Genomic DNA, 114,209 nt, shown 5'->3' on the forward strand with positions numbered 1-114,209 from the left:
CTCCCAGCCGAGCACCGGCTACGACTACGACACCTTCGCCGACGACCTGCACACCGTGCTCGAGACGCTCGACCTCCGCGACGTCATCCTCGTCGGCTTCTCGATGGGCACCGGCGAGATCGCCCGCTACATCGGCCGCCACGGGGAGGACCGGATCGCCAAGGTCGCGTTCCTGGCCTCGCTCGAGCCGTTCCTCGCCATCACCGACGACAACCCCGACGGCGCCGGCCCGATGTCGTTCTTCGAGGGCATCGCCGCCGACGTGAAGAAGGACCGGTACGCGTACTTCACGAACTTCTACCAGGACTTCTTCAACCTGTCGGAGAACCTCGGCTCGCGCATCTCCGAAGAAGCCGTCCGCAATGCCTGGAACGTCGCCGCCGGATCCGGTTCGATCGCCAGCGCCGCTGCTCCGCTGACCTGGCCGACCGACTTCCGTCAGGACATCCCGAAGGTCACCGTCCCGGCACTCATCGTGCACGGCACGGCGGACAACATCCTGCCGATCGACGCGACGGGCCGTCGCTTCACCAAGGCGCTCCCGCACGCGGAGTACGTCGAGATCGAGGGCGCCCCTCACGGCCTGCTCACCACGCACACCGCCGAGGTGAACGAGGTCCTGCTCGGCTGGCTCGCCAAGGCCTGACCCGACCCCCGCACAACCGAAAGCACCCCGAACCGCGGAAGGCCGTGGTGCGGGGTGCTTTCGGTTGTGCGAACGCGGGCGGGCGCGGGCGAACGCGGGCGAACACCGGCGCGCGGGGCGGGCGCTCAGTCCTCTTCGGGAGCGTCGTCGGGGTTCGTGACCAGGGCGTGCCCGGCGTCGTCGAGGTGGATCGACGTGCCGTCGTCGAGCTCGACGCGCGGCTTGCCCTCCAGGAAGGTCAGCGTCCACCCCCAGCCCGTGGTGTCGACCGCCTCCGCGGCCAGCTCGTCCTCGACGGTCCGGACCGCCACGACCAGCGCTTCCACGAGCCGCGCAGGTGGCTCCCCACCCACGTTCCATCGCGTACCCAACTGCATCAGGGCCTCCTGTCCGTGTGCTGCGTGAACGACTGCCGGACGCGACCCTACGCGGGCTGCTCGGCCAGCTCGATCTCGGTGACCGCGAGTTCCGGACCGTCGACGAACGACAGGTCCTGGATGCGGCCGACGGCCGCCAGGTCGACCGCTGCGCGCTCGACGAGCTCCCGCGTCTCGGCCGGGGCCGCGACCACCGCGCGCGTCACCGGCGTCTTCTGGGACGCCTTGGCAGCCGTCTTCGCACCGCGGATCCCGATGAGCGCCTGCCCGACGGCGGCGAGGAGACCGGTCTCGGCCGCGTCGACCGGCAGGTCGGCGGCGGTCGGCCAGGAGGCTCGGTGCACGCTGGTGTCGTGGGTCCAGGCCCACACTTCCTCCGTCGCGAACGGCAGGAACGGTGCGAGCAGTCGGAGCTGCACGTCGATGGCGGCGCGGAGCGCCAGGACGGCGCTCGCCTGGGTTTCGTGCGTCGCGTCCGGCGCGGTGCCGTACGCGCGCTCCTTGACGAGCTCGAGGTAGTCGTCGCAGAACGTCCAGAAGAAGCGCTCGGTGACCTCGAGGGCGCGGGCGTGGTCGAAGCCGTCGAACGCCGTGGTCGCCTGCTCGAGCGTGGTGCGCAGGGCGGCGAGCATGTCGATGTCGAGCGCCTCGGTCACCTGGTGCGCGCCGGTCGGCAGCTCGAAGCCGTAGACGAACTTCGCCGCGTTGAGCACCTTGATCGCCAGACGCCGGCCGACCTTGATCTGCTTCGGGTTCTGCGCGTCGAACGCCGCGTCCGTGCCGAGCTTCGACGAGGCCGCCCAGTAGCGGACCGCGTCGGCGCCGTGCTGCTCGAGGATCGAGAGCGGGGTGACCACGTTGCCCTTGGACTTCGACATCTTCTTGCGGTCGGGGTCGACGATGAAGCCGGAGATCGACGCGTTCTTCCACGGCACGACATCGGCTTCGAGCTGGCTGCGGAGCACCGTCGTGAACAGCCACGTCCGGATGATGTCCTGCGCCTGCGGGCGGACGTCGTACGGGTAGACGAGGTCGTAGAGCGCCGGGTCGGTCTCCCACTTGCCCGCGAGCTGCGGGGTCAGCGACGAGGTCGCCCAGGTGTCCATGACGTCGAGCTCACCCTGGAACCCGCCGGCGACGCCGCGCTGGTCCTCGGTGTAGCCGGGAGCCGGTTCGGACGCCGGGTCGACGGGCAGCTGCGCCTCGGTCGGGACGATCGGCTGGTCGAACACCGGGTTGCCGTCCGCGTCGAGCGGGTACCAGACGGGCAGCGGCACGCCGAAGAAGCGCTGGCGCGAGATGAGCCAGTCACCGGAGAGGCCGCCGACCCAGTTGTCGTAGCGGACGCGCATGAAGTCCGGGTGGAAGGCGATCTCCTCGCCGCGCTTCCGGAGCGTGGCCTTGAGGTCCTCGTCGCGAGCGCCGTTGACGATGTACCACTGGCGCGTGGAGACGATCTCGAGGGGCTTGTCGCCCTTCTCGAAGAACTTCACCGGGTGCTGGATGGTCTTGATGTCCCCGACCAGGTCGCCGGACTCGGTCAGGGCGTCCACGACGACCTTCTTCGCCGAGAACACGGTCTTGCCGGCCATCTCGGCGTAGAGCGCCTTACCGCCCTCCGACTCGATCCAGGCCGGCTCGTCGGAACGCACGCGGCCGTCGAAGCCGATGATCGCGCGGTTCGGCAGCTGCAGCTCGCGCCACCACACGACGTCCGTGGTGTCACCGAAGGTGCAGACCATGGCGATGCCGGCGCCCTTGTCCTTCTGCGCGAGGTGGTGTGCGAGCACCGGGACCTCGACGTCGAACAGGGGGGAGCGGACCGTCGTGCCGAAGAGGTCCTGGAACCGCTCGTCGTCCGGGTGCGCGACGAGGGCGACGCACGCCGGCAGGAGCTCCGGGCGGGTGGTCTGGATGACGATGTCGCCCTGACCGTCCGTGCGGTGGAAGGCAATGCCGTGGTACGCGCCTGGCATCTCCTTGTCCTCGAGTTCGGCCTGTGCGACCGCGGTGCGGAAGGTGACGTCCCAGAGCGTCGGGGCGTCGGCCTGGTAGGCCTCGCCGCGCTCGAGGTTCCTGAGGAACGCACGCTGCGCGCTCGCGCGTGAGGTGTCGTCGATGGTGCGGTACGACTGCGTCCAGTCCACGGACAGGCCGAGCGTGCGGAAGAGGTGCTCGAACTGCTGCTCGTCCTGCACGGTCAGGCGTTCGCACAGCTCGATGAAGTTGCGGCGCGACACCGGGATCTGGTCGGCGGCCTTCGACGACTTGTTGTCGCCGCCCTCGAACGGCGGGACGAACATCGGGTCGTAGGGGAGCTGCGGGTCGCAGCGGACGCCGTAGTAGTTCTGCACGCGACGCTCGGTGGGGAGACCGTTGTCGTCCCAGCCCATCGGGTAGAAGACGTGCTTGCCGCGCATGCGCTCGAACCGGGCCTTGAGGTCGGTGTGCGTGTACGAGAACACGTGGCCGATGTGCAGCGAGCCGGAGGCGGTCGGCGGCGGGGTGTCGATCGAGTAGACGTTGCTGCGGTCTCCGGCGGCGTCGCGGTCGAACCGGTAGGTGCCCTGGTCGTCCCAGACCGGTCCCCAGACCTGCTCGAGTCCGTCCACCGTGGGCTTGTCGGGCATGGGCTTGGTCATGGCTGCGCCTTTCGATCGGTATGTGCGGCACCGAGTCCGTGATGAGGTGCCTGAGTGTCCACGCGTGACACGTGGTTCCCTCGATCGTACCGGGAGCGGCGGGCGGGCAGCACGCTTACCACGCGGCCCCCTCGCGGACAAGTCCCGAAGCTGTTAGTCTGTCGGGGTTTGTCCGGCGAGCGCGAGCTCGTAGGAGCTGCAACGTCGCCGTCCCGTCGGACCCCCGAAGGACGCTCAGCACACCGGAGGAACACACTTGACACCGAACAACGCACCCCAGTCGCACGGCGATCGGCCGCTGCGGACGAAGGGCGCTGCGAAGCGCGCTCGCCGGAAGCTGACCACGGACGACGTCACCGTCGTCGAGGAGTCGCTCCTCAAGCGCGCCGTCGCCGCAGCCGCACTCGGCAACGCGATGGAGTGGTTCGACTTCGGCATCTTCGCCTACCTCACCGTCACCATCTCGAAGGTCTTCCTGCCGCAGGGTGACCCCGCCGCGAACATCGTCGCCACCTTCGGCTTCTTCGCCGCCGCGTTCATCGTCCGCCCGATCGGTGGGGCCGTCTTCGGCCCGATCGGTGACAAGATCGGCCGCCAGAAGGTCCTCGCCCTGACGATGATCCTGATGGCCGCCGGCACGCTCATGATCGGCCTGATCCCGTCGTACGACACGATCGGCTTCTGGGCGCCCGTGCTGCTGCTCGTCGCGCGCTTCGTGCAGGGCTTCTCGACCGGTGGCGAGTACGGCGGCGCCGCGACGTTCATCGCCGAGTACTCCCCGGACAAGCGCCGAGGGTTCATGGGTTCGTGGCTCGAGTTCGGCACCCTGGCCGGGTACGTGCTCGGCGCTTCGATCGTCACCGGCCTGCAGTTCGGGCTGTCCGAGGACGCCCTGCTCAGCTGGGGCTGGCGCATCCCGTTCATCGTCGCCGGCCCGCTCGGCCTGATCGGGCTGTACCTGCGCCTGAAGCTCGAGGAGACGCCGGCCTTCCAGAAGCAGCAGGAGCAGGCCGCCGAGCGCGAGTCGCAGAAGACGCCGTTCCTCAAGCTCTTCGCCACCAACTGGCGCGCGCTCATCGTCTGCATCGGCCTGGTGCTGGTCTTCAACGTGTCCGACTACATGCTCCTGTCGTACATGCCGACCTACCTCGAGCAGAACCTCGGCCAGAACGCCACCTTCGGTCTGATCCTCATCGTCATCGTGATGATCCTGATGATGGTCGTCATCACGTTCGGTGGTCGCCTGTCCGACCGGTTCGGCCGTCGTCCCGTGCTCGCCGCGGGCTGCATCGGGTTCTTCCTGTTCTCGTGGCCGGCGCTGCAGCTCGTGCAGTCCGGTACCGGCGTCGGCGTCTTCTTCGGGCTGCTCATCCTCGGTGTGGTGCTCGTGACGTTCACCTCGACGATGCCCTCGACGCTCCCCGCGCTCTTCCCGACGATCATCCGCTACGGCGCGCTGGCGATCGCGTTCAACGTGTCCGTCTCGCTCTTCGGTGGCACCACCCCGCTCGCGACCGCCGCGCTCATCAACAGCGCGAAGGACGCCGGCCTCGGCTGGGCCGAGGACATCCCGGCGTTCTACCTGATGGCGGCCGCCGTCATCGGGCTCGTGGCGGTGTACTTCACGAAGGAGACCGCGTCGACGCCGCTCATGGGCTCCGGCCCCACGGTGGCCTCGGAGGAAGAGGTCGCGCAGGTCATCGACGAGTACAACGACCCGTCGTCCGACTTCGCGCAGTCCGACTGGGCGAAGGAGTTCTCGACCAGCGAGATCCCGATCATCTCGGCCGACTCGGACAAGGCGCCGTCCGGCTCCTGACCGGCAGGGGCGGCTCTCCGCCCCTGCGCCAAAGCGACAGTGTCCCGGCGGTTTTCGCCGGGACACTGTCGCTTTCGCGGTAGTGGCTGTGGCGCGGGGACAGACTGGCCGGGCTACGCGGCGGCGGACCTCGGGCCGGCCGACAGCCGCTCGGCGGCGCGGACGAGCCCCGCGGTCACGGCGTGTGTCGGGCGTGCGAACACCTCGGCGGCCGGGCCGTGTTCCACCGCGGCACCGTCGTGCATCACCAGGACGTCGTCCGCGATGCGCCGGACCGCACGGAGGTCGTGCGACACGAACACCATCGCGACACCGGTCTCGTCGCGGAGCCGTTCCAGCAGGCCCATCACCGCGTCCTGTACCGTGACGTCGAGCGCCGTGACGGGTTCGTCGAGCACGAGCACATCCGGCCCCGTCGCCAGCGCACGGGCGATGGCCAGCCGCTGCCGTTGCCCGCCGGACAGCGTCAGCGGTGAGCGGCCGCGGATAGCGGGGTCGAGGTCGACCCGCCCCAGGGCCTCGTCGACGCGGGCGTCGAGCGACCCGGTCGCCCGTCGTGCATCGCCGCCGGACATCGCGTCCGCCAGCACCCGCTCGACGTTCCACCGCTCGTCGAAGGTCGCGCCGGGGTCCTGCACGACGGCGGACACCCGGCGGCGGCGTGCCCGTCGGTCCCGCTCGGGGAGCGGTGCCCAGGGAGCGCCGTCGAGCGTGACCGTGCCGGTGTCCGGCGCCTCGAGGCCGAGCAGCATGCGCACGAGCGTCGTCTTGCCGGACCCGGACGCCCCGACGACACCGAGTGTCCGCCCACGCCGGAGTCCGAACGACACCCCCGTGACGGCGTCCACCCGGTCGTACGACTTCCGGAGGTCCGTCGTCTCGAGCACGGCGGCAGCAGCGCCGACGACCGGCCGCGGCGCCGCGGTCCGCCCGGCGGCCGAAGCGGCGACGAGTGCCCGGGTGACCGGGTGGGTGGGGGATCGGAGGACCTGCGTCACCGGCCCCTGCTCGACGATCCGCCCGCCGTCCATCACCACGACACGGTCGGCCCACCCGGCGACGAGCCCCAGGTCGTGCGTCACGACGAGCAGCCCCGCGCCCTGCTGTTGCGCTGTCCGGAGCTGCTCCATCACGCGGACGGCCACACCCGCGTCGAGCGCCGTGGTCGGCTCGTCCGCCACGACGAGCACCGGCGAGCCGATGGTCGCGGCGGCGATGAGCGCGCGCTGCCGCATCCCGCCGGAGAGGGTCCCCGCGAGCCGGCCGTCCGCCGCGATCGCCGGGTCGAGCCCGACCGCGTCGAGCGCGGAGCGCACGGCGTCCACCCGCTCGCGAGCGCTCATCTCCGTGTGCAGCCGCAGGGTGTCGCCGACCTCGCGCCCGACGGGACGCAGCGGGTCCAACGCACCCAGTGCCTCCTGACCGACGTAGCCGACCCGTGACCCTCGGACCGCTCGCCACCGTCGTTCCGAGAACGCGCGGGTGTCGAACCCGGCGACCTCGAGTCGGTCCGCGCGGACGGCGGAGCCTGGCGCGGACAGGCCGAGCAGGGCCCGGACGGTGACGGTCTTGCCGGAGCCGGACGCGCCGACCAGCGCGACGCACTCGCCGGGATCCACGTGCAGCGCGACGTCGCGGACGACCGGTGCGCCGCCGATCGAGACGGACAGCCCCTCGACACCCAACACGCTCATCGCACCACTCCCGTTCGTCGGATGGCCCGGCCGAGCACCGTCACCGCGGTCGCGAGCACGACGATCGCGAGGCCGGGGAAGGTGCTCATCCATGGCGCTGTCTGCAGGTAGGTCCGGCCGTCGGCGAGCATCGCGCCCCACTCCGGAGCGGGCGGTGGCGTGCCGACGCCGAGGTAGCTGAGTGCCGAAGCCCACACGATGGCCTGCCCGATGCCGAGCGTCCCGACCGCGACGACCGGCCAGAGTGCCGCCGGCAGCACGTGCCGCACGACGATGCGTGCGGGGGAGCGCCCGAGCAGCACGGCGGTCTCGACGACCTGGGAGGACCGAGCCGATCGGACCAGGCCACGGACGATGCGCGCGTACCCGGGTGCCGTGGCGAACCCGACGGCGAGCATCGCGGGCACCGGGCCGGGGCCGGTCACGGCGATGACGACCAGTGCGACGAGGAGCAGCGGGAGCGCGAACGCGACCTCGGTGATCCGCCCGATGACGGCGTCGACGACCCGGCCGCCGAGGCCGGCCGCGACCCCGAGCACCACCCCGAGGCCACCGCCGACGAGCGTGGCGACGACCCCGACCACGAGGCTCGCCCTCGTGCCGGCGACGACCCGCGCCAGGACGTCCCGCCCGGACTCGTCGGTGCCGAAGGGACTCGACCAACTCGGGGCCTGCAGCGCCTGCGCGGGGTGCACGGCGAGCGGGTCGCCGCCGCCGAGCAGCGCCGGCCACACCGCAGCGACGACGGCGAGCGCCACCACGGCCGCCGCCAGGATCCCTGCCGGCCCGAGCGTCCCCCCACGGACTCGCTCGGACCGTCGGATCCCGTCTCCCGGTTGCGCGCCGGCCTGGAGGGTCGGTTCGGCGATCCCGCTCATCGTGCCCCCGCCTCGTGGCGCGTCCGCACGCGTGGCGGCCCCGACTGTCGGCCGCGGGGATCGACGATGCGCTCGAGGACGTCGGCGACGGCGAGCACGACGACGTACGCGAGCGCTGACACCATCGCGATGCCCACGACGAGGGGCATGTCGCGCTGCGTGACCGCGGTGACCAGGGCCCGCCCGATGCCGGGCAGCGCGAACACCGACTCGACGACGACGGCCCCGGAGACGAGCGACCCGAACGCCCAGGCGGACAGGGCGATCCCAGGGAGTGCGGCGTGGCGGAGCAGGTGCCGACCGAACACCCCCGCGCGGGTCTCGCCGCGCCCGCGTGCGGCGAGCGCGAAGGCCGACCGCTGGGCGTCGACGACCCCGTCGCGGATGGTCTCGGCGAGGTACCCGGCGACGGGGACGGCCACCGTGACGACGGGCAGGACCCACCCGCGCGCGGTGCCGTCGCTCACCGCCGGGAACCACCCGAGGCTGCTCGCGAAGACGACGATGAGCACGCTGCCGAGCCAGAAGTGCGGGGTCACGCTGGCGGTGACGCTCAGCGCCGAGGTCAGCCCCGCCGCGAACCGGCCGCGCTGGGTCGACCACCACGCGGCGACGATCGCGAGGGCCCAGGCGACGACGAGCCCGGCGACCGCCAGGGTGAGCGTCACGGGGAGCTGCTGTCCGAGCAGCGTGGCCACCGGCGTGCGGAACGCGTACGAGTCGCCGAGCTGCCCGGTCGCCAGGCGTCCGAGGAACACCGCGTACTGGACGACGACGGGTCGGTCGAAGCCGTAGTCGTGGCGGACCTGGTCGACCGCGGCGGCCGATGCCTGCGACCCGGGGCCACCGAGGATCGCGAGTGCGGGGTCGCCCGGGATGAGCCGGATCGCGACGAAGACGATCGTCGCGACCGCCCAGAGCACGCCGATGCCGCCCAGCGCACGGCGGAGCACCCAGCGCGACCACTGCGCCGGAGCCGAGCCGCCGCCGGGCCGGGTCAGGCCTGCGCGACGCATGCCGTGCCTCCTGTCCGGATCAGTCCGCGATCCAGGCCGAGCCGAACCACGGGGTCGACACCGGGGTGGTGCGGATGCCGTGGACGCTCGAGCGGTACAGGAAGTGGTTCTGCTGGTCGTAGAGGGGCAGCACCGTCCGGCTCTCGAGGATGCGCTTCTGGGCCTGTTCGTACAGGTCCGCGCGGGTGCTCTGGTCCGAGGTCTCGGCGGCCCGCTGGAGCAGCGAGTCGAGCTCCGGCTCGTCGAGCTGCGCGAGGTTCGCGAAGTACCCCGACGGCGCGGGCGTGATGCTCGCGGAGTCGTAGAGGATCCGCAGGACGTCCGGCCCGACCTTCGTGTACGGGGCGCTGACCACGTCGTACTGGTTCTTCGCGAGCGCCGCGTACCAGCTCGACAGGTCGAGTTCCTGCAGCTGGACCTTGATGCCGACCTTCGCTTCGGATGCCTGGATCTGCTGGAACAGGCTGCGCTCGGCCGGGACCGACTGGTTCGTCGACACCGGGAACGTCACGGTCAGCTGCTTGCCGTCCTTCTCGCGGATGCCGTCCGAGCCGACCTTCCAGCCGGCGTCGTCGAGGAGCCGCTTCGCCGTCGCCGGCTGGTACCGGAACAGGCTCTTGTCGGAGTACGCGAACGGTTCGACGCTCGACAGCACCGAGTACGAGCGCTTCGCGGTGCCGAGGAACAGGCTCTGGATCCCCGGGTCGATCTCGGCACCGGCGATGAACGCCTTGCGCACGGCTTCGTCCTGGAAGACGCCGTGGCCGGAGTTCAGCTCGAGTCGGTTCGATGCGCCGGGTCGGGGCGCGTCGAGGTCGCGGATGGCGCCCTTCGAGGACGCGGCCTTGAGCTGGTCGGGCTGCGCGTTGTCGATGACGTCGACCTGGCCGGACTGCAGCGCCGCGTAGCGCGAGGTGGAGTCCGGGATGAAGCGCCAGGAGACGCCGTCGAGGCGCGGCTTCGTCTTCCCCCAGTAGTCCTTGTTCTGGACCAGCGTCACGCGGTCGCCGTGCTTCCAGTCCGTGATCTCGAACGGGCCGGTGCCGACGGGGGACTCGCAGTTCTCCTTCTGGGAGCGGTCGAGTGCCTTCGGGGACTCCATCCCGACCCACGCCTGCGAGAACGACTCGAGCAGTGCGCTGTCCGGACGGCTGAGCGACAGCGTCACGGTGTGGTCGTCGGTGGCCGTTGCCTTCTGGATGGACTGCAGGGCGAGGTAGCCCGTGCTCGACGCCGTCGTCGGGTCCTGCACGTGCTCGATGTTCCGCACCACGGCGGCCGCGTCGAACGGGGTGCCGTCGGTGAACGACACGCCCTGACGCAGCGTGAAGGTCAGGGTCTCGCCGTCGTCGCTCGTGGTCCACTTCGTCGCGAGGGCCGGCGTGGGCTTGCCGTCGTCGAGCCCGACGAGCTCCTCGATGTACTGGCTCGCCAGCAGCGCCTGCGGGTAGTTGCCGCCGACGTGCGGGTCGAGGCAGGTGGGCTCCGCGTCGCCGGAGGCGTAGGTCAGCGTGCCGCCGTTCTTCGGCGTGGCGTCGGCGGAGCTCGTGCCGGACCCCGTGCAGGCGGTCAGCGCGAGGAGGACGGCGACGGCACCGGCGAGGGCACCGATCCTTCGGGTTTTCTGTACTGGGTCCAAGATCATGGCTCGACGAGTCTAGTTGTTTACTGGACCCCATGGACGAACCGATCCGCCGTGGGGGACGGCCGCGACGCTCGAGTGCCGAGGTGCTCGCGGACGCCGCCGCCGAACTGTTCCTGGAGCAGGGCTACGGCCGGACCACGGTCGACCAGATCGCCGCACGCGCCGGGGTGAGCCGCGCGACGTTCTTCAACTACTTCCCGGCGAAGTCCGACGTGATGTGGCTCGAGCTCGACGCCGCGGTCGGAGCGCTGCCCGCGTTGCTGGCGGCGTCGGACGACCCGTCCGCGGTGCGAGCGGTGGAGAGCGCGTTGCTCGCCGCTGCCCGCGCGCACGACCCCGAGCGGGTCCCGTGGGCGATCGCGCAGGCCGAGGTGATGGGGATCGGGCCGGAGCTCGTGGGCAGCGTCGCGGCCCGGGTGATGGCGCAGCACGGGGCCGTCGCCGCGTTCGTCGCCCGGCGGACGGGGGAGTACGCGGGGTCGCTCTGGCCGCAGACCGTCGCCGGCGCGATGCTCGGCGCCGCTGCCGCTGCCTTCGGGGTGTGGGTCGCGGACGGGGTGGCTCGGCGCCCGCTCGTGGAGTACGTCGGCGCGGCGCTGACGCCGGTCGCCGCCGGCCTCGACGCGCGCTGACGCCGCCGTGCCGTCCGTCGGTGCGGCGCCGTCAGTCGGTGCGGAGCGTGCCGGCGCCGCCCGACGCGACGTCCTCCGCGGTGCCGTCGCGCACGACGTCGGGGACCTCGGCGTCGGTCGGCACCAGGGACTCGTCGCCTGGCAGGCTCAGGGTGAGGACCGCTTCCTCGATGTACTGGCTGTCCTCGAGTGACTTCTCGACGTCGCGCAGCCGGACGGCCACGTGGGACTCGTCCTCGTTGCCGGTCAGGTCGATCGCGGCGACGAGGTAGACCCGCGACGGCCCGACGAACTCCAGGTGCAGGTACGTCACGCGTTCGATCTGCTCGCGGGAGAGCAGCTCGACCAGCACCGCGTTCTCCAGCTCCGGCGAGGTGCTCTCCCCGAGCAGGAACCGGCGGTTGCGGTCGATGAGGACGATCGCGACGACGCCGAGCAGGATGCCGACCGCGATCGAGCCGATCGCGTCGAAGACCGCCAACCCGGTGACCTGGTGCAGGAACACCCCGAGGAAGGCGATGACGAGGCCGACGAGCGCGGCCGCGTCCTCGGCGAACACCGCGCGGAGCGTCGGGTTCGAGGACTGCAGCACGTGCCGCAGTACCGGCACCCGACGCTTCGTCGCGGCACCGTGCGCCTGCCGGTACGCCTGCAGGAAGCTCGTGCCCTCGAGGCAGAACGACAGCGCGAGCACGATGTAGTTCAGGGTGACGTCCTCGGCCGGCCCGGTCTCGCCCAGCTCGGAGATGCCGTGGTAGATCGACACGATCGCGCCCGCGGTGAACAGCCCGAACGCGGCGAACATCGACCAGATGTAGGTCTCGCGGCCGTAGCCGAGCGGGTGCGCCACGTCACGCTGCTTCGCGCCCCGCCGCTCGGCGATGAGCAGGAAGATCTCGTTCCCGGTGTCGGCCCACGAGTGCGCCGCCTCGGCCACCATCGACGCGGACCCGGACAGGAGTGCGGCGATCGACTTGGCGAGGGCGACGAGCAGGTTCGCGCCGAACGCGATGACGACGGTGAGCAGGGATTCGGGACGATCCTGCTGCTGATCAGACGAGGGCATCCCTCAAGCATGCTCCCGTCCGGTAAACTCTCGTACCAAGAGCACTGATCCGGCCATCACCGGGGAGCTCCCGGAAGAACGCGGGACGCACACGAAGCGGTCCGTCAGTAGAGCCGGGCGGGTTCGGGACCGTCACCATCCCCGACGACGAGCGGCCGTTCCGGTGTCCCGGACGGCAAGCGAGGTGGTACCGCGGAGCGTGCTCCGTCCTCGTGGAGAGCAACCGAACCCACAGGAGCAACCGGTGCGATACCCACTGAACCGCGATGCGGACGCCGCTGCCGGCGTCACCCCGTCCCCGAGCTTCCCCGCCGTCGAGCAGGGCATCCTCGCCTTCTGGAAGGGCGACGACACCTTCCAGGCCTCGATCGACCAGCGCGACGGCTGCGACGAGTGGGTCTTCTACGACGGCCCGCCGTTCGCCAACGGCCTGCCGCACTACGGCCACCTGCTGACCGGCTACGCCAAGGACGTCTTCCCGCGCTACCAGACGATGCGCGGCAAGCAGGTGCACCGCCGCTTCGGCTGGGACACCCACGGGCTCCCCGCCGAGCTTGAGGCGATGCGCCAGCTCGGCATCACCGAGAAGCACGAGATCGACGAGATGGGCGTCGACGTCTTCAACGCCGCCGCGAAGCAGTCCGTGCTGCAGTACACCGACGAGTGGCAGGAGTACGTCACCCGTCAGGCGCGCTGGGTCGACTTCGAGAACGACTACAAGACGCTCGACGTCACGTACATGGAGAGCGTCCTCTGGGCGTGGAAGCAGCTCTGGGACAAGGGGCTGGCGTACGAGGGCTTCCGGGTCCTGCCGTACTGCTGGAACGACCAGACGCCGCTGTCGAACCACGAGCTGCGCATGGACGACGACGTCTACCAGATGCGCCAGGACCAGTCGGTCACGGTGTCGTTCCCGTTGCAGGGCGCCCGCGCCTCGGAACTGGGACTCGACGGCGTCCGTGCCCTCGCCTGGACGACGACCCCGTGGACGCTGCCGACGAACGCCGCGCTGGCAGTCGGGCCGGCGGTCACGTACGTGGTGCTGCCGGCAGGGCCGGGAGGCTCGGCTGACGGCAGCGACGCCGGTTCCGTCCGGTACATGCTGGCGTCGGACACCGTGGCCGCCTACGCGAAGGACCTCGGGTACGAGTCGCCGGACGCCGCTGTCGCGGCCGTCACGCGCGAGCTGCAGGGCGCCGAGCTCGACGGCGTCCGGTACGAGCGCCTCTTCGACGACCTCGCCGACACCGAGGGCATGGAGCACGCCTGGCAGGTCCTCGTCGCCGACTACGTCGAGACCGGCGAGGGCACCGGCATCGTGCACCAGGCTCCGGCGTACGGCGCCGACGACCAGGTGGTCTGTGCCGCCGCGGGCATCCCCGTCGTGCTGTCCCTCGACGAGGGCGGCGTCTTCACGTCGCAGTTCCCGCTCGTCGCCGGCCAGCTCTGGTCGGACGCGAACAAGCCGCTGACGAAGGCCGTGCGCGATGCCGGACGGCTGCTGCGCCAGGCGTCGTACGAGCACAGCTACCCGCACTGCTGGCGCTGCCGCAAGCCCCTCATCTACAAGGCCGTCTCGTCGTGGTTCGTCCGCGTCACCGAGTTCCGCGACCGGATGGGCGAGCTCAACCAGGACATCACCTGGGTCCCGGAGAACATCAAGGACGGCCAGTTCGGCAAGTGGGTCGGCAACGCCATCGACTGGTCGGTGTCCCGCAACCGCTACTTCGGCACGCCGATCCCGGTGTGGGTCTCCGACGACCCGGCGTACCCGCGGCAGGACGTCTACGGCTCGCTCGAGGAGATCGAGCGCGACTTCGGCCGGCTGCCGGTGAACGGCGACGGCGAGGTCGACCTGCACCGCCCGTTCATCGACGACCTCACCCGGCCGAACCCGGACGACCCCACGGGTGCGTCCACGATGCGCCGCATCACCGACGTGTTCGACGTGTGGTTCGACTCCGGGTCGATGCCGTACGCCCAGGTGCACTACCCGTTCGAGAACCGCGAGTGGTTCGACACCCACAACCCGGCGGACTTCATCGTCGAGTACATCGGGCAGACCCGCGGCTGGTTCTACGTCATGCACGCGCTGTCGACGGCACTGTTCGACCGTCCGGCGTTCCGCAACGTGGTCAGCCACGGCATCGTGCTCGGCTCAGACGGGCAGAAGATGTCGAAGTCGCTCCGGAACTACCCGGACGTCTCCGAGGTGTTCGACCGCGACGGCGCCGACGCGATGCGCTGGTTCCTGATGTCGTCGTCGGTGATCCGTGGTGGCAACCTCGTCGTCACCGAGGAGGGCATCCGCCAGGGCGTCCGCGAGTTCCTGCTGCCGTTCTGGTCGACGTACTACTTCTTCACGCTGTACGCGAACGCGTCGGGCGACGACGGCGCAGCGACATCCGAGGGGTACGGGGCCTCGCGCAGCACCACGAGCACCGACGTGCTCGACCGGTACCTCCTCGCGAAGACCCGCGTGCTCGTCGAGGACGTCACGAAGCACCTCGACGCGCTCGACACCCCGCTCGCCGCGCAGGCCATCCGCGACTTCGCCGACGTGCTGACGAACTGGTACGTCCGCCGCTCGCGGGACAAGTTCTGGCTCGGCGCCGGATCGTCGGCGTCCGCGAAGGCTGCGTTCGACACGCTGTACACCGTGCTCGAGACGCTCGCCCGGGTCGCCGCCCCGCTCGCACCCCTCGTCACCGAGGAGGTCTGGAAGGGCCTCACCGGTGGTCGCAGCGTGCACCTGGAGGACTTCCCGGACGCGTCCGAGTTCCCCGCGGACGACGCCCTCGTGGCCGCGATGGACCGCGTCCGCGACGTCGCCTCGAAGGGGCTCGCGCTCCGCAAGGCCACCGGCAAGCGCGTCCGGTTGCCGCTCGCGACGCTGACGCTCGTAGTGCCGGACACCGCCGCCGTCGAGCCGTTCGTGGACATCCTCCGCGACGAGCTCAACGTCAAGCGGGTCGTCCTCGAGCCCCAGGCGGAGGAGTCCCTCGCGCAGTACGGCATCGAGCGGAAGCTCACCGTCAACGCCCGCGCCGCCGGTCCCCGCATCGGCAAGCAGGTGCAGCAGGTCATCCCGGCCGCCAAGAAGGGCGACTGGGTCGCGACCGAGTCCGGCGTCACCGTCGGCGGGATCGACCTGGTCGAGGGCGAGTACACGCTCGACCTCACCGTGGCCGACGAGGCGACCGTGGTGGCGTTCCTCGACGAGGGCGGCTTCGTGGTGCTCGACACCGTGACCACCCCGGAGCTCGAGGCCGAGGGCCTGGCCCGCGACGTCGTCCGTGCCGTGCAGCAGGCCCGGCGCGAGGCCGACCTCGACGTCAGCGACCGCATCGCCCTGACGCTCCGTGCGGACGAGACGGCCGAGGCAGCGGTGCAGGCGCACCAGGAGCTGATCGCGAACGAGACCCTGACGACGACGCTGCAGCTGGTGGCCGCCGTGTTCGCGGAGGACGACCCGGCCACCGAGGTCGGTGACGGTGCGAAGGTGACCGTGGAGGTGGAGCGCGCATGAGCGACGACGACGAGAACGGCTTCGAGGACCAGACACCGGACGGCATCGAGATCCCGGTGGGTCCGGCCGGCGACGCCGACCCCACCGAGGTGGTCCCGTACGGGGGTGACGACGATGAGGTCAAGCGCGTCGAGGCCGCCCTGTACGCCCGGATCGGCGAGCAGTCGCCCGAGCACCGCCTCACCGCGACCCGTCGTGCCGTCGAGCTCCTCGGCGACCCGCACCTCGCGTACCCGGTCATCCACATCACGGGCACGAACGGCAAGACGTCGACCGCTCGGATGACGGAGAGCATCGTCCGCGCGCACGGGCTCCGCACCGGACTCATGACGAGCCCGCACCTGGTGTCGATCCGCGAGCGCATCGTCATCGACGGCGCCCCCATCGCCGCCGACCGGTTCGTGGAGAACTGGGACGACATCGTGCCGATCCTCGAGATGACCGACAAGGAGCTCACCGACAAGGGCGAGCTCCCGCTGACGTTCTTCGAGGCGCTGACCGTGCTCGCGCTGGCGTGCTTCGCCGAGGCGCCGGTCGACGTCGCCGTGATCGAGGTCGGCATGGGCGGCGAGTGGGACTCCACGAACGTCGTGCAGAGCCAGGTCGCGGTGTTCACGCCGATCGCGATCGACCACGCGAAGCAGCTCGGCAACACCGTCGCCGAGATCGCCCGCACGAAGTCGGGGATCGTCAAGCCGTCCTCCGCCGTCGTGTCGAGCGCGCAGGTGCCGGAGGCGCTCGCCGAACTCGAGCGCGCAGCCGAGCTCACCGAGTCCACGCTCGCCGTCGAGGGTGCAGGGTTCAGTGTCGTCGACGTGACCCCGGCGGTCGGCGGCCAGCTCATCACGGTGCAGGGCATCGCCGGGCGCTACGACGACCTGTTCGTGCCGCTCTTCGGCGGGTACCAGGCGCACAACGCCGCCGTGGCGATCGCCGCGGTCGAGTCGTTCATCGGCCGCGGTTCGCAGCCGCTCGACGAGGACGTCCTCAGCGAGGGGCTCGCCGACGCCACGAGCCCGGGCCGGCTGCAGCCGATCGCCCAGGACCCGACCGTGGTCGTCGACGCAGCGCACAACCCCCACGGCGCCAAGGCCCTGGCCGATGCGCTGCCCGTCGCGTTCCCGTCCGGCCACGTCGTCGGCGTCGTCGGCATCCTCGCCGACAAGGACGCCCGCGGCTTCGTCCGGGCGCTCAAGGACACGATCCAGACCTTCGTCGTCACGCAGCCGCCGGGGGAGCGGGCGCTCGACGCCGACGAGTTCGCCCGGGTCGTCGTGGACGAGGTCGGGGGTGACCGGGTGGTCGTCGAGCCCACCCTCGTCCAGGCCCTGCAGGAAGCGCGCGACCTGGCGGACGAGGCGGAGGCCGAGGACGCCATGGTGCTCGTCGCCGGCTCCATCGTGATGGTGGGCGCGGTCATGGACCTGGTGCACCAGGAAAGCGAGGCGAAGTGACGGACGCACCCCGAGCCTCCCGGCCGGCCAGGCGACCGCGTCGCGAACGCGGCGCGCAGGAGAGCCTCACCTCGATCGCGCTGGTCCTCGAGGCGATCATGTTCTTCTTCCCGATGCTCGTCGTCTTCGGCAAGCACACCCTGCCCGCCGGATGGGCCTTCGGCGGCGGCATCGGCGCGATGATCGTCCTGGCGCTCGCGTCGCGGATGACGGGCACCCGTGCCGGTGTATGGTTCGGGTGGCTGCTCCAGGCGGCCATCCTCGCCACCGGCTTCATCGAACCGTTCATGTTCGTCGTGGGCCTGGTGTTCCTGGTCCTGTGGGTGTTCTGCTTCGTCAAGGGCGGACAGCTCGACCGGATGAACGCCGCCCGGCGCGCCGCTGCCGAGGACTGACCACATCCACCCCCGAACCCCAGGGAGTACTGCGTGTCCGACTTCGAAGAGACCCTCGTCCTCGTCAAGCCCGACGGCGTCGCCCGCCAGCTCACCGGTGAGATCCTCCGCCGGATCGAGGCCAAGGGCTACGAGATCGTCGACCTGAAGATGCTGACGGCGCCGCGTGACCTGCTCGACGCGCACTACGAGGAGCACCAGGGCAAGCCGTTCTTCGAGCCGCTCGTCGAGTTCATGCAGTCCGGACCCGTCGTCGCCGTGCGCGTCGCCGGCAACGGTGCGATCGCGGGCTTCCGCTCGCTCGCCGGCACCACCGACCCGACGAGTGCCGCACCCGGGACGATCCGTGGTGACCTCGGTCGTGACTGGGGCCTCAAGGTGCAGCAGAACCTGGTGCACGGCTCGGACAGCACCGAGTCCGCCGCGCGCGAGCTCGGCCTCTGGTTCGCCTGACGCCGGCGCAGTTCGCACAACGAAAAGCACACCGCACCACGGAGACCCGTGGTGCGGTGTGCTTTTGGTTGTGCGGGGGAGCGGAGCGCATCCGCGCCGAGCCGCAGACCGTCTAGTTCTTGACGGCGCCGCCGTTCTGCTCGACGAACGCGGCGAACGCGTCGGCGTCGGTCCAGGCGTTCGTACCGGTCGCGTTGTACTGCTTGCCGTTGACGATCACCGTCGGGGTGCCGGTGAGCTTGTCGAGGCTCGAGTTGGCGAGCGGCTCGGTCAGGACGCGGTTCGTGGCGTCGGCGACCCACCCGGCGAACTTCTGGTCGGTGATGCACGAGGCGACGTTCTTGTTCGTGGCCCCGGCGTCCTTGGCGATCGAAGCCAGCTTGGCGTTCGTCAGGCCGCGGGTGCCCTCTGACGGCTGGTTCTCGTAGAACGCGGTGTTCACGTCGAGGAAGGCGTCGGGGTCGTAGTTCGCGACGCAGGCGGCCGCTGCTGCCGAGCGCGTGGAGTACTTGGAGCCGAGCGAGGACCGGTCGAGCAGGTTGAACGGGTGCACCTCGAGCGTGGCAGAACCGCTCTTCACCCACTGCTTGATCTGGCTCATGTTGCCGGTCTCGAACTGGTTGCAGATCGGGCACATGTAGTCCTCGTACACGGTGATGTTCGCGACCGAGTCGTCCTGCTTGGTGGCCGTCGGCTTGCCGCCCTCGGGGATGCCCTTGGTCTCCACCGGCACGATCTTGCCGTTCTGCCCCTGCAGCACGATGCCGTCGCTCGCCATGTTCTTCGGCCCGGGGCCCGCCGGCTGGATCGAGTTCGCGATGACCAGCACGACGACGGCGACGACGGCGAGGGAGACGACGATGATGCCGCTGATCGTCAGCGTCTTGTTGCGGCGCTTGCGGGCCTTCTCCTTCGCGCGCTGGGCGGCGGCGCGCTCCCGGGCCGCGTTCCTGCGTGCCTTCTTGCTCTCGTTGTCGCTCATCGAGAACGAGCGTAACGGGTGGCGACGCGCCCGAGGGCCGCCCTGGCTGAGAAGAGTCCAGGAATCAGGTGACGTGTCACCGAGTGCGATGGGATCAGAGGGTCGACAGCACCGTCGGGAAGACGATGAGGATCGACACGGCGATCACCAGGTAGTTCGCCAGCGGGAACGCCCAGCAGAACGGCAGCAGCGTCTTCCCGATGCGCTGTGCTCCGGGGCCGAAGGTTCCGCGCGCCATGTTCCAGATCGTGAAGACCCAGAACAGCGGGATCGTCATCGACCACACGAGCATGCACCACGGGCACAGGTACCCGATGAACCAGACGGTCTGCGAGAACAGCCACGTCACGAACACCCACGCCAGGAAGAGACCGGCGTTGAACGCGATCCAGAACCACTTGGCCCCGCGGATGCCGGCGAGCAGCGCAACGCCGACCGCGATCGGAGCGACGAAGCCCATCAGGCCGAGCAGGGGGTTCGGGAACCCGAAGAGGTGACCCTGCGCGCTCGCCATCACGTTCGAGCAGTTGACGAACGGGCTGACGTCGCAGGACAGCACCGCCTGCGGGTTCTCGTACTTCTGGAACTCGTCGAGCACGAGCCGGAACGAGGCGTACAGACCCACCGCCCCCGTGACGAGCAGCAGGATCGCGATCGCGACCGGACGACGGGTGGTGGGTGCAGTCGTACTCACGCCGACATCATGACATGGCGGTCTGCGCCTTCCCGGGCCTCGCGTGCGATGATGGGGAGGTCACGCGGCCGATCCGTGTGACGACGAGAGCTTTCCGGGCGCATGCCCGGACGATCAGGCGCGGTGAGAGCGTGCCGTGACCGGACGACGCGTCACTCCGACGCCGAGCCGAGCGGAGCCGGGTGCTCCGCACGGATCGTGCGCGGACCGCATGAAGATGTCGACGCCGGACGGTCACGAACCCAGCGAGTGCGGGCGGCGGGGTCGCCGCCCGCCACAACAACAGAGTTCCCGCCGCCCCTCGGGGTGAGGGCGGGGTCGAGGAGTGCACCAGCACATGGTGGAGCAGAACGAGAACAACACGAACAACGACGAGAGCGCACCGAAGCGACGGGGCCGCCTGTTCGGCGGCCGCCGCGCACGGTCGGCCGGCAGCCTGGAGGCCCGTGGTGGCGCCCAGCCGTCGACCGACGCGGTCGAGACGGTCGCCGTCTCGGGCACCGAACCGGTCGCGCAGACCGGCACCGGTTCCGGGACAGACGCCGCGGCGGACGCGACGCCCGTGACGGACGCGAGCACCGCCTCCCGTCCGGAGACGACCGACGCTGCGACGGACACGACCAGTGAGGTCTCGGTCGAGGTCTCGGTCGCCACCGGCACGACGGACGCGCACGACGTCAGCACGCTCACCGGCGACCTGCCGGTGGTCGCGGCGGAGGCCGAGGCGACCGCGGTCGCGGAGTCCGGCGCCGACGACACGGACGCGTCCGCGGTCGTCGCCGAGCAGCCGGAAGAACCGGTGGCCGAGCCGGCCGCTGAGCCCGTCGTGCCGAAGGCGACGTCGACGCTCAGCCTGATCTTCCACGCCCCGGTCCTGCCGGAACTCCCGCAGCGTGCGGCGCGCCCCGAGCGGGACGACCGCTGGGACGACGAGGACGACCGCGACGAGCAGGGCGGTGGCAGCCGCCGCCGCACCCGTCGTCGTGGCTCGAGTGCCGACCGCGAGCCGCGTGAGCCGCGCGACCAGCAGGAGCCCCGCCGCCGCGAGGTCGAGTACATCACCGAACCGCAGAAGGTGAAGGGCTCCACCCGTCTCGAGGCGAAGAAGCAGCGCCGCCGCGACGGCCGTGACGCCGGGCGTCGTCGTCAGGTCGTGACCGAGGACGAGTTCCTCGCCCGTCGCGAGAGCGTCGACCGCCAGATGATCGTGCGCTCCTCCGCGCAGAAGATCGAGATCGGCGTCATCGAGGACAACGTCCTCGCCGAGCACTACGTCACCAAGTCACACAACGTGTCGCTCATCGGCAACGTGTACCTCGGCAAGGTCCAGAACGTGCTGCCCTCGATGGAGGCCGCGTTCGTCGACATCGGCCGCGGGCGCAACGCCGTGCTCTACGCCGGCGAGGTCGACTGGAACTCCGTCGAGACCGGCAACCACGGCCGACGCATCGAAGCCGCCCTGAAACCGGGCGACAAGGTCCTCGTGCAGGTCACGAAGGACCCCGTCGGCCACAAGGGCGCCCGTCTGACGAGCCAGGTCTCGCTGCCCGGCCGCTACCTCGTGTACGTGCCGAACGGCTCGATGAACGGCATCTCGCGGAAGCTCCCGGACACCGAGCGTGCGCGTCTGAAGAAGATCCTCAAGGAGGTGCTGCCGGAGCACGCGGGCGTCATCGTCCGCACCGCTGCCGAGGGCGCCACCGAGGAGCAGCTCACCCGCGACGTGCAGCGCCTCACCGCGCAGTGGGAGGCCATCCAGAAGAAGGTGGCGAACGGGCACGCCCCGGTCATGCTGCACTCGGAGCCGGACCTGCTCGTCAAGATCGTGCGTGACGTCTTCAACGAGGACTTCACGAAGCTGATCATCGACGGCGACGCCGCCCGCGGCACGATCGAGGAGTACCTCGACGCGGTCGCGCCGGACCTCAAGGACCGCGTCGAGATCTACGACGGCCCGGACTCCTTCGAGGAGTACCGCCTCAACGAGCAGATCGAGAAGGCGCTCGACCGCAAGGTCTGGCTGCCCTCGGGTGGTTCGCTCGTCATCGACCGTACCGAGGCCATGACGGTCGTCGACGTCAACACGGGCAAGTTCGTCGGCTCGGGTGGCAACCTCGAGGAGACCGTCACGAAGAACAACCTCGAGGCAGCCGAGGAGATCGTCCGCCAGCTCCGCCTGCGCGACATCGGCGGCATCATCGTCGTCGACTTCATCGACATGGTGCTCGAGTCGAACCGCGACCTCGTGCTGCGCCGACTCATCGAGTGCCTCAGCCGCGACCGCACGAAGCACCAGGTCGCGGAGGTCACCTCGCTCGGCCTCGTGCAGATGACCCGCAAGAAGATCGGCGTCGGGCTCCGCGAGTCCCTCGCCGAGGTCAACGCGCAGGTGAACGACAACAACGCGGACCCCGGTCCCTCCAAGGGCCGTCGCAAGGGTCGTGGCGGTTCGGGTGGCACGTCGGGCAACGGCGGGTCGAACGGCAGCAACGGCGGGTCGGGCAACGGGTCGAACGGCAACGGGTCGCACGACCAGAAGTCGTCGCAGGCGCACCAGATCACCGACGACGTCAAGAACGCGCTGTCACGGATCGCCGCGTCGACCATCCCGCACGACGAGCCCGCCGTCACCGGCGTGGCCTCGCCCGCGTCGTCGGCCTCGGCTCCTTCCGAGTCACCGGTGTCGCCCGTCGTCGCTCCGGCGGCCGAGTCGACCGAGGGCGAGTCCTCGGGTGGCGCGAAGCGTCGTCGCCGTCGTGGTGGTCGCGCGAGCTCCGAGCAGACCGCCCCGGCGTCCACCGACGGCGTGCTGACGATCCCGGCCGCCGCCTCGGCTGGTTCGACTGATTCGTCCGCTTCGGCCGATTCGTCCGCTTCGGCGGATTCGTCCGCTTCCGTCGCCGATGCGCCGGTCGCTCCCGCGGCGCCCGTCGTCGAGGCCCCGAAGGAGAGCGCGCCGACCCGTCGACGGGTGTCGTCCTCGACGCCCGTGACGCCAACGGACACCACCGTCGCGATCCTCGACATCCCCGTCGCGGTCACCAAGCGCGAGCCGCGCAAGGCCCCAGACGCCGACTCCCTGCTCGACTCGGTGCTGCAGGCGCTGCCCGAGCCGAAGCAGCCGGGTCAGGGACGCGCTCGCTCTCGTCGGGTGTCGTCGGGCAGCATCAGCGCGCCGGCCACCGCCGACGAGGGCACGACCGACGACGGCACCGTGATCCTGGGGAACTGACGGTGACGAACCCCGAGCAGCGTCCGCAGAACGACCGCGGGTACTACGGCGCCGGGTGGCAGCAGCACCAGCCGCCGCTGCCACCTCAGCAGCCCGCTGGTGCCCAGGCGCTCGGTACCGGGCCCTCCGCACCGCCGCGTCCGCCGCGGCGTGCGGGGGACCCGACCAGGGCCTTCGCGCCCGGTGCATCGGCGGCCACCGTCGCCGGTGCGGCCATCGCGGTGGTCGGACTCATCGCGATCCAGGCGGTCTCGGGGCTCGTCGGCCTGCTCGGTACGAGCATCACCGTGAGCCCGTTCCAGTCGTACGGCGGGCAGAGCGTCATCCTGAGCTTCGCGACGGGGGTGTTCCTCAGTCCGTTCCCGTTCTACGCGGGGGCGTTCCTCGGGCTCGCGTTCCTCACGCCGATCACCCGCCGGAGTCCGTTGCCGGTGGTGCTCCTCCGTGCCGTGCTCGGCGGGGCAGCCGGCACGGTGGCGCTCGCGCTCGTCGGCGTCTTCACGGGCGCGTACGGGACGATCGCCGCCGGTCCCGGACGTCTGGTCATCGACGTCGTCACGGCGCCGTTGCAGCGTGGTGTGCCCCTCACGGCGATGCTCCTCGCGACGGCGACCGTGGCATGGCTCTGGCTCGGGCGTCCACGCGGCGCGCGGCCTGGGCCGCACGCGGGCATGCCCGGCACGGTGCGCCCTGCCGACGCGGTGCCGCCCGCGACGGTGCAGCCCCCGCAGCCGTCGTCGTTCGCCCCGCAGCCCCCGCAGCAGGCGGCCCCGCAGCAGGGCCAGCAGCAGGGCCAGCCGTACCCGCAGCAGCAGCCGTACGGGCAGCAGCCGTACGGGCAGCAGCCCCCGGCGAACCCGTGGGGCCCACCGCCCGCACGCTGACGGGCTGCCGGCGCGACCACGGAACGACGCGACCGACCCGGCGGACGCGCACCGAGCCTCCAGGCCGGCGCGCCGGCGCGGTCTAGAAGACGCGCTTGTCCCGCTGCGCGACCCGCAGCCCGCTCGCGATCAGCCGCAGCACCAGCTCGCGGCCGGTGACCGGCGTCGCACCGAGTGCCACGAGCTCGTCGTACCGCGCGAGCGGCACGTCGTAGTGGTCGTGGTCGAACGCACGCCGGGGAACACCGGCCCGTGCAGCGAACTCGTGGAGTTCCGCGTACGATAGGTCACTGACGAGGTGCGACCACACGGTTTCGTGTGCGGGCCACGTCGGTGGGTCGATCAACACGGTCACTCCGACAGACTACGTGTGTCGCCGTTTGACCGGACCCATGGGCATCGAGTATTCTCGATCCCTGGTGTCAACGGGCGGTTCTGCCTGTGTCGTCGATCCCCAGTCCGACTGGGCAGATCGCGCCTGGGCACCCGAGACTTCCCTCAAGCAGAGTTACGTAAGGATTTCCACGTGGTTTACGCAGTAGTGCGCGCCGGCGGCCGTCAGGAGAAGGTCGAGGTCGGCACGATCCTCACCATCGATCGCGCCAAGGCCGATGACAAGGGCAACATCGAGCTCGCGCCCGTGCTCCTCGTGGACGGTGACAACATCACCTCCGCCGCGACCGACCTGGCCAAGGTGACCGTGACCGCCGAGGTGCTCGAGGACCTCCGCGGCAAGAAGGTCGTCATCCAGAAGTTCAAGAACAAGACCGGGTACAAGAAGCGCCAGGGTTTCCGCGCTGAGCTGACCCGCGTCAAGATCACCAAGATCGCGTAAGGGAGTCTCCTCATGGCACACAAGAAGGGTGCGAGTTCCACTCGCAACGGTCGCGACTCGAACGCACAGCGCCTCGGCGTGAAGCGCTTCGGTGGCGAGGTCGTCAACGCCGGTGAGATCATCGTCCGCCAGCGTGGCACGCACTTCCACCCGGGCGCCAACGTCGGCCGCGGTGGCGACGACACGCTGTTCGCCCTGGCTGCCGGCTCGGTCGAGTTCGGCACCAAGGGTGGCCGCAAGGTCATCAACATCGTCAACGCGTAGTACCCACCACAAGCGCTGCTGACGACATCGCCCCCGCGTGAGCGGACGGCGACGCAAGTCTCAGGAGGAGGGGCAGGCCGAGTGCCTGCCCCTCCTTCCCATTTCTACGAAAGTGTGAACAACCGATGGCGACGTTCGTCGACGACGTGATCCTGCACCTCAGCGCGGGGAACGGCGGCAACGGCTGCGTGTCCGTTCGTCGCGAGAAGTTCAAGCCACTGGCCGGCCCGGACGGCGGGAACGGTGGCGACGGTGGCGACATCGTCCTCGTGGCCGACCCGCAGGTGACGACGCTGCTCGGGTACCACCGCTCACCGCACCGCTCCAGCCGCAACGGCCAGCCGGGCATGGGCGACATGCGCAGCGGCATCTCCGGGGAGGTCCTCGAGCTGCCCGTGCCCGTCGGCACCGTGGTCTTCGAGGAGAACGGCGACCTGCTCGCCGACATGACCGAGCCCGGGATGCGCGTCGTCGTGGCCCAGGGCGGTCAGGGCGGCCTCGGCAACGCCGCACTCGCGACGACGAAGCGCAAGGCGCCGGGGTTCGCACTCCTCGGGACCGAGGGGGAGTCCGGCGACGTCCGGCTCGAGCTCAAGACCATCGCCGACGTCGCACTCGTCGGGTACCCGAGCGCCGGCAAGTCCTCGCTCATCGCCGCGGTGTCCGCCGCGAAGCCGAAGATCGCGGACTATCCGTTCACGACCCTGACCCCGAACCTCGGTGTCGTCGAGTCCGGTGAGGTCCGCTTCACCGTCGCCGACGTCCCCGGCCTGATCGAGGGTGCATCGGAGGGCAAGGGCCTCGGCCTGGAGTTCCTCCGCCACGTGGAGCGCTGCGAGGTGCTCCTGCACGTCATCGACTGCGCCACGCTCGACCCCGGTCGCGACCCGATCAGCGACCTCGACGTGCTCCTCGGTGAGCTCGAGCGCTACCCGGTGCCCGAGGGACAGGTCCCGCTCGCCGAGCGCCCCCAGCTCATCGCGCTCAACAAGGTCGACGTGCCCGACGCCGCGGAGCTCGCTGCCTTCGTCACGCCCGAACTCGAAGCGCGCGGCTACCGCGTCTTCTCGATCTCGACCGCCTCGCACCAGGGCCTCCGCGAGCTGACCTTCGCCCTCGCCGACATCGTCGAGCAGGCCAGGGCCACCGCCTCGGCCGAGCCGGTCCAGGAGCGCATCGTCATCCGCCCGAAGGCCGTCGACGCCAAGGGCGGGTTCACCGTCCGTGCCGAGGGCGGCGAGGAGCACCGCTTCTACCGCGTGCGCGGCACGAAGCCGGAGCGCTGGATCCAGCAGACCGACTTCACCAACGAGGAGGCGATCGGCTACCTGGCCGACCGGCTCGCGAAGCTCGGTGTCGAGGACGGGCTCTTCAAGGCCGGGGCCGTCGCCGGGTCGACCGTCGTGATCGGCGGCGAGGGCGGCATGGTCTTCGACTGGGAGCCGACGCTCACGTCGACCGCCGAACTCATCACGAGCGCCCGCGGGACGGATGCCCGCGTCGACATGAACATGCGTCCGACCCGCAACCAGCGGCGCGAGGAGTACTTCGAGCGCATGGACGCCAAGGCCGCCGCGCGCGCCGAACTCGAGTCGGAACGCAAGTCCGGGCTGTGGGCGGACGAGGACCCCGCGGAAGAGGACTGACCAGCACATGACCGACACGACCGACCAGACCACCCTCGGCCCCGTCACGACGCGCGAGGACATCCCGCGCGCTCGACGGATCGTGGTCAAGGTCGGGTCGTCGTCGGTCAGCGGTCCGAACACCGGGCAGATCGGTGCGCTCGTCGACGCCCTCGCCGCCGCGTACGGACGGGGCACCGAAGTCGTCCTGGTGTCGTCGGGTGCGATCGCGACGGGGTTCCCGTTCCTCGGGCTCGAGGGGCGTCCCGACGACCTCGCCACCCAGCAGGCGGCAGCGGCGACCGGGCAGAACGTGCTCATGTTCCGGTACCAGCAGCAGCTCGACCGGCACGGTGTCGTCGCGGCGCAGATCCTCCTCACCGCAGGTGACCTGCAGAACCCGACCCACCGTGTGAACGCGCAGCGGGCCATCGACCGGTTGCTGGCGCTCCGGGTGCTGCCCATCGTCAACGAGAACGACACCGTGGCCACCCACGAGATCCGCTTCGGCGACAACGACCGGCTAGCGGCCCTCGTCGCACGACTGCTCGGCGCAGACGCCCTCGTGCTGCTCTCCGACATCGAGGCGCTCTACACGCGGCCCCCTGAGCAGCCCGGTGCCGAGCGGATCGACGAGGTCCCGTTCGGCGACGAGCTCGCCGGGGTCACGTTCGGGTCCGTCGGCGCAGCGGGCGTCGGCACCGGGGGAGCGGGGACGAAGGTCGCTGCCGCCCGGCTCGCAGCGGAGGCCGGGACGTCCGTCCTGGTCACCGACACCGCGCTGGTCGCGCAGGCCCTGGCCGGCGAGCACGTGGGCACCTGGTTCCACGCGGCGCCGCGTTCCTGAGCCGGTCCGGACACCCGGACTGGAGGCTCTGGTCGACCGGTCCCGTCGGCTCGCGTCCGCCGTCATCCGGACCCGGGCAGACCTACAATCGAGCCATGTCGCTGACCGCTCCCGCACCGACCCTCTCGGACAAGCTCGTCGCGTCCCGCGCGGCGGCGGCGTCGCTGGCGACCGCCACCACTGCGGTGAAGGACGCTGCGCTCCGCGCGATCGCCGTGGCGGTCCGTGCCGCGACCGACGAGATCGTCGCGGCGAACCACGGCGACCTGGTCGCCGGTGAGGAATCCGGCCTGACCGGCGGGCTGCTCGACCGGCTGCGACTCGACCCGGCCCGCATCGAGGCCCTCGCGGCGGCGGTCGAACACGTCGTCGGACTCACCGACCCGGTCGGGCAGACGGTCCGCGGCTCGGTCCTGCCGAACGGACTGCAGCTGTCCCAGGTCCGCGTGCCGTTCGGCGTCGTCGGCGCGATCTACGAAGCACGTCCCAACGTCACCGTGGACATCGCGAGCCTGGCGCTGAAGAGCGGCAACGCCGTCGTCCTGCGGGGTGGATCAGCGGCGCAGCGCACCAACGCCGTGCTCGTCGCGCGCATCCAGGACGCCGTGGAGTCGGTCGGGTTGCCACGCGACCTCGTGCAGACCATCGACGAGTTCGGACGGCAGGGCGCCACGGAGCTGATGCGCGCCCGTGGGCTCGTCGACGTCCTCATCCCGCGGGGGAGCGCCTCGCTCATCCAGACGGTCGTGACCGAGTCCCAGGTGCCGGTGATCGAGACCGGTGCCGGCGTCGTGCACGTGTACCTGGACGAGTCAGCGCCGCTCGAACGGTCGGTGGACATCGTCCTCAACAGCAAGGTGCAGCGCCCGAGCGTGTGCAACGCGCTCGAGACCCTGCTCGTGCACCGCGGTGCGGCGGAACGCCTCCTGCCGACCCTCGCGGGACGGCTGCGCGCGGCGGGGGTCACCCTGCGCGGCGACGAGGAGACCCGTGCGATCGTGCCGGGTGTGCTCCGTGCGACGGACGTCGACTGGGCGACCGAGTCGATGGACCTCGACCTCTCGATCCGGGTCGTGCCCGACGTCGACGGTGCGATGGCGCACATCGCGAAGTGGTCGACGCACCACACCGAGTCGATCGTGACGAACGACGTCGACACCGCCGAGCGGTTCATCGCGGCCGTCGACTCCGCCGTTGTGATGGTGAACGCGTCGACGCGGTTCACCGACGGCGGGGAGTTCGGCTTCGGCGCCGAGGTGGGCATCTCGACGCAGAAGCTGCACGCACGCGGGCCGATGGGGCTGCCGGAACTGACCAGCACGAAGTGGGTCGTGCGCGGACAGGGTCAGATCCGCGGCTAGACTGGTCCGCAGTCTTCCTCGACCGATCGGAGCACCGCAGCATGACCCTCCTCGCAGAAGCCGCCGAGCACGCCTCGGGGGTCCCCGCGTTCATCTTCCCGGTCGTGGCCGCAGCGTTCTTCACGCTCCTCGGGTTCGTCACGTGGTCCTTCCGTGACGTCGCGTACCGTCACTCGAACAAGTTCGAGGCCACCCGCACGCACGAGACCGGTGTGGACGAGTTCGGCCACACGAAGATCTGACGCGCTGCTCGATGCTCGAGAGCTCGGGGCGGCCCCGCATCGGTGTGATGGGTGGCACGTTCGACCCCATCCACCACGGCCACCTCGTGGCCGCGTCCGAGGTCGCCAAGTCGTTCGACCTCGACGAGGTCGTCTTCGTCCCCACCGGACAGCCCTACATGAAGTCGGGCGTCACCGACGCGGAACACCGGTACCTGATGACGGTCATCGCGACCGCGTCCAACCCGATGTTCACGGTGAGCCGCGTGGACATCGACCGGCCGGGCCCGACCTACACGGTCGACACGCTCCGCGACCTGCACGACCAGCGGCCCGATGCGCAGCTCGTCTTCATCTCCGGCGCAGACGCCGTCCAGCAGATTGTCGACTGGAAAGACCATGATGGTCTCTGGGACCTCGCGCACTTCGTCGCCGTGACCCGCCCGGGGCACAACCTGAGCATCACCGGTCTGCCCGAACGCGACGTAAGCTTGCTCGAAGTCCCCGCGCTGGCCATATCGTCGACCGACTGCCGCGACCGGGTGAGACGCGGAAACCCCGTGTGGTACTTGGTCCCCGACGGTGTCGTCCAGTACATCACCAAGCACCACCTGTATCGGAGCGTTGCATGAGTCCGTCCGACGCGCAGCCGCCACTGTCGCGGCGCCAGGCGCGCGAGCGTGAGCGCGCGGCGAACGCCGGCGCGCAGCCCGTGACCCCGCCGCCGACCGTGGCTTCGGAGCCCGTCTCCTCGGGGACCACTTCCTCGGACACGCCGACGTCGGCCGACGCCGGGCGTCGTCGCCCGGGGTCGCACGTCGCACCCGCGGCCGCCGCACCCGTCCAGGCGCCCTCCTCTTCCGCGGTCCCGCCGCAGGCGTCGGCCGGGGTCCCGTCGCCGCCACCGGCGTCCGCGACCGAGATCGTGCCGGGTACCGGCGGACTGACCCGTCGGCAGATCCGCCAGATGCGTGCGGCCGAGGGGCAGGGCGTCCGTCCCGTCCCGCTGCAGAACCCCACGCCACAGTCCTCCGACCGCACCGTGCAGGACGTCATCGGGACCGTCGGTTCCCTGTCGCCCGACGAGCGTGCGGCAGCGCCGACCGCTCCGTCCGGGTTCGCCGGGTCGAACGCGCCGGTCACATCCGCCACGGACGACGAGCCCGGAGCCGTTCCGGAGTCGTCCGGTCCGACCCAGCTCGACCCGGCCGCCGTCGAGCAGGCCACCTCCGCCGACGGCTCGCCCGACGACCTCGAACCCCTGGACGAAGCCGCCGCGCACGCCGAGGAGCCGCGCCGCCACCGCTCGACGTGGGCACCGCAGGCGGACGCCGACGACACCCCCGAGGCGCAGCCGGTCGATGACATCGTCGCTCCGGCGGACGAGCAGCCAGCTGCCTCGGCCCCCGGCGTCTTCCCGCTCTCGCTCGACGCAGACGACGACGACACGAACGAGGTCCCGATCCAGTCGCCCGAGGCGCAGGACGGATCGACCTCGCAGGACGAGCCCACGCCGGCGCCCGCCGGCTCCGCCTTCCGTCGCCCGGTCGAGCCGAAGCCCGTCACCACCGCGTTCGAGGCGCCGACGGGGCACTGGTCCACCCAGGCACACGACTCGCACGACGCCGAGGTGCACGACGAGGAGACCGGCACCCGCCGTGTCGCCGAGACGCGCACCAACGCGCTGATCCTGCCGAACTCCGCCCTCGCGGACCCGACCGGTGCGCTGAACGCCACAGGCGAGGTCATCCTCACCGGCTCGATCGACCTGCCGGCATCGCTGTCCTCGACCGGGTCGCACCGGCCGATCGACGGCGCCGAGGTCGACCGCCTGCTCGACCAGCACGACGAGCAGCCCGAGACCGATGCCAGCCCCGTCCGGGCGAGCCGTGCGGTGTCGAGCCACACCTCGACCCGCCAGGTGGTGCTCGCCGCCGCGAAGCCCAAGGAGTCGCGCACGCCGCTCATCCTCGGCATCACCGTGACCGCTGTCGGCGTGGCTGCGGCGACCGTGATCGTCGTCGCCCTCGTGACGACGAACTTCTTCGGGTCCTGACGTCCACCGTCGGGTACCCACCCCTCGCCGCCGTCGGTGGTGTGACCTATGATCGTGTCCCATCCGGCGGAAGTGTCGGATGACAACCGGAAGGACTCCGTGACCGCCTCTCCTCGCGCACTGGAACTCGTACAGATCGCCGCCGGCGCCGCTGACGCCAAGCAGGCAGACGACCTCGTCGCGCTCGACGTGACCGGGCCCCTGCAGCTCACCGACGTGTTCCTCCTGGCCACCGGGCGCAACGAGCGCAACGTGATGGCCATCGCGGACGAGGTCGAGGACCGGATGCTCCAGGCCGGCGCGAAGACCCTGCGTCGGGAAGGCCGGAGCGAGGGCCGCTGGGTCCTCATCGACTTCGGCGACGTCGTCGTGCACGTCTTCCACGAAGAAGACCGTCAGTACTACTCGCTCGAGCGCCTCTGGTCGGACTGCCCGACCATCCCGCTCGAGATCCCGGCAGAGCACACCGCGTAGTCCCGTCTCCGACGCGCCCGGGGTCCCGCCTCGATTTCGCTCCCCGGGTCGCGCATGGTGTACGCTGCACTGGTGCCTCCGGGAAGTCGGAGAAACGAAATGGGTCTGTGGCGCAGCTGGTAGCGCACCTGCATGGCATGCAGGGGGTCAGGGGTTCGAGTCCCCTCAGATCCACCACCGAAGCCCCGCTCTCCACAGGAGAGCGGGGCTTCTTCGTTGTGTTCTGCGCGCCCACTACGCTGATCGCATGAGCAACGACGCCCCGCTGTCCGGTTCGCAGCTGACCATCTCGGCCGCCGGCTACACCGCCGAGATCGCGACGGTGGGAGCGACCCTCCGCTCGCTCCAGCACCGCGGCCGCGACCTGGTCGTGCCGTTCGCCGCCGACGAGGTCCGTCCGGTGTTCCGTGGCGCCGTCCTCGCGCCGTGGCCGAACCGGGTCGTCGACGGCCGCTACACCTTCGACGGACAGGAGCACGAGCTGGCCCTGTCCGAACCCGCACGCGGGCACGCGCTGCACGGCCTCGTCGGGTGGACCGACTTCGCCGTCGCGCTCCACGAGCCGGACCGCGTCGTCCTGATGACGACGATCGCGCCGCAGGCCGGGTACCCGTTCCGCGTCGTGGTCCACGTCGAGTACCGGCTCGACGCCGGGGGACTGCGCACGACGATCACGGGGAAGAACACCGGGGACGATCGTGCGCCGTGGGGGACCGGTCCGCACCCGTACCTGAGCGCGGGCGAGGGGACCGTGGACGACTGGACGCTGGCGCTGCCGGCGGCCGAGGTCCTCGAGGTCACCGCGGACCGGCTGATCCCGACGGCGCTCGTCCCCGTGCACGACGAGTTCGACCTCAGGACCCCGACCGCGATCGGCCCGCGGTTCGTCGACCACGCCTTCACCGGCTTCGACCGCGACGCCGATGGCACCGCGACGATCGCGCTGACCGCCGCGGACGGACACGGCGTCCGGGTGACGTTCGGGCCGGAGTGCCCGTGGGTCCAGGTGCACACCGCCGACCACGTCGTCCCCGAGTACCACCGCGCCGGTCTCGCCGTCGAGCCGATGACCGGTGCGCCCGACGCCTTCAACGCGGGCACCGAGCGCGGGCTCGTCGTGCTCGACCCCGGTGCCGCACACTCCGCCGCATGGACGATCGCCGCGATCTGACCTCGGGAGCCGGTTCCCCGCGCATCGAGATCCGGCAGCTCGACGGCGTCGACCCGGTGTCGTTCGCCGGCACGCTCCGGGGCGACGTCGTCTGGCTGGACTCCTCGGTGCCCGCCGGGGCGCCGGACAGCGCGCGGGACCGGGCACGCTGGTCGGTCCTCGCGCCGTGTGATGGCGCGTTCACCGCCCGGTTCCGGCACCAGGACCGGCGTGCGCACCTCGACGTGTCCATGCCGCTCCTGGCATGGTTCGGCGCGTCCCGCTCCGAGGACCGTCCGGCCTTCGACGTCCTCGCGGACCTGCTCGCGCTGACGCCCCGACTCGCCGAGCCGTTCCCGGGGCTGGGGTTCGCGCTCGGGTGGGTCGGGTTCCTCGGCTACGAGCTCGGTCGTGAGTCCGGCGGTCCCGACCGCACCGCGGACGGACACGCGGACGCGGACCTGCGGTTCGTCGACCGCGCCGTCGTCGTCCGCGACGACGGTGCGGCATGGGCGCTCGCGCTCGTCGACGACGCGGAACCGGACGCGTCGGCGGCGAACCGGGCATGGCTCGAGACGGTGGCGGACGGCGGACCGGCGGCCGACGTTCGGGACGTGCCCCCGAGCCTCCCGTCCGGTCCGGCGAGCGGCCGCGTGTCGCGCGCCGCCTACGAGACCGCGGTCGAGGCGTGCCGCGCCGAGATCCGCGACGGCAACGCGTTCCAGGTCTGCCTCACCACCGCCTTCTCGGTGCCTGGCACCGGACGGGAGGCCCTGGCTGGTCCCGGTACGGACCCGCACCTGGTCGAGTACCTGCGGATGCGCGCGGCGGACCCCGTCCCGTTCGGTGCGTACCTGCGGCTCGGCCCGCTGCGCGTGGCCAGCAGGTCGCCGGAGCGGTTCCTGCGGATCGGCGCGGACGGCAGGGTGCTCGCCGAGCCGATCAAGGGGACCAGGCGGCGGCTCACGGACCCCGAGGCGGACCCCGCGGCAGATCTCGCGATGCGGGACGAGCTCGCGGCGAGCGTCAAGGACCGCGCGGAGAACGTGATGATCGTCGACCTGCTGCGGAACGACCTGCTCCGCACGGCGGTGCCGGGTTCGGTGCACGTCGACCGGCTGTGCGCGGTCGAGACGTACGCGAGCGTCCACCAGATGGTCTCGACGATCGGTGCCGTGTTGCCGGAGGGCGTGTCGCGGGCGGACGTGGTCCGTGCGGCCTTCCCGCCGGGTTCGATGACCGGTGCGCCGAAGACCAGCGCGATGGCGATCGCATCGCGGCTCGAAGGCGGGCCGCGCGGGGTGTACTCCGGGGCGATCGGGTACTTCTCGGCGAGCGGGGCGGTGGATCTGTCGGTGGTGATCCGCACACTGGTGACGGTGCTCGACGACTGTGGTGCTGCCGGGTCGCGGACTGCGGTCCGGTCGCGGACGCTCGGCGCCGGGGGAGCGGTGACGTGGTCCTCGGTCGCCGGTGACGAGGCGGACGAGGCCCTGACGAAGACCCGGTCGGTGCTCGGCAGCATGGGGGTCGTCGCCGACTGGTAGCCGCCCGAGTCATGTTCGAAGACGTGTTCGAATCATTGTCCACAGAATGTCGGTCCCGATTGACATCATCGAACACGTGTTCGAACATGATGTGATGCAGACGGCGGCGGCACTCCGGTCGCCCGGGGCTCGCGCACCGCGCCCCGGGCGGGACGGTGCTGCGCGTGGGGCTGACCACATCGCTGATGCGCGGGCGGCGCTCGACCGGATCACGTCCCTGCGGTCGCGGGTCGCCGACATGGAAGCCACGCGTGTCGACACCGCGGGGCTCCCCACCGCCCCGGCGCTCGAGCCGCTGCTGCCCGGCGGGGCGATCCGTGTGGGCGGGACCTACGCCGTGCCGGAGTCCGTCCTGCTCGCGATGACCATGCTGCAGGCGGCCTCGGCGGCGGGGGCGTGGTGCGCCGTCGTGGGCGTGCCGTCCTTCGGCGTCGAGGCAGCAGCTGCCGCCGGCATCGACCTCGAACGACTCGTGCTCGTGCCGGACCCCGGCGACCAGTGGCTCGCGGTGACCTCCGCGATGGCCGACGTCGCGCAGATCGTGCTCACCCGCCCACTCGGGCGGGTGGTGCCAGGTGACGTCGCACGGCTCTCCGCGCGGCTGCGGCAGCGCGGTGCGGCACTGGTCGCGCTCGGTTCCTGGCCGGGTGCCGACGTCACGCTGCGGGTGACGTCGTCGTCGTGGAGCGGTATCGGGCAGGGACACGGGCACCTGACGGAGCGACGTGCCACCGTGACCGCGACCGGTCGAGCCGGTGCAGTGCGTCCGGTCAGCGCCGAGCTGCTGCTCCCGGCGGCGGACGGCGTCGTGCGGGCAGCGGTCCAGGCGCCGGTGGCGCTCCCCGGCGACACGCGTGGCTTCCGCCCCGTGGCGGTGGCGTCGTGATCGGGCGCGGGCGGGTCCGTGCCGACGCACTCGTCCGGGGCGCCGCGATGCCGGAGCCCCCACCCACCAGGACGATCGTGCTCTGGTGCCCCGACTGGCCGGTCATCGCCGCGGCCCGTGCAGCAGGGGTGCCGCCGGAACAGCCCTTCGCCGTGGTGTCGAAGGGGCAGGTCTTCGCGAGTTCGGCCTCGGCCAGGCAGTCAGGCGTCGTGCGCGGACTCCGCGTGCGCGAAGCTCAGGCGCGCTGCCCGGAGCTCGTCGTGCAGCCGTACGACGACGGCCTCGACCACCGCGCGTTCGAGCCGGTCATTCGCGCGGTCGAAGCGGCGGTCCCCGGGGTCGAGGTCCTGCGACCGGGCACCGTCGCGCTGCGCTCCCGTGGCCCGGCGCGCTACTACGGCGGCGAGCGGGCAGCGGCGGCGACCCTCGCGGGCATCGCGGCGGACCACGGTGCCCCCGCGGTGCGTGCCGGGGTGGCGGACACACCGTTCGCGGCGGACCAGGCGGCACGTGCCCGGCCGGTCCGCCCGGGGGAGCGCGTCCGGATCGTGCCCGTCGACGGCTCGGCGGAGTTCCTCGCCGACCTGCCGCTCGGTGTCCTCGGCGACGCCGACCTCGCGATGGTGCTCGGGCGGCTCGGCATCGCCACCCTCGGGGAGTTCGCCGCGTTCACCGATGAGCAGGTCCGCGACCGGTTCGGGGTCGCCGGCGCGTTCCTGCACCGGCTCGCGGGCGGACGCGACCCGCGGGAGATCTCGTCGCGGCCGGTCCCGCCCGAACTCCGGGTGGAAGCCGCGTTCGAGCCGCCGCTCGACCGTGCCGACCAGATCGCGTTCGCGTTCCGGCGGACGGCAGACGACTTCGCCGCCCGGCTCCGTGCCGCGGGGCTCGTCGCGACGACCATCCGCGTCGGCATCGTCGACGAGCGGGACATCCTGCTCGAACGCACGTGGGCGCACCCGCGCTGGTTCGACGCCGCCGACGTGGTCGACCGGGTGCGCTGGCAGCTCGCCGGCGGTGTCGACCCGACCGGGCTCGAAGCCCCCGTGACCTCGGTCGTGCTCGAACCGGTCGCGGTCGACGACATGGCGAACCACGAGCGCGGGCTGTGGGGGTCCGGGCCGGACGAACGCGTGCACCACGGCCTCGCCCGCGTGCAGGGCATGGTCGGTCACGACGGGGTGGTGACGCCGCGCGTCGGTGGTGGCCGCACCCTGTCCGAGCGGGTCGTGCTCGTGCCGTGGGGCGATGCTCCCGCCGCCGACCTCGCGTCCGTCGCCGACCGTCCCTGGCCGGGCAAGCTGCCGGGGCCACCGCCGGCGACGGTGCTCGAACGACCGCGTCCGGTGGACGTGGTGGCGTCGGACGGCGGCAGCGTCGACGTCGACGACCGCGGGGTGCTCTCCGGAGCGCCGGAGCGGTTCCGCGCCGAGGCGGACCGCGGTGGCCGGTTCGCCCCGGTCACGGCGTGGGCGGGGCCGTGGCCGCTCGTCGTGCGCTGGTGGGACGCCGGCGGACGACGACTGCACCGGCTGCAGCTCGTCGACGCGGAGGGACGCGCCTGGTACCTCGTGCTGGCGGACCACCGGTGGTGGGCGGAAGCGGTGGCGACGTGAGCGGGGGTGCCTGATGGGCTACAGCAACCCACCGATCCCGTGGTCGGAGTTCGAGCGCGCCCTGTCCGACAAGCGGAGCCCCGGTTCCACGAACGCCGGCGACGGCGGGGACAGCCCGGCGTGGTCCAGGAAGCGTGCGCCGTACGTCCCCGCGGAGCCGACGCAGTCCGACGGACCGCCCGCCGTTCCGTACGCCGAACTGCACGCGCACTCGACCTTCAGCTTCCTCGACGGCGCGAGCCAGCCGGAGCACCTCTTCGAGGAGGCCGCCCGGCTGCGCCTGCACGCCCTCGCGCTCACCGACCACGACGGCTTCTACGGCGCCGCCCGGATGGCAGAGGTGGCAGAGGCGTACCCGGCCGTCGGCACCGTGTACGGCACCGAGCTGTCCCTCGGGCTCACCGAACCGCAGAACGGCGTCCCCGACCCCGAGGGCTCGCACCTGCTGCTGCTCGCCGACGGCCAGGACGGCTACCACCGGCTCGCCGGCGCCGTGACGAGCGCGCACCTCGCGGCCGGCTCCGAGAAGGGGCGCCCGCGGTACGACCTCGACGACCTCGCGTCCCGCGCGGACGGACACTGGCGGGTGCTCACCGGCTGCCGGAAGGGCACCGTGCGCCAGGCACTCGAGCAGGGCGGGGAGTCGTCGGCGGAGACGGCGCTCCGCGTGCTCCTCGACCGCTTCGGGACCGGCAACGTCGTGGTGGAGCTGCTCGACCACGGCGACCCGCTCGACAGCGCCCGCAACGACGTCCTCGCCGCCCTCGCCGCCCGGCACGCGCTGCCGGTCGTGGCCACCGGCAACGTGCACTACGCCACCCCCGACCGCTTCCCGGTGGCCACCGCCCTCGCCGCGGTCCGGGCCCGGCGCAGTCTCGACGAGATCGACGGCTGGCTGCCGGCAGCCGACTCGGCACACCTGCGATCCGGCGCCGAGATGGCCAGGCGGTTCGCCCGCTACCCCGGCGCCGTCGAGTACAGCGTGACGCTCGCCGACGAGCTCGGCTTCCGGCTGAAGACCGTCAAACCGGGGCTGCCCGACCTCGACGTGCCGGACGGCCACACGGCGATGTCGTGGCTTCGGGAACTCACCTGGGCCGGGGCACGACGGCTGTACCCGGGCAGTGCGGACGGGGTCGACCCGCACAAGCGGCAGCGCATCGAACGCGAGCTGTCCGTGATCGAGGACAAGAACTTCCCCGGGTACTTCCTCATCGTCCGCGACATGGTGCAGTACGCCCGCGGACGGGGGATCCTCTGCCAGGGACGCGGGTCGGCGGCGAACTCGGCGGTCTGCTACCTGCTCGAGATCACCGCGGTCGACTCCATCCGGTACGGGCTGCCGTTCGAGCGGTTCCTGTCGGCGATGCGCGACGAGGAACCCGACATCGACGTCGACTTCGACTCGGACCGCCGCGAAGAGGTGATCCAGTACGTCTACGAGAAGTACGGCAGGTACAACGCCGCACAGGTGGCGAACGTGATCACCTACCGGCCGAAGGGCGCCGTGCGGGACATGGCGAAGGCGCTCGGGCACAGCCCCGGCCAGCAGGACGCCTGGTCGAAGCAGGTCGAGCGGTGGGGCTCGGTCACCGAGAGCGAGGACCACGACATCCCCCAGGCGGTCGTCGGGCTGGCGAGCGAGGTCCTGGGGTTCCCGCGGCACCTCGGCATCCACTCGGGCGGGATGGTGCTCACCGACCGTCCCGTGGGCGAGGTGGTACCGATCGAGCACGCCAGGATGGACGGCCGCACGGTCCTGCAGTGGGACAAGGACGACTGCGCGTACATGGGCCTCGTGAAGTTCGACATGCTCGGGCTCGGCATGCTCGCGGCGCTGCAGTACTCGTTCGACCTGGCTGCCGAGCACTGCGGGGAACGCTGGGAGATGCACTCCATCCCGAAAGAGGAGCAGGGCGTCTACGACCAGCTCTGCCGTGCGGACACGATCGGGGTGTTCCAGGTGGAGTCACGTGCGCAGATGGGCACGCTGCCCCGGCTGCTCCCGAGACGCTTCTACGACCTCGTGATCGAGGTCGCGCTGGTCCGCCCCGGGCCGATCCAGGGCGGTGCGGTGCACCCCTACATCCGTCGGCGCACCGGTGAGGAACCCATCACCTACCTGCATCCGGCACTCGAACCCGTGCTCGAACGCACCCTTGGCGTACCGCTGTTCCAGGAGCAGCTCATGCAGATGGCGATCGCGGTCGGCAACTGCTCCGGGGACGACGCCGACCTGCTGCGCCGGGCGATGGGGTCCAAGCGCGGGCACGAGAAGATCGACCGGCTCCGCGACAAGCTCTACGCAGGGATGGCCGACAACGGCATCCACGGCGCCGACGCCGATGCGATCTACGCGAAGATCCAGGCGTTCGCGAACTTCGGGTTCGCGGAGAGCCACTCGATCAGCTTCGCGCTCATCGTCTACGCCAGCGCGTGGATGCGGCTGCACTACCCCGGGGCGTTCCTGGCGGCACTCCTCCGGGCGCAGCCGATGGGGTTCTACTCGCCGCAGACCCTCGTCGCGGACGCCAGGCGGCACGGGGTGACGGTGCTCCGGCCGGACATCCTGCGCTCGGGCGTCGACGCGACGCTCGAGCCGACGGGGGAGCCGGCGCCGGAGACCGACGACGCGTGCCTCGATCCGGAACAGGCACCCGTGCTGCCGTTCGACAAGGCGCTTCCCGACGACACGGCGAGACACCGCCGTGACGGTGCGTTCGCCGTGCGCCTCGGACTCGCCGAGGTCGCGTCGCTCGGACGGAAGAGCGCCGAGCGGATCGTCGCCGAGCGCGATGCACACGGACCGTTCGCCGACATGTCCGACCTCGCCCGCCGGGTCGGGCTGACCACCGCACAGCTCGAGGCGCTCGCCGCCGCCGACGCGTTCGCACCGTTCGGGGTCGACCGCCGGGGTGGGATGTGGTCGGCGGCGCAGGCCGCTGCCGAGCGTGCCGACCAGCTGCCGGACACGCAGGTCGTCGTGCAGCCGCCGCTGTTCGGGCAGATGACCAGCGGGGACGTCCTCATCGCGGACATGTGGTCCACGGGCATGACGACGGACGACCACCCGGTCCGGCACGTCCGCGACCGGCTGCGGGCGAAACGGGTGCTCAGCGTCGGGGACCTCGCCGCTGCGGAGACAGGGCGGCGGATCGAGGTGGGCGGGATCGTCACGCACCGGCAGCGACCGGCGACCGCATCCGGCATCACGTTCATGAACGTCGAGGACGAGACCGGGCTGGTGAACGTGATCTGCAGCGTCGGGGTGTGGGGACGCTACCGACGAGTCGCCCGTGAGTCGCCGGCGGTGATCGTGCGGGGCATCCTCGAGCGGTCCCAGGACGGCGTGGTCAACGTGGTCGCGGACCGCATCGAGCACCTGCCGCTCGCGGTGCGCACCCGCTCGCGGGACTTCCAGTGAGCGCAGCGCTGCCGCGGGCGCGCCCGACTGGTCAGCGCACCTCGGGGACGCGGATGGTGACCTCGAGACCACCGGAACGGACGTTGCGGAGGGATGCCGTGCCTCCCGCCTGTTCCGCGATCGCGCGCACGATCGCGAGCCCGAGACCGGAGCCGCCGGGCAGCGGGATGCCGCCGGTCGCCGGGTCCGGGTTCGGGCGGGACTTCCTGGCCTCGTCCGGTCGGGTGAAGCGGTCGAAGGCGACGGCGACGAACGACTCGGGGACCCCAGGCCCGTCGTCGGTGACCTGGAGCTCGCCGAAGCCGGGCGTACTCCGCCACGTCACCAGGATGCCGCCGCCGCGGGGCAGCGCCGCGACCGCGTTGCCGGCGATGTTCGTCACGAGCTGCGCCATCGCGCCGGTGTCGAGCCGGTACCGGGGCTCCACCGTGCCGCCGCCGATACCGGGGCCGGAGCCGCCGACGGAGACCGGGGCCTCGAGGTCGAAGTCGACGGTGATGTCCTTCGTGCCCGCGATCAGTCGGACGCGGTCCACGGCGGCCATCACCTCGTCGCCGAGGTCCGACCACGCGGTCAGCGTCTGGCGGTCCCCGTCCTCGGAACGACGCTCGGACTCCTCGATGCGCGACAGCGTCAAGAGGTCGTTCGCCAGTCGGGACAGCCGTGCGACGTTGTTCTTCGCCCGCTCGATGTGCTCGGCGAGCGCCCGGGCGTCGTCGGCGTCGAGCGAGGCGAGGTCGAGCTGGGTGGTGAGGATCGCGAGGGGTGTCCGGAGTTCGTGGCTGGCATCGGAGACCATCTGGCGCTCGCGCTCGGTCGCCTGCCTGGTCCGCGCGAGGAACGCGTTCAGGGTCGTCGCGAGCGACGCCAGTTCGTCCTGCGCCGGGCCGACCGGCAGCTCGGCACGCTCGGGGGCGACGGAGAGGCGCTCGGCCTCGCGGCGCATCCGGTTCACCGGGCGGAGAGCCGCCGTGGCGAGCGCCCATGACGCGACACCGAACGCGACGAGGATCGCCAGGCCGGTGATCGACAGGGTGGTGGTGAGGTCGTCGACGACGATCGCCTCGGCCTGCGAGTTCCGCGCTGCGACGACGGTCCAGCGTCCGGCCTGGTTCACCGGGTGCTCGACGACGACACGGTACTGGGACCCCGAGACGTCGATGACGCTCGTGCCCGCCTCGGTCGACGTCAGGCTGCCGAGGGCGCGCTCGACCCGCGTCGGCATCGTGGAGAGCACGATGTCGCCGGAGGGGGAGACGACGGCGACCAGCTGGGCGTTCCCTGGCGGGGAGAGATCAGGGTCGCTGTCGACCTCGAGCGTCGCCACGTACGGGTCGGCGTCGGCGTCGAGCAGCGTCCTGGTCGCGGAGGCGACCACGCTGACGACCTGGAAGCGCATGACCAGGACGAGCAACACGATGACGACCGCGGCGATCGCCGTCGAGCCGATCGTGATCCGCGACCGGAGCGAGAGCAGCCGGAGCGGCCTGACGAAGCGCATCGGTGCGACGGGCCTGCCCGTCAGGAACCGAGCAGGTCGAGCCGGTAGCCGCGGCCACGCACGGTGGAGATCGCGACCGTCGCCTCGTGCGACGTGAGCTTCTTCCTGAGGTACGAGATGTACTGTTCGACGACGTTCGGGTCGACGTGCTGCGAGCCGTCCCAGACCTCTTCGAGGATCTTCGGACGGTCGACCACGGTGCCGACGGAACGGGCGAGCAGACGCAGGAGCGCGAACTCGGTCGGGCTGACGGCGACGCGCTGGCCCTGGATGGAGACGCGACGGGCCTCGGAGTCGATCGAGACGTCGCCGACCTCGATCGTCCGCGGTGCTCCGGTGGCCTCGCGCCGGCCGAGTGCTCGCAGTCGGGCGGTGAGCTCGGCGAAGGCGAACGGCTTCGTGAGGTAGTCGTCGGCTCCGGCGTCGAGACCGAACACCCGGTCGTCGACGGCGTCGCGGGCGGTGACGAGCAGGATGCGGACGGGGTCCTCGCGTTCCCGGATCCGTCGAGCGAGCTCGAACCCGGACATGCCTGGCATCATCACGTCGACGACCGCGAGCTCGAATGCCTGCTCACCGAGCGCGATGAGCGCCTCGACACCGTTCTCGACCGCGGTGACGCGGTACCCCTCGGCAGCGAGACCGCGTTCCATGAGGGCGCGCATCTCGTCGTCGTCCTCGACCACCAACAACCGCATAGTGGACCTCCTGGGACCCATCGTGGCATCGAACCGGCGTTCACGGGCGGACCGACGTGCATCCCGACTGAATCTCGTCACAGTGAACACGGGGCGTGGCCCACGATCGAGGGACGTGAGGACTGCTTGCGTCCTTGCTAGGCTCCCCGACCGGACGCCTGTACCCGACAGACCGTCCTGTCTCTGGGGGAGCCATGAACGACGAGCCGGACCACCCGGCCATCATCCGCCTGCGCACCGAGCTCGATGCCGCGTGGAAGGGGGTCGGGGCGCTGGGGCAGATGGACGACGGTCGTCGTGAGCGCATCGTCGCCGAGCTGCGCGCCTCCGTGCCCGACGTCGCCAGTCGCGCGGCGCGCGAGGCCGGTCAGGAGGCGGTGTTCGCCGAGATCCGTCGGTTCGCGGACGCCGAGGTGGTGGTGTCCGATCCCTCGGTCCCGACGCGGACGATCTGGGGACAGATCGTCCACACCGCGGCAGAGGCGGCGATCGCGGCTCGCTGACGCGCGGGCGTTCCGCGCGTAGGAAGCCGAATCGCGCGTAGGAGGCCCGAATTTCCGACCTCCTACGCGCGAAACGACCTCCGACGCGCGAAGACGCCCACCCCCGAAACGCCCCCGCGCCGCCCCCGCGCCCCCGACCGGTCAGTCGTCCTCGCCGAGGAGCTCCTCGCGGACGCGGCGGATGTCCTCGAGCAACGCCCCGATGAGGATCCAGTGCCGCGAGTTCGGGCGCACGACCTCGAGCGGCGCCGTCAGCGCGGGCTCCGCAGGGTCGTCGAACCCGTCAGCGGCGGAGGCGGAGGCAGAGACCGACGACGAGGTCCCCGACGCCACGACGGCCGACTCGACCTGGGCCCCGAGCGCCCGGACGTCGGCACCGATCCTGGCGACCTCGGTGGCGATCCGCCCCACCATCGGGTCCGCACGGAGATCCGGCGCGGTGTTGTCCTGGATCGCGCGGGTCATCCCGGTCACGCGGGTGACGAGCACGCGCAGGTGCTCGGTGACGACGACGTCGCGCTCGAGGATGGTGCGGTGCCGCCCACCGCGCGGGTTCATCGTGAGGGACTCCTGCGCGGAGGTCAGGGCGGCCTCGGCCTTGGCGTGCTGCTGTCGCAGGGAACGGGCACGGAGGAGCGCGTCGTGCCAGCGGTCGCGGTCCCAGCCCTCGGTGAGTCCGATCGCCACCCGCTCGAACGCCACCGCGGTGTCGCGGGCGAGCCGGGCGACGGCCAGGTGCGCGGGGCCGAGCAGGACCGGCGGCACGATGACGGCGTTCACGACGAGCGCGACGGCGGCGCCGAGCACGGTCTCGAGGATCCGGTCGGCGGAGTAGTTCGGCGTGACGATCCCGGCGGTGAGCACGAGCATGCCGCTGATCGCGACCTGCGTCGCCGACGTCGGGGTCAGTCGCAGGGCCCACGCGATGAGGATCGCGACCACGATGACGAGCAGCACGACCCACACGGAGTCACCGAGCGCGAAGTGCAGCCCGGTGGCGAGCAGCACCCCGAGCACGACACCGGCGCTCCGCTCGAGGCCCTTCACGAAGGACTGGTTGATGCTCGGCTGCACGACGAGGAGCGCCGCGATCGCCGCGAAGGTCGGGAACGGGCCGTTGATGACGACCTGGCACAGCAACACCGCCGCGACGACCGCGACCGCCGTCTTGACGACCTGCAGGAACGGCGTGCGACTCGAGCTGCGGAGGCGCGCGACGGGGTTCACGACGACCACGGTAGCCACGCGCACGACGCCGAGCCGTGCACGAACGCGACGAATCCGCGTCGACCCTGTTGACTGATGTCGTGTGGCCCAATCACGAGCGAGTCATCCCGGAGGCATTCGTCGGCTCCGGGACCACCGTCGTCGCCGCACGCGCCCACTCGGTGGAGCCATCCGGGAACGGGTACCTGTACGGCTACGAGGTCGACACGGTCGACCGGAACGGCCAGCGCGGGACCGTCCTGACGTACGTGGACACCGGTGGGACGCACGACCAGAACAGCGCGCTCGTCACGGATCCGTCGACGGGTGAACCGGTCTCGGTGTGGGCGTACCCGAACGACCCTGGTCTCCCCGTCCTGCCGCAGGTGACCTACCGCGATGCCGTCGCCGAGCTCCTGACCACACTCGGGATGCCGGTGACCAACCCGACCCTGACGGTGGCGGCCTACCGTCCGGGCAAGCGCGCCGTGGTCCGGGTCGACGCGCCGGAGGGCACGCTCTTCCTCAAGGTCGTCCGGCCGCACCGCGTCGCGCCGATCGTGAAGACCCACGAGCAGTTCGTGGCGGCGGGGCTCCCGGTGCCCCGCGTGCTCTCGAGTCGCGGCGACGGTCTGCTCGTGCTGGAGCGGATCCGCGGTGTGCCGGCGGGCAGCAGGATCCTCGACATCGCCGACGACCCGCGCTTCGTCGCGTCGCTCGCCGCGCTCACCGGACGCATCGCGACGGTGCCGATGACCCAGCAGGCCCGCGCCGACGCCATGGACCACGCGGACTGGCACCGGAGGACCCTGGTTTCGGCGCTGCCGCAGGACGCGCTGCAGATCGACGAGCTCTACGACGCGATCGGCCGCCGGTCGATCGGGTGGAACAACTCCGACAAACAGGTCGTGCACGGCGACCTGCACCTCGAGCAGGTGTTCGTGGACGACGCCGAACCGTGGCGGATCTCCGGACTGCTCGACATCGACACGGCGGGATGGGGCTACCCCGTCCGCGACATCGGCGCCGTGGTGGCGCACCTCGTCGTCACCGGGCTCTGGCACCGCTCCCGCGGCGACGCCGATCGCGGTGCCGCCGCTGAGCGGCTCGCCGACGCGATCGCGCGCGACTGGGCGACCCGCAACCCCGCCGGGGCCGAGCGGCTGGGACCGGCCATCGGCGCCCAGCTGCTGGCCCACGCCGGAGGGCAGGCGACCACGGGCTCCGCGAACGGCATCGCCACCGCGGAACAGCTGCTGGCGGCGACACGTGCCGCGCTCGCGGAACCGGCCCCGGTCCTCCCGGCCGAGCCCACGGCCCGCCCGCGGTCCGCACCGCGCGTCTGAGACGCGCGTTTCGACCCATCGCGCCCGGAGTAGGAGGTCGAATCGCGCGTCGGCAGCCGGAAAGAACCGCCACCGACGCGCGATTCGGCCACCGACGCGCGTTTCGTCCCACGGTGGGCGGGGCGGGGCGGACGGGAGGCACGACTCGCGCGGGGTGCGCCGACTCGCCTCCGTCGGTGGTCCGGGAGTAAACTGAACGCGCACGCACCGCGTGCCCGCGCGTCGGGTCGATTCCGGACACGACGAGTCGGTCACTTGACCGACGTGGGCACCGGATCCGCGACCGCCCTGGGACGACCCAGTCCTGCAGCGTCGCGTGCGTGCGACGGCGCCGGATCTCCGCGCAGACCGTCCCATCGACGAGGACTCCCACCCGGGTGTCCTCGACGGGAACGGTCGCACACACGTCGCGGGGATCGGCGGGCCACGGTGGCCCGTTGCCGGCATCGGTGCGACGGACGCACCGAGGAGACTTCCGCCCGCACGGGCGGCTCGCCCCGGTCTCGGGGTGGAACAGGAGGAGCCTTGGCTCGATCAGGCACGCGGCGTGCAGCCGGTGGGACGCGGACCGCGTCGCGCCGGACCCGGCCGCTCGACAACGACGGTGTCATCCCGGTGCTCGCCCGCGCCGTGCGCGAGGTCGAGGCGGCCGCGCAGCGCGGACCGTTGAAGGCGTCGAACCGCACGAAGTTCCAGGCGGTCGCGCTGCTCATGCGTGAGGAACGCGCCCGGGTGAAGGCGGACACGACCCTCACCGACGCGCAGCGCGCCGAGCAGATGAAGCGGCTCGACGGCGTCGCGCAGATCCTCGCGAAGACCGCAGCGCGGGACACCAGCGTGATCCAGCTGCTCGCCGAAGAGGCATCGGTGTCGGAAGCGACGCGCACCGTGAAGCGGGACATGATGATCGCCGGTGGCGTCGAGATGCAGCCGGAGGACCTCGTCATCGCGGCGGAGCCCACCCCCGTCGCGGTCGCGCAGGAACGCGCCGTCGTCCCGCAGGCGGTCGTGCAGCGCCAGCTCGCGAACCCGTTCCTGCCGCCGGACTTCGCCCTCGCCGACCAGCCCGTCGCGCACCCGCGTCGTCTGGCGAACTGGGAGCTGTTCGGCCCGCTGTTCAAATCGTTCGAGTACGGCGCAGGCGGGGGAGCGGCGACGATGCCGCTCCCAGAGCCGCCGACGCAGCACTCCGCGTCGGGCACCACGCTCATGAAGCACCAGGCCGAGCTCATCGCCGCAGCCGCCGACGGGCACCGCACGTTCCTGCTCGCCGACGAGCCGGGTCTCGGCAAGACGGCGCAGTCGCTCCTCGCAGCCGAGGCCGCGAACGCGTTCCCGCTCCTCGTCGTGGTGCCGAACGTCGTCAAGACCAACTGGGCCCGCGAAGCCGAACGCTGGGTGCCGAACCGCCGCGCCACGGTGATCCACGGTGACGGCGACGACCTCGACGGGTTCGCGGACATCGTCATCGTGAACTACGAGATCCTCGACCGGCACGTCGGCTGGCTCGGCGCCTTCGGGTTCAAGGGCATGGTCGTCGACGAGGCGCACTTCATCAAGAACAAGGACTCGCAGCGGTCGAAGTTCGTGCTGCAGCTCGCCGAGAAGATCCGCTCCAGGACCTCGTCGCCGCTGCTCATGGCCCTGACGGGGACGCCGCTCATCAACTCCGTCGAGGACTTCCGCACCATCTGGGAGTACCTCGGCTGGATCGACGACAAGAAGCCCCGCGCGAAGCTCATGAACGAGCTCGAAGAGATCGGGCTCACCCCGGCCGACCCCGGCTTCTTCAGCGAGGCCCGTCGCGCCGTGATCGACATGGGCATCGTCCGACGCCGCAAGGTCGACGTGGCGGCGGACATCCCCGCCCGGCGCATCGCGGACATCCCGGTCGAGCTCGACGGCGAAGAGGGTCGATCGATCCGCGACGCCGAGCGCGAGCTCACCGCGAAGCTCGTCCGCCGGTACCACCAGGCGCTCGACGCCCGCACCGGTCAGGACCCGGTCGTCGGCATCGACCACAAGCTCGTACGGCAGGTCGCCCGCTGGGAGCTCGAGGACCAGGACGCCTCGTCGACCGGTGAGAACGTGTTCTCGATGGTCCGGCGGATCGGCCGCGCGAAGGCGCAGCTGGCGGCGGACTACGCGGCGCAGCTGGCGTCGAACGTCGGCAAGGTCGTGTTCTTCGCGAAGCACCTCGACGTGATGGACCAGGCCGAAGAGGTCTTCGCACGCCGGGGCCTGCGGACGGCCACCGTCCGCGGCGACCAGACGCCGGCCCAGCGCACGGCGGAGATCGACTCGTTCGTGAACGACCCCGACGTCGCCGTGATCGTCTGCTCGCTCACCGCGGCGGGCGTTGGGCTCAACCTGCAGGTCGCGTCGAACGTCGTCCTCGCCGAGCTCTCGTGGACCTCTGCCGAACAGACCCAGGCGATCGACCGCGTGCACCGCATCGGGCAAGAGGAGCCGGTCACCGCGTGGCGCATCATCGCGGCGCAGACCATCGACACCAAGATCGCTGACCTCATCGACAGCAAGGCGGGGCTGGCAGCGCGCGCGCTCGACGGCTCCGACGAAGAGGTCGTCGACTCCGGCGACATCCAGCTCGACGCGATGGCAGCGCTGCTGACCGAGGCGCTCGGCGGCTAGGGTGCGGCTCCCGCTCAGATGCGGGACTGCACCTCGGCCAGGGAGGGGTTCGTCGCGGTGCTGCCGTCGGGGAACACCAGCGTCGGCACGGTCTGGTTGCCGCCGTTCACCTCGGCGACGAGCTCGGCGGTGCCGGGGGTGGCCTCGATGTCGACCTCGCGGAACGGCACACCGGCCTTCGACATCTGGTTCTTCAGCCGTGCGCAGTAACCGCACCAGGTCGTGGTGAACATGGTGACCGCGCCGGCTTCGGGCACGAACGCGTCGCGGGTGATCGTCTCGCTCATGTCCACAGGCTAACCCGCGTGGTCCTCCGCACCCTGGACGGGCTGGTAGACAAGAGCGTGTGACGGACACGCACCTCGAGATCGAGCGCACGTACGACCTTCCAGACGGAGCCGAGCTCCCCGACCTCATCGGGGCAGGAGGGATCCTGCAGGTCGACCACCAGGACCCGTTCGAACTCGACGCCACGTACTGGGACACCGAGCGCTACGACCTCGTCGCCTCCCGCGTGACGGTCCGCCGTCGCACCGGGGGACCCGATGCCGGCTGGCACATCAAGCGCGCCGAGTCCGACACGGTCCGACACGAGCAGCACTTCCCCCTCACCGACGACGCCGACACCGTTCCCGAAGCCGTCCTCGCCGCGCTCTTCACCGAGCGCCGGGGCCGCGGACTGCACCCGGTCGTGCGCATCACCACCACCCGGACCGTCACCCGCCTCCTCGACGAGGACGGTGACCAGGTCGCCGAACTCGCTGACGACCGCGTCAGCGCCCAGCGCCTCGACGCGGACGCTCCCGCGGACCCGCGCACCTGGCGCGAGGTCGAGGTGGAGACCGTCGAGGGCGTCGACCCGCAGATCGCCCACGAGTTCCTCGGGTCGCTCGACGGCCGCTTCGCCGCCGTCGGAGCCGGCCCCGCCGCCGTCGCGTCCAAGCTGGCACGTGGGCTGGCAGGTGCGCCGGCACCGCGCCTCCAGTCCGCGGACAAGCCCGAGAAGGGCACGACCGCACGGATCCTCACCAAGCGACTCCGCAAGCTGCGTTCCGCACTGCTCAGCCAGGAGGCCCGGCTCCGCTCCGGCGACACGGCCGACCTCCGCCACGCCGCCGGGACGGCACTCGAGATCGCCGCGATCCTGGAGACGTACCGGTCGGCGTTCGCGCCGGGCGACGCGGGCGACCGCGCCGCCTCGGCAGCAGACGGTCTGGCGAACGTCACGGCGCGTGCGGCGCTCGCGGAGTACCTCATCGACCGGCTGCCCAGGGCGTCGACGCCGGCGCAGGACGACCTCGTCGACGCGATGACGCGCGAGCGGATCCTCGCGTCGACGCGGGAGCGGCGCGACCACGCGGTGCGCGACGTCGTGGCGTTCCTGCACGGTGAGCCGTTCCTCGAGCTCCTCGACGCCCTCGACGACGCCGTGGAGCGTCCGGCACCGACGCCGTGGGCACTCCGCTCCCCGAAGCACGTCGCGCAGGACGTCACCGCCGTCGTGAAGCCCGAGGTCCGGGAGCTCGTGCGCGCGGCGGTCGCCGACGACGAGTCCGAGACCGCCGCCGAGCGTGAAGCAGCCGACCGTGCGACGACCGAGCGGGCGTGGCAGGGCACGATGCGCGCCCGGATGGCGATGGACGTGCTCGGGGACGACGCGTTCCCGCACGCACTCTGGAAGCGCATCGGCACCGCGGCGGACGTCCTCACCGAGCGCGTGCGGTCACTGCACGCCCTGGACGCGCTGCGTACGAACGCCGGCATCGCCGAGCGCGGTGGCGAGGGGACGTTCGGGTACGGCGTGCTCGCGGGGGACCGGGTCCGCCTGGCCGAGGAGTCCTACGACGAGGCGGTGCACGCGCTCAACCGCGTGTGAGCGCGTGCGCCGCCGGTGTCGCTCCGGGCGGCGGTGCGGTGCGGTGCGGTGCGGTGCGGTCGGCTGACGCGCGCTCTGCGGCATCGAGTGCGCAGCAATGCCGTCCTGGGGTGCCGCGGTGTCGCCGTTTCTGCGCACTCGGCCGCTCGCCGTGCTGCGACCGACCGGCGGACGGGCGGACGGGCCCACTGCGGGATCGAGTGCGCAGCAATGCCGTCCTGGGGCGCCGCGGTGTCGCCGTTTCTGCGCACTTGTTGGCTCGCCGTGCTGCGACCGACCGGCGGACAGTCCTTCGGCGCGATCGAGTGCGCAGCAATGCTGACCTGGGTCACCGGCGCGTCGCCGTTTCTGCGCACTTGTTGGCTCGCCGTGCTGCGACCGACCGACCGGCGGGCGGACGGACGGGCCCGCTGCGGCATCGAGTGCGCAGCAATGCCGACCTGGGGCGCCCCGGTGCCGCCGTTTCTGCGCACTCGGCCGCTCGCCGTGCTGCGACCGACCGACCGACGGTCCTTCGGCGCGATCGAGTGCGCAGCAATGCCGACCTGGTGTGCCCGCGCGTCGCCGTTTCTGCGCACTCGGTCGCTGGCAGTGCTACGACCGACCGGCGACCGACCGGCGACCGACCAGCGACCGACCGGCGACCGACCGGCGGCAGGCCGGTCGACCGGACGTCAGGCCGACGCGATCGGTGCTGCGGTCGCTGCCGCGGGGGAGACCTCGGCGAGACCGAGCGTGTCGAGGAGCCACGCGAGCTCGAACGCGCGCTCCTTCCACGACGCGTACCGCCCGCTCACCCCGCCGTGGCCCGCCGCCATCTCGGTCTTGAGGAGCACCGGAGCACCGACCTCCCGCAGCTTGGCCGTCCACTTCGCCGGCTCGACGTAGAGCACCCGGGTGTCGTTGATCGACGTCACCGCGAGGATCGCCGGGTACTGCACGTCGTCGCGGACGTTCTCGTACGGGGTGTACTCGCTCATGTAGCGGTAGACCTCGGCATCGTGCAACGGGTCGCCCCACTCGTCCCACTCGATGACGGTGAGCGGCAGGTCGGGGTCGAGGATGCTCGTGAGGGCGTCGACGAACGGCACCGCGGCGAGGATGCCGGCGAAGCGATCGGGAGCGATGTTCGCGACGGCTCCCATCAGGAGCCCGCCCGCGCTGCCGCCCTCGGCGACGAGCTGTCCCGCCGTGGTGCGACCGGTCTCGATGAGGTGGTCGGCGACCGCGACGAAGTCCGTGAAGGTGTTCTTCTTCGTGAGGGTCTTGCCGTTCTCGTACCAGTGGCGTCCCATCTCGCCACCACCGCGCACGTGCGCCACCGCGAACACGACGCCCCGGTCGAGCATCGACAGCCGCATCACGCTGAACCCGGGGTCGATGGAGTGCTCGTACGAGCCGTACCCGTAGAGGTGCAGCGGGCTCGGCGTGCCAGTGTCGACGGCGTCACGACGCCACACGAGGGAGATCGGCACCCGTGTGCCGTCGGTAGCCGTTGCCCAGTCGCGCTCCTGCACGTAGTCGGCGGGGTCGTAGCCGCCGAGGACCGGCTGGCGCTTCAGCACCGTCACCTGCCCGGTCGCGAGGTCCAGGTCGCTCACCTCTGACGGGGTGACGAACGACGTGAACCCGATGCGGAGCGTCGGTTGGTCCCACTCCGGGTTGCCACCGAGGCCGGCGGAGAAGAGCGCTTCGTCGAAGGGGACCTCGTGCGCATCACCGAACCCGTCGCCCTCGATCGGGATGATCGCGACACGGGGCAGCGCTTCGGCACGGTACTCGAGCGCGAGGTGCCCGGCGAAGGCGTCGACGGACTCGATGCGGCGTTCAGCGTGGTGCGCCACGACGACACGGCGGTCGGTCTCGGAGGTGGGGTCGTCGGCGGGGACGTCTACGAGCTCGAAGTTCTCGGCGCCGTCGTTGTGCAGGACGAGGAGCCGGTCGCTGCCGCCGACGATGGCGTGCTCGATCTCGTACTCCACGCCGTCCCGACGCGGCCACACCACGTGGAAGTCGCCAGTCGGGTCGGCGGCGTCGAGGATCCAGGCTTCCGAGGTGATCTTCGACCCGAGCTGGATCACGATGTACTGCGAGGACCGGGTGACCCCGACGCCCACCCAGTACCGGTCGTCGGGCTCTTCGAAGACGACGACGTCGTCCGTCGCGGCGGTGCCGACGGTGTGGCGCCAGATCCGGTCGGGACGCCAGGAATCGTCCACCGTGGGGTAGAAGACGTAGCGGCCGGACGGGTCGAACGTCGCACCGGACCCGGTGTTCTCGACGACGTCGTCGAGGTCCTGCCCGGTCGTCAGGTCCCGCACGTGCAGGGTGTAGCGCTCGTCGCCCTCGACGTCGACGCCGTACACCAGCCGGGTGCCGTCGTCGGAGATGTCGTACGAGCCGAGCGAGAAGAAGTCGTGGCCGTCGGCGAGGACGTTGCCGTCGAGGACGACCTCTTCCCCAGGGAGGGCATCGGCGCCACCGTCGAGTGACGGCGGCGTCCAGTCGTCCGGATCGCTGATCGGCGCCCGGCACTGCACGCCGTACTGGCTGCCCTCGCTGGTGCGGGTGAAGTACCACCACCCGCCCATGCGCACCGGCACCGAGAGGTCGGTCTCCTGCACACGGCCCTTGACCTCACCGAAGATCCGGTCGCGCAGCGGGGCCAGGTGGTCCGTCGCGGCCGCGGTGTAGGCGTTCTCGGCTTCGAGGTACGCGACGGTGTCCGGGGACTCCTTGTCACGCAGCCACTCGTAGTCGTCGACGAAGTCGATGCCGTGGTGCGACCGGGTGACCGGGCGCTTGTCGGCGGTGGGCGGGGTGGTCGCTCCGTGCTCGCTGCTCACCGCACCAGCCTAGGCCGCAGCGACGTCGAGACGCCTGCGCAGGCGGTCCATGTCGACGGTGGATCGAACGCGCTCGGCGAACGCGTCGACCTCCGTCGCGACGTCCGTCACGAGCCAGGCCCGTCGGCGGCGGCGGGACGTCACGGACCGGATGATGCCGGCGCGGTCGAGAGCGACCGCCAGGTCGTCCGGCGACCTGCCCGACTCCGCTGCGAGGGCGGTCAGGTCGTCCTCGGTCATGACGGGGTCGTGGAACAGCGCGCCGACGTCCCACGGCAGGCGCCGTGCCGCATCCGCAGCGTGCTCGTCGAGCACCAGCGCCGTGAGTGCCGCTTCGTCGCAGGCGGTCCCGATCGCGATCGCCAGGTCGGCGACGAAGTCGTGGACGGACCCGAACCGGTAGCGCACCAGGTGGTCGAAGTACCGGGAACGGTCGGCGACGAGCGCGGTCGCGATCGGCACGGTCGTCCTGCTGACACCCCGGCGTCGCAGGACCGCGCCGATCAGCGCCCGCCCGATGCGCCCGTTGCCGTCGGTGAACGGGTGGATCGACTCGAACTGGGCGTGGGCGATCGCGGCCTGGGCGACGGGGTGCAGGTCGTCGCGGGCGAGGAACACCAGGAGGTCCGCCATCGCCTCCGGGACCAGGTCCGGTGGTGGCGGGACGTACGTCGCGAGCCGCGGGCTGCTGCCACCGCCGATCCAGTTCTGGACGGTCCGGTACCGACCGGCGTCGCGTCCGTCCAGGGGGTCGTCCCGCATCAGGTCGAGGTGCGCGGCACGGACGGCGTCCGCCGTGATCGTGCCGGACGCCGCGTCCGTGACGAGGCGGTCCAGCGCCCTGGTCGCGGCCACCATCACCGTCGCGCTGTCGTTCGCACGGACACCGACGACGGCGCGGGCGTAGTCGTCGAGGCCGGCGTGCTCGTCCTCGATGCGGGAGGACGCCACTGCCTCGGTCCGGGCGAGGACACCGCCGAGTGCGCCGATCCGCGTCCCGTGCTCGCGATCGAGCCGTCGGAGCGCGGCGACCGCCCGGTCGAGCAGCGCGTCGTCGCCGGGTGCCGCACGGTACCTGGCGGTCGCGATGCGTGGTGGGATCCACGTGGTCACCGCGGTGCAGAGCCGGTCGGCGCGCGGTCCACGCACCCCGCTCCGCCACGGCCGCTCGGCTCGCTCGTGGCGCGGCCAGTCGGTGATCCGTGTCGTCGTGTCCTGGTGCACAGCGGCCTCCGTCCGTCCCGACGACGGTAGACACGGTCGGCCAGCGAGCGCCAGGAATCGGTATGTCGTACTTCGCCGGCCGTGTCGGCGGCGACGGCTACCGTGGACCGCATGACCAACTCCTTCGCCATCACCGGTGCCCACGTCGTCCCCGTCACGGCGGACGAGTTCGACGGGGGAGCGGTCGTCGTCGAGGACGGACGCATCACGGCACTCGGTCCCGACGTCACACCCCCACCGGGGATGCCCGTCGTCGATGCTGCCGGTGCCTGGCTCGTCCCGGGGTTCGTCGAGGCGCACGGCCACGTCGGCATCCACGAAGAAGCGAACGGCCCGGCCGGCAACGACACGAACGAGCTGACCGGCCCGAACATGGCAGCGGTCCGCGCGATCGACGCCGTCGACATCGACGACGAGGGCTTCCGCGACGCCCTGTCCGGCGGCATCACCTCGATCGTCGTCAAGCCCGGCTCCGGCAACCCGATCGGCGGTCAGTCCGTCGCCATCAAGACCTGGGGCGGCCGGACCATCGACGAACAGCTCATCTCCGACGCCGTGAGCGTGAAGAGCGCCCTCGGCGAGAACCCGAAGCGCGTGTACGGCGACAAGGGCCAGACCCCGTCCACCCGACTCGGGGTCGCCAAGGTGATCAGGGAGGCGTTCGTCGCGGCACAGGACTACCGCGCCGCCCGTGACGCCGCCGCTGCGAAGGACGAGCCCTTCACGCGCGACCTCACCAAGGAGACCCTCGTCCGCGTGCTCGACGGCGAGCTCGCCTGGGACCAGCACACCCACCGCCACGACGACATCGCGACCGCCGTCCGACTCGCCGGGGAGTTCGGGTACCGGCTCGTCGTGAACCACGGCACCGAGGCGCACAAGATCGCGGACGTCCTCGCCGAGAAGGACATCCCGGTCATCTACGGCCCGCTCTTCACGAGCCGGTCCAAGGTCGAGCTCCGTGACCGCGGCATCCCGCACCTGGCCGCGCTCGCCGCCGCGGGCGTCCGGGTCGCGATCACGACCGACGCCCCCGTCGTGCCGATCAACATGCTCGTCACGCAGGCGACGATGGCCGTCCGGGACGGACTCCCACGCCAGACGGCACTCGAAGCGCTCACCACGAACCCGGCGACGTTCCTCGGTTTCGGTGACCGCGTCGGGCGGATCGAGCCCGGCTACCACGCCGACCTCGTGCTCTGGTCAGGCGACCCGCTCGATGCGACGAGCCGCGCGACGCGCGTCTGGATCGAGGGCCGACAGGTCTTCGAGTGGGCGGACGGCGTCGGCGTCACCACACCACGCTGGTAGCGCTCTGGACGGACGGGAGGCCCGGATCGCGACGTGCGCGCACGTCGCGATACGAGCCTCCCGTCCGACCGCCGGCGGTGCGGCGTCAGGACTCGCGCGCCAGCAGGAAGTCGTTGATGCGGGTCGTGAGCTCGGCGTCCACGGGGACCTCGTCCCCGTTCACCAGTCGGATCGGCGCCGCCTGCCGGACGCTCGACACGAGCCAGAGCGCATCGGCCGCGCGCAGGTCGTCCATGGTGACGAGTTCGTAGGCGGTCTCGATCCCGGCCTCTTCGGCGAAGCGGAACACGTCCGCCTGCGTCGTGCCGGCGAGGATCCCGATGTCCGTGCGCGGTGTGACGAGCCGACCACCCACGGACATGATCAGGTTCGCGCGCGTGCCCTCGAGCACGTAGCCGTCCGTCGACACGAACAGTGCGTCGTCGGCCCCGCGGCGCGCGGCTTCGCGGAGCGCGGCCATGTTCACCGCGTAGGACAGCGTCTTCGCGCCCTGCAGCAGCCACGGCGAGGTGCGCTCCACGTCGTGGCGGTACCCGCGGTCGAGCGTGACGACCGCGATGCCCTCGGTCCGGTCGGCGGTCGAGTCCGGCGAGGCCGCGGCGTACACCCACCCGGTCGGACGCCCGGACCCCTCGACGCCGCGGGTGAGGACGGTCTTCGCGAACGCCTCGTGCACGGGGTCGAGCTCGGCGCACACGGCCTCGATCGCGCGGCGCCACGCGTCGAGGTCCGGAAGCGGCAGGTCGAGCATGCGGGAGGACCGCTCGAAGCGGGCGAGGTGCGGCTCGAGGGCCTGCGGGCGACCGTCGACGACGGTGATCGTCTCGAAGACGCCGTCGCCCCGGATGATGCCGAGGTCCTGCACCTGGAGGTGCTCCTCGAGCGGGGCCGCGAACGTGAAGGCGTCGGCGGACGGATCGTGCGGCGCGGCGTCGCGGGAGGGCTGGTTGAGGACGGCGAGCACGGTGTCGGTCATGCAGCCATCCAACCCCACGTCAGCGCTGCTCCGGTAGGGCGCCCATCAGCTTCCAGACCGCCTCGGTCAGTTCGGGGTGTTGCAGCGCGATCCGACGCAGGCGGTGGTACTCCTCACCGAGCTGGGTGCCGTGGCCGGACGCCGGGTGCATCGACCACTGTGCACTCCGCTGCCCGATCGCGGCGTCGAGTTCGAGGGCCTCTTCGCGGAGGATGAGCACGACCTGCTCGTCGACGGTGGGCAGCATCGGCATGAACTCCCACGGGTCGTCGCCCTGCCGCGAGCGGTGCTCGACGATCATCGAGATCTCTTCCGCCGCCTCGGCACGCAGCACTTCGAGGCTGCGCCCGAATCTCCGGTGCTCAGCCATGGTGCCCCCGCAGCACACCTGCCATGGAACGAGCGTACGCCAGATCATCGGCCACACTGGACACGTGACCGAGCGCGACGAGACGAAGAACCAGCACCCCCGCGTCGTCGTCGTGTACCTGCTCCGGGACGACGGTCCCGGACCGTCGGTGCTGCTCGGCGAGAAGCGCCGCGGGCTCGGGAGTGGCCGCGTGGTCGGCCCTGGTGGCAAGCGCGAGCCGGGGGAGACGGCGGTCGAGACCGCCGTCCGCGAGGTCGCCGAAGAGGTCGGCTTGCGGCTCGACCCGGCCGACCTGGAGGCTCGTGGCACGTTGAACTACCGGTTCCCGTTCCGGCCGTCCTGGTCCCAGGTCTCCGACGTGTTCGTCTGTCGGGTCTGGTCCGGCACGCCGGTCGCGAGCGACGAGCTCGAACCGCGGTGGATCCCGCTCGACGACGTTCCCTACGACGCGATGTGGGACGACGCGAAGTACTGGCTCCCCGCGGTGCTGCGTGGTGGCACCGTCGCGGCACGGTTCACGTTCGCCGAGGACAACGCCACGGTCGCCGGGTTCACCGGGGTCGGTGTCGACGCGCCGGACGCCTAGCGCTGCGTGCGGGTGCTGCCGGTCCTGGCTTCCTCGGCCGCGGCCATCACGTCGGCGTCACCGCTGCGGCCGCCGAGCGGACGGACGAAGAAGTCGATGATCCCGAACACGATCGCGCCGACCATCGAGAACATCGCCCAGCCGACGAAGAGCCCTGCGGTGTTCCGGCCGTCCGCTGGTGCGAGGATGACGCTCGCTGCGTAGAACACCACGGTCAGCGCCAGGAAGACGATGACGAGCGTGATGAGGAGACGGTGCCAGGCGCTACGGGTCATGATGCCCCAGGATACCGCTCAGCGCGCGGCGTGCCGGCTGTGCTGCCGCTCGCCCTCGTCGTCCCGGACCTGCTGTCGCACGACGGGAATGCTCCTGGTCGTCAGCGGTTCGTTCTCGAGACCGTCGCGGCCACCCGTGAAGACGTCCCCTGCGGCGCGTTCGTCCTCCCAGAGCTCGTCGTCGCGGAGGACCTTGAGGGTCCCCGTCTCGGTCGAGGTCAGCCCGTGGCGCTCGAGCTCCACGTCGCGCTGCTTGCCGAGGAACTCGCGGTTGGCGGTCTGGGCGTCCATGAACATCGTCGTGCGCCCGGTGACGATCGCCCGGATGCGGCGGTGCTCCCACCACTTCTTGCCGAAGTACATGAGCACGAGGCCTGCCGCTGCGTAGCAGCCCATCGTGATGAGCCCACGCGCTGGACCTGGGCCGACGCCGTAGATCTGGTGCTTGATCATGTCGACCATGCTCGAGCCGACCACGACGTGGTTGAGCCACGCGAAGGGCTCCGGCATGAACCACTTCGGGTAGGCACCACCGGATGACGGCATCGACAGGAAGACGAAGCAGATCATCGCGGGGGCGGCGATGAACCGGCCGACGAAGTAGCTCAGGCCGTTCACCGCGAGGCCGATCGCCACGATCCAGCCCCACGCGATGAGCACGAGCTCGATCCAGTGGCCGTGGATGGCGCCGACGACGGGCCCGGCGAGCGTGTTCGTGATGAGCGAGATGACGAGCCCGCCGATGACGATGACGGCCATCCTGGTGCGGTGGCGCAGCGGGCCGCCCATGATGCCGATGAACATCGACACCATGTAGCCGCCGATGCACCACGCGAGCATGACGTACATCGCGACGGTGCCGTACTCGTCGTAGGCGGGGAGCGCGGCGAGCTCGGTGATCTTCGGCGTCGCCACCCCGGTCGCCGTCAGCACGGCCGACAGCGTCGCGGGGACGAGGCTCGCGACCTGGAACTGGTGCGCGCTCGCCTTGAAGAACTCGTTCGTCGCGGGGTCGTACGCCACGGCCATCGACCCGGCGATCACGTCCCGCTTGGCGGCGACGAGGGAGTCGTACGTGTGGAAGACGTACTCGCCCGGCAGCGCCTTCTGCACCGCGGCGACGAAGCCGGGATCGCTGCCGACGAGGGCGATCGGCACGTCGTGCGGGTGCGGCGCGTGGAACGCGAAGACGTAGCAGAGGCAGAAGCCGACGATGAAGAACAGCGGCATCCAGAGCTGCAGGCCGATGAGCTGGAGCGACGGGTGCAGCGTGCCGTACCAGCGGCGGTAGGCGCTGATCTTCTGCGGTGCCGGGACGGGCGCCTGACGACGCTGCTTCGGACGCGAGGACCCGGCGACCTTCGAACCCCGACGCGGCTTGGTGCCTCGGGCGGAGGGGCGGGTGGTCCGCTGCTTCGGAACGGACTTCTGCTGCGCCCCACCGGAACGGTCCGGGGTGTCGGTGTTCTTCGGGACGTCGTTCCGCGGCGTGCTCACTCGGCGCTGTGCTCCTGGTTCTCGTGTCGGGTCCGGCCAGGATACGCCGCCGCGCTGACCGCGTCCCGGGCGGGTCGCGACTCCGGCCCGGGAGCGGCGTGAGTGCGCGGTTGTGGCGGTCTGGGCGTGTGTGGGTCGCCGTTGCTGCGCACTCGGTGTGGCCAGCGGGGTGGCGGACGGGAGGCTGGTGGCGGTGCCGCCCCGTGCCTCCGGCCCGGTGGTGGGGCGAGTGCGCGGTTGTGGCGGTCTGGGCGTGTGTGGGTCGCCGTTGCTGCGCACTCGGTGCGGCCGGCCGCCGGCGCCGGGCGCGGTGCGCCTGCGGCGCTTAGGAGCGGCTGCGGGACGCCTGGGCCGAGTCCATCGCGAGCTCCTCCGCGTCGAGCGTCACGAGCACCCGGCGCATCACCTCTTCGTCGAGGTTGCCGCGCTCGCGTTCCTCGAGCACGATCTCGCGACGGCGGTCGAGCAGCTCGCGGCGGATGTCCTGGATCTGCGCGCCGCTGAGCCGGACCGGTGCGTTCCGTTCCTCGGACTCCTCTTCCTCGGCGTCGCGTCGGAAGGTCTCCGCCTGACGCTCGAGACGGGCCTTGAGTCGGGAGACGACGGCCTCCACCGCGTCGGTGCCGAACTGCGCGGACCACTCGGGCTTCCGGTCGTCCAGGAGCTGGATCGCCGCCTCGGTCGTGCGCTGGTTGAGCCGCATCTCGCTGCGGATGTCCTCCTCGCCCTCCGCCGGGTCCTGCACCTTGAGCCGTCGGATCACGAACGGCAGCGACAGCCCCTGCAACAGGAGTGTGCCGACCGTCACGAAGAACGCGATCACGAAGATGGTGTCCTGTGCCTTGATGTCGACCGGGTTCGCGACGACGGAGACCGCGGCGGCGAGCGTGACCACGCCGCGCATGCCGGTCCACGAGATGACGGTGAGCTCACGCCAGTTCAGCTTCGGCTCGGCGGAACCGCGCAACCACCGCAACGAGGGATGGCCGCGGGACAGCCGGATCCGCAGCGGTCGCAGCCACCGGCCGTTGAAGCGGTTGCGGACGTAGGACTCGAAGACGAAGAGGGGCCTGACGACGATCACGACCGCGAGGACCACGGCGGCCGCGGTGATCGTCTGCCCGAGACTCCGCTCGCTCTCGATGAGGTCCTGCACGACCGTGTTGAGCTGCAGCCCGATGAGCGCGAAGACGAAGCCCTCGAGGATGACGTCGATGCTCGTCCACAGCGGACGCTCCTGCAGCCGGGTGGCGTACCCCTCCTTCGGCGAGTTGTACCCGATGTACAGGCCGGCGGTGACGACCGCGATGACGCCGGACCCGGAGAGGTCCTCGGCCAGGATGTAGGCGACGAACGGCAGCAGGATGCTCATGATCGTCTCGACCACCGGGTCGTTGATGCGCTGCCGGATCCAGTGCACGAGCACGCCGAGGACCCCACCGACGGCGAGCCCCACACCGATGGCGAGCCCGAAGATGCCGAGGTCCTGCCAGATGGTGAGCGACGTCCCCGCGGCGATGAGGGTGAACACCCGCACCAGTGTCAGGGACGCCGCGTCGTTGATGAGGCTCTCGCCGGACAGCACCGTCATGACGCGACGGGGCAGTCCGAGCTTCCGGCCGATCGCCGCGGCGGACACCGCGTCCGGCGGCGCCACGATCGCCCCGAGCAGGATCGCCGCCGGCCAGTCCATGTCCGGGATGATGATGTACGCGGCCAGGCCGACGGCCAGCGCCGTCACGATGACCAGGAAGATGCCGAGACGACGGATCTGCTTGATCGACGTCCGGAAGCTCTGCCACGAGACGTCGAGCGCCGCCGAGTAGAGCAGCGGCGGCAGGATCAGCGTGAGGATGACCTCGGAGTCGATCTCGATCGGGGGCAGCCCCGGCAGGAACGACGCCGCGAGCGCCACCGCTGTGACGAGGAGCGGAGCGGGGAGCCCCTTCGCCCGTGCGAAGCCGGTCACCGCGAGCGATCCGACCAGCAGGATGAGGAGCTCGACGGTGTCCATGGACCCATTCTCCCATCGGAATGCTTCCGAACCTGAACGAGTCTGCAGTCGACATGAACGGCTGGTGACCGATCGGGGTTTGCTCGGAACGCTCCGGACTGGGACACTTGCCCGCGGTGGACATCACACTCATAGTCGTCCTGGTCATCGCGTTGGCCCTCTTCTTCGACTTCACAAACGGTTTTCACGACACCGCCAACGCGATGGCGACACCGATCGCCACCGGGGCCATGAAGCCCAAGGTGGCGGTCACGGTCGCAGCGGTGCTCAACCTCGTCGGTGCGTTCCTGAGCACCGCCGTCGCCACGTCGATCTCGCACGGCCTCATCAACGAGGGTCCCGGCGGCGTCGCGATCTCGCCGGAGATGATCTTCGCCGGGCTCATCGGCGCGGTGGTCTGGAACATGATCACGTGGCTGCGCGGCCTGCCGTCGTCGTCCTCGCACGCGCTGTTCGGCGGGCTCATCGGCGCCGCGATCGTCGGGGCCGGGTTCCAGTCCGTCAACTACCTCGCGCTGATGACCGTCGTCATCATCCCCGCGTTCCTGTCGCCGGTGATCGCTGCGCTGGTCTCGTACCTGTCGACGCGCATCGCCTACCGGATCACCCGGCGCCCGGTCTTCCCGAACGAGCGCGGCGGCTTCCGGATCGGGCAGATCTTCACCTCGTCGATGGTGTCGCTCGCACACGGGACGAACGACGCGCAGAAGACCATGGGTGTCATCACGCTCACCCTCATCGCGTCCGGCGCGCAGTCGTCGAACAGCGGCGTGCAGCTCTGGGTCGTCGTCGCCTGCGCCCTCGCGATCGCCCTCGGGACCTACACCGGCGGCTGGCGGATCATCCGCACGCTCGGCTCCGGCATCACGGAGATCCGCGCGACGCAGGGCTTCGCGGCAGAGGCCTCGACCGCTGCCACGATCCTCGCCTCCAGCCACCTCGGCTTCGCGCTGTCGACGACGCAGGTGTCCTCCGGCTCGATCATCGGTGCCGGGCTCGGTCGCCGCGGCTCGAAGATCCAGTGGTCCACGGCGGGCAAGATCGTGATCGCCTGGTTCATCACGCTGCCCGCGTCGGCAGCGGTCGGAGCGGTCGCGTCCGGGATCGCCCGGTTCGGCGTCGTCGGGCTCGTCATCGACGCGCTCGTCGGGGCCGCGGTCATCCTCGGCCTGTACCTGTGGTCGCTCCGGAAGCCGCACGGCTCCGCCTCCGCGATCGAGGTCGACGTCGCCGCCAACGCGGTCTTCACCCGCAAGGAGCTCCGCGACCTGCAGCGCAAGAAGCGCGCGGAGAACGTGGCCGCTCGTCGCGAGGAGCTCAGCCGCGAGCGCACGCTCCGCCGCATGGCCGCACGCAAGGGAGGGCGTCGCTGATGGGTATCGACTGGTTTGCCTTCCTGACGGTGGCGCTCGTCGCCGTCGTGTCCTCCTGCTTCGTCGTCGCCGTGTACTCGGTCGGCCTCCGCTTCTGGAGCGCCGCCGACACCCGCGAGGGCAAGTTCACCGTGAAGGACGACGGGACGATCGGCCCAGCGACCGCAGGGTTCCCGAACCCGCAGGGCGCCACCGCCGCCGTGCGCGGGTTGCGCGCAGCGGCCATCGCCTGCTTCGTCGTCTGCGGCGCCGTGGTGCTCTACGGCATCTACCTGATCGTCCCGCAGTTCCACTGACGGACGGGAGGCTCGTGGCGGGCCGCCACGAGCCTCCCGTCCGCCGTCTGGTCGCCGCGCGCCCACCGGACCGGCTGGACGGGACGGACTACCCTCGTGACGTGATCCACGACGAGGAGGCGCACGTGAGCGTTGGTACCCGCACCGAGACCGATTCCCTGGGCTCGAGGGAGGTGCCGACCGATGCGTACTGGGGTGTCAACACGCTGCGGGCGCTGGAGAACTTCCCGATCACGAGCGTGCCCATCGCGGTGTACCCGGATCTCATCGAGGCGCTCGCGACGGTGAAGCAGGCCGCGGCCCGTGCGAACAAGGCGATCGGCGTGCTCGACGACGAGCGTGCCGATGCGATCGACCGTGCGGCGCAGGAGGTCCGCGACGGAGCCCTCCGCGACCAGTTCGTCGTCGACGTCGTGCAGGGCGGCGCCGGCACGTCGACGAACATGAACACGAACGAGGTGCTCGCGAACCGGGCGCTCGAACTCCTGGGGCGCGAGAAGGGCGACTACGCCTACCTGCACCCGATCGACCACGTGAACCGCAGCCAGTCGACGAACGACACCTACCCGACGAGCGTGAAGATCGCGATGATCTTCGGCGTGCGACGGCTCGTCGAGCAGCTCGAGCAGCTCTCCGAGGCCTTCGCCGAACGCGGAGCGGCGTTCGCGGACGTGCTCAAGGTCGGACGGACCCAGCTGCAGGACGCGGTGCCGATGACCCTCGGCCAGGAGTTCACCGGCTTCTCGCACACCATCCAGGAGGACGTGCTCCTGCTCCGCCGGGTCACGCCGTTGCTCGCGGAGATGAACCTCGGCGCGACCGCGATCGGCACCGGGATCACCGCCGACCCGCTGTACCGCGACGAGGTGCGCCGTCAGCTGCAGGAGGCGAGCGGCATCGACGTGGTGACCGCCCCGGACCTCATCGAGGCGACGAGCGACGCCGGTGCGTTCATGACGCTCTCCGGCACGGTCAAGCGGAGCGCGATCAAGCTCTCGAAGATCTGCAACGACCTGCGGCTGCTGGCGTCGGGACCGCAGGCCGGGTTCGGGGAGATCACGCTGCCGGCTCGACAGGCGGGTTCGTCGATCATGCCGGGCAAGGTGAACCCCGTGATCCCCGAGGTCGTCAACCAGATCGCGTTCGCGGTCGCCGGTGCGGACGCCACGGTGACGATGGCGGCGGAGGGCGGGCAGCTGCAGCTCAACGCCTTCGAGCCGATCATCGCGCACTCGATCATGCAGTCGCTGCAGTGGATGACCCGCGGGTGCGCGACGCTCCGCGAGCACTGCGTCACGGGCATCGAGGCGAACGAGGCGAAGCTCGCGGCCCAGGTGGACACGAACGTCGGCGTCGTCACGGCCCTGACGCCGTACATCGGCTACGCGGCGGCGGCGTCGATCGCGCACACCGCACTGACCACCTCGACGCCGATCTCCACCCTCGTCGTCGCGGCGGGGCTCATGGAGCCGGACCAGGTGCAGCGTGTCCTGAGCCCGGCGCGGCTGTCCGGCATCGAACTCGCCACCGGCGCGATCCCGGTCATCACCGAGGCCATGCTCGACGCGGAGGCGGCCCGGAAGCAGTAGCGGCTAGGGAAGGGGCATCGGCGGCTCGCCGACCCTGACCTGGTCGGAGACCGTGCGGAGGCGCTCCTGCTCCTCGTCGTGCGGTTCGGCCTGGGGGAGGCGTGCCGCCGCGGTCCTGACCTCGTGCGCCGCTGCGACGTCGGCGTCACGCCAGCGAGCGAGTGTGAAGTTGCGCGTGACGTCGCGGAGCGGGAGCCGGATGGCCTCGTCGGCCTCGATCCCGGCGAGGAGCTGCCGCATCCGGATCACCTCGGAGTCGAGCTCGCCGCCGACGACGAGCACGAAGTTCGAGAGGTACAGGTAGACGAGCAGCAGGATCGCGCCGCCGAGCCAGCCGTACGCCCGGTTGCCGCCGCCGACGGTCTCGACGTAGAGGGAGAACCCGAACGTGGCGATCGCCCACGCCACGATGGCGAACGCGGCGCCGGCGGACACCCACCGCAGCTGCGGCGTCTTCACGTTCGGCGTCGCGTAGTAGAGCACGGCGACCATCACGACGAGGTCCACCGCCAGGATCGGCCACTTCACGACGTTCCAGAGGTCGTCGACCCACGTCGCCCAGCCCAGTTGGTGGACGATCGCGGCCGAGATGGTCGGGGTCCCGAGCAGGATGACGATGGCGATCGCGCCGCCGACCATGACGAGCAGCGTGACGAGGAGCATCATGCTGCGGAACTTCCAGATCCGGCGGCCCTCCTCGACCTCGTACGCGGTGTTCATCGCTCGGCCGAAGGCGGTCGCGTACCCGGACAGCGACCACAGCGTCAGCACGACGCCGGTCGAGAACCCGAGCCACGGGTTGTCGAGCGTCAGGAGCTGGCGCAGTGGCTGTTCGAGGTGCTCGGCGGTCTCCGGCCGCACGATGAAGCCGATGATCTCGATGATGTCCGCCAGGCTGTCCCCGGCCCGGTCCACGATCGCGAGCGCCGACACCACGGTGAGCGTCGTCGGGAACACGGTCAGCAGGGCGAAGAACGTCAGGGAGGCTGCTGCGTCGACGACACGGTGCCGGATCACCGAGTGGTAGGTGCGGCGCACGACGGCGCGGACCCCGGTCCGCTGGAGCTCGCGCGCAGTCGGGTCCGGCATGTGGACGAATCTACCCGTCCACGCGCCCTGGTCCGGTGCTTGGTTGCTTCCGGTCCGGTCCGGTCCGCGAAAGCGACACTGTCCCGGAACTGCCGGACGGTTGTTCCGCGAAAGCGACACTCTGCTGCGGAACTTCCGTCGCAGACTGTCGCTTTCGCGGGGCCCGGGCGGAGGCCGGGCGAGACTCGCGGGTCAGTTCGCGTGGGGGTGCAGGGCGTCGTAGCGGCGGAACGACGGGACGAGGCGCAGGAGCAGCGCGACGAGACCGATGATCGCGACGCCGCCGAGGATCGGCGGGACGGCGATGCCCGCGGCGACGACCAGACCGGCGTACAGGTCGCCGAGCCGAGGGCCGCCGGTGACGACGACGATGAAGATGCCCTGCAGCCGTCCGCGCATGCCGTCGGGCGACGCGGACTGCAGGATCGTGTTCCGGAACACCGAGCTGACGTTGTCCGCGCCGCCGGCCAGGGCGAGGAAGAGCGCGGCGAACCCGAGCGCCGGCAGGATCCCGGTGCTGAACGAGTCGCCGGCGCGGCCTCCGAGCGCGTGCGCGAGGGCGACGACCACGCCGAACGCGGCGATCGCGGCACCGTAGGCCGTGATCGCCCAACCGACGGCCTCGCCCTGACGGCGGACGTGGCCGAGCGGGCCGGAGAACACGCTCGAGAGCAGCGCACCGACGGCGTAGGCGGCGGTGAGCGTCCCGACCGTGACGGCGCCGCCGCCGATCACCAGGGCGCCGATCGCGGGGAAGAGCACGCGGGGCTGCCCGAAGGTCATCGCGACGATGTCGAGGACGAACGTCATCGTGATGTTGCGGGACTTCCGGAGGAACCTGGCGCCCTCGACGAGGGATCCGAGCCCGGGCTTCAGGGCACCGTGGTCGGCGGCCATCCTCGGCAGCGTGAACACCCCGGCGAACGCGAACGTGAACAGCACGACGTCGATGGTGTAGGTCGGCGCGAACCCGACCGACGCGATGAGGACACCGGCGATCGCGGGGCCAACCGTGACCTGGAAGCCCGAGGCGATGCCGCCGAGGGCGCTCGCCGCCGGGAGCAGGTCGGTGCCGACGAGCCTCGGCACGATCGCGGAGCGCGAGGCGTTGCTCACGGTCGCCGCGACGGCGTTCACGGTCGCGAGGACGTAGAGCAGCGCGACGCTGTGCAGACCGAGCCACGAGTGCGTGGCGATGAGGGCGACAGCGGCCCAGGCCACGATGCTCGACACCAGTGCCACGGTGCGCCGGTCGAACGCGTCGGCGAGCATCCCGCCGTAGAGGCCCGCGACGATCATCGGCAGGAGCGCGATCACGCCGACGAGTGCGACGGCGAAGGTCGAGTGCGTGATGTCGTACACCTCGAGGCCGACGGCGACGGTCGTCATCTGCGTCCCGATGCCGGCGATCGCGGTGCCCGCCCAGAGTCGGGCGAACGCAGGGGACCGGCGGAGCGGGGTGAGGTCGGCGAAGACGCGGCGGCGCGGCGGTGCTGGGGTGGGTTGTGTCACGGTGGAACCATTCTGGGGGCTGTCCGCCGTCTCTGGTTGACTTGCGGCATGACTGACCTGAACAGCAAGCCCGAGTTCGACGCCCCCGAGGGCCCGGCCCCCACCGACCTCGTCATCACCGACATCGTCGAGGGCACCGGGGACGAAGCGTCCGCCGGCTCGACCGTGAAGGTGCACTACGCCGGCGTCGAGTACGAGTCCGGCGAGGAGTTCGACAGCTCGTGGAACCGCGGCGAGCCGATCGACTTCCCGCTCGCGGCGCTCGTCCGCGGCTGGCAGGAGGGCATCCCCGGCATGAAGGTCGGCGGACGTCGCAAGCTCGTCGTCCCGCCGGAGCTCGCCTACGGCCCGGCCGGCGGCGGACACTTCCTGTCCGGCAAGACCCTGATCTTCGTGATCGACCTGCTCGGGGTGCGCTGATGGCGGCGGCCGTCCCGCTCGCCCCGACGGTCGAGCTCAACGACGGGCACCAGATGCCCGTGCTGGGCCTCGGCACCTACTCGCTCGACGGCGACGAGGGCGCTGCCGCGATCGGCACCGGCATCGCGAGCGGGTACCGCCTGCTCGACACCGCGCTGAACTACGGCAACGAAGACGCCGTCGGTCGTGCGGTGCGGGAGTCGGACGTCCCGCGCGACGAGCTCTTCGTCACGTCGAAGCTCCCCGGTCGCCACCACGGCTGGGACGAAGCGCACAAGTCGATCGACGAGACCCTGGGGAACCTCGGCCTCGAGTACGTCGACCTGTACCTGATCCACTGGCCGAACCCGTCGGTGGACAAGTTCGTGGACACGTGGAAGGCGTTCGTCGACCTCCGCGACAGCGGCAAGGTCCGCTCGATCGGCGTCTCGAACTTCACGCCCGCGCACCTCGCACGCATCATCGACGCGACCGGGGTGGCCCCCGCGGTGAACCAGGTCGAGCTGCACCCGTACTTCCCCCAGGCGGACCTGCGAGCGGTGCACGCCGACCTCGGGATCGTCACCGAGAGCTGGAGCCCGCTCGCCAAGCGGTCCGAGCTCCTCACCGAGGAACCGATCACCGCTGCGGCTGCCGCACACGGGGTCACCCCCGGGCAGGTCGTGCTGCGCTGGCACACCCAGCTCGGCGCGATCCCGGTGCCGAAGTCCGGCGACGTCGACCGGCAGCGCGAGAACCTCGACGTGTTCGGGTTCACGCTCTCCGACGACGAGGTCTCGGCGATCTCCGGTCTCGAGCGCGGCCGGCTCTGGGACGGCGACCCGGACACCCACGAAGAGATGTAGCGACAGCTGCCCGGGGGCAGGGGGACTACACTGGATACCCCTGTCCCGAAGGGTGGCGTGTGTCCGAACCGACCGAGATCGACCGTGAGCGTACGTACGTCGACGGGCTCTTCGCCCGACTCGACGAACTGACCGCCGAGGCCGGACAACGCCTCACCGAGACCCGCCGTCAGGCGGTCGGTGGGAACCACCAGAGCCGCAGCGAGCGTGACGCGTTCGCCAAGCTCTACGAGGACACCATCCAGACGCTCGAGCGCGTCGGGGACCGGCTCGTCTTCGGTCGGCTCGAGGTCGCCGATCCCCCCGCTGGCGAGGACGCCTTCCGGTACATCGGCCGCGTGGGGCTCCGCGATCGGGACCACCGCCCGCTCCTGCTCGACTGGCGCGTGCCCGGTGCCAGCGCCTTCTACCAGGCCACTGCCGCGCACCCGATGGGCATGCGTGCCCGTCGGCACCTCTCGCTCGAGGGCCGATCGGTCGTCGGCGTCGAGGACGAGGTCTTCGACGCCACGCTCTACGACGACGAGCGCACGCACCTGCAGGGCGAGGGTGCACTGCTCGCCGCGGTCACCGCCGAGCGCACCGGCCGGATGACCGACATCGTCGCGACCATCCAGGGCGAGCAGGACCGCATCATCCGCTCGCCGCTCGAGGGCGTCCTCATCGTGCAGGGCGGACCCGGCACGGGCAAGACCGCCGTCGCGCTGCACCGCGCCGCGTACCTGCTGTACTCCTACCGCGAGCGGCTCCGGGGCTCTGGCGTGCTCGTCGTCGGGCCGTCCCCGGCGTTCCTGACCTACATCGAGCAGGTGCTGCCGTCCCTCGGGGAGACCGGCGTCGTGATGGCCTCGCTCGGGTCGCTCTACCCCGGTGTGCACGCGACGACGCACGACCGTCGGGACACCGCCGCGGTGAAGGGCTCGGCGGAGATCGCCGACCTGCTCCGTCGCGCGGTCCGCTCGCGGCAGGTCGTCCCCACGGAATCGGTGACCCTCGACGTCGAGGGTGAACGGCTCGTCGTCCCGCCGCAGCTCGTCGCGGACGCGATGCGCCGTGCCCAGGACCGTGGGAAGCCCCACAACGTCGCCAGGGTCACGTTCAACAAGATCGCGCTCGACGCCATGACGAAGCTCCTGGCCGACCAGCTCCGCGAGCGCGGCACCACCGTCGACGACGCGGACATCAAGGTCCTGCGCGAGGACATCCGCTCGTCGTACGACGCGCGCGTGCTGCTCAACACCGCGTGGCTGCCGCTCCCGGCGGAGAAGCTGCTCGAGGACCTGTACGCCCGGCCGAACTGGCTCGCGTCGCTCACGCCGAACTGGACTCCCGAGCGCCGTGCCCTGCTGTCGCGGGAGCGCGGGGCGACGTTCACGGTCGAGGACGTCCCGCTCCTCGACGAGGCCGCCGAGCTCCTCGGCACGTTCGACCCGACGGGCGGTGCCGCGAAGCGCCAGGCGAAGGCGAGTCGCAACCGGGACATCGAGAACGCCAGACAGGCCATCGAGAACATGGGCGTCGAGGGCATCGTCACCGCCGAGCAGGTCGCCGGCGCCTTCGCCGAGGGCGGCGACCCCCGGAGCACCGCGGAGCGCGCCGCCGAGGACCGGGAGTGGACGTACGGCCACATCGTCGTCGACGAGGCGCAGGAGCTCTCCCCGATGCAGTGGCGCGTGCTGGCCCGCCGCAACCCGCTCCGATCGTTCACGATCGTCGGCGACATGGCGCAGGGGTCCTCGCCGGGAGCCGCCCGCACCTGGGACGACGTCATCGGCGCGCTCGCCCGACGCCGTCGGGGTCGTGCCCCGCAGGTGCCGCTCGACCACCGTGTCGAGGAACTCACGGTCAACTACCGCACCCCGCGATCCATCGTCGAGGCAGCGGGTGCGTTCGCCGCGTCCGCCGGGCTCACGGTCACCGCGAACCAGGCGGTCCGGGACGGCGACCCCGTCGTGCGGCTCCGAGCGACCCGCGCCGAGGTCCTCGACACCATCGTCACGACGGTGGCGTCCGAGCGCGAGCACATCGGCTCGGGGACGATGGGCGTCATCGTGCCGGACACCCAGGTCGACGTCGTGCGACAGCGTCTGGCGCAGGGCGACCTCGACGTCCGGAGCCTCGGGTCACCGCGTCCGGGATCGGTCACGGTGCTCACCGGTGCCGACGCCAAGGGGTTGGAGTTCGACGGCGTGCTGCTCGTGGACCCGGACGGCGTCGGGGACGACGCGGCCCGCGCGGCCGCCGCGGTCTACGTCGCGATGACGCGTCCGACGCGTCGCCTGACGGTCATCGACGTCGCCTGACCAGTCCGGGGGCAGGCGTCCCTGGTCGTTCGCCGATTGCGCCCCCGCACGAAGATCGCGCCCCGTCACGACGGGGCGCGATGTTCGCAACGGGGCGCGAACGGGCTGAAGCATGGGCGAGGCGGGGCGGGGTGCGAACGGGTCGCGGACGCCGGACGGGAGGCCCCGATCGGGTCCGTCAGGTCGGGTCGCCCTCGGCACGCACCCGGTCCACGAGCGCGGCCCACTGGCCGTCGAGCTGGCTGCCCGGCATCCGCACGGTGGTCCTGGCGACGGTGATCGTCCACTCGAAGTCGTCCGGTACCCGTCCCCGGCGTCGGACCGGCGGCTCGCGGGGGAGGGCGTCGACGAGGTCGTACCAGCCGTCCGGGTCGTCGCAGGACTCCGTGTCCACGCGCCACCCACGCGTGAGGCCGGCGACCCCACCACTCCGGCGGACGACGATGTGCATGCCCCGAAAATACCCCCGCTCGGCACGGTCCGGCCGGGAGATCAGGGGAGCACACCGACCGTGCGCCACGCATCGGTGACGGCGGACGACTCGCGGGAGTCTGCCCCGAACCGGGCGTCGGCAGCCGACACCGTGACGCGGGCGAAGCCGGCGAAGTCGATCGATGCCGTCACCTCCGCCGAAGTGAGCGCGTCCCACCACACCGCGCCGGCGCCGTCCCACGCACGACCGCCGATCGCCGTCGCCGCGAGGAAGAACGCGTGGTTCGGGATGCCGGAGTTCGTGTGGACGCCGCCCGAGTCGTCCTCGGTGTCGACGTACCCGGCCATGGTCGCCGGCTGCGGGTCCTTGCCGAGCACCGGGTCGTCGTACGCGGTACCCGGTGCCTTCATGGACCGGAGCGCCACCCCGTGCACGGCCGGCGTGAAGAGGCCCTCGCCGATGAGCCAGCTCGCCTGGTCGGCGGTCTGACCTGCGGCGTACTGCGCGACGAGGGAGCCGAACACGTCGCTCACCGACTCGTTGAGCGCCCCGGACTGTCCCTGGTAGGTCAGGTCGGCCGTGTACTGGGTGACCCCGTGTGCGAGCTCGTGCCCGATGACGTCGAGGGCGATCGTGAAGCGCTCGAAGACCTCGCCGTCCCCGTCGCCGAACACCATCTGCGTGCCGTCCCAGTAGGCGTTGTCGTAGTCGTTCCCGTAGTGCACGCTCGCGTCGAGGGGGAGCCCGGCGCCGTCGATCGACACCCGCCCGAACACGTCGAGCCAGAAGGCGTGGGTCGCACCGAGGCCCGCGTACGCCTCGTCCACGGCCGCGTCACCGGTGTCCGGGGCTCCTTCGCTGCGGACGAGGGTGCCGGGGAGCGAGGTCGACCCGTGCGCGTCGAAGATGCTCCGCTGCGGCGACCGGTCGGGGGCAGCGGCGGCGTGCCTGACGCCGAGTCGTGCTTCGCGCTTGGGTGCCTCGACGACGGCGAGCGAGGCCAACGCCGTGCGTGCGGCGGGGGTCGCGCGGGGGAAGGCGTCCGACGGCGCGTCCGCGATGGCGCGCAGCAGGTACGGCGGGACGACGGATCGGCGGCCGACGGATCGGGGCTGGGCGGAGGTCATGGTGACCATGGAACCCCCGACAGCCGACAATCGGGGCCGAGCCGGGCCTCCTGTCAGTCGCCCTTGCGGTTCTCGACCAGGGCGAGCGCGTACGACTCCCACCACTGGCCGGCTGCCGGGCCGCCGTTGCAGGTGCCGTCGCTGAGCCCCGGCGTCTTCACCCAGAGCAAGGCGTCCAGCCGGCTCGACCCCGCGGTCACGTGCGGGTCCTGCCCGAGCCCTGCGCCCTTCGGGTTGCACCAGTCGCCACGCCAGCCCTGACCGTTCCGGGACACGTCGATGACGAAGTGCGGATCGCCACCGACGGCATCGGCCAGTCGGTCGGCGTACGCGCGCTCCTGGTCGACACGGTAGAAGTTCGACACGTTCGTGAAGAACCCCTGCGTCTCGTCGATCCCGGCCTCGCGGAGCCACTTCGCCATCGACGCCGTCGGCACGCGGTTCTCGTTGCCGCCGTCGAGGTAGACCGTCAGCCCGTGGCCGGTGAGTGCGTCCACCGCCTTCCTGAGCAGGGGCAGCCGGGAGTCCTGGAGCCGCTTGCACACCTGGATCTGCGCGATGGCGTCGGGTTCGACCAGCACGACGGCCTTCGACCCGGCCATCGCCCGCACCGCCGAGCGCACCCACGGGACGTACTCGGACGCGGTCGTGCCGCCCTTCGAGTAGTGACCGCAGTCCCGGTCGGGCACGTTGTAGAGGACGAACACCGGCGTCCTGTCCTGCTTCCTGGCGTTCGAGACGACGTCGCGGACGGTCTCCCGGGTCTGGGTGACCGAGGGGTTCGTCAACCACGTGGCGATCGGCTGGTCCGCGATGACGGCGATGCGGTCGGCGGTGTCCTGCTCGCCGTCCTGCCGGGCGGCTGACTCCCGCATGCCGGGCTGGTTCTCGTTCGCGGGCTGTCGTGCGAGACCACCGGGGAACGCCTGGGCGGCGCTCTTCCGCTCGACGATGTGTCGGCCGTCCGGGCCGTTCGGCCGGTTCGGGAGCCAGAGCGCGACGGCCGCGACGACGGCGATCACCACGACGGCGGCACCGCCGATCCACAGCCACTGGCGGGCAGCGCTCGGCACTCGGGTCCTGCGCGGGTGATTCGTCTCGTGGTCCGGCATCGGCGGTCCTCCCTGGTCTGACCGTTGTCCGTCGGGCGCTGCGTTCGTGCGGTTCCGGGCGGCCCTGTTCCACCCGTGGCCCCATGCTTCCACCCCGATGGCCCACCTGGCCACCACGGGCAGGCGTTCCCTCAGCATCGGCGGTGCTCCTGCCCAGGAGCGCTCCAGGTGTCGCGCAGGCCGGTGACCCACACTGTCCGGATGCTCCGGAAACTCCTCCTGCTCGCCCTCACGGCGGCCTACGCCTGGGTGATCTGGCGGATGACGTTGACCCCACACGTCTTCTCCGACGCGCAGCAGTCCTTCGTCTCGCACGCGATCGTCTGGGCGCAGCAGCTCCCGGGTGGCGCGTGGCTCACCTACGACCGGACGGAGTTCCTCGCGAACATCGCCATGTTCGTGCCCGTCGGGATGATCGCCGCGATGTGGTTGCCGCGCCGCTGGTGGTTCGTCGCCGCCGTGCTGGCGGTCGGCCTCTCCGCTGGGATCGAGATCGCGCAGGGCGCACTGCTGCCGTACCGCGTGGCCGACCCGCACGACGTGCTGTCGAACGGCATGGGCGGGCTGCTCGGAGCGACGCTCGTCGGGCTCGCGCGCAGTCTGATGCCGGCCCCGCGTCGTCGTCGACTCCGGGCCAGGACCGCGTAACCCGTCTGGTAGTCTTGTGCGGTTGCCGTCGAACGGCCGCGGACAAAGAGCGCTCACGCATCCGGTGTGGGCACCGCGCAACGGACAGAAGGGGATCACCATGGCACTTGACGCGAAGGTCAAGCAGGAGATCATCGAAGAGTACGCGACCCACCCGGGCGACACCGGATCCCCCGAGGTCCAGGTCGCCGTTCTGACGCGTCGTATCAACGACCTGAACGAGCACCTCAAGGAGCACAAGCACGACCACCACTCGCGTCGTGGTCTGCTGCTCATGGTCGGTCAGCGTCGCCGTCTCCTCGGTTACCTCTCCGACGTCGACATCGCCCGCTACCGCGCGCTCATCGAGCGCCTCGGCCTGCGCCGATAGTCGACCGAAACGCTTGACCGAACGCCCCGGTCCTCCTCGTGAGGCCCGGGGCGTTCTCCGTGTGCCCGGCGGCGTCGGCGCACCGGCGCACCGGTGCGTCGGATGCGTCGGATGCGTCGTCCCGAACCCGCCAAAGCGACAGTGTGCCGCGCACTGTCGGCAGCAATTTGTCGCCTTTGCGCTGTTGACGGTGTGGGGGTGCGGGAAGTGTCGCTTTGGGGACGTGACGGGGACGCACGCGGAGGGGAATGGTTGCGAGGGGAGCCCGGTTGGGTACGATGTTCATGCAAACGCATTGAAGATCGGGAGTCACCATGACCACCATCGCCGTCGTCTCCGCCGGGCTCTCCGAGCCGTCGTCGACCCGCCTGCTCGCCGACCGCCTGGCGGCGTCCGCCGTCGCCGCCATCGAGCAGGGCCGGACTGGCGTGACCCGCTCGGCGACGACGCGAAGCGTCGTGCGGGGCACGCCGACCGAGCTTGCGAGGGAGGGGACCCGCGTCGTGCACGTCGACCTGCGTCCGCTGGCCCACGAGATCACCGACGCGATGCTCACCGGCTTCCAGGCCCCCGCCCTGGCAGCGGCGACCGCCGCGGTCGTCGAGGCCGACGCGCTCGTCTTCGTCTCGCCGATCTTCACTGCAGGCATGAGCGGCCTGGCGAAGTCCTTCCTCGACGTGATGGACAAGGACGCCCTCGCCGACATGCCCGTCCTGCTCGGCGCGACCGGCGGCACGGCACGGCACTCCCTGGCACTCGAGCACGCGATGCGCCCGGTGTTCGCGTACCTCCGCGCGGCCGTCGTGCCGACCGGGGTGTTCGCCGCGACCGACGACTGGGGCACCCAGGGTGACCAGGCGGCCCTGGACGGTCGCATCCGCCGGGCCGGGACCGACCTCGCCTGGGCGATCGGAGCCTCCCGTCGGTCACCGCAGGAGGCGGACGCCCTGCCGGAGGTGCAGGACTTCGCGAGCCTGCTCGGCGGGCTCGGTCACTAGAGCGGGCGGACGAACAGCCGGAACCGGACCGGACGGCCGTCCGCGTCGGTGTCGGTCGTGCTCGCGAACTCGCGGACGAAGGTGAAGCCGGCACGCTCGGCGACCTTCGCGGAGGCGGTGTTGCGGACGTCGGCGCGGATCGCGGCACGGGTCCCGACACCTCCGGAGCGGATGCGGTCGCAGATCTGCCCGACGGCGATCGCCGTCACGCCGCGGCCCCGCATCCACGGGGCGATGCCGTAGGCGATGTTGACGTCGCCCGGATCGAGGCCGTCGTGGACGTCGGGGTCGTAGTCGATGGTGCCGACGCAGTCACCGTCGACGAGGACCGCGAACGCGCGTTTGCCCGCGCCGGCCGCTGCCTCGCGGGCGAGTCGGTCCACGTAGGCCTCGGTGCCGACGACCGTGCTGCGTCCGCCGCTCAGCCAGCGGATCGTCTCGTCGTCCTCCGCCGCGACGATCGCCGCGGCGTGCTCGTGCCGCAGCGGCTCGACGGTGACGTCCACTCGTCCACCGTACCGGGCTCTTAGGTGGACCACAGGGTTCCTCGGGGAGCGGCGCAGCTGACGCCCGGTGTCCTCATCGTCACGGCCGCGAGCCTCGTGGTGACGGCGAGGAGGAACGATGGACACCAGGGGCAGTGGGAAGCGGTCCGCACGGATCACGAGCGCGCTGGTCGGTGCCGGCGGGCTCGTGGTGGCGCTGGTCACCGGCGGCGGGCTGTGGCTCGGGCACACCGAGGCCGCGACGACCGGTGACACGAGCACGTCGACGTCGACCTCCACGGACACGGACACCGGGACGTCCACGGACACCGGGACGTCCACGGACACCGGGACGTCCGCCGGCACCGGGACGTCGTCCGACACGGGCGTCAGTCAGGGCACGACCGGCGGCAGCGACGCGACGACGACGGGATCGTGACCGTGCGCGCCGTCACCTCGTGGGACGTCTGGACCACGACCGCCCGGGTCGTGCTCGACCACCGCGACCGCCGTCACCTCGCCGCAGCGGAGTCGTGCGTGCGCGAGGTCCTCGCCGCCGTCGACGACGCGTGCAGCCGCTTCCGATCCGACTCCGAGCTGCGCTCCCGTGCCGCGGAACTCGAACGCGGCGCCGTCGTCTCACCCCTGCTCGCGAGTCTCGTCCACCAGGCACTCGACGCCGCCGAGACCACGGGCGGCGACGTCGACCCGACGCTCGGGGCGCGCATGGTCGCACTCGGGTACGACGCAGCCTTCGCCGACGCCCCGCCGACCGACACCCCGATGGAGCTCGCCGCGGCGCTCGACGGGCGGCCGGCCTGGAAGCGCGTCCTGCTCTCCGGCACCTTCCTCCGGGTCCCGCACGGGGTGGTCCTCGACCTCGGCGCCACCGCGAAGGCCGCTGCTGCCGACATGGCCGCCGCGAGCGTCACCGCCCGGTTCGGCATCGGCGTGCTCGTCTCCCTCGGCGGGGACGTCGCCACCGCGGGTCCGGAACCGCACGGCGGATGGCAGGTGCTGGTGCAGGACCTCGACGACGACCCGACCGAACGGGTCACCCTGTCGCCCGGGTGGTCGATCGCCACGTCGAGTACCCAGAAGCGCCGATGGGAGCAGGCCGGGGACGCACGGCACCACATCCTGGACCCGCGGTGGGGGCTGCCGGCTGACCCGGTCTGGCGGAGCGTGACGGTCGTCGCACCGTCGTGCGTCCTCGCGAACACGTTCACCACCGCAGCGGTCGTCCGCGGTCACCGTGCTCCCGCGATGCTCCGGGCGCACGGCGTCGCAGCGAGACTGGTGGGGGCGAACGGAGACGTCGTGCGCCTCGGGGGATGGCCGGACGAACGGCTGGTCGCCTGATGGACACCGCGCTGTGGGTCCTCGGGCGAGGGATGGGCGTGGCGGCCGTCGTGCTGCTCTCCCTGACGGTCGTGCTCGGCATCGTCACGCGTGGCGGCCGTCCGCTCCGAGGCCTCCCGCGCTTCGCCGTCCAGCTCGTGCACCGGGACGTCGCCCTCGCCGCGACGCTCTTCGTCGTCGTGCACGTGGTGACGCTGCTCCTCGACACCGAGGCCGAACTGCGGCTGGTCGACACGGTCGTGCCCTTCGTCGGCACCTACCGCTGGTTCTGGCTCGGGCTCGGCACGCTCGCGGTGGACCTGCTCGTCGTCCTCGTCGTCACCGCGTTGCTCCGGCGGGTGATCGGCCCGCGGGTGTTCCGCGTCGTGCACTGGACGGCGTACGCGATGTGGCCGGTGGCGATGGCACACGCGATCGGCACCGGGACGGACGGGACCTCGGCGTGGTTCCTGGTCGTCGCCGGGTTCTGTGCGGCAGCGGTCACCGGGGCCGTCGTGTGGCGCTGCTCCGACCGGGTCACCGAACACCGCACGTTCCACCTCGAGAGGACGGCCCGACCATGACGACCACCACCGCGATCGCTCCACCACTCGGCGTCCGGAGACTCCTCGCAGCGCCGGGCCCCGCACTCGCCGACCACGTGCGGACGCACGGCCCGATGCCGTCCGTGCGACCGGGCATCATCGACGAGCTCGGGCTCGCCGGCATCGACGGCCGCGGCGGAGCCGGGTTCCCGCTCGCGCGCAAGCTCGCTGCGAGCGTCGCCGCCGCGCGCACCGAGACGGCGGCCTCGGTCCACTCGCGCAGGCGCACACCCCTCGTGATCGGGAACGCCGCCGAGGGTGAGCCCGCGAGCCGGAAGGACGCCGTCCTGCTCGCGACGAGCCCGCACCTCGTGCTGGACGGACTCGTCGTCGCGGCGCTCGCCGTGGGGGCGACCGACGCGGTCCTGGCGACCGGCGCGGCGAACGCCGACGTCGTGCAGCGAGCACTCGCCGAGCGGCACGACGCAGTCGCGATCACGCTCCGGGTGCTCCCGCACACCTCGTTCGTGTCGGGCGAGGCCGCAGCGCTCGCATCCGCAGTGGCCGGCGGTCCGGGGAAGCCGACGGACCGGGTCGTCCGGCTCGCCGAACGCGGCCCGAGCGGACGCCCGACGATCGTCTCGAACGTCGAGACCCTCGCGCAGGCCGCACTCGTCGCACGCTGGGGCGCGGCGTGGAACCGCTCGATCGGGACCGCGTCGGCACCCGGGACCCGTCTCGTGACCGTCAGCGACGTCCGTGACCCGGCCGCGGCGGTGGTGCTCGAGGTGGCGGGCGGGACGGTGCTCGGGGAGGTGATCCGGGCCTCCAGGGCGGTTCCCGACCCCGCGCGGACGCGAGCCGTGCTGGTCGGCGGATGGGGCGGGACGTGGGTGCCGGCGGCCGCGCTCGACGCGACGCTCGATGCGGACGGACTGGGGCCGTGGGGTGCCTCGCCGGGTGCCGGCGTGGTGGCGGTGCTCGACGACGCGACGTGCCCGGTCTCGGTCACGGCCCGCATCGCGGCGGCGCTCGCCGGGGCGTCTGCGGGACGGTGCGGGCCGTGCGTGAACGGGCTGCCGCGCCTGGCCGACGTGCTCGGGGCGCTGGCCGCCGGTGCGCGTGGCGCTGACCTGGCGGGGGAGGTGCGTCGCCTGACGGGGCTCGTCGACGGGCGTGGTGCGTGTCACCACCCGGACGGTGTCGCACGGATGGTGCGGAGTGCGCTCAGCGTGTTCCATCAGGACGTGCAGGCACACCTCGGCGGCACCTGCGCGGTGCGGCGATGAACGGCCGCGCCGGGGCGAGCCCCCGCGCCGGGGCGAGCCCCCGCGCCGGGGCGACGGCGCTGCACGTGGACTGGACGCGGTGCCGTGGGCGCGGGCTCTGCACGGAGCTCCTCGCCGAGCGGTTGGACCGCGACGAGTGGGGCTTCCCGATCGCCCGTGACGGGGGTCGGACCCGCGACGTGCCGCTCGCCCCGTCGGACGTCGCTGCGGCACAGGACGCCGTCGCGATGTGCCCGGTGCAGGCGCTCCGACTCGTCAGTACCAGTGCGGGTTGACGCTCATCTCGTGGTTCCACGCGCCGCACGGGGTGCCGTAGCTCGACTTGATGTACGCGAGGCCCCAGTTGATCTGCGTGTTCGCGTTGGTCCGCCAGTCGGCACCCGCCGCACCGAGCTTCGATGCGGGGAGTGCCTGGGGGATGCCATACGCACCGCTCGAGGAGTTCAGGGCGTTCGCGCGCCAGCCGGACTCCTGCGTCCACAGGGAGACGAGGCAGCCGTACTGGTCGTCGCCCCAGCCGTAGTTGCCGAGGACGCTCCTGGCGTAGGCCTTCGCGGCTGCCGGGTCGACCGTGACGCCGGAGGTGCTCGGGTACGAGGTGCCGGTCGACGGAGTGGTTGCCGCGGCCTCGGCGGCGGCCTGGGCTGCTGCCGCCTGCGCCGCTGCCTGGGCGGCGACGGCCTGCCCGACCTCGTACTGCTGCTCGGTGGCGGCGGTCGTGTCGTTCAGCGACGCGAGCTGCGCGTAGAGCTCGTTGCTGTGGTCCTTCGTGGAGGCGACGGCGGCGTCCGCCTTCTGCTCGGCGGTCTTCGCCGCGGCGGAGCGTTCCTCGGCCGCCTGTGCGAGCGAGGAACGCTCGTCCTCGGCGCGCTTCGCCTGGTCGTGCAGCGACGACGCGGTCTTCGCCGCGACCGATGCCTCGTCCATCACGCCGGCCCACGTGCTCGACAGCTGGTCCATCGCGCCGAGCTGGTAGAGCAGCTGGTCCGGGTTCTTCGCGGTCGCGATGCGCGTGGTCATCTGGTTCGTGGAACCGTCGCGGTACAGGTTCGCGGCGAGCTGGCCGGCCCGCGTCTGCGCGCGCGTCGCGGTCGCCGACGCTTCGTCGGCCTGGGACTGGAGGCTCGTGGCGGTCTGGGTGGCCTCGCTCAGGTCCGCCTCGGCCTTCGTCGCCTTCGCAGACGCGTCGAGCGCGGTCTGCGACTTGGCAGCGGCGTCCGCCTGCGCGGACTGCAGCGCTGCCTGGACCTTCTTCACCTCGGCCGCCTTGGCGTCCGCGTTCCCCTTCGCCTTCTGCACGTCCTGCCAGGTCGGGTAGTCCGTCGCGCTCGCGGGTGCAGCGGTCACGACGGGGGCGACGAGCGCACCGACGACCACGGCGGCCGCGACGAGTACGCGTCTGGCAGGGGATCGACGCATGGACGCAGGCTATCGGGGACACGCCCGTTCGCCACGAGCCTCGCCGTCGATTCACCGCCGACTGCTAAAGTCGAGGCGTCCGGGGACCGTTTCCCGTGACGACACACAACATCGCACGCAGACCGGCACGAAGCTGGTCATCGGTGGTGGCATGCGGGCCGACCTCGTCCCGACTGCTTCTACTGCTGGCCAGGCATGCGTTCCGCGTCGTGGAGCGCACGTGCACGCGTGTGCCCGAGGCCGGGTCTGCTGCATCACAGACGCAAGGAGGCATCCTCTTGGAGGGTCCCGAGATCAAGTTCGCTGAAGCGATCATCGACAACGGTCGCTTCGGCACCAGGACGGTCCGGTTCGAGACCGGCCGTCTCGCGCAGCAGGCACAGGGTGCCGTCGCCGCGTACCTGGACGAAGAGACCATGCTGCTGTCGGCCACCAGCGCCGGCAAGCACCCGCGCGAGGGCTTCGACTTCTTCCCGCTGACGGTCGATGTCGAAGAGCGCTCGTACGCCGCCGGCAAGATCCCCGGCTCGTTCTTCCGCCGCGAGGGCCGCCCCTCGACCGAGGCGATCCTGGTCTGCCGGCTCATCGACCGGCCGCTGCGCCCGTCGTTCGTCGACGGCCTCCGCAACGAGGTCCAGATCGTCATCACCGTCCTGAGCATCGCTCCTGACGAGTTCTACGACGCGCTCGCGATCAACGCGGCATCGGCGTCGACGCAAATCTCCGGTCTGCCGTTCTCCGGCCCCATCGCGGGTGTGCGCCTGGCGCTCATCGGCGACCAGTGGGTCGCGTTCCCGAAGGCGTCGCAGCTCGCCGAGGCCGTCTTCGACCTCACCGTCGCCGGCCGTGTCGTCACGGACGAGGCGGGGAACGAGGACGTCGCGATCATGATGGTCGAGGCCGAGGCCACCGAGCACAGCTGGGACCTCATCCAGGGCGGCGCCACCAAGCCCGACGAGGCCGTCGTCGCGCAGGGCCTCGAGGCGGCGAAGCCGTTCCTCAAGGTCCTCGTCGAGGCACAGGCGAAGATGGCCGCGCAGTCGGCCAAGGAGATCCAGGACTACCCGGTCTTCCCGCCGTACGCCCCAGAGGTCTACGACGCGGTCGAGGCCATCGCCCTGTCCGAGCTCGGCGACGTCTACAAGATCGCCGGCAAGCTCGAGCGCCAGGACGCGGACGACGCGCTCAAGGCCCGCGTCAAGGAGGCCATCGCCGCCAAGGTGACGGCCGGTGAGCTCCCGGAGTCGGCCAACGGCCAGGTCAGCGGCGCCTACAAGTCGGTCACGAAGAAGGTCGTCCGCGGCCGCATCCTGACCGAGCAGGTCCGCATGGACGGTCGCGGCCTCGCCGACATCCGTCCGCTCGACGCCGAGGTCGCCGTGATCCCGCGCGTCCACGGCTCGGCGATCTTCCAGCGCGGCGAGACGCAGATCCTCGGCGTCACCACGCTGAACATGCTCAAGATGGAGCAGCAGATCGACTCGCTGTCGCCCGTCACGAAGAAGCGCTACCTGCACCACTACAACTTCCCGCCCTACTCGACCGGTGAGACCGGCCGCGTGGGTTCGCCGAAGCGTCGCGAGATCGGGCACGGCTTCCTCGCCGAGCGCGCCCTCGTGCCGGTGCTGCCGTCGCGCGAGGAGTTCCCCTACGCGATCCGTCAGGTGTCCGAGGCCCTCGGCTCCAACGGCTCGACGTCGATGGGTTCCGTCTGCGCCTCGACCCTGTCGCTCCTCAACGCCGGTGTGCCGCTCAAGGCCCCGGTCGCGGGCATCGCGATGGGCCTCGTCTCCGACACCGTCGACGGCCAGACCCGCTACGCGGCGCTGACCGACATCCTCGGTGCCGAGGACGCCCTCGGCGACATGGACTTCAAGGTCGCCGGTACCTCGGAGTTCGTCACCGCGATCCAGCTCGACACCAAGCTCGACGGCATCCCGTCGTCGGTGCTCGACGCCGCGCTGAAGCAGGCCAAGGAGGCCCGCTCGGCCATCCTCGGTGTCCTCACCGAGGCGATCGACGCCCCCGACGAGATGGCGGACACCGCGCCGCGTGTCATCTCCGTGCAGATCCCCGTCGACAAGATCGGCGAGCTGATCGGCCCGAAGGGCAAGACGATCAACGGGATCCAGGACGAGACCGGCGCCGACATCTCGATCGAGGACGACGGCACCGTGTACATCGGCGCCGTCGACGGTCCGTCGGCCGAGGCCGCTCGCGCCCAGGTCAACGCGATCGCGAATCCGACCAACCCGGAGATCGGGGACCAGTTCCTCGGCACCGTCGTGAAGATCGCCACGTTCGGCGCCTTCGTGTCGCTGCTCCCGGGCCGCGACGGTCTGCTCCACGTCTCCGAGGTGCGCAAGCTCGCCGGTGGCAAGCGTGTCGAGAACGTCGAGGACGTCCTCGGCGTCGGCCAGAAGATCCTGGTCGAGGTCACCAAGGTCGACGACCGCGGCAAGCTCTCGCTCGCGCCGGTCGTCGCCGAGGAGTCGGACACCGACGGCAGTGGTGCGCGCGAGGAGTCCACGGACGCCACCGTCTGATCCACTCCTGCACGCAGAACGGCCGTCGTCCTTCGGGACGGCGGCCGTTCCGCGTGTGCGGGGTGGCCGGGCCGGGTGGGCCTGGGCCGGGTGGGCCGAATCGTGCATAGAAAGCGGAATCGCGCGTAGGAGGCCGAGATTTCCGACCTCCTACGCGCGATTCGTCTTCCTACTGCAAGCGCGATGGGAAGGAACGCCTGCTACTCCGCGGGGGTCTCCTGTGTGCCCATCAGCACGGCACGCGCGAGCAGGTGCTCCCGCAACATGAACCCGACGACCGCGGGGGTCGCGTCGACGGGGACCTCGAGCAGCGGGACGTCGAGCGCACTCAGCGTGAAGAAGTACCGGTGCGACCCGTGCCCGGCGGGAGGCGCTGCACCGAGGAACGTGTCCGACCCGAACTCGTTGTGCCGACGGAGCGCAGCAGCGGGCAACAGCGTGTCGTCCGTCCCGGCACCAGCGGCGAGCGACGTGACATCGGCCGGGATGTCCGACACACACCAGTGCCAGAAGCCCGAGCCGGTCGGTGCGTCGGGGTCGTACACGGAGAGCACGTAGCTCTGCGTGTCCTCGGGAGCTCCCGACCACTCGAGGGCGGGGGAGCGGTCCTCGCCACCGACGTCGCCGCCGCGTGCGGACGTCGGCAGCTCGTCACCGTCGGTGAAGTCGGGGCTGGTGAGGGTGAAGGTGGGCACCTCGGGGAGGCGCCAGAGCGGGTCGTTTGCCATGCACCCAGGCAACCACCCGTGCCATGGAGGCGACCGGAGGCGGACAGGAGGCTCGGAGCGAGCGCGCACCGAGCCTCCCGTCCCACGGATCAGGCCGGGCCGGTCGCGCTCCCCGGGTTGCCGCTGGCGACGATCGCTCCGTTGACGCCCTCGGGGAAGAAGCCGCCCTTGTCGATCTGGTTCGGCGTCAGGAACACCACGTTGAGCACCCGTTCGGCGGTGCGACCGTAGGCGAGGGAGTCCGTGTCGGTCGGCACGAGGTTCACCGCGCCGCTCGACGTCGTGATGCCCTGGTCGTCGTCCGTGGGGCCGTCGAGCGAGTCCCGGGCGTCCGAGATCTTGTTCGCCGGCACCTGCAGGCCCTTGTCGTACAGCTTCGACCGGATGATGCCGGCGTGGTAGGCCTCGACGGCGAGGATCCCGGCAGCGGCGCTGAGGTACGTCTTGCTGGAGATCAGGGGAGCAGCGCCCTTGTAGGCGGTGACCCCCACGTCCTCGAAGACGTACGCCCCGAGCAGGAAGTTCTCCTCGCTCGCGAACGGGTCGAACGTGCCGGTGGGCCCGATGACCCCGGCGGCTCGGGCGGCCGCCGTGAAGCTGCTCACCAGGTCGATCGTGGGACGGGACACCTTCGCGTCGCCGAGCGCGCTCCGGAGGAACGCGACGTGCGCGCGTTCGTCGTTGGCGATCTCGGTGGCGATCCCGCGGATGGCTGCGGTCTTGAACGGCACCTTCTTGCCACCGATGACCGGCCCCTGGGGGTCGATGCCGGTGATCATGCTGTCGGTCAGGCCCGTGCCGAACACGGCGCGGAGGTAGAACTCGGCCTCGAGGTACTCGAGGTTGAGCGCGAAGTTGAGGATCGCGGCGTCGGAGACGGCGGCGTCCTCCTCGGGGGTGGCGGAGGCGGGGGCGGCGGTGAGCACCGACGAGCCGAGCGCGGCGATGCCGGCTGAGGCGCCGGCGACACCGGCGGCTGCGAAGAAGCGTCGTCGGTCGAGCGCGTTCTCGGCGCTGCGGTCGATGGCGTGACGGATGAAACGGTTGTCGAACATCGTTGTCCTCGAGACGTGCGGGCAGCACGGGGCCCTGGCCGACGCTGCAGGGAAACGGGTCGACCGGGGCACGATCGGCGGGTTGGTCGACCGTGCGGTCAAGGTACCCCCGAACAGGGGTCGTCACCAGGGGTGCGCGGAAACCGGCGGACGCCGTCAGCCGGCGAGGACGCGTTCGGCGACGCGACGGAGTGCCGCTGTCGCCGCGATGGCGTCGCCGGCGTAGGCACCCGACATGGCGCCGTCCCTCGCGAGCATGAGCTCGTCGGCGCCGTCGCCCGGGAGCGGGTGGCCGGCGGCCTGCAGGAGTTCCGCGAGACGTTCCGTGTACCAGTCCCGGTGGCTCGCGACCACCTGACGGACGGGGTCGCGCGGGTCGTGGTACTCGGCGGCTGCGTTGAGGAACGCGCAGCCGCCGAACTCGGCCTCGTTCACCTCGTCCGAGACGGCGTCGACCCAGGCGCGGACGGCCCGGGGCGCTTCGCCGGCGTCGGTGACGAGGCGCTCGAACCGGTCCTGCACGCGCTCGTGCTGCGTCCGTATGTAGGCCAGGATCAGGTTGTCCTTGGACCCGTAGTGCTTGTAGAACGTCGCCTTCGTGACGCTCGCCTCGGAGATGAGGCGGTCGACGCCGACGCTGTGGATCCCCTCTTCGTAGAAGAGTCGCGTCGCGGTCTCGAGGATCCGGACCTTCGCGCCGCCGGAGCGGGGAGCCGGGGGGACGCTCGACCCGTCCGACGACGCGAGGTTCGGATTGCTCGGCCCAAGGAGACGCTGGACGGCCGGTTGGGGGGAATCGACCGTCACAGCGTGGCTCCTTGGGACTCATCGGCTCCGCGGCTGAGTGGGGGGACTCGTGCCGCCGAGGACTGATGTCCCGAGCCACCGGATCGGAATCTAGGGGGGCTACCGATCCGGCGTCCGCAACTGTAGCACATGGAGGACAGACAGACGTGTCGGTCTGTCCTCACTTTGTGTACCCCATTTCGAGGCACACGCTGACTTCTGCCCAGCGCCCGGGGAACGTCAGTAGGCTCGACCGCGATGAACCACCCAGTGCCGTTGCCCCTCGAGGCCCCGGACACGTCGTTCCTGACGTCCGGGGGATCCTTCGTCCGCCGCACCGTCCTCCCCTCGGGCGTGCGCGTGCTGACCGAGGCCGTTCCGGCGTCCCACTCGACGAGCATCGGGTACTGGGTCGGGGTCGGGTCCCGAGACGAACGAGCCGGCCAGTACGGCTCCACGCACTTTCTCGAACACCTGCTGTTCAAGGGCACCACGACCCGCAGCGCGCTCGACATCGCCGTGGCGTTCGACTCCGTCGGTGGCGAGCACAACGCCGCGACCGCCAAGGAGTACACGTGCTACTACGCCCGTGTCCGTGACGCCGATGTGCCGATGGCCGTCCGGGTGATCGGTGACATGGTCACGAACTCGGTGCTCGAAGCGGATGCGTTCGACGTCGAGCGCGGCGTCATCCTCGAAGAGCTCGCGATGGCCGCCGACGACCCGGCCGACGTCGCCGGCGAGGCGTTCTTCGCCGCGGCCTTCGAGGGGCACGCGCTCGGCCGTCCGATCGGCGGGACGCCGGAGAGCATCCGCGCGGTGCAGCGCGACGAGGTCCTGTCCCACTACGCGGAGCACTACGCGCCGAACGGGCTCGTCATCACCGCGGCCGGCGCCGTCGACCACGACCGCTTCTGCGCCCTCGTCGAAGAGGTCTTCCAGAGCGCCGGTCGCGCCCGTCCGGTCGCCAGGCGCACGGCGCAGCCCGTGGCGGACCCCGCCGTCGAGAAGCTCACGGTGGTGCACCGTCCCACCGAGCAGGTCAGCATGCTCCGCGGCTCGCAGGGCCTGGACCTCCGCGACGACCGCCGTCCGGTGCTGAGCGTGCTGAACGCCGTCCTCGGTGGCGGCATGAGCTCCCGGCTCTTCCAGGAGGTCCGTGAACGCCGAGGTCTCGCCTACGCGGTGTCCTCCTTCGCGCCCGCCTACCTCGACAACGGTGCGTTCGGTGTGTACGCGGGCTGCGCTCCCGACAAGGTCGGCGGCGTGATCGAGATCGTCGACGCCGAGTTCGCCCGGATGGCCGACGACGGCATCACCGACGACGAACTCCGTCGCGCGAAGGGGCAGATCGAGGGAGCGGTGACGCTCTCCCTCGAGGACTCCGACGCGCGGATGACCCGGCTCGGCCGCGCCGAACTCGGCACCGGCGAGTTCACCGACCTCGACACCGCACTCGACCGGGTCGACCGGGTCACGACGGACGACGTGCTCGAACTCGCCCGAGACCTGCTGACCCGTCCGAAGATCACGTCGGTGGTCGGCGACGTCGAGCGCTCGGCACTCGAGTCCGCGATCGGCATCGGCGGTCGATGACGGAGATGTCGCACTACCTCTACCTCGTCCGGCACGGCGAGCACCAGGACGCCGAGCACGGACTCCGCGACGGCAAGCTCTCCGAGCGCGGCAAGCGCCAGTCGATGCTCGTCGCCGACCGGCTCGGCGGCGTGCCGTTCGACGGCGTCTGGCACTCGCCGCTCGAAGCGCCGAGCGAGACTGCCTCGTTCCTCGCGCAGCGATTGCCCGCGATCCAGCCGGAGCCGTCGACGCTGCTGTTCGACTGCATCCCCTCCGGACCGACACCGGACATGCCCGCGGCGTACAAGAAGTTCTACGGCGGCATCACCGAGGAGGAGATCATCGCCGGGCAGGCCCAGATGGGCGATGCGGTGGCGGAGTGGTTCACGCCGGCGATGCAGGACCGGCACGACCTGATCATCACGCACAACGCCGTGATCGGTTGGTTCGTGCGCGAGGTCTTCCAAGCGCCCGAGTGGCGCTGGATGGGGACGAACGTCGCCCACACGGCGCTGACGATCATCCGCATCCGGTCGGCGAAGCCCGCCGAGCTCGTGACCCTCAACGACACGGCGCACCTGCCGGTCGAGCTCCGGACCGGCCTGCCGGTCGACCAGCCGCTCTAGTCGTAACCGCGATCCGGACTGGAGGCTCGTGGCGGCCCCGCCACGAGCCTCTCCCCACCGGCACGGCCGGCCCGCCGCTGGCGCGTCGGTCCGGGACCGGCGGCGTGGGCCCAGTGCGCCGTCAGCGCGCGTCCGGGACCCTGCAGCCCTGAGCCGCGCCCGCCCCCACCGAGTGCGCAGGAACGGCGCTCCGCCGCCGCCGCGCGCCGCCGTATCCGCGCACTCGTCCCGCCGCCGGCACCGGACTGGAGGCACGGTGCGGGGCCGCCACGGACCTCCCGTCCGACGGCTCACCCGCCCGGCCCGGCCCGGCCACCCCATCGAGTGCGCAGAAGCGGCGCTCCGCCGCCGCCGCGCGTCGCCGTCAGCGCGCGTTCGGGGCCACCGGCTTGCGGTACCAGGCGGTCGCGTTCGGGTTGTCGTTGAACGGCTCGACGCGCGCGTAGCCCCGCGAGCGGTACATCGCACCGGCTGCGACGAGCGAGTCGTTCGTGTCGAGCACGATCGACGTCGCGCCGAGTCCGGCGGCCGCGCGCTCCAGCTCGTCCATGATCGCCGTGGCCACGCCCCGCCCGCGGCCCTCGGGCGTGACGAACACGTGCTTCACCTCGAATCGCACGTCGTCGCCGTCGTCCGCGATGCGCCGGAGCCCGCCGCAGCCGAGCGCCCGTCCCGCGTCGTCCGAGGCGACCGCGAACACGCCGTTCGGCGGGGTGAACTCCGCGGCGGGCGTCCGCTTCCGCGAGTAGCTGCCCTGCGCGCTCGGGAACGTCGCCTCGCGCTCGTCGAGGTAGGCGTCGAGCAGCACGTCGACCTCCGGCAGGTCGGCCGGGACGATGCGGACGGTGACCCGGGTGCGCTCGGTGGTCATGCGTCGATCCTAGGATGGGGCGCATGGTCACTCCCGTCGCCGTCGTCGGCGCCACCGGTCGTCTCGGGGGCCTCGTGGCCGCCGTCGTCGAGGAACTCCCCGGGTTCGAGCTCGTCGCCAGCCTGTCGTCGAAGGACGGCGCGCACGAAGCCGGGCCGTCGGTCTTCAACGGCGCCGGGATCGTCGTCGACGTCACCGTCCCGGCGCTCAGCCCCGCGATCGTGGCGAACGCGCTGGAGAGCGGTGCGAACGTGCTCGTCGGCACGTCCGGCTGGTCAGCAGACCGTCTCGCGAAACTCCGGTCGTCGCTCGATGCCCGTCCGGAGCAGGGCACGCTCGTGGTGCCGAACTTCTCGATCGGATCGGTCCTCGGCACCCACCTGGCGACGATCGCCGCACCGTGGTTCCCGGCGATCGAGATCGTCGAGACCCACCACGCGGGCAAGATCGACTCCCCGTCCGGCACCGCAGTGCGCACCGCCGAGCTCATCTCGGACGCCCGGCGGGCGGTCGGCCCGGTCGACGCTCCGCACGTCGACCAGCGTGCCCGCGGGCAGCAGGTCGCGAGCGTGCCGATCCACTCGCTGCGGCTGCCGGGAGTCAAAGCCGTGCAGGACGTGGTGCTGAGCGGCCCGGGGGAGACCCTGACGATCCGGCACGACACGAACGACGACGTGGCCTACGCACCGGGCATCCGCGCCGCCCTCGCCGCGGTCGGCGACCTCCGCGGGTTGTCGGTCGGGCTCGGTACCGTGCTCGGCATCGGCTAGGAGCACCGCGTGAAGCCATCTGCCAGGAGCGCCGCGTGAAGCTCCGCTCGCCGTTCTGGGGCGCCGCCCTGATGACGGTGCTCCTCGCGCTCTACATCGTGCTCGTCGGGCAGCGCGCCGTGGCGTTCATCGCGACGGGCCTCGCCGTGGGCATCGCGATCGGCGTCGCGCTCTTCGTCGTCGCGGCCATCGGTGCGCTCCTGCTCGTGCTCGAGTTCCGGTTCGGGCTGCGCATCACGCGGCTCGGTGCCCGCCTCGAACGCGAGCACGGCACCCCGGCCGACGTCGTCCCGCTGCGCCCGTCCGGCCGACCCGACCGTGCGGCGGCAGACGAGCTCTTCCCGCAGTACAAGGCCGCGGTCGAGGCCGCTCCGGACGACTGGCGTGCCTGGTTCCGACTCGGGGTCGTCTACGACGCCGCAGGCGACCGGAAGCGAGCCAGGGCAGCCATGCGGACCGCCCTGGCCCACTCCCGCTAGAACGCCGCGTCGACCGCGGCTTCTGCCCGGGTGTACCGGAACGCGTAGCCGGACTCGAGCAGCTTCGTCGGGACCATCTGCTGGCTCGACAGCAGCATCTCGTCCGCGGCGTCCCGCAGCAGCGCCTTCAGCGCGAACTCCGGGATCCGGAAGAGGTACGGGCGGTGCAGGTCCTCGGCGACGCGCTTCGTGATCCGGTCGGCGACGGCCGGTTCCGGACCGGCGAGGTTCACCGGGCCGGACACCTCGGCCGCGGAGGACACGGTCGCGAGGTGCACGATCGCACCGACCTCGTCCTCGAGCGCGATCCACGGCCAGTGCTGGCCGCCGGTCCCGAGTCGTCCGCCGAGTCCGACCTTCGTGAGCGGTACGAGCGGTGCGAGCGCGCCCCCGCCCTTCCCGACGACGATGCCGGTCCGCAACGTGACCACCCTGACCCCGTCCGGCGCCCGGTTCGCGGCGGCTTCCCATGCGGTGCACACCTCGGCGAGGAAGCCCGCCCCGGCATCGGCGTCGTCCCCGAGCACGTCGGAGGGACGGTCGCCGTAGACGCCCGACGCGGACCCGGACAGGAACAGGCGCGGCGGGGTCGTCGCGTGCCGCATCGCCTCGACGAGGGTGTCAGTCGCGTCGACCCGGGAGCGCAGGATCTCCTGCTTGTACGTGTCCGTCCACGGCAGCTTGCCGATGTTCGCCCCGGCGAGGTTGACGACCACGTCCGCGCCGTCGAGGACCGCGGGGTCGAGCGGTCGGCTGCCGGGGGCCCACCGGAACTCCGTGGGGGTGTGCGGCTCGCGCCGCACCAGGGTCGAGACGTGGTGCCCGGCATCGCGCAGGGCACGCACCAGCGGGGTCCCGATGAAGCCGGACGCGCCGGCCACCAGGATCGAGAGCGGTTCGGTCATGGAGACCACGCTACGCAGTCGGTCTGGAGGCTCGGGGGACGTCTCGCACGTCGACTCGCCAGTGTGGGTGGTCGCGTTTAGGCTTCGGGTGTGACCGACACCGCGACCGTCCTGCCCGACGCCACCGTTGCCACCCCGTACGAAGACCTGCTCCGGCGCGTCCTCGACGACGGCGCTCCCAAGGGCGACCGCACCGGGACCGGCACGCGCAGCATCTTCGGTGCGCAGCTCCGGTTCGACCTGTCGGAGGGCTTCCCCCTCGTCACGACCAAGCGCGTGCACTTCAAGTCGATCGCGTACGAACTCCTCTGGTTCCTGCGCGGCGACGGCAACGCGACCTGGCTGCAGGAGCACGGCGTGCGGATCTGGAACGAGTGGGCGGACGAGTCCGGCGACCTCGGCCCGGTCTACGGCGTGCAGTGGCGGTCGTGGCCGACGCCGTCGGGGGAGCACATCGACCAGATCGCCCAGGTCATCGAGCAGATCCGGACGAACCCCGACTCGCGCCGGCTCATCGTGTCGGCGTGGAACGTGTCGGACATCCCGGACATGGCGCTCGCACCGTGCCACGCGTTCTTCCAGTTCTTCGTCAACGACGGCAAGCTCTCGTGCCAGCTCTACCAGCGGAGCGCGGACATGTTCCTCGGCGTGCCGTTCAACATCGCCTCGTACGCGCTCCTGACGCACATGATCGCGGCGCAGACCGGGCTCGAGGTCGGTGACTTCGTGTGGACGGGCGGCGACTGCCACATCTACGACAACCACGTCGAGCAGGTCCGCGAGCAGCTCTCCCGCACGCCGTACGCGCCGCCGACGCTCGAGATCGCGCACCGCGACTCGATCGACGACTACGAGTACGAGGACTTCGAGGTCCTCGGCTACCACCACCACCCGGCGATCAAGGGCGCGGTCGCCGTCTGATGCCGACGGAGCAGCCGACGGAGCAGTGGCTCGAACCCGTCCGGGGCGTCGGCCTGGTCTGGGCGCGGTCGCTCGACGGGGTCATCGGCGCGGACGGCGGGATGCCGTGGCACGTGCCGGAGGACCTCGCGCACTTCCGGCAGGTGACGGGGGACGCCACCGTCGTGATGGGTCGGCGCACCTGGGACTCGCTGCCGGAGCGCTTCCGACCGCTCCCGGGTCGCCGCAACGTCGTGCTCACCCGCGATGCGTCGTGGTCGGCCGACGGCGCCGAGGTCGTGCACGACCTGGCGACGGCGCTCGACACCGACGAGCCCGTCTGGGTCATCGGCGGGGGACAGGTCTACGAGGCGGCGGTGCCCTTCGCGGACCGCGTCTCCGAGACCGTGATCGACACCGAGGTCGCCGGCGACACCGTCGCGCCGACGCTGGACGACGCGTGGTCGCTCGTCGACGAGGGCCCGTGGCAGACCTCCCGCACGGGCGTCCGCTACCGCTTCCTGGAGTGGCGCCGCCGCAGCTGACGGCGGACCGCAGGTGCGCGATGGACGCGCACCGAGCCTCCAGACCGGCCGCTGGCGGGCCACCGTCCGGGCGGACGGCCTCGCCCGCGCGCATCCCCGGTACGCTGGTGGCCGTGTCCCCGCGTGAGAATCCCTTCGGTCAGGTCCTCGTCGCCCTCGTGACCCCCTTCACCGCCGACGGTGAAGTGGACTGGCCGGGCGTCGAGCAGCACATCGACGACTGCATCACCGCCGGTGCCGACGGCATCGTCGTGACCGGCACCACCGGTGAGACCTCCACGCTCACCGACCCGGAGAAGCTCCGGCTGGTCGAGGTCGGCAAGTCCGTCGCGAACGGCCGCGCGAAGATCATCACGGGCGGCGGCTCGAACGAGACCGCACACGCGATCCACCTCTACAAGCAGAGCGAGCGGGCCGGCGCCGACGGAGTGATGATCGTCACGCCGTACTACAACAAGCCGACCCAGTCCGGCGTTCTGACGCACTTCCGGATGATCGCGGACGCCACCGACCTGCCGGTCATCCTCTACGACATCCCGGGCCGCACGGGCATCCCGATCACGTACGAGACGATCGTGCGGGCCTCGCACCACCCGAACATCATGGCCGTCAAGGACGCCAAGGGCGACTTCGCCGAGGTGTCCCGCGTGCTCAACAACACCGACCTGATGTACTTCTCCGGCGACGACACGAACGTGCTCCCGCACCTGTCGATCGGCGCGACCGGACTCATCGGCGTGACGGCCAACATCACGTCGACGCCGTACCGGACCATCATCGACGCCGTGAACGCCGGGGACCTCGCCACCGCGACGCGCGAGCACCAGCGCATCGAACCGCTGGTCCGCGCCGTGATGACGCACGTGCCCGGCACCGTCGCGGCGAAGTACATCCTGCACGGGCTCGGCCGCATCGGCAGCCCGCGTGTGCGTCTGCCGCTCGTCGGCCCCGAGGACTCGGAGGCGTACGCCATCGAGACCTCCCTCGAAGCCGTGCACGGGATCCCCGGCGCCGACTTCTCCAACTTCCGCCCGGACCGCAACGCGGCCGCGGGAGGAGCGCTTCCGAAGGTGCCAGGCACCACCCGTTGATCGACCGCGGCGCGCAGGACGCGCGCCGCCGAAGCAGTCAGGACCGAATGCCCACGCAAGTCTCCGAACCCCAGCCCCTCGAGCCGGGCACCCTCCGGGTCATCCCCGTCGGTGGCCTCGGCGAGATCGGTCGCAACATGACCGTCTACGAGTACGAGGGCAAGCTGCTCATCGTCGACGCCGGCGTGCTGTTCCCCGAGGAGCACCAGCCGGGCGTCGACCTGATCCTGCCCGACTTCGCGCCGATCCGGGACCGCCTCGACGACGTCCTCGGCGTCGTGCTCACGCACGGTCACGAGGACCACATCGGCGCCGTGCCGTACCTGCTGAAGCTCCGCCAGGACATCCCGCTGATCGGGTCCACGCTGACGCTGGCGCTCGTCGAGGCGAAGCTCAAGGAACACCGGATCAAGCCCTACACGCTCGTCGTGCAGGAGGACCAGACCGAGCAGCTCGGTCCGTTCCACCTCGAGTTCGTCGCGGTGAACCACTCGATCCCCGACGCCCTCGCCGTCGCCATCACGACCCCGGCAGGGCGCGTGCTGCACACCGGCGACTTCAAGATGGACCAGCTGCCGCTCGACGACCGCATCACCGACCTCCGTGCGTTCGCGCGACTCGGCGAGGCCGGCGTCGACCTGTTCCTGCCGGACTCCACCAACGCCGACGTCCCCGGGTTCACCGCTCCGGAGCGCGACATCGGCCCGGTGCTCGAGAACATCATCATGCGGGCGCGCAAGAAGGTCGTCGTCGCGAGCTTCTCCTCGCACGTGCACCGCGTGCAGCAGGTGCTCGACGCCGCGGCCGCCGCGAACCGCCGTGTCGCGTTCATGGGTCGCTCGATGATCCGCAACATGACGATCGCCGCCGACCTCGGGTACCTGCGGGTGCCGGAGAACGTGCTGATCGACACGAAGAAGGCCAAGGACGTCCCGGACGACCAGATCGTCTACATGTCGACCGGGTCCCAGGGCGAGCCGATGGCCGTCCTCGCCCGGATGGCGAACCTCGAGCACCAGATCGAGATCGGCGACGGCGACACCGTCATCCTCGCGTCGTCGCTCATCCCGGGTAACGAGAACGCCGTCTACCGCGTGATCGACGGCCTGACGAAGCTCGGTGCGAAGGTCGTGCACAAGGGCAACGCGAAGGTGCACGTCTCCGGCCACGCGTCCGCCGGCGAGCTGCTGTACTGCTACAACATCCTGCGTCCGCGCAACGTCCTGCCCGTGCACGGCGAGCACCGGCACCTCTACGCGAACGCCGACCTGGCGATCCAGACGGGTGTCCCGCCGCGCAACGTCATCCTCGGTCAGGACGGCATCGTCGTCGACCTGAAGGACGGCGTCGCGAACGTCGTCGGACAGCTCGACATCGGGTACGTCTACGTGGACGGTTCGACCGTCGGCGAGATCACCGACGCCGACCTCAAGGACCGTCGGGTCCTGGCGGAAGAGGGCTTCATCTCCGTGTTCTGCGCGGTCGACTTCGCAACCGGACAGTGCGTCATCGGCCCGGAGATCCAGTCGCGCGGCTTCGCCGAGGACGACTCCGTCTTCGACGACGTCCGCCCGCAGATCGCCCGTGCCCTGGCCGACGCGGCCGGCAACGGCACGCGAGACCAGCACGCGTTCAGCCAGGTGGTCCGCCGGACCGTCGGGCGCTGGGTGAACACGAAGCACCGCCGTCGTCCGATGATCGTCCCGGTGATCATCGAGGCATAGGGCCCGCGCGCGGTCCGACCGGAGGCCCGCCACACGTCCGTCCCGGACGCTGTGGCGGGCCGTTCTCATCCCTGAGCATGATCTTTCGTCGGGATGCCGGTCACTAGTATTCCTGTGTGATCGTTCTGCGTCGCTGGGTGTGGCCTGGCCTCAAGTTCCTCGTGTTCGCCGCCATCGCAGTGGCACTCGTCCGGCTCGCGTTCTTCGCCGCCCAGCCGCCGGAAGCCGACAAGGTCCCGACCGGCAAGATCGACGACCCGGTCGTCACGGTGGAGAAGGGCGACATCAGCAACGACGTCGAGGCGAAGGGCACCATCCGCTCCGTCGCGTCCACCCCGGTGCGCGCGACGGCAGCCGGCACCGTGAACCGCCTCTTCGTGGCGAACGGCGATCACGTCGAGCAGGGTGCGGCGATCCTCGACGTCCGTGTCGAGACCCCGGTCGACGGTGTCACGGCCGACGGCAGCCCGCTCCCGCCCAAGGTCACCTTCTCGACCGTCGCCGCTCCGGCCGCCGGCACCGTGTCCGGGCTCGACCTGGTGTCGAAGCAGCCGGTCGACATCGGCACGACCGTGGCCCGCGTCGCCCCCGAGTCGTACCGCGCGAGCGCCACGCTCGAGGCCGCGCAGCTCTACCGGTTGGTCAACCGCCCGTCCGAGGCGACGGTGACGGTGAAGGACGGCCCGGCGCCGTTCACCTGCACCAACCTGTCGTTGACGAGCGCGGCTGCGTCCGACTCCTCGTCGTCGGACACCGACGCCGCGGACGGATCAGGATCGGAGTCGTCGTCCGGCGGGACGCAGCTGGAGTGCGACGTCCCGGGCGACGTCACGGTGTTCCCGGGGCTCGAGGTCACCGTGGCCGTGCCCGCCGGCAAGGCCGAGGGCGTCCTGACCCTCCCGACCACGGCCGTCCAGGGCACCGCGCAGAAGGGTGTCGTCACCGTCGTCACCGACGAGGGGAAGCACGAGACGCGCGACGTCGAGCTCGGCATCAACGACGGTGAACTGGTCGAGGTGAAGTCCGGGGTGGCCGAGGGTGACCAGGTCCTGCAGTTCGTGCCGGGCAAGGAGCAGTCCGAGGACGACTCCACCGAGGGTGGCGCGGTGATGGTCGGATGAGTCTGGTCTCCGTCCGCGGGCTGCAGAAGTCCGTCACGCTGCCGGACGGCTCCACGCTCGAGATCCTCCGCGGGATCGACCTCGACGTCGAAGCCGGCAGCACCACCGCGATCGTCGGCCGCTCGGGCTCCGGCAAGTCGACGCTGCTCAACGTCCTCGGGCTGCTCGACACCCCGACCAACGGCACGCACGAGTTCGGCGGGGTCGACGTCGGACGGGCCGGGTCGCTCCGTCGCGACCGGATCCGCGGGGCCGACGTCGGCTTCGTGTTCCAGCAGTTCAACCTGCTGCAGGGCCGCACCGCGGTCGAGAACGTCGAGATCCCGCTCCTCTACGCGACCGGGAAGGACTTCTGGCGTCGTCGTCGTCTCGCCATCGAGATGCTCGACCGTGTGGGGCTGGCCGACCGGGCCGACACGCAGCCGCACCGGCTCTCCGGCGGCGAGCAGCAGCGCGTCGCGATCGCCAGGGCGCTCGTCCGCTCGCCCCGGCTCATCCTGGCCGACGAGCCGACCGGAGCGCTCGACGTCGACACCGGTCGCATCGTGATGGAGCTGCTCGAGACCGTCGCCGCCGAGACCGGTGCCGCGCTCATGACCATCACCCACGACGCCGCCGTCGCTGCCCGAGCGGACACCGTCCACCGGATCGACCACGGCCTCGTGGTCGACGCGTTCGAGGAGGCCGCCGCGTGAACGGCGTGTTCAGCACCGTCGTCGGGACCTTCGTCGAGTCCTGGCAGGAGCTCCGCGTGCACCGGGGCCGTGTCGTCCTCAGCCTGGTCGGTGTGACCATCGCCGTCGCGTCGCTCGCCGTCGTGGTCGGGTTCGGATCGCTCGCCGAGAAGGCGACGGAGGCGTTCAACGAGCAGTACGGTGGCCGGCCGGCGACGTTCCAGCTCACCGCGTCGACGAAGTCGGGGGACGCCCTGCCCGACGAGGACGCGGTGTTCGACCAGCTCCGTGCCGGGGCTGCTCGCTACGACGTGTCGTACGCGAGCGAGGCGGCGGAAGGGCCGCGGAAGGTCCAGTTCCCGGACGGCGTCGGCGACGTGTGGACGAAGACCGTCGATCCCGGGTACGCCGAGATGCACCGGGTCCGGATGGCCGACGGATCATGGTTCACCGAGTCCGACCGTGACCGGCTCGCGCCGGCGATCATCGTGAACCGGGCCTTCCTCGACCGCCTGGGTGACCCCGACCTCGTGACGCACCCGACCGTCCGACTGCCCGGGACGCCCGCGGTCACCGCGGTCGTCGTCGGGGAGTACAAGACGTCCGAGTACGACACCGAGCCCGGCATGTTCCAGCTCGCGCGCACGACGGCCGCCGCCGGGACCGTCGTCGACCCGGAGATGGGCGGCAGTCGCACGTTCGAGGTCTGGATCCCCGCGTCGGGTGGCAAGCAGCTCGCGAAGCGGATCGCGAGCGACACCGAGCGGACCCTCGGCGGCGGCGTCGAGGTCACCGCGAGCCGCATGGACGCCGGTGCCACGGTGGACGGTGACCCGCTCGGGCCGCTGCGCTACGTCATCGCCGCGGTGTCCGTGCTCGTCCTGGTGCTCGGCGGGCTCGGGCTGCTCAACGTGTCGCTCGTGAGCGTCCGGCAGCGGATCCGCGAGATCGGCATCCGGCGCGGTGTCGGTGCCTCCGCCGGTCGGATCTTCGTCGCCGTGCTGCTCGAGAACGTCCTCGGGACCGCCGTCGCCGGGGGCATCGGCGTGATGCTCGGGGCGGCGGTGCTCAGCAACGAGACCGTGCGGACCGCGATCACGAGCGGCGCCGACATCGGGGGAGCACCGTTCCCGCTCGAGGCCGCGTTCGTCGGGATCGGCGCAGCGGTCTTCGTCGGGGCGCTCGCCGGACTGCTCCCTGCGCTCGTCGCGGTGCGCGTCAAGGTCATCGACGCCATCCGGTACTGACCCGTCGGGTGCCCCGCCGCCTCGTGCGGCGGGGCTCCGTCGGTTTGTCCCCAGGTGGCGTTAGGGTCTACCCCATGGCCGGAGGCACCAAGTCGACCACGCGCTCACGCGCGTCATCGTCGTCCCGTGGAAGCGGGTCGCGCGGGACGTCGCGCACGCAGGCCACCACGAAGAAGCTGCCGCAGGCGAAGCCGTCGGTCGAGTTCACCGGGCAGAACCCGCTCGTGACCGCCTGGATGGGCATGGCCCACGGCGTCGGTGCGATGTTCCGGCTGCTCGGGTCCGAGACCCTCGAGAAGGACCAGCGTCGCGACGGGTTCCCGTTCTTCCTGTTCGTGCTGGCCATCGCCGGCGCGGTCGTCGAGTGGCTGAACCCGAGCAACGGCGTCTCGGTGGCGCTCGACGCGTACACGTTCGGCGGGCTGTTCGGCCGGCTGGCGTTCGCGCTCCCCGTCATCATGATCGTGTTCGCCGGCTGGCTGTTCCGGCATCCGGCGTCCGTCCACGACAACACCCGGATCGGGATCGGCCTCGGGCTGCTGCTCGTGTCGATCTCCTCCCTGTGCCACGTCTTCGGTGGCCAGCCGAGCGCGTCCGACGGCATGCCGGCGCTCGCCACGGCTGGTGGTGTGATCGGCTGGGTCGTGATCGGCTGGTTGGTCGCGGTCGCCACCGTCTGGATCGCCGTCCCGGTGGCGATCGTCCTGCTGGTCCTCTCCCTCTTCATCATCACCAAGACCCCGCCGAACAAGGTCGGGCGTCGACTCCACGAGCTGTACGCGTACCTGTTCGGCGCCCCGGCCCCTGCCGCCGAGGAAGACGTGCCCGCCGAACCGGCGAAGGCGCCGCGCAAGGGCGTCGCGGGCAAGACGGACTCGCAGGGCCTGCAGCTGTTCGACGACCTCGGGTTCGGCGACGGCGAGCAGCCGGACGACGACGCCGAGGCGCACATCCCGTGGTGGCGCCGCAACAAGTCCGGTCGCGAAGAAGACCCGGCGTACGACAGCCCGGTCATCCCGGCCTCGACCGCCGCGGTCGCACCGGCACCGAGCCCGAACGCCGGTGCCGCTGCCGGTCTCGTCGACCACACGCCGGCCGAGCCTGCGTCGGTGAACCTCAACGACTCCCTCGAGCAGGACGTCGCCGCTGACCTCGACCGTGCCGAGCAGGCGCTCCGTGACTTCGGCGCCCCCGTCCCGGACGACCGCGCCGAGGTGATCCGTCCGGAACGGGACCTGCCCGCGGCGGCCGCACCGAGCCTCCCGTCTGCTCCGGCCGACCCCGTCGACGACGCGACCGGCCAGGCGGACGACGCGATGGCGGTGGCATCGGCGGACGACCCGTCGAAGCCGTACCGGCTCCCAGCGGCCACGACGCTGAGCGCCGGGACGCCGTCGGTGGCGCGCAGTCAGGCGAACGACGACATCGTCGCGGCCATCACCGGTGTGCTCACCGAGTTCAAGGTCGACGCGAAGGTGACCGGCTTCTCCCGCGGCCCGACGGTGACCCGGTACGAGATCGAGCTCGGGCCCGGCGTCAAGGTCGAGCGCGTGACGGCGCTGTCGAAGAACCTGTCGTACGCGGTCGCCTCGAACGAGGTCCGCATCCTGTCCCCGATCCCGGGCAAGAGCGCCATCGGTGTCGAGATCCCGAACTCGGACCGCGAGATCGTGTCGCTCGGTGACGTCCTGCGCTCGAGCGCCGCGACCAAGTCGAAGCACCCGATGACGATCGGTGTCGGCAAGGACGTCGAGGGCGGCTTCGTCGTCGCGAACCTCGCGAAGATGCCGCACCTGCTCGTCGCCGGCTCCACGGGGTCCGGCAAGTCGGTGTTCATCAACTCGATGATCACCTCGCTGCTGATGCGCGCGAAGCCGTCCGAGGTCCGCATGGTCCTCGTCGACCCGAAGCGCGTCGAGCTCTCGATCTACGCCGGGGTCCCGCACCTCATCACGCCCATCATCACGAACCCGAAGAAGGCAGCGGAGGCGCTGCAGTGGGTCGTGAAGGAGATGGACATGCGGTACGACGACCTCGCGTCGTTCGGGTTCCGGCACGTCGACGACTTCAACAAGGCGATCGAGAACGACGAGATCGTCCTGCCCGCCGGCAGCGAACGGAAGCTCAAGCCGTACCCGTACCTGCTCGTCGTCGTCGACGAGCTCGCCGACCTCATGCTCGTCGCCCCGCGGGACGTCGAGGAGTCGATCGTCCGCATCACCCAGCTCGCACGTGCCGCCGGCATCCACCTGGTGCTCGCGACGCAGCGGCCGTCGGTGGACGTCATCACCGGCCTCATCAAGGCGAACGTCCCGTCGCGGATCGCGTTCGCCGTGACGAGCGTCACCGACTCGCGCGTGATCCTCGACCAGCCCGGCGCCGACAAGCTCATCGGGCAGGGCGACGGGCTCTTCCTGCCGATGGGGTCCTCGAAGGCCGTCCGCGTGCAGGGCGCATGGGTGCAGGAGAGCGAGGTCGCCGAGGTCGTCCAGCACGTCACCCGGCAGGCCCAGCCCGAGTACCGCCAGGACGTCCAGGCCGTGGTCGAGCGCAAGGAGATCGACGCCGACATCGGCGACGACCTGGAGCTGCTGCTCGCCGCGGTCGAACAGGTCGTCTCCACGCAGTTCGGGTCGACCTCGATGCTCCAGCGGAAGCTCCGTGTCGGGTTCGCGAAGGCCGGGCGGCTGATGGACCTCATGGAGTCGCGCGACATCGTCGGGCCGTCCGAAGGGTCGAAGGCGCGGGACGTCCTCGTCACCGGCGACCAGCTGCCGGCGGTGCTCGCGAAGCTCCGCGGCGAGGAGCCACCGCCGGAGCCCGCGGCGGCGGCGCCGGCACCGGTGTCGCCGCCGGTCCCGTCGCCGTCCGACGACGGGGACCGGTACAGCGCTGACCCGGTCGGCGACATGACGCGCGGGTACGATCGAGTCGAGGAAGAACCGGACGAGGACGCCTGGGGCCTCACGGGCAGGGAGTGAAGACGATGACCGCCTCGGAAGGCACCAACACGAAGCGGTTCCCCTGGCGGGGACGTCTCGTCCGCAAGGGACCGGGTCCCGCGTCGACGGCGAACGTCGCGAACATCATCACCGTCATCCGGATCCTGATGGCGCCGCTGTTCTTCGTCCTGCTGCTGGCAGATGCCGGGCAGGACGGGCCGACGCGCATCTGGGCGGCTGTGCTCTTCGTCGTGGCGATCGTCACCGACAGTGCGGACGGCATCATCGCGCGGCGTCAGGGCCTCGTCACCGACTTCGGCAAGCTCGTCGACCCGATCGCCGACAAGGTGCTCATCGGCGGAGCGCTCGTCGCCCTGTCGATCCTCGGCGAGCTGCCCTGGTACGTGACGGTCCTGATCATGGTGCGCGAGATCGGCATCACGGTGTTCCGGTTCGCGGTGCTCTCCGACCGGGTCATCCCGGCGAGCCGCGGCGGCAAGATCAAGACCGTGCTGCAGGCGGTCGCCATCACGCTCGCGCTCTTCCCGTGGTGGAACATCGCCGGCGACTTCGCCCGCTGGACGAACGGGATCCTGATGACGGCCGCGTTCATCGCCACGGTGTGGAGCGGGCTGGACTACCTCTGGCAGGCGTGGAAGCACAACCGGACCGCAGCGTGACCCTCGCGTCATCGGTCGTCGCGGCGCTGACCGCGCGGGGCGAGACCGTCGCCGTGGCGGAGTCGCTCACCGGCGGGCTCGTCGTGTCGGAACTCGTGGGCGTCCCCGGAGCGAGCGCCGTCGTCCGTGGCGGAGTCGTGGCCTACGCGACGCCCGTCAAGGCGTCCGTCCTCGGCGTCTCCGCGGCGCTCCTCGCCCGGAACGGCGCGGTGGACCCGACCGTCGCGGCGCAGATGGCCGCCGGCGTGCGGACCGCCCTGGCGGTCGACGGCCTACCCGCGACATGGGGGATCTCGACGACGGGTGTCGCCGGGCCCGACCCGCAGGACGGCCAGCCCGTCGGCACGGTGTTCGTCGGCATCGCATCAGCGGCGGGCGCGGAGGCGTTCGAGTTGCACCTCGACGGGGACCGTCAGGCAATCCGGCAGGCCGCTGTCTCCGAACTCCTGACACGACTGCACGTCACGCTCGAGACCGGGGAATAGCCCGCGTTACCGCTGGGTTACATCTCACGCAATCTCCAGCAGGACGGCAGCCCAGGTGGCTAGCATGCTGCAACCGGCAACGCTAGTGTTGCTGAACCCGAACCCGGTCACCCTGGCCGGTCGGGCGCGGAGACGACAGAGAGGAGGAGTTCTCATGGTTCTCGTTCGTCAGGAAATCGGCGACGTTCTGCGGGACTTCCGCTTGCAGAAGGGCCGGACCCTCCGTCAGGTCGCGTCCAAGGCCAGCGTTGCTCTCGGGTACCTCAGTGAGGTGGAGCGCGGTCAGAAAGAGGCCAGCTCGGAGATCCTCGCTTCCGTCGCGGATGCGTTGGACACCCCGATCTCCACGATCATGCGCGAGGTGGGAGACCGCCTCGCCGTGGTGGAAGGTCTCACCCCGGTCCCGGACACGCTCCCGGACGAACTCGTCGCCGAGTTCGACAACGACCTCGCGGTGCGCTGAGACGCACTGCACACGAACGCCCCCGTCGGTCCGCCGGCGGGGGCGTTCGCCGTTCGCGCTGACGCTTAGGGTGGTCTGATGCGTGTGAGTGAGTTTTGGCGAGCCGTCGACCAGGTCTTCGGGGAGGCCTACGGTGCGGTCGTCGCCCGTGACGTGGTGCTCGAGGAGCTCGGCGGGCGCTCCGCTGCCGATGCCATCGCCGCCGGGATCGACACCCGGAAGGTGTGGGACGCACTGTGTGACTCGCAGGACGTCCCGCAGGACCGGCGGCACGGCAAGGGGTTGTTGGAGCCGCGCGACTAGCGTTCTGCGACCGAACATTTGTTCGGCGTGTCGCTCGAACGCGTGTTCGATGGGTGGTAGCTTCCTCCACAGCGGCGTGATCGGCGGGTTCATCCACAGTCAGCGCGGTGATCGGCATCGATGTCGGTGGCCCGCCCTAGGTTCGAAGCCATCGGGAACGTCCGAAGCCTTGTCGAAGAACCAGGGGCCTTGCACCACCGGCCCCGGGGGACGGGACAGCCTACAGGCGGCCGACATCGAGCACGAAGGAGCACACCATGCCATCACCCGCAGACCGCGAGAAGTCCCTCGAGACCGCACTTGCCCAGATCGACCGGCAGTTCGGCAAGGGCGCCGTGATGCGCCTCGGCTCCGACGAGCGTGCACCGGTCGCGACCATCCCGACCGGTTCCGTCGCGCTCGACGTCGCGCTCGGGATCGGTGGGCTGCCGCGTGGCCGCATCATCGAGATCTACGGCCCGGAGTCCTCGGGTAAGACCACCCTGACGATCCACGCCATCGCGAACGCGCAGCGCAACGGTGGCATCGCCGCGTTCATCGACGCCGAGCACGCGCTCGACCCCGAGTACGCCAAGAAGCTCGGCGTGGACATCGACGCGCTGCTCGTGTCGCAGCCCGACACCGCCGAGCAGGCACTCGAGATCGCCGACATGCTCGTCCGCTCCGGCTCGATCGACCTGATCGTCATCGACTCCGTCGCGGCGCTCGTGCCCCGCGCCGAGATCGAAGGCGAGATGGGTGACTCCCACGTCGGCCTCCAGGCACGACTCATGTCGCAGGCACTCCGCAAGCTCGCCGGTGGACTGAACCAGACGCAGACCACGATGATCTTCATCAACCAGCTGCGCGAGAAGATCGGTGTGTTCTTCGGCTCCCCGGAGACCACGTCCGGCGGTAAGGCGCTGAAGTTCTACGCGTCGGTTCGCCTCGACATCCGTCGCATCGAGACGCTGAAGAGCGGCACCGACGCCGTCGGCAACCGCACCCGCGTGAAGGTCGTCAAGAACAAGATGGCGCCGCCCTTCAAGCAGGCGGAGTTCGACATCCTCTACGGCACGGGCATCTCGCGTGAAGGCTCGCTGCTCGACTTCGGCGTGGACCACGGCATCGTCAAGAAGTCCGGTGCCTGGTACACCTACGACGGCGACCAGCTCGGGCAGGGCAAGGAGAACTCGCGTTCCTTCCTGATCCAGAATCCGGAGATCGCTGCGGAGATCGAAGGCAAGATCCTCGCCAAGCTCGGCATCGGTGGTGCCAAGGCCACCGACGAAGCAACGGCACCGGTCGAGTCGCTCGAAGCCAAGCTCACCGCACGCAAGGGCGCGTGACCGGGCACGACGACGGCAGCGACGACCTCGCACCGGTCACCGATCTGTTCGGTGCGAGGTCCCGCCGCCGTCGGACACCGCCGCTCCCGGAGCCGGAGAGCGAAGCGGACACCCCCGGCGTCGAGACAACGCCGGACGCCGACGCCTCCGCCGCCGATGCGAGCGCGCCGGTTCCCCTCCGTGGACACCGTGCGCAGTCCGAGTGGGTCTCGCCGGTCGTCGGGGACGGCTCCGGTCGCAGTGCCCGTGCCGAGCAGGACGGCTACGACATCGACGAGGCCGATGCCACGACGGCGTCGGTGTTCTCGATCGCCGGCGGTGACGAGATCGACCCCGCTGACGCTCCACGGCCGTTGGACGAACAACGTGCGGATGCCGAGCGGCTCAGTATGCGCGCCCTCGGCCGCAAGGGTGTGAGCGAGTCCGAGCTCCGGACGATGCTCCGGGGCAACGACCTCGACCCGGACGTCGTCGAGCACGAGGTCGAGCGGCTCACCCGGGTGGGACTGCTCGACGACGTCGCCCTCGCGACCGACCTCGTGGACCGACTCCACGACCGCAAGGGGCTCGGTCGGCAGGGGGTCGTCGCCGAGCTCCGTCGTCGTGGCATCGACCAGGCGGCGATCGACGCAGCCCTCGACGCCGCGGCCGACGACGATGACGACGAGTTCATCCGTGCGATCGAGCTCGCCGAGAAGCGTGCCGGTCAGCTCCGGGGCCTCGACCGTGCGACCGCAGAGCGCCGGCTCTCCGGCTTCCTGATGCGCAAGGGCTACAACGGCGGCGTGGTGCGGATCGCGGTGGAGCGCGCGCTCGACGGTGGTGGACCGCGGAATGGCGGGCCGCGCGGCACGGTCCGGTTCGAGTAGGCACCGATTCACCGCGCGCCGATTTACACTGGGACGACCATGGCGACCGTCGCAGCGCAGCCCCGCACCTACGAAGTCCGCACCTACGGGTGCCAGATGAACGTGCACGACTCCGAGCGCCTCAGCGGGTCGCTGCAGGCCGCCGGGTACGTCGCGGCGGACGGCACCCAGGCGGACGTCGTCGTGATCAACACGTGCGCTGTGCGTGAGAACGCCGACAACCGGCTCTACGGCAACCTCGGGCAACTCGCGGGCATCAAGCGGGACCACCCCGGCATGCAGATCGCCGTGGGTGGCTGCCTGGCGCAGAAGGACAAGAACGTCATCCTCGAGAAGGCGCCGTGGGTCGACGTCGTCTTCGGCACGCACAACATGGGGTCGCTGCCGACGCTGCTGGAGCGCGCCCGGCACAACGGTGAAGCGCAGCTCGAGATCCTCGAGTCCCTGGACGTCTTCCCGTCGACGCTACCGACCAAGCGCGACTCGACGCACAGCGGGTGGGTGTCGATCTCCGTCGGCTGCAACAACACCTGCACGTTCTGCATCGTCCCGTCGCTCCGTGGCAAGGAGAAGGACCGTCGTCCAGGCGACGTCCTCGCGGAGATCCAGGCGCTCGTCGACGACGGTGCGATCGAGGTCACCCTCCTCGGCCAGAACGTGAACTCCTACGGCGTCGAGTTCGGGGACCGGCAGGCGTTCGGGAAGCTGCTGCGCGCGGCCGGGCAGATCGAGGGCCTCGAGCGCGTCCGGTTCACGAGCCCGCACCCGGCGGCGTTCACCGACGACGTCATCGACGCGATGGCCGAGACCCCGAACGTGATGCCGCAGCTGCACATGCCGCTGCAGTCCGGCTCGGACCGGGTCCTCAAGGCGATGCGCCGCAGTTACCGGAGCGAGCGGTTCCTCGGGATCCTAGACCGCGTGCGCGCCGCGATCCCGAACGCGGCGATCTCCACGGACATCATCGTGGGGTTCCCCGGCGAGACCGAGGCCGACTTCGAGGACACGATGCGCGTCGTCGAGCAGGCCCGGTTCGCGTCGGCGTTCACGTTCCAGTACTCGATTCGCCCCGGCACCCCGGCGGCCACGATGGACGACCAGCTCCCCAAGGAGGTCGTCCAAGCACGCTACGAGCGGCTCACCGCGCTGCAGGATCGCATCACCGCGGAGGAGAACCAGCGGCAGGTCGGCCGTACGGTCGACGTCCTGGTGGCGACCGGTGAGGGCAAGAAGGACGGCGCCACGCACCGTCTGTCCGGCCGAGCCGAGGACTCCCGTCTCGTGCACTTCTCGGTGCCGGTCGGCTCCGACGTCCCGCGCCCCGGGGACGTCGTCACGGTCGAGGTGACCCGTGCTGCACCGCACTTCCTGATCGCGGACACCGACCAGCCGCTCCGCATCCGGCGCACCCGTGCCGGCGAGGCGTGGGACCGCGCGCAGGCCGAGTCCTGCGGTGTCCCGACCCCGGCGGCACCCGGTGACGGGCCGAAGCCGGTGTCGCTCGGTCTGCCGACGATCCGTGTCGGCCGCTGAACCCGCACCGGGGCTGCACGGCGAGCCGGGCGAGCCCGCGGCCGACACCGTCTCGCTGATCGCCGTCGTCGGCGCGACCGGCACCGGCAAGTCCGACCTGGCGATCGCGATCGCCGATCGACACCGTGCGCACGGCCGGAACGCCGAGATCGTCAACGCCGACGCGATGCAGTTCTACCGCGGCATGGACATCGGCACCGCGAAGGTCCCGCTCGCTGAACGGCACGGCATCCCGCACCACCAGCTGGACGTGCTCGACGTCACCGACGAGGCGAGCGTCGCCGCGTACCAGCGCGACGCCCGAGCGATCATCGGCCGGATCGTCGACGACGGTGGGGTCGCGGTCCTCGTCGGCGGCAGCGGCCTGTACGTGTCGTCCGTCCTGCACGACCTCGAGTTCCCCGGCACCGACCCGGAGCTCCGCGCCGCGCTGGAACGCGAGCACGCGGAGGACGGACCGAACGCACTGCTCGCGCGGCTGCGCGAACTCGACCCGGCGGCCGCCGAGACGATCGACGTCCGCAACCCACGGCGGTTGATCCGCGCCGTGGAGATCGCGAGCCGATCCGACCGGGTCACCCCGAGCCTCCCGTCCGCGCCGCGCGCGTGGCGACCCGCCCGTGTCCTGCACCTGCGTCGTGATCGTGCGCAGCTCGTCGCCGCGCTCCACGACCGCGCAGCGGGCATGTTCCGTGACGGACTCGTCGACGAGGTCGCCGCGCTGCGGACGCGCGGGCTCGAGCAGGGACGCACCGCGCGTGCCGCGATCGGGTACTCCCAGGCGCTCGACGTCCTGCGCGGCGACGCGACGGTCGCCGATGCCGTCGAGGCGACCGCGGTGGCGACGCGGAAGTACGCCAGGCGACAGGTCTCCTGGTTCAAGCGGTACGCGGACGCCGAGGACCTCGACGTGACGGGGGCGGACCGGCAGGAGCTCTCGGACGTGGCCCGTAGGATCGTCCCGTGACCGAGCTGCACTTCACCAAGGGCCAGGGGACCGGCAACGACTTCGTCCTGTTCGCCGACCCGGACGCGACGGTCGACCTGACCCCGGACCGGATCCGCGCGATCGCCGACCGACGGTTCGGTGTGGGGGCCGACGGCGTGATCCGAGCGGTGCGGGCTGATGCCCTCCCCGAGGGGCGCGCCATCGCTGCGTCCGCTCCCGAGGTCACGTGGTTCATGGACTACCACAACGCCGACGGCACGGTCGCGGAGATGTGCGGGAACGGCATCCGTGTCTTCGCGCGCTACCTGACCGAGTCCGGGCTCGTGGACTTCGAACCCGGCGAGACCCTGTCCGTGGGGAGCCGGAAGGGCATCGTCGACATCCAGCGGCAGGCGAACGGGTTCGCCGCCGACCTCGGGCGGTGGGACCTCGGCATCGAGGGCGGTGGGTCTTCCGACGTGCTCGTCCGCGCGAAGAACCTCGACCGTGCCCGCCCGGGCCTCGGTATCGACGTCGGCAACCCGCACGTCGTGGTCGCCGTCGCGACGGAGGACGAGCTCGCCGACCTCGACCTGACCTACGTCCCTGTGCTCGACCCGGCACCGGCGGCCGGTGCGAACGTCGAGTTCGTACTGCCGGGGGACCCGCTCGTCCAGGACGGCGTCGGGCAGATCACGATGCGGGTGCACGAGCGAGGGAGCGGCGAGACGCTGTCCTGCGGCACCGGGGCGGTCGCCGCGGCGCTCGCGACGCGGTACTGGGCGGGAGCGAGCGCGCCGGACACCTGGCGCGTGCGGGTCCCTGGTGGCGTCGTGACCGTACGGATGTTCGCGGCCGAGGACGGCGAGCACGTGTCGCTCGCCGGGCCGGCCGAGCTGGTGTTCTCCGGCGACCTGACCGTCTGACGCGGGGCGCGCGGCGGTGCGCTTGAGACGCCCGACCGGCCGCCGATGCAGCCGAGAGGTCACGACACCCCGCTCACTGCCGTTGAGCGGTCGCGAGCTGTCGCCTGTGCCCGTCGCGAACGACGATCGATGACCACTCGGCGACCGTAAGCGGGGTGTCGTGACCACTCGACGGCGACCGCGGACGCAGGCACCCGCGCGGGCACGAGCGCATGGGCAGGCACCGGCACGCGCGCGGGCACGGGCGCATGGGCGGGCACGCGCGCGGGCGCACGGGCACGCGCGCGGGCGCACGGGCCGCGCGCGGGCGCACGGGCGCTCGCACGGGCAGACGAACGCGTCGGCCGAGGTGCGCGCGCACCGCGTGCCCACCTCGCTGGTCCGCGACGCGACGCGCCGCGCTACTCCGCCGTGCGGTGCACGCGCAGCACGCGGAACCCCTTGTCCGTCGACGCCCGCGTGACGTGGAACGACGCCCCGAGCGTGTCGTGGAGCCACCGCTGCAAGGAGTCACCACCGAGGTCCTTCGACACGACGAGCCAGGCATCGCCGGACACCTCGAGCCGGGGGAGCCAGGTCATCAGGATGTCGTGGAGCTCGTCCTTGCCAACGCGGATCGGTGGGTTCGACCAGATCGTCCGGAAGCGCAGGTCCGCCGGGACGTCGGAGGGGACCCCGATCGACACGTTCGTGACCCCGGCGGCTTCGGCGTTGGCGCGCGCGAGGCCGAGCACGCGCTCGTTGACGTCGACGCCCCAGACCTGTGCGTCCGGGGAGTGGAGCGCCATCGTGATCGCGATCGGCCCCCACCCGCAACCGACGTCGAGGAGTGCGCCGTCGTGCGCGGGCGGCGGAACGGAGCCCAGCAGCACGCGGGTCCCGCGGTCGATGCCGTCCGGGCTGAAGACCCCGGATGCAGTGGTCAGCGCCAGGGAACGACCCGCCAGCGTCACGTGGATCTGGCGCGGTCGCGCCTGGCTCTCCGGGGTGGCCGAGAAGTAGTGGTCGTTCGCCATGGATGAACCGTACCGGCAACCCCGTGTGTCCTGGAGCCCGCAGAGGTACCCTGTGGGCAGCATGACGGATACCCACAACCAAGCTGAAGGCGACGGCGTCGTCGAGCGCGTGCTGCGCAACGCCGACTCGCGAGCCAGCTCGTCCATCTTCGCGCCGGCACAGGCGATCCAGACCCGCTCGGTCGACGAGCACGGCTGGGCCGGTGACGGCGACCAGTACGACCGCGACGACCGCGCAGCGCTGCGCCGCGTGGCCGGTCTCTCCACCGAGCTCGAGGACGTCACCGAGGTCGAGTACCGGCAACTCCGGCTCGAGCAGGTCGTCCTCATCGGCGTGTACGCCCAGGGCGACGCGGCCGACGCCGAGAACTCGCTCCGTGAGCTGTCGGCACTCGCCGAGACCGCGGGTGCCGTGGTCCTCGACGGACTGCTGCAGCGACGGCCACACCCCGACCCCTCGACCTACCTCGGCAAGGGCAAGGCCGAAGAGCTCGCGATGGTGGTCAAGGCCACCGGGGCCGACACCGTGATCGCCGACACCGAGCTCGCCCCGTCCCAGCGGCGTGCGCTCGAGGACGTCGTCAAGGTGAAGGTCATCGACCGGACCGCCGTGATCCTCGACATCTTCAGCCAGCACGCGAAGAGCCGCGAGGGCAAGGCGCAGGTCGAACTCGCGCAGCTCGAGTACCTCCTGCCGCGACTGCGCGGTTGGGGTGAGTCGATGTCCCGCCAGGCCGGTGGTCAGGTCTCCGGCGGTGCCGGCATGGGGTCGCGTGGTCCGGGTGAGACGAAGATCGAGCTGGACCGTCGCCGCATCCACACGCGGATGTCGAAGCTGCGTCGGCAGATCGCGTCGTTCCGTCCCGCGCGGGAGGCCAAGCGCGCCGACCGTCACCGCAACGAGGTGCCGAGTGTCGCGATCGCGGGGTACACGAACGCGGGCAAGTCGTCCCTCCTCAACCGGCTGACGAGCGCCGGCGTGCTCGTGCAGAACCAGCTGTTCGCGACGCTGGACTCCACGATCCGCCGGACGAACACCGGCAAGGGCCGCGAGTACACCTTCGCGGACACGGTCGGTTTCGTGCGCAATCTGCCGCACCAGCTCGTCGAGGCCTTCCGCTCCACGCTCGAAGAGGTGGGCGAGGCCGACGTCATCGTGCACGTCGTCGACGGCTCGCACCCGGACCCCGCAGCCCAGCTCGCGACCGTCCGGGACGTCATCGGAGACGTCGGCGCCCGGGACATCCCCGAGATCGTCGCGTTCAACAAGTCGGACCTCATCGACGACGCCCAGCGGCTCGTGCTCGTGGGGCTCGCCCCGGAGGCCGTGTTCGTCTCGGCGCGCACCGGCGAGGGCATCCCGGAGCTCCTCCGGGCGATCGAGGCACGGCTCCCCGAGCCCGACGTCGAGCTCACCGTGGTGATCCCGTACGAGCGTGGCGACCTGGTGTCGTCCCTGCACGACGCGGGTGCGGTCGAGTCCGTGGACTACGTCGAGGCGGGGACGCGACTGCGCGTGCGCGTCTTCCAGCGCCAGGTCGCCGAGCTCGACCCGTTCGTGGTCGCGCCCGTCACGACGGCCTAGTCCCCGCAGGCTCGCTTCCGCCAGACACGGCTCGGTTCCTGAGGCACCCCAGAACACACGAAACGCCGCCGAATCCGGCGGCGTTTCGTCGTTCCCGGAGTGTCTCGCGCGTCAGATGCTGCGGAGGACGGCGACCACCTTGCCGAGCACCGTCGCGGCGTCACCGAGGATCGGTTCGAACGCGGAGTTGCGGGGGAGCAGCCACGTGTGACCGTCGCGCTGGCGGAAGACCTTGACCGTGGCTTCTTCGTCGAGCATCGCCGCGACGACATCGCCGTTCTCGGCGGTCTGCTGCGACCGGACGACGACCCAGTCGCCGTCACAGATCGCGGCGTCGATCATCGACTCGCCGACGACCTTCAGCATGAAGAGGTCGCCGGTGCCGACGAGCTGACGGGGGAGCGGGATGATCTCGTCGACGTGCTGCTCCGCGGTGATCGGAACACCCGCGGCGATGCGGCCGACGAGCGGGACGAGGGTCGTGGCGTCGACATCGGGGCCGTCCGCGTCCGGTGTCGGCTCGTCGACCAGGACCTCGAGCGCTCGCGGGCGGTTGGGGTCGCGGCGGATCCAGCCGCCGAGCTCCAACTGGCCGAGCTGGTGCGACACGCTCGACAGTGACGAGAGGCCGGCAGCGTCGCCGATCTCGCGCATGCTCGGCGGGTACCCCCGGCTGGCGATCGACGCACGGATCGCGTCGAGGATCGCCTGCTGCTTCGCCGTCAGCGGTTTCTGTCCCCGCAGTTCGTCCGCCACGTCGTCTCGCCTTCTGGTCGGACCGAGGACGGCCTCTGCGGGAATGTCGGTGGTCCCCGTCAGGCTTGTCCCAGTCAGTCGAAACAGTATCCGACCGCATGCTGCCGGACAAACACCTGTTCGAGCGTGTCGCACGAAAACTCCCCAGAAATGTGTCCGGGGGACTTGTGCGGCTGCCCGTTCGAACGTATGTTCGGTACATCGCTTCGGTTCACCAGAGCAGGAAGGCACCACGACATGAGCACCATCGCACTCGCAGACATGCAGGGCACGGCCGTCCGTACCCGGCTCCGCATCACGCGCCGCGGCCGTGTGGTCTTCACGACGCTCGCCGCCCTGCCGGTCATGATCGTTGTCGGTCTGTTCGCGCTGAACGGTGGCCAGGCCGCTGCCGGCAACACCTCGGCGGACGTGCACTTCCAGACGGTGACCATCGAACCCGGGGAGACGCTCTGGCAGCTCGCCGAGCAGACCGCACCCAACGCCGACCCGCGTGACTTCATCGCGGACGTCGTGAGCCTCAACGCGCTCGACGGCTCCGGTGTCCAGGCTGGCGAGCAGATCGCCATCCCGGCCAAGTACGCCCCGGCGAAGTAAGCACCACGCCCCGGCGAAGCAAGCACCGCCCGTCGACGGGCGCACAGGGCATGACCGTCCGGACGGCCGGTCACCGTGCAGCCCGACCGCTCTACGATGGATCGGTGGCATTCACGCTCGAAGACCTCCCGATCCGAGACGACCTTCGCGGTCAGAGTCCCTACGGGGCACCGCAGAAGCACGTCCGCGTGCAGCTCAACGTCAACGAGAACACGCATCCGGTGCCGCAGGACGTCGCGGACGACATCGTCGAGTCGGTCCGTCGGGCGCTCGAGACGGTGAACCGGTACCCGGACCGCGAGTTCACCGAGTTGCGCGAGTCGCTCGCGGGGTACCTCGGGCACGACCTCGCGGCCGAGCAGATCTGGGCGGCCAACGGCTCGAACGAGGTCATCCAGCAGCTCCTCCAGGCGTTCGGCGGTCCCGGGCGCAGTGTGCTCGGTTTCCCGCCCACCTACTCGATGCACTCGATCATCGCGTCCGGCACCGGCACGCAGTGGATCGCTGCCGAGCGCGACGCCGAGTTCCGCATCTCGCCCGAGACCGCCGTCGCAGCCGTGCGTGCGCACCGCCCGGACGTCGTGTTCCTCTGCGGACCGAACAACCCGACGGGCACCCCGCTGGACCTCGCGACGATCGAAGCGGTCTACGACGCCACGGACGGCATCGTCATGGTCGACGAGGCGTACGCCGAGTTCATGCCGGTGGGGCAGCCGACCGCGCTGACACTGCTGCCCGGTCGCGAACGACTCGTCGTGTCCCGCACGATGAGCAAGGCGTTCGCGTTCGCGGGCGCCCGCGTCGGGTACCTCGCGGCACACCCCGCCGTGATCGACGCCCTCCGTCTCGTCCGCTTGCCGTACCACCTGTCCGCCCTCACACAGGCGGCGGCGGTCGCGGCGCTCCGGCACGCACCCGAGATGCTCGCGATGGTCGACGACATCCGGGGCCAGCGAGACCGCATGGTCGACGGGCTCCGCGCGATGGGGTACTCGCCGTACGAGACGTGGTCGAACTTCGTCCTCTTCGGCGGTGTGGCCGACCCGCGTGCGGCGTTCGAGTCGCTGCTCGAACAGGACGTGATCGTCCGGGACCTCGGGATCCCGAACCACCTCCGCGTGAGTGCCGGCACCGAGGAGGAGACCACCGCGTTCCTCGACGCCATGCGCCGGGTGGCCACCGAACAGCCGCCGGTTAGGGTTACAGCATGACCGCGCGTACCGCCGAGATCACCCGCTCGACGAGTGAATCGACCGTTTCCCTGTCGCTCGACCTCGACGGCACCGGCAAGTCCGAGATCGCGACGAGCGTGCCGTTCTTCGACCACATGCTGACCGCGTTCAGCAAGCACTCCCTGATCGACCTCCGGGTGCAGTCCTCCGGGGACACCGACATCGACGTGCACCACACGGTCGAGGACACCGGGATCGTGCTCGGCCAGGCCCTCAAGCAGGCGCTCGGCAACCGCGCCGGCATCGGTCGGTACGGCGACGCGCTCGTCCCGCTCGACGAAGCACTGGCGCAGGCGGTCGTCGACGTGTCCGGCCGTCCGTTCCTCGTGCACTCCGGCGAACCCGCCGGCTTCGAGTTCCACCGGATCGGTGGCCACTTCACCGGGTCGATGGTCCGCCACGTCTTCGAGGCGATCACGTTCAACGCGGGCATCACCGTGCACGTCCGCGTGCTCGAGGGTCGCGATCCGCACCACATCGCGGAAGCGGAGTTCAAGGCGT

At 71.1% G+C, this 114,209-nt stretch carries 104 protein-coding genes and 1 tRNA gene (2 of these 105 only partly in view); 70 read left to right on the forward strand and 35 right to left on the reverse strand.

Translation table 11 applies throughout. The features are described from left to right. Positions 1-646, forward strand: the 3' portion of a protein-coding gene (locus ACIPJ2_RS13415; protein WP_402729229.1) for an alpha/beta fold hydrolase. The gene continues 194 nt to the left of window position 1, outside the view; 646 of the gene's 840 nt are visible here — the last part of the coding sequence; the start codon falls outside the window, past its left edge; it ends in the stop codon at positions 644-646. Between the two features lie 125 nt (positions 647-771). On the opposite strand, the gene ACIPJ2_RS13420 is transcribed toward ACIPJ2_RS13415, so the two are convergent. Both ACIPJ2_RS13420 and valS read right to left on the reverse strand, forming a co-directional pair. Beyond that, positions 772-1,023, reverse strand: coding sequence for a hypothetical protein (locus ACIPJ2_RS13420; protein ID WP_402729230.1), 252 nt, complete (start codon positions 1,021-1,023; stop codon positions 772-774). A 47-nt stretch (positions 1,024-1,070) separates the two neighbouring features. Beyond that, positions 1,071-3,665 carry a valine--tRNA ligase gene (valS, locus tag ACIPJ2_RS13425; protein WP_281267366.1) on the reverse strand — a complete coding sequence of 865 codons (2,595 nt, stop codon included), beginning with the start codon at positions 3,663-3,665 and terminating at the stop codon, positions 1,071-1,073. 256 nt (positions 3,666-3,921) lie between these two features. Here valS and proP point away from each other — a divergent pair, with 256 nt between their 5' ends. Beyond that, entirely contained in the window at positions 3,922-5,484 is a 1,563-nt protein-coding gene (proP, locus tag ACIPJ2_RS13430) for a glycine betaine/L-proline transporter ProP (protein ID WP_402729231.1), read from the forward strand. A gap of 113 nt (positions 5,485-5,597) precedes the next feature. Here the strand turns inward: proP and ACIPJ2_RS13435 are convergent, their stop codons facing one another. The 4 genes from ACIPJ2_RS13435 to ACIPJ2_RS13450 are packed head-to-tail and all read right to left on the reverse strand — an operon-like array spanning position 5,598 to position 10,717. After that, a complete protein-coding gene (locus ACIPJ2_RS13435) occupies positions 5,598-7,178 on the reverse strand; it encodes an ATP-binding cassette domain-containing protein (RefSeq protein ID WP_402729232.1) in 1,581 nt (526 codons plus the stop codon). Then, positions 7,175-8,056, reverse strand: coding sequence for an ABC transporter permease (locus ACIPJ2_RS13440; protein WP_402729233.1), 882 nt, complete (start codon positions 8,054-8,056; stop codon positions 7,175-7,177). Before ACIPJ2_RS13440 ends, ACIPJ2_RS13435 begins: the two co-directional genes overlap by 4 nt. Beyond that, positions 8,053-9,072 carry an ABC transporter permease gene (locus ACIPJ2_RS13445; protein ID WP_402729234.1) on the reverse strand — a complete coding sequence of 340 codons (1,020 nt, stop codon included), beginning with the start codon at positions 9,070-9,072 and terminating at the stop codon, positions 8,053-8,055. The genes ACIPJ2_RS13440 and ACIPJ2_RS13445 overlap by 4 nt, the downstream gene beginning before the upstream one ends. A 19-nt stretch (positions 9,073-9,091) precedes the next feature. Then, positions 9,092-10,717 (reverse strand): ABC transporter substrate-binding protein, encoded by a 1,626-nt coding sequence (locus tag ACIPJ2_RS13450; protein ID WP_402729235.1) that lies wholly within the window; start codon positions 10,715-10,717, stop codon positions 9,092-9,094. Between the two features lie 32 nt (positions 10,718-10,749). Here ACIPJ2_RS13450 and ACIPJ2_RS13455 point away from each other — a divergent pair, with 32 nt between their 5' ends. After that, positions 10,750-11,349 (forward strand): TetR family transcriptional regulator, encoded by a 600-nt coding sequence (locus ACIPJ2_RS13455; RefSeq protein WP_281267372.1) that lies wholly within the window; start codon positions 10,750-10,752, stop codon positions 11,347-11,349. A gap of 31 nt (positions 11,350-11,380) precedes the next feature. On the opposite strand, the gene ACIPJ2_RS13460 is transcribed toward ACIPJ2_RS13455, so the two are convergent. Continuing rightward, positions 11,381-12,415 carry a cation diffusion facilitator family transporter gene (locus ACIPJ2_RS13460; RefSeq protein ID WP_402729236.1) on the reverse strand — a complete coding sequence of 345 codons (1,035 nt, stop codon included), beginning with the start codon at positions 12,413-12,415 and terminating at the stop codon, positions 11,381-11,383. A 244-nt stretch (positions 12,416-12,659) separates the two neighbouring features. On the opposite strand from ACIPJ2_RS13460, the gene ileS reads away from it, so the two are divergent. The 4 genes from ileS to ndk are packed head-to-tail and all read left to right on the forward strand — an operon-like array spanning position 12,660 to position 18,246. Next, positions 12,660-15,944, forward strand: coding sequence for an isoleucine--tRNA ligase (gene ileS, locus ACIPJ2_RS13465; RefSeq protein ID WP_402729237.1), 3,285 nt, complete (start codon positions 12,660-12,662; stop codon positions 15,942-15,944). Continuing rightward, complete coding sequence (locus ACIPJ2_RS13470) at positions 15,941-17,398, forward strand: bifunctional folylpolyglutamate synthase/dihydrofolate synthase (protein WP_402729238.1); 1,458 nt, start codon at positions 15,941-15,943, stop codon at positions 17,396-17,398. Before ileS ends, ACIPJ2_RS13470 begins: the two co-directional genes overlap by 4 nt. Further along, positions 17,395-17,793 (forward strand): DUF4233 domain-containing protein, encoded by a 399-nt coding sequence (locus tag ACIPJ2_RS13475; RefSeq protein WP_402729239.1) that lies wholly within the window; start codon positions 17,395-17,397, stop codon positions 17,791-17,793. The genes ACIPJ2_RS13470 and ACIPJ2_RS13475 overlap by 4 nt, the downstream gene beginning before the upstream one ends. A gap of 33 nt (positions 17,794-17,826) precedes the next feature. After that, positions 17,827-18,246, forward strand: coding sequence for a nucleoside-diphosphate kinase (gene ndk / locus ACIPJ2_RS13480; RefSeq protein ID WP_281267377.1), 420 nt, complete (start codon positions 17,827-17,829; stop codon positions 18,244-18,246). A gap of 112 nt (positions 18,247-18,358) precedes the next feature. Here the strand turns inward: ndk and ACIPJ2_RS13485 are convergent, their stop codons facing one another. Both ACIPJ2_RS13485 and ACIPJ2_RS13490 read right to left on the reverse strand, forming a co-directional pair. Further along, positions 18,359-19,228, reverse strand: coding sequence for a DsbA family protein (locus tag ACIPJ2_RS13485; protein WP_402729240.1), 870 nt, complete (start codon positions 19,226-19,228; stop codon positions 18,359-18,361). A gap of 94 nt (positions 19,229-19,322) precedes the next feature. After that, positions 19,323-19,922: a vitamin K epoxide reductase family protein gene (locus tag ACIPJ2_RS13490; protein WP_281267379.1), complete on the reverse strand. Its 600-nt coding sequence runs from the start codon at positions 19,920-19,922 to the stop codon at positions 19,323-19,325. 337 nt (positions 19,923-20,259) lie between these two features. On the opposite strand from ACIPJ2_RS13490, the gene ACIPJ2_RS13495 reads away from it, so the two are divergent. Together ACIPJ2_RS13495 and ACIPJ2_RS13500 are read left to right on the forward strand one after the other, a co-directional pair. Next, entirely contained in the window at positions 20,260-23,154 is a 2,895-nt protein-coding gene (locus tag ACIPJ2_RS13495) for an Rne/Rng family ribonuclease (RefSeq protein ID WP_402729241.1), read from the forward strand. Positions 23,155-23,156: 2 nt separating this feature from the next. After that, positions 23,157-24,038, forward strand: a complete 882-nt coding sequence (locus tag ACIPJ2_RS13500) for a hypothetical protein (protein WP_402729242.1) — start codon at positions 23,157-23,159, stop codon at positions 24,036-24,038. Between the two features lie 82 nt (positions 24,039-24,120). On the opposite strand, the gene ACIPJ2_RS13505 is transcribed toward ACIPJ2_RS13500, so the two are convergent. Beyond that, entirely contained in the window at positions 24,121-24,393 is a 273-nt protein-coding gene (locus ACIPJ2_RS13505) for a DUF4031 domain-containing protein (RefSeq protein WP_281267382.1), read from the reverse strand. A gap of 171 nt (positions 24,394-24,564) precedes the next feature. Between ACIPJ2_RS13505 and rplU the strand changes: the two genes are divergently transcribed. The 15 genes from rplU to ACIPJ2_RS13580 all read left to right on the forward strand — a co-directional run bounded on the left by rplU (position 24,565) and on the right by ACIPJ2_RS13580 (position 40,344). Continuing rightward, positions 24,565-24,873: a 50S ribosomal protein L21 gene (gene rplU, locus ACIPJ2_RS13510; protein WP_281267383.1), complete on the forward strand. Its 309-nt coding sequence runs from the start codon at positions 24,565-24,567 to the stop codon at positions 24,871-24,873. A gap of 12 nt (positions 24,874-24,885) precedes the next feature. Next, positions 24,886-25,137, forward strand: coding sequence for a 50S ribosomal protein L27 (gene rpmA / locus ACIPJ2_RS13515; RefSeq protein WP_071298800.1), 252 nt, complete (start codon positions 24,886-24,888; stop codon positions 25,135-25,137). Between the two features lie 125 nt (positions 25,138-25,262). Further along, on the forward strand, positions 25,263-26,783 hold the full coding sequence (gene obgE / locus ACIPJ2_RS13520; RefSeq protein ID WP_281267384.1) for a GTPase ObgE: 1,521 nt from the start codon (positions 25,263-25,265) through the stop codon (positions 26,781-26,783). A 7-nt stretch (positions 26,784-26,790) separates the two neighbouring features. Then, positions 26,791-27,609 carry a glutamate 5-kinase gene (gene proB / locus ACIPJ2_RS13525; protein ID WP_402729243.1) on the forward strand — a complete coding sequence of 273 codons (819 nt, stop codon included), beginning with the start codon at positions 26,791-26,793 and terminating at the stop codon, positions 27,607-27,609. 95 nt (positions 27,610-27,704) lie between these two features. Further along, entirely contained in the window at positions 27,705-28,970 is a 1,266-nt protein-coding gene (locus ACIPJ2_RS13530; protein ID WP_402729244.1) for a glutamate-5-semialdehyde dehydrogenase, read from the forward strand. Between the two features lie 41 nt (positions 28,971-29,011). Beyond that, positions 29,012-29,212, forward strand: a complete 201-nt coding sequence (locus ACIPJ2_RS13535; RefSeq protein ID WP_281267387.1) for a hypothetical protein — start codon at positions 29,012-29,014, stop codon at positions 29,210-29,212. A gap of 11 nt (positions 29,213-29,223) precedes the next feature. Next, positions 29,224-29,823 carry a nicotinate-nucleotide adenylyltransferase gene (nadD, locus tag ACIPJ2_RS13540; protein WP_281267388.1) on the forward strand — a complete coding sequence of 200 codons (600 nt, stop codon included), beginning with the start codon at positions 29,224-29,226 and terminating at the stop codon, positions 29,821-29,823. After that, complete coding sequence (locus ACIPJ2_RS13545; RefSeq protein WP_402729245.1) at positions 29,820-31,247, forward strand: hypothetical protein; 1,428 nt, start codon at positions 29,820-29,822, stop codon at positions 31,245-31,247. The genes nadD and ACIPJ2_RS13545 overlap by 4 nt, the downstream gene beginning before the upstream one ends. A gap of 99 nt (positions 31,248-31,346) precedes the next feature. Continuing rightward, complete coding sequence (gene rsfS, locus ACIPJ2_RS13550; RefSeq protein ID WP_281267390.1) at positions 31,347-31,721, forward strand: ribosome silencing factor; 375 nt, start codon at positions 31,347-31,349, stop codon at positions 31,719-31,721. Positions 31,722-31,822: 101 nt separating this feature from the next. Further along, positions 31,823-31,898 (forward strand) — tRNA-Ala (locus ACIPJ2_RS13555). A gap of 70 nt (positions 31,899-31,968) precedes the next feature. Next, a complete protein-coding gene (locus ACIPJ2_RS13560; RefSeq protein WP_402729246.1) occupies positions 31,969-32,892 on the forward strand; it encodes an aldose 1-epimerase family protein in 924 nt (307 codons plus the stop codon). Beyond that, complete coding sequence (locus ACIPJ2_RS13565; RefSeq protein WP_402729247.1) at positions 32,871-34,418, forward strand: anthranilate synthase component I family protein; 1,548 nt, start codon at positions 32,871-32,873, stop codon at positions 34,416-34,418. Before ACIPJ2_RS13560 ends, ACIPJ2_RS13565 begins: the two co-directional genes overlap by 22 nt. Positions 34,419-34,494: 76 nt before the next feature. Further along, positions 34,495-35,304: a hypothetical protein gene (locus ACIPJ2_RS13570; protein ID WP_402729248.1), complete on the forward strand. Its 810-nt coding sequence runs from the start codon at positions 34,495-34,497 to the stop codon at positions 35,302-35,304. A 47-nt stretch (positions 35,305-35,351) separates the two neighbouring features. After that, positions 35,352-36,920, forward strand: a complete 1,569-nt coding sequence (locus ACIPJ2_RS13575; RefSeq protein WP_402729249.1) for a DNA polymerase Y family protein — start codon at positions 35,352-35,354, stop codon at positions 36,918-36,920. A gap of 13 nt (positions 36,921-36,933) precedes the next feature. Beyond that, positions 36,934-40,344 (forward strand): error-prone DNA polymerase, encoded by a 3,411-nt coding sequence (locus tag ACIPJ2_RS13580; RefSeq protein WP_402729250.1) that lies wholly within the window; start codon positions 36,934-36,936, stop codon positions 40,342-40,344. Between the two features lie 31 nt (positions 40,345-40,375). Here ACIPJ2_RS13580 and ACIPJ2_RS13585 read toward each other — a convergent pair whose 3' ends face one another. Both ACIPJ2_RS13585 and ACIPJ2_RS13590 read right to left on the reverse strand, forming a co-directional pair. Continuing rightward, positions 40,376-41,845 (reverse strand): sensor histidine kinase, encoded by a 1,470-nt coding sequence (locus ACIPJ2_RS13585; RefSeq protein WP_402729251.1) that lies wholly within the window; start codon positions 41,843-41,845, stop codon positions 40,376-40,378. A gap of 20 nt (positions 41,846-41,865) precedes the next feature. After that, positions 41,866-42,543, reverse strand: coding sequence for a response regulator transcription factor (locus ACIPJ2_RS13590; RefSeq protein WP_402729252.1), 678 nt, complete (start codon positions 42,541-42,543; stop codon positions 41,866-41,868). Positions 42,544-42,737: 194 nt separating this feature from the next. Here ACIPJ2_RS13590 and ACIPJ2_RS13595 point away from each other — a divergent pair, with 194 nt between their 5' ends. Beyond that, positions 42,738-43,046, forward strand: coding sequence for a hypothetical protein (locus ACIPJ2_RS13595; protein ID WP_281267398.1), 309 nt, complete (start codon positions 42,738-42,740; stop codon positions 43,044-43,046). A 141-nt stretch (positions 43,047-43,187) separates the two neighbouring features. Here the strand turns inward: ACIPJ2_RS13595 and ACIPJ2_RS13600 are convergent, their stop codons facing one another. Beyond that, positions 43,188-44,273, reverse strand: coding sequence for an aromatic acid exporter family protein (locus tag ACIPJ2_RS13600; protein ID WP_402729253.1), 1,086 nt, complete (start codon positions 44,271-44,273; stop codon positions 43,188-43,190). A gap of 80 nt (positions 44,274-44,353) precedes the next feature. Here ACIPJ2_RS13600 and ACIPJ2_RS13605 point away from each other — a divergent pair, with 80 nt between their 5' ends. Together ACIPJ2_RS13605 and ACIPJ2_RS13610 are read left to right on the forward strand one after the other, a co-directional pair. Then, positions 44,354-45,598: an aminoglycoside phosphotransferase family protein gene (locus tag ACIPJ2_RS13605; RefSeq protein WP_281267400.1), complete on the forward strand. Its 1,245-nt coding sequence runs from the start codon at positions 44,354-44,356 to the stop codon at positions 45,596-45,598. Between the two features lie 525 nt (positions 45,599-46,123). Next, positions 46,124-48,250, forward strand: a complete 2,127-nt coding sequence (locus ACIPJ2_RS13610; RefSeq protein WP_402729254.1) for a DEAD/DEAH box helicase — start codon at positions 46,124-46,126, stop codon at positions 48,248-48,250. A gap of 14 nt (positions 48,251-48,264) precedes the next feature. Here the strand turns inward: ACIPJ2_RS13610 and ACIPJ2_RS13615 are convergent, their stop codons facing one another. Then, complete coding sequence (locus ACIPJ2_RS13615; RefSeq protein ID WP_123653932.1) at positions 48,265-48,537, reverse strand: mycoredoxin; 273 nt, start codon at positions 48,535-48,537, stop codon at positions 48,265-48,267. A gap of 59 nt (positions 48,538-48,596) precedes the next feature. Here ACIPJ2_RS13615 and ACIPJ2_RS13620 point away from each other — a divergent pair, with 59 nt between their 5' ends. Then, positions 48,597-50,126 (forward strand): CYTH domain-containing protein, encoded by a 1,530-nt coding sequence (locus ACIPJ2_RS13620; RefSeq protein ID WP_402729255.1) that lies wholly within the window; start codon positions 48,597-48,599, stop codon positions 50,124-50,126. A gap of 674 nt (positions 50,127-50,800) precedes the next feature. On the opposite strand, the gene ACIPJ2_RS13625 is transcribed toward ACIPJ2_RS13620, so the two are convergent. Both ACIPJ2_RS13625 and ACIPJ2_RS13630 read right to left on the reverse strand, forming a co-directional pair. Then, the gene (locus tag ACIPJ2_RS13625; protein WP_402729256.1) at positions 50,801-52,972 is read right to left on the reverse strand and encodes a S9 family peptidase; all 2,172 of its coding nucleotides are present in this window, start codon (positions 52,970-52,972) and stop codon (positions 50,801-50,803) included. Positions 52,973-52,981: 9 nt separating this feature from the next. Continuing rightward, entirely contained in the window at positions 52,982-54,196 is a 1,215-nt protein-coding gene (locus ACIPJ2_RS13630) for a Fic family protein (RefSeq protein WP_402729257.1), read from the reverse strand. 111 nt (positions 54,197-54,307) lie between these two features. Here ACIPJ2_RS13630 and ACIPJ2_RS13635 point away from each other — a divergent pair, with 111 nt between their 5' ends. Next, positions 54,308-55,507: an amidohydrolase gene (locus tag ACIPJ2_RS13635; RefSeq protein ID WP_402729258.1), complete on the forward strand. Its 1,200-nt coding sequence runs from the start codon at positions 54,308-54,310 to the stop codon at positions 55,505-55,507. 85 nt (positions 55,508-55,592) lie between these two features. On the opposite strand, the gene ACIPJ2_RS13640 is transcribed toward ACIPJ2_RS13635, so the two are convergent. Next, positions 55,593-56,483 (reverse strand): aminodeoxychorismate lyase, encoded by an 891-nt coding sequence (locus tag ACIPJ2_RS13640; protein ID WP_402729259.1) that lies wholly within the window; start codon positions 56,481-56,483, stop codon positions 55,593-55,595. A 19-nt stretch (positions 56,484-56,502) separates the two neighbouring features. Further along, a complete protein-coding gene (locus tag ACIPJ2_RS13645; protein ID WP_281267407.1) occupies positions 56,503-56,853 on the reverse strand; it encodes a tryptophan synthase subunit alpha in 351 nt (116 codons plus the stop codon). 64 nt (positions 56,854-56,917) lie between these two features. On the opposite strand from ACIPJ2_RS13645, the gene ACIPJ2_RS13650 reads away from it, so the two are divergent. Continuing rightward, positions 56,918-57,439, forward strand: coding sequence for an 8-oxo-dGTP diphosphatase (locus tag ACIPJ2_RS13650; protein WP_402729260.1), 522 nt, complete (start codon positions 56,918-56,920; stop codon positions 57,437-57,439). Here ACIPJ2_RS13650 and ACIPJ2_RS13655 read toward each other — a convergent pair. From ACIPJ2_RS13655 to ACIPJ2_RS13665, 3 genes are all read right to left on the reverse strand, one after another. Next, positions 57,436-57,714, reverse strand: a complete 279-nt coding sequence (locus ACIPJ2_RS13655; protein WP_402729261.1) for a hypothetical protein — start codon at positions 57,712-57,714, stop codon at positions 57,436-57,438. The genes ACIPJ2_RS13650 and ACIPJ2_RS13655 overlap by 4 nt on opposite strands. 18 nt (positions 57,715-57,732) lie before the next feature. Beyond that, a complete protein-coding gene (locus tag ACIPJ2_RS13660; RefSeq protein WP_402729262.1) occupies positions 57,733-59,211 on the reverse strand; it encodes an ABC transporter permease in 1,479 nt (492 codons plus the stop codon). Between the two features lie 325 nt (positions 59,212-59,536). Then, a complete protein-coding gene (locus ACIPJ2_RS13665) occupies positions 59,537-61,225 on the reverse strand; it encodes a cation:proton antiporter (protein WP_402729263.1) in 1,689 nt (562 codons plus the stop codon). 116 nt (positions 61,226-61,341) lie between these two features. Here ACIPJ2_RS13665 and ACIPJ2_RS13670 point away from each other — a divergent pair, with 116 nt between their 5' ends. From ACIPJ2_RS13670 to ACIPJ2_RS13680, 3 genes are all read left to right on the forward strand, one after another. Further along, positions 61,342-62,598, forward strand: a complete 1,257-nt coding sequence (locus ACIPJ2_RS13670; protein ID WP_281267412.1) for an inorganic phosphate transporter — start codon at positions 61,342-61,344, stop codon at positions 62,596-62,598. Beyond that, positions 62,598-62,894, forward strand: coding sequence for a hypothetical protein (locus tag ACIPJ2_RS13675; protein WP_281267413.1), 297 nt, complete (start codon positions 62,598-62,600; stop codon positions 62,892-62,894). The genes ACIPJ2_RS13670 and ACIPJ2_RS13675 overlap by 1 nt, the downstream gene beginning before the upstream one ends. A 101-nt stretch (positions 62,895-62,995) precedes the next feature. Next, the gene (locus ACIPJ2_RS13680; protein ID WP_402729264.1) at positions 62,996-64,483 is read left to right on the forward strand and encodes an aspartate ammonia-lyase; all 1,488 of its coding nucleotides are present in this window, start codon (positions 62,996-62,998) and stop codon (positions 64,481-64,483) included. 3 nt (positions 64,484-64,486) lie between these two features. On the opposite strand, the gene ACIPJ2_RS13685 is transcribed toward ACIPJ2_RS13680, so the two are convergent. Both ACIPJ2_RS13685 and ACIPJ2_RS13690 read right to left on the reverse strand, forming a co-directional pair. Further along, positions 64,487-65,572, reverse strand: coding sequence for a YihY/virulence factor BrkB family protein (locus tag ACIPJ2_RS13685; protein ID WP_402729265.1), 1,086 nt, complete (start codon positions 65,570-65,572; stop codon positions 64,487-64,489). A gap of 192 nt (positions 65,573-65,764) precedes the next feature. Further along, a complete protein-coding gene (locus tag ACIPJ2_RS13690) occupies positions 65,765-67,084 on the reverse strand; it encodes an MFS transporter (RefSeq protein ID WP_402729266.1) in 1,320 nt (439 codons plus the stop codon). A gap of 48 nt (positions 67,085-67,132) precedes the next feature. On the opposite strand from ACIPJ2_RS13690, the gene ACIPJ2_RS13695 reads away from it, so the two are divergent. Genes ACIPJ2_RS13695 through ACIPJ2_RS13705 form a run of 3 tightly spaced genes read left to right on the forward strand, consistent with a single transcriptional unit; the run spans position 67,133 to position 70,652 of the window. Further along, the gene (locus ACIPJ2_RS13695; protein WP_281267417.1) at positions 67,133-67,504 is read left to right on the forward strand and encodes an FKBP-type peptidyl-prolyl cis-trans isomerase; all 372 of its coding nucleotides are present in this window, start codon (positions 67,133-67,135) and stop codon (positions 67,502-67,504) included. Then, positions 67,504-68,349: an aldo/keto reductase gene (locus ACIPJ2_RS13700; RefSeq protein ID WP_402729267.1), complete on the forward strand. Its 846-nt coding sequence runs from the start codon at positions 67,504-67,506 to the stop codon at positions 68,347-68,349. Before ACIPJ2_RS13695 ends, ACIPJ2_RS13700 begins: the two co-directional genes overlap by 1 nt. 59 nt (positions 68,350-68,408) lie before the next feature. After that, a complete protein-coding gene (locus ACIPJ2_RS13705; RefSeq protein ID WP_402729268.1) occupies positions 68,409-70,652 on the forward strand; it encodes a HelD family protein in 2,244 nt (747 codons plus the stop codon). 178 nt (positions 70,653-70,830) lie between these two features. Here ACIPJ2_RS13705 and ACIPJ2_RS13710 read toward each other — a convergent pair whose 3' ends face one another. Genes ACIPJ2_RS13710 through ACIPJ2_RS13720 form a run of 3 tightly spaced genes read right to left on the reverse strand, consistent with a single transcriptional unit; the run spans position 70,831 to position 73,285 of the window. Then, positions 70,831-71,103, reverse strand: a complete 273-nt coding sequence (locus tag ACIPJ2_RS13710) for a protealysin inhibitor emfourin (protein WP_281267420.1) — start codon at positions 71,101-71,103, stop codon at positions 70,831-70,833. Between the two features lie 41 nt (positions 71,104-71,144). Further along, the gene (locus tag ACIPJ2_RS13715) at positions 71,145-72,212 is read right to left on the reverse strand and encodes a M4 family metallopeptidase (RefSeq protein ID WP_402729269.1); all 1,068 of its coding nucleotides are present in this window, start codon (positions 72,210-72,212) and stop codon (positions 71,145-71,147) included. Between the two features lie 53 nt (positions 72,213-72,265). Next, positions 72,266-73,285 carry a glycoside hydrolase family 6 protein gene (locus ACIPJ2_RS13720; protein ID WP_402729270.1) on the reverse strand — a complete coding sequence of 340 codons (1,020 nt, stop codon included), beginning with the start codon at positions 73,283-73,285 and terminating at the stop codon, positions 72,266-72,268. 240 nt (positions 73,286-73,525) lie between these two features. Between ACIPJ2_RS13720 and ACIPJ2_RS13725 the strand changes: the two genes are divergently transcribed. From ACIPJ2_RS13725 to ACIPJ2_RS13735, 3 genes are all read left to right on the forward strand, one after another. Further along, positions 73,526-73,972, forward strand: coding sequence for a VanZ family protein (locus ACIPJ2_RS13725; RefSeq protein ID WP_281267423.1), 447 nt, complete (start codon positions 73,526-73,528; stop codon positions 73,970-73,972). A 100-nt stretch (positions 73,973-74,072) separates the two neighbouring features. Further along, on the forward strand, positions 74,073-74,342 hold the full coding sequence (gene rpsO, locus ACIPJ2_RS13730) for a 30S ribosomal protein S15 (protein WP_070416523.1): 270 nt from the start codon (positions 74,073-74,075) through the stop codon (positions 74,340-74,342). A gap of 314 nt (positions 74,343-74,656) precedes the next feature. Continuing rightward, positions 74,657-75,340: a CE1759 family FMN reductase gene (locus tag ACIPJ2_RS13735; RefSeq protein WP_402729271.1), complete on the forward strand. Its 684-nt coding sequence runs from the start codon at positions 74,657-74,659 to the stop codon at positions 75,338-75,340. Here the strand turns inward: ACIPJ2_RS13735 and ACIPJ2_RS13740 are convergent. Beyond that, positions 75,337-75,846, reverse strand: coding sequence for a GNAT family N-acetyltransferase (locus tag ACIPJ2_RS13740; protein ID WP_402729272.1), 510 nt, complete (start codon positions 75,844-75,846; stop codon positions 75,337-75,339). The two genes, ACIPJ2_RS13735 and ACIPJ2_RS13740, sit on opposite strands and share 4 nt — an antisense overlap. 118 nt (positions 75,847-75,964) lie before the next feature. Between ACIPJ2_RS13740 and ACIPJ2_RS13745 the strand changes: the two genes are divergently transcribed. The 5 genes from ACIPJ2_RS13745 to ACIPJ2_RS13765 are packed head-to-tail and all read left to right on the forward strand — an operon-like array spanning position 75,965 to position 79,275. Beyond that, positions 75,965-76,264, forward strand: coding sequence for a hypothetical protein (locus ACIPJ2_RS13745; RefSeq protein ID WP_402729273.1), 300 nt, complete (start codon positions 75,965-75,967; stop codon positions 76,262-76,264). Then, on the forward strand, positions 76,261-77,187 hold the full coding sequence (locus tag ACIPJ2_RS13750) for an FAD:protein FMN transferase (protein WP_402729274.1): 927 nt from the start codon (positions 76,261-76,263) through the stop codon (positions 77,185-77,187). The genes ACIPJ2_RS13745 and ACIPJ2_RS13750 overlap by 4 nt, the downstream gene beginning before the upstream one ends. Continuing rightward, positions 77,187-77,750 carry a ferric reductase-like transmembrane domain-containing protein gene (locus ACIPJ2_RS13755; protein WP_402729275.1) on the forward strand — a complete coding sequence of 188 codons (564 nt, stop codon included), beginning with the start codon at positions 77,187-77,189 and terminating at the stop codon, positions 77,748-77,750. The genes ACIPJ2_RS13750 and ACIPJ2_RS13755 overlap by 1 nt, the downstream gene beginning before the upstream one ends. Beyond that, a complete protein-coding gene (locus ACIPJ2_RS13760; RefSeq protein ID WP_402729276.1) occupies positions 77,747-79,000 on the forward strand; it encodes an NADH-ubiquinone oxidoreductase-F iron-sulfur binding region domain-containing protein in 1,254 nt (417 codons plus the stop codon). The genes ACIPJ2_RS13755 and ACIPJ2_RS13760 overlap by 4 nt, the downstream gene beginning before the upstream one ends. Continuing rightward, entirely contained in the window at positions 78,997-79,275 is a 279-nt protein-coding gene (locus tag ACIPJ2_RS13765; protein ID WP_402729277.1) for a ferredoxin, read from the forward strand. Before ACIPJ2_RS13760 ends, ACIPJ2_RS13765 begins: the two co-directional genes overlap by 4 nt. Here the strand turns inward: ACIPJ2_RS13765 and ACIPJ2_RS13770 are convergent. Continuing rightward, positions 79,256-80,419 carry a coiled-coil domain-containing protein gene (locus ACIPJ2_RS13770; protein ID WP_402729278.1) on the reverse strand — a complete coding sequence of 388 codons (1,164 nt, stop codon included), beginning with the start codon at positions 80,417-80,419 and terminating at the stop codon, positions 79,256-79,258. The two genes, ACIPJ2_RS13765 and ACIPJ2_RS13770, sit on opposite strands and share 20 nt — an antisense overlap. A gap of 278 nt (positions 80,420-80,697) precedes the next feature. Here ACIPJ2_RS13770 and ACIPJ2_RS13775 point away from each other — a divergent pair, with 278 nt between their 5' ends. Continuing rightward, on the forward strand, positions 80,698-82,965 hold the full coding sequence (locus ACIPJ2_RS13775) for a polyribonucleotide nucleotidyltransferase (protein ID WP_402729279.1): 2,268 nt from the start codon (positions 80,698-80,700) through the stop codon (positions 82,963-82,965). 200 nt (positions 82,966-83,165) lie between these two features. On the opposite strand, the gene ACIPJ2_RS13780 is transcribed toward ACIPJ2_RS13775, so the two are convergent. The 3 genes from ACIPJ2_RS13780 to ACIPJ2_RS13790 form a co-directional block, all read right to left on the reverse strand. Continuing rightward, positions 83,166-83,693: a YbhB/YbcL family Raf kinase inhibitor-like protein gene (locus ACIPJ2_RS13780; RefSeq protein ID WP_402729280.1), complete on the reverse strand. Its 528-nt coding sequence runs from the start codon at positions 83,691-83,693 to the stop codon at positions 83,166-83,168. A gap of 89 nt (positions 83,694-83,782) precedes the next feature. Continuing rightward, on the reverse strand, positions 83,783-84,748 hold the full coding sequence (locus ACIPJ2_RS13785) for a ferritin-like domain-containing protein (RefSeq protein WP_402729281.1): 966 nt from the start codon (positions 84,746-84,748) through the stop codon (positions 83,783-83,785). Between the two features lie 156 nt (positions 84,749-84,904). Continuing rightward, positions 84,905-85,555, reverse strand: a complete 651-nt coding sequence (locus tag ACIPJ2_RS13790; protein ID WP_402729282.1) for a TetR/AcrR family transcriptional regulator — start codon at positions 85,553-85,555, stop codon at positions 84,905-84,907. Between the two features lie 237 nt (positions 85,556-85,792). On the opposite strand from ACIPJ2_RS13790, the gene ACIPJ2_RS13795 reads away from it, so the two are divergent. Together ACIPJ2_RS13795 and ACIPJ2_RS13800 are read left to right on the forward strand one after the other, a co-directional pair. Beyond that, positions 85,793-87,130, forward strand: coding sequence for a M16 family metallopeptidase (locus ACIPJ2_RS13795; protein ID WP_402729283.1), 1,338 nt, complete (start codon positions 85,793-85,795; stop codon positions 87,128-87,130). Between the two features lie 5 nt (positions 87,131-87,135). Further along, a complete protein-coding gene (locus ACIPJ2_RS13800; protein WP_281267437.1) occupies positions 87,136-87,738 on the forward strand; it encodes a histidine phosphatase family protein in 603 nt (200 codons plus the stop codon). A gap of 364 nt (positions 87,739-88,102) precedes the next feature. Here ACIPJ2_RS13800 and ACIPJ2_RS13805 read toward each other — a convergent pair whose 3' ends face one another. Further along, complete coding sequence (locus ACIPJ2_RS13805; RefSeq protein WP_402729284.1) at positions 88,103-88,609, reverse strand: GNAT family N-acetyltransferase; 507 nt, start codon at positions 88,607-88,609, stop codon at positions 88,103-88,105. A 23-nt stretch (positions 88,610-88,632) separates the two neighbouring features. Here ACIPJ2_RS13805 and dapB point away from each other — a divergent pair, with 23 nt between their 5' ends. Together dapB and ACIPJ2_RS13815 are read left to right on the forward strand one after the other, a co-directional pair. Continuing rightward, a complete protein-coding gene (gene dapB, locus ACIPJ2_RS13810) occupies positions 88,633-89,379 on the forward strand; it encodes a 4-hydroxy-tetrahydrodipicolinate reductase (protein ID WP_281267439.1) in 747 nt (248 codons plus the stop codon). Between the two features lie 35 nt (positions 89,380-89,414). Continuing rightward, the gene (locus ACIPJ2_RS13815) at positions 89,415-89,858 is read left to right on the forward strand and encodes a tetratricopeptide repeat protein (RefSeq protein WP_402729285.1); all 444 of its coding nucleotides are present in this window, start codon (positions 89,415-89,417) and stop codon (positions 89,856-89,858) included. Here the strand turns inward: ACIPJ2_RS13815 and ACIPJ2_RS13820 are convergent. Then, positions 89,855-90,763 carry a TIGR01777 family oxidoreductase gene (locus ACIPJ2_RS13820; protein ID WP_402729286.1) on the reverse strand — a complete coding sequence of 303 codons (909 nt, stop codon included), beginning with the start codon at positions 90,761-90,763 and terminating at the stop codon, positions 89,855-89,857. The genes ACIPJ2_RS13815 and ACIPJ2_RS13820 overlap by 4 nt on opposite strands. Positions 90,764-90,853: 90 nt before the next feature. Here ACIPJ2_RS13820 and ACIPJ2_RS13825 point away from each other — a divergent pair, with 90 nt between their 5' ends. The 17 genes from ACIPJ2_RS13825 to dapF all read left to right on the forward strand — a co-directional run bounded on the left by ACIPJ2_RS13825 (position 90,854) and on the right by dapF (position 108,522). After that, positions 90,854-91,684, forward strand: a complete 831-nt coding sequence (locus tag ACIPJ2_RS13825; RefSeq protein WP_402729287.1) for a thymidylate synthase — start codon at positions 90,854-90,856, stop codon at positions 91,682-91,684. Then, positions 91,684-92,208: a dihydrofolate reductase gene (locus ACIPJ2_RS13830; protein ID WP_402729288.1), complete on the forward strand. Its 525-nt coding sequence runs from the start codon at positions 91,684-91,686 to the stop codon at positions 92,206-92,208. Before ACIPJ2_RS13825 ends, ACIPJ2_RS13830 begins: the two co-directional genes overlap by 1 nt. Before the next feature lie 113 nt (positions 92,209-92,321). Then, a complete protein-coding gene (gene dapA / locus ACIPJ2_RS13835; RefSeq protein ID WP_402729289.1) occupies positions 92,322-93,299 on the forward strand; it encodes a 4-hydroxy-tetrahydrodipicolinate synthase in 978 nt (325 codons plus the stop codon). A gap of 47 nt (positions 93,300-93,346) precedes the next feature. Continuing rightward, complete coding sequence (locus ACIPJ2_RS13840; protein ID WP_281267444.1) at positions 93,347-95,023, forward strand: ribonuclease J; 1,677 nt, start codon at positions 93,347-93,349, stop codon at positions 95,021-95,023. 116 nt (positions 95,024-95,139) lie between these two features. Continuing rightward, positions 95,140-96,144, forward strand: coding sequence for an HlyD family efflux transporter periplasmic adaptor subunit (locus ACIPJ2_RS13845; RefSeq protein WP_402729290.1), 1,005 nt, complete (start codon positions 95,140-95,142; stop codon positions 96,142-96,144). Continuing rightward, positions 96,141-96,839, forward strand: coding sequence for an ABC transporter ATP-binding protein (locus tag ACIPJ2_RS13850; protein WP_402729291.1), 699 nt, complete (start codon positions 96,141-96,143; stop codon positions 96,837-96,839). Before ACIPJ2_RS13845 ends, ACIPJ2_RS13850 begins: the two co-directional genes overlap by 4 nt. Then, positions 96,836-98,065, forward strand: a complete 1,230-nt coding sequence (locus tag ACIPJ2_RS13855) for an ABC transporter permease (protein ID WP_402729292.1) — start codon at positions 96,836-96,838, stop codon at positions 98,063-98,065. Before ACIPJ2_RS13850 ends, ACIPJ2_RS13855 begins: the two co-directional genes overlap by 4 nt. 74 nt (positions 98,066-98,139) lie before the next feature. Next, on the forward strand, positions 98,140-101,046 hold the full coding sequence (locus tag ACIPJ2_RS13860; protein WP_402729293.1) for a DNA translocase FtsK: 2,907 nt from the start codon (positions 98,140-98,142) through the stop codon (positions 101,044-101,046). Positions 101,047-101,051: 5 nt separating this feature from the next. Further along, complete coding sequence (gene pgsA, locus ACIPJ2_RS13865; protein ID WP_402729294.1) at positions 101,052-101,687, forward strand: CDP-diacylglycerol--glycerol-3-phosphate 3-phosphatidyltransferase; 636 nt, start codon at positions 101,052-101,054, stop codon at positions 101,685-101,687. Next, positions 101,684-102,172, forward strand: coding sequence for a CinA family protein (locus ACIPJ2_RS13870; protein ID WP_402729295.1), 489 nt, complete (start codon positions 101,684-101,686; stop codon positions 102,170-102,172). Before pgsA ends, ACIPJ2_RS13870 begins: the two co-directional genes overlap by 4 nt. A gap of 154 nt (positions 102,173-102,326) precedes the next feature. Further along, positions 102,327-102,635 (forward strand): helix-turn-helix domain-containing protein, encoded by a 309-nt coding sequence (locus tag ACIPJ2_RS13875; protein WP_058725115.1) that lies wholly within the window; start codon positions 102,327-102,329, stop codon positions 102,633-102,635. Positions 102,636-102,713: 78 nt separating this feature from the next. Next, positions 102,714-102,938, forward strand: a complete 225-nt coding sequence (locus tag ACIPJ2_RS13880) for a DUF3046 domain-containing protein (protein WP_123656394.1) — start codon at positions 102,714-102,716, stop codon at positions 102,936-102,938. A 257-nt stretch (positions 102,939-103,195) separates the two neighbouring features. Further along, positions 103,196-104,266 (forward strand): recombinase RecA, encoded by a 1,071-nt coding sequence (recA, locus tag ACIPJ2_RS13885; protein WP_402729296.1) that lies wholly within the window; start codon positions 103,196-103,198, stop codon positions 104,264-104,266. Beyond that, positions 104,263-105,135 carry a regulatory protein RecX gene (locus tag ACIPJ2_RS13890; protein ID WP_402729297.1) on the forward strand — a complete coding sequence of 291 codons (873 nt, stop codon included), beginning with the start codon at positions 104,263-104,265 and terminating at the stop codon, positions 105,133-105,135. Before recA ends, ACIPJ2_RS13890 begins: the two co-directional genes overlap by 4 nt. 39 nt (positions 105,136-105,174) lie before the next feature. Next, a complete protein-coding gene (miaB, locus tag ACIPJ2_RS13895) occupies positions 105,175-106,668 on the forward strand; it encodes a tRNA (N6-isopentenyl adenosine(37)-C2)-methylthiotransferase MiaB (protein WP_402729298.1) in 1,494 nt (497 codons plus the stop codon). Further along, on the forward strand, positions 106,655-107,635 hold the full coding sequence (gene miaA / locus ACIPJ2_RS13900; RefSeq protein ID WP_402729299.1) for a tRNA (adenosine(37)-N6)-dimethylallyltransferase MiaA: 981 nt from the start codon (positions 106,655-106,657) through the stop codon (positions 107,633-107,635). The genes miaB and miaA overlap by 14 nt, the downstream gene beginning before the upstream one ends. After that, entirely contained in the window at positions 107,632-108,522 is an 891-nt protein-coding gene (gene dapF / locus ACIPJ2_RS13905; RefSeq protein ID WP_402729300.1) for a diaminopimelate epimerase, read from the forward strand. Before miaA ends, dapF begins: the two co-directional genes overlap by 4 nt. Positions 108,523-108,923: 401 nt before the next feature. On the opposite strand, the gene ACIPJ2_RS13910 is transcribed toward dapF, so the two are convergent. After that, positions 108,924-109,538, reverse strand: coding sequence for a class I SAM-dependent methyltransferase (locus ACIPJ2_RS13910; RefSeq protein ID WP_402729301.1), 615 nt, complete (start codon positions 109,536-109,538; stop codon positions 108,924-108,926). Positions 109,539-109,599: 61 nt separating this feature from the next. Between ACIPJ2_RS13910 and hflX the strand changes: the two genes are divergently transcribed. After that, positions 109,600-111,123, forward strand: a complete 1,524-nt coding sequence (hflX, locus tag ACIPJ2_RS13915) for a GTPase HflX (protein WP_402729302.1) — start codon at positions 109,600-109,602, stop codon at positions 111,121-111,123. Between the two features lie 111 nt (positions 111,124-111,234). On the opposite strand, the gene lexA is transcribed toward hflX, so the two are convergent. Next, a complete protein-coding gene (gene lexA, locus ACIPJ2_RS13920) occupies positions 111,235-111,879 on the reverse strand; it encodes a transcriptional repressor LexA (RefSeq protein WP_402729303.1) in 645 nt (214 codons plus the stop codon). A gap of 237 nt (positions 111,880-112,116) precedes the next feature. Here lexA and ACIPJ2_RS13925 point away from each other — a divergent pair, with 237 nt between their 5' ends. The 3 genes from ACIPJ2_RS13925 to hisB all read left to right on the forward strand — a co-directional run. Next, the gene (locus ACIPJ2_RS13925) at positions 112,117-112,476 is read left to right on the forward strand and encodes a hypothetical protein (RefSeq protein ID WP_281267458.1); all 360 of its coding nucleotides are present in this window, start codon (positions 112,117-112,119) and stop codon (positions 112,474-112,476) included. A 104-nt stretch (positions 112,477-112,580) separates the two neighbouring features. After that, positions 112,581-113,687, forward strand: a complete 1,107-nt coding sequence (locus ACIPJ2_RS13930) for a histidinol-phosphate transaminase (protein WP_402729304.1) — start codon at positions 112,581-112,583, stop codon at positions 113,685-113,687. Continuing rightward, positions 113,684-114,209, forward strand: the 5' portion of a protein-coding gene (gene hisB / locus ACIPJ2_RS13935; protein WP_402729305.1) for an imidazoleglycerol-phosphate dehydratase HisB. Its footprint extends 77 nt past the window's final position; the window shows 526 of its 603 coding nt (coding positions 1-526); it begins with the start codon at positions 113,684-113,686; the stop codon falls past the right edge of the window. Before ACIPJ2_RS13930 ends, hisB begins: the two co-directional genes overlap by 4 nt.

This window comes from Curtobacterium sp. NPDC090217, assembly GCF_044746705.1.
Taxonomy (GTDB): domain Bacteria; phylum Actinomycetota; class Actinomycetes; order Actinomycetales; family Microbacteriaceae; genus Curtobacterium.

Excerpts from the sequence above, each read along its gene's own strand:
- ACIPJ2_RS13420 (WP_402729230.1), bottom strand. The coding sequence starts at position 1,023 with ATGCAGTTGGGTACGCGATGGAACGTGGGTGGGGAGCCACCTGCGCGG.
- valS (WP_281267366.1), bottom strand. The coding sequence starts at position 3,665 with ATGACCAAGCCCATGCCCGACAAGCCCACGGTGGACGGACTCGAGCAG.
- ACIPJ2_RS13435 (WP_402729232.1), bottom strand. The coding sequence starts at position 7,178 with ATGAGCGTGTTGGGTGTCGAGGGGCTGTCCGTCTCGATCGGCGGCGCA.
- ACIPJ2_RS13440 (WP_402729233.1), bottom strand. The coding sequence starts at position 8,056 with ATGAGCGGGATCGCCGAACCGACCCTCCAGGCCGGCGCGCAACCGGGA.
- ACIPJ2_RS13445 (WP_402729234.1), bottom strand. The coding sequence starts at position 9,072 with ATGCGTCGCGCAGGCCTGACCCGGCCCGGCGGCGGCTCGGCTCCGGCG.
- ACIPJ2_RS13450 (WP_402729235.1), bottom strand. The coding sequence starts at position 10,717 with ATGATCTTGGACCCAGTACAGAAAACCCGAAGGATCGGTGCCCTCGCC.
- ACIPJ2_RS13455 (WP_281267372.1), top strand. The coding sequence starts at position 10,750 with ATGGACGAACCGATCCGCCGTGGGGGACGGCCGCGACGCTCGAGTGCC.
- ACIPJ2_RS13460 (WP_402729236.1), bottom strand. The coding sequence starts at position 12,415 with ATGCCCTCGTCTGATCAGCAGCAGGATCGTCCCGAATCCCTGCTCACC.
- ACIPJ2_RS13470 (WP_402729238.1), top strand. The coding sequence starts at position 15,941 with ATGAGCGACGACGACGAGAACGGCTTCGAGGACCAGACACCGGACGGC.
- ACIPJ2_RS13485 (WP_402729240.1), bottom strand. The coding sequence starts at position 19,228 with ATGAGCGACAACGAGAGCAAGAAGGCACGCAGGAACGCGGCCCGGGAG.
- ACIPJ2_RS13495 (WP_402729241.1), top strand. The coding sequence starts at position 20,260 with ATGGTGGAGCAGAACGAGAACAACACGAACAACGACGAGAGCGCACCG.
- rpmA (WP_071298800.1), top strand. The coding sequence starts at position 24,886 with ATGGCACACAAGAAGGGTGCGAGTTCCACTCGCAACGGTCGCGACTCG.
- obgE (WP_281267384.1), top strand. The coding sequence starts at position 25,263 with ATGGCGACGTTCGTCGACGACGTGATCCTGCACCTCAGCGCGGGGAAC.
- proB (WP_402729243.1), top strand. The coding sequence starts at position 26,791 with ATGACCGACACGACCGACCAGACCACCCTCGGCCCCGTCACGACGCGC.
- ACIPJ2_RS13530 (WP_402729244.1), top strand. The coding sequence starts at position 27,705 with ATGTCGCTGACCGCTCCCGCACCGACCCTCTCGGACAAGCTCGTCGCG.
- ACIPJ2_RS13535 (WP_281267387.1), top strand. The coding sequence starts at position 29,012 with ATGACCCTCCTCGCAGAAGCCGCCGAGCACGCCTCGGGGGTCCCCGCG.
- nadD (WP_281267388.1), top strand. The coding sequence starts at position 29,224 with ATGCTCGAGAGCTCGGGGCGGCCCCGCATCGGTGTGATGGGTGGCACG.
- ACIPJ2_RS13545 (WP_402729245.1), top strand. The coding sequence starts at position 29,820 with ATGAGTCCGTCCGACGCGCAGCCGCCACTGTCGCGGCGCCAGGCGCGC.
- ACIPJ2_RS13560 (WP_402729246.1), top strand. The coding sequence starts at position 31,969 with ATGAGCAACGACGCCCCGCTGTCCGGTTCGCAGCTGACCATCTCGGCC.
- ACIPJ2_RS13565 (WP_402729247.1), top strand. The coding sequence starts at position 32,871 with ATGGACGATCGCCGCGATCTGACCTCGGGAGCCGGTTCCCCGCGCATC.
- ACIPJ2_RS13575 (WP_402729249.1), top strand. The coding sequence starts at position 35,352 with ATGCCGGAGCCCCCACCCACCAGGACGATCGTGCTCTGGTGCCCCGAC.
- ACIPJ2_RS13580 (WP_402729250.1), top strand. The coding sequence starts at position 36,934 with ATGGGCTACAGCAACCCACCGATCCCGTGGTCGGAGTTCGAGCGCGCC.
- ACIPJ2_RS13585 (WP_402729251.1), bottom strand. The coding sequence starts at position 41,845 with ATGCGCTTCGTCAGGCCGCTCCGGCTGCTCTCGCTCCGGTCGCGGATC.
- ACIPJ2_RS13590 (WP_402729252.1), bottom strand. The coding sequence starts at position 42,543 with ATGCGGTTGTTGGTGGTCGAGGACGACGACGAGATGCGCGCCCTCATG.
- ACIPJ2_RS13595 (WP_281267398.1), top strand. The coding sequence starts at position 42,738 with ATGAACGACGAGCCGGACCACCCGGCCATCATCCGCCTGCGCACCGAG.
- ACIPJ2_RS13615 (WP_123653932.1), bottom strand. The coding sequence starts at position 48,537 with ATGAGCGAGACGATCACCCGCGACGCGTTCGTGCCCGAAGCCGGCGCG.
- ACIPJ2_RS13635 (WP_402729258.1), top strand. The coding sequence starts at position 54,308 with ATGACCAACTCCTTCGCCATCACCGGTGCCCACGTCGTCCCCGTCACG.
- ACIPJ2_RS13640 (WP_402729259.1), bottom strand. The coding sequence starts at position 56,483 with ATGACCGACACCGTGCTCGCCGTCCTCAACCAGCCCTCCCGCGACGCC.
- ACIPJ2_RS13645 (WP_281267407.1), bottom strand. The coding sequence starts at position 56,853 with ATGGCTGAGCACCGGAGATTCGGGCGCAGCCTCGAAGTGCTGCGTGCC.
- ACIPJ2_RS13655 (WP_402729261.1), bottom strand. The coding sequence starts at position 57,714 with ATGACCCGTAGCGCCTGGCACCGTCTCCTCATCACGCTCGTCATCGTC.
- ACIPJ2_RS13665 (WP_402729263.1), bottom strand. The coding sequence starts at position 61,225 with ATGGACACCGTCGAGCTCCTCATCCTGCTGGTCGGATCGCTCGCGGTG.
- ACIPJ2_RS13675 (WP_281267413.1), top strand. The coding sequence starts at position 62,598 with ATGGGTATCGACTGGTTTGCCTTCCTGACGGTGGCGCTCGTCGCCGTC.
- ACIPJ2_RS13685 (WP_402729265.1), bottom strand. The coding sequence starts at position 65,572 with ATGCCGGACCCGACTGCGCGCGAGCTCCAGCGGACCGGGGTCCGCGCC.
- ACIPJ2_RS13695 (WP_281267417.1), top strand. The coding sequence starts at position 67,133 with ATGACTGACCTGAACAGCAAGCCCGAGTTCGACGCCCCCGAGGGCCCG.
- ACIPJ2_RS13700 (WP_402729267.1), top strand. The coding sequence starts at position 67,504 with ATGGCGGCGGCCGTCCCGCTCGCCCCGACGGTCGAGCTCAACGACGGG.
- ACIPJ2_RS13710 (WP_281267420.1), bottom strand. The coding sequence starts at position 71,103 with ATGCACATCGTCGTCCGCCGGAGTGGTGGGGTCGCCGGCCTCACGCGT.
- ACIPJ2_RS13715 (WP_402729269.1), bottom strand. The coding sequence starts at position 72,212 with ATGACCTCCGCCCAGCCCCGATCCGTCGGCCGCCGATCCGTCGTCCCG.
- ACIPJ2_RS13725 (WP_281267423.1), top strand. The coding sequence starts at position 73,526 with ATGCTCCGGAAACTCCTCCTGCTCGCCCTCACGGCGGCCTACGCCTGG.
- rpsO (WP_070416523.1), top strand. The coding sequence starts at position 74,073 with ATGGCACTTGACGCGAAGGTCAAGCAGGAGATCATCGAAGAGTACGCG.
- ACIPJ2_RS13735 (WP_402729271.1), top strand. The coding sequence starts at position 74,657 with ATGACCACCATCGCCGTCGTCTCCGCCGGGCTCTCCGAGCCGTCGTCG.
- ACIPJ2_RS13745 (WP_402729273.1), top strand. The coding sequence starts at position 75,965 with ATGGACACCAGGGGCAGTGGGAAGCGGTCCGCACGGATCACGAGCGCG.
- ACIPJ2_RS13755 (WP_402729275.1), top strand. The coding sequence starts at position 77,187 with ATGGACACCGCGCTGTGGGTCCTCGGGCGAGGGATGGGCGTGGCGGCC.
- ACIPJ2_RS13760 (WP_402729276.1), top strand. The coding sequence starts at position 77,747 with ATGACGACCACCACCGCGATCGCTCCACCACTCGGCGTCCGGAGACTC.
- ACIPJ2_RS13765 (WP_402729277.1), top strand. The coding sequence starts at position 78,997 with ATGAACGGCCGCGCCGGGGCGAGCCCCCGCGCCGGGGCGAGCCCCCGC.
- ACIPJ2_RS13770 (WP_402729278.1), bottom strand. The coding sequence starts at position 80,419 with ATGCGTCGATCCCCTGCCAGACGCGTACTCGTCGCGGCCGCCGTGGTC.
- ACIPJ2_RS13780 (WP_402729280.1), bottom strand. The coding sequence starts at position 83,693 with ATGGCAAACGACCCGCTCTGGCGCCTCCCCGAGGTGCCCACCTTCACC.
- ACIPJ2_RS13785 (WP_402729281.1), bottom strand. The coding sequence starts at position 84,748 with ATGTTCGACAACCGTTTCATCCGTCACGCCATCGACCGCAGCGCCGAG.
- ACIPJ2_RS13795 (WP_402729283.1), top strand. The coding sequence starts at position 85,793 with ATGAACCACCCAGTGCCGTTGCCCCTCGAGGCCCCGGACACGTCGTTC.
- ACIPJ2_RS13800 (WP_281267437.1), top strand. The coding sequence starts at position 87,136 with ATGTCGCACTACCTCTACCTCGTCCGGCACGGCGAGCACCAGGACGCC.
- ACIPJ2_RS13805 (WP_402729284.1), bottom strand. The coding sequence starts at position 88,609 with ATGACCACCGAGCGCACCCGGGTCACCGTCCGCATCGTCCCGGCCGAC.
- dapB (WP_281267439.1), top strand. The coding sequence starts at position 88,633 with ATGGTCACTCCCGTCGCCGTCGTCGGCGCCACCGGTCGTCTCGGGGGC.
- ACIPJ2_RS13820 (WP_402729286.1), bottom strand. The coding sequence starts at position 90,763 with ATGACCGAACCGCTCTCGATCCTGGTGGCCGGCGCGTCCGGCTTCATC.
- ACIPJ2_RS13830 (WP_402729288.1), top strand. The coding sequence starts at position 91,684 with ATGCCGACGGAGCAGCCGACGGAGCAGTGGCTCGAACCCGTCCGGGGC.
- ACIPJ2_RS13840 (WP_281267444.1), top strand. The coding sequence starts at position 93,347 with ATGCCCACGCAAGTCTCCGAACCCCAGCCCCTCGAGCCGGGCACCCTC.
- ACIPJ2_RS13850 (WP_402729291.1), top strand. The coding sequence starts at position 96,141 with ATGAGTCTGGTCTCCGTCCGCGGGCTGCAGAAGTCCGTCACGCTGCCG.
- ACIPJ2_RS13860 (WP_402729293.1), top strand. The coding sequence starts at position 98,140 with ATGGCCGGAGGCACCAAGTCGACCACGCGCTCACGCGCGTCATCGTCG.
- pgsA (WP_402729294.1), top strand. The coding sequence starts at position 101,052 with ATGACCGCCTCGGAAGGCACCAACACGAAGCGGTTCCCCTGGCGGGGA.
- ACIPJ2_RS13875 (WP_058725115.1), top strand. The coding sequence starts at position 102,327 with ATGGTTCTCGTTCGTCAGGAAATCGGCGACGTTCTGCGGGACTTCCGC.
- ACIPJ2_RS13880 (WP_123656394.1), top strand. The coding sequence starts at position 102,714 with ATGCGTGTGAGTGAGTTTTGGCGAGCCGTCGACCAGGTCTTCGGGGAG.
- recA (WP_402729296.1), top strand. The coding sequence starts at position 103,196 with ATGCCATCACCCGCAGACCGCGAGAAGTCCCTCGAGACCGCACTTGCC.
- miaB (WP_402729298.1), top strand. The coding sequence starts at position 105,175 with ATGGCGACCGTCGCAGCGCAGCCCCGCACCTACGAAGTCCGCACCTAC.
- ACIPJ2_RS13910 (WP_402729301.1), bottom strand. The coding sequence starts at position 109,538 with ATGGCGAACGACCACTACTTCTCGGCCACCCCGGAGAGCCAGGCGCGA.
- hflX (WP_402729302.1), top strand. The coding sequence starts at position 109,600 with ATGACGGATACCCACAACCAAGCTGAAGGCGACGGCGTCGTCGAGCGC.
- ACIPJ2_RS13925 (WP_281267458.1), top strand. The coding sequence starts at position 112,117 with ATGAGCACCATCGCACTCGCAGACATGCAGGGCACGGCCGTCCGTACC.